The sequence below is a fragment of the Pseudomonas hamedanensis genome (assembly GCF_014268595.2).
Taxonomy (GTDB): domain Bacteria; phylum Pseudomonadota; class Gammaproteobacteria; order Pseudomonadales; family Pseudomonadaceae; genus Aquipseudomonas; species Aquipseudomonas hamedanensis.
This window is the reverse complement of sequence record NZ_CP077091.1, coordinates 5,494,545-5,607,802: the sequence shown is the minus strand read 5'-3', so window position 1 is coordinate 5,607,802 and position 113,258 is coordinate 5,494,545. Positions and strand designations below refer to the sequence as shown.

The following is a 113,258-nucleotide window of genomic DNA, read 5'->3' as shown; positions in this document are numbered from 1 at the left end:
CTGTGGATATCTTTCAGCGCCCATAGCCATAACTCGCTCACGTCGAGAAAGACGTTGGGGTCGCAGGCATGCTGGAGCAATCCGCAGAAGCGCGGATCGTAGACATGAATGCCGGTCAGCAATTGCCGCGTGTGTCGGCAGCGGTAGGGCAATAATTGACCGGAAACCCTGCACATTCGCCGCGCTTGCAGGAATTCGCGGCGCGTTGCCACCGCTACCCCGTGACCGCCGTCGTCGTGGACGATCTCAAAATCGCTGCTGGAAGGAAAACCGAGACGCACGGGCAGGCCGGCGAACGGGTAGATACCTTTGGTATCCGGTGGTGCGGTTGAAGCCATGGCGTGGGTATTCATCACGATCCTTGTCGCAATGCCATTGCGACTTCCTCGGTTGACGTCCTGTCAACTTGCGTATCACTTGGATCCAATCTTGTCGCATTAGGTATAGCCGGTCTACTGTCAGATCTGACAGGCGATTTAGGCGTATTCCCGCGTCAGCCTTTGCCGACACGGGAACCGCACCGAAGCGGTTACAGGTGCGGCGCTGCAACGGCCGGTGTTGGCAGAGGCGCTCTGAGTTGCTGGAGTTGCGCTTTGACCGGCGTGCTCGCGCACTGGATGGCGGCCTGCTCCGGGGTCAGGTTGCGGATCGAGGTGTAGAACAATTCGCAGGTTTTGACCTTCTGAGTGACTTGCCAGGTCTGCGTGCAGCTACTGAGCAGAGCGGAAGGGTTGCTGCCCGGTTTGCTGCCCATCCCCGCCTGCCAGCAAGCCGCACTCAAATCCTGTCCCATGACGCGCAGGCCCGCCGCGTCAGCCTTGGCCTGGGCATCGTCGCCGGTGTAGCTCTTCGGGTCGGCGGCGTACCAGATATAGCTCGGGTGGTTGGAACCCAGCACCGGCACGTTCACCCCTTCGCTCGGGCTGATGGTCGCCAGCCCCAGTACAGCCACCGTCGGCCCGTATTGCTGCTTGATCCAGTTACGCACCGGTGCGCCGAACGCGACCATCGGCAGCGTTGTGCCGCTGGTGGTCTGGCTGAACTGCTTGACCAGCGTGGTCTGGTAATCCGTGAAGTAAGCATAAACGCCTTCCAGATCACTGCCGGCGTTGGACGGCGCGGCAATCGGGGCGATGTCGATGATGGTCTGGAACGCCGGCGTCTGATCCGCCGGGATGCCGTTGTCGGTGAGCAGCGTTGCCCAGCGATCGGTGGTGTTGGAACGCAGGTAGTCCTGCGCCTGGGTCAGGGAGTAATCCGGCGGGAAGTGCAACAGCTCGACGCTTTTGCGGTTTTCCAGGGCCATGCCCAGCGGCAGGAACAGGTACCAGCTGTAAGCCCACTTGCCGTCGGCGTTGAGCTTGCTTGCACCGCTATAGGCCAGGTCGCCGGCATCGAGCAGCGCGGACAGCGGCTTGTCGTAGCCCACAGGTACGCCGGTGATTTCGGCGTAGAGCTGATCGTTATCGGTTTTCACCCGCACTTTTGCATCGGGATAACCGTCGCGCTGTACGCTCTGGCTCAGGTAATGGGCGACGGTCTGCTCCAGCGTCCAGTTGCGGAAGCAGATCACGCTGCAGTTGTTGGGGTAGGCGAAGAGGCGGGTGACGCGCTCGGTACTGCCCAGCTTCAGGTCGACATCGGCGTGGGCGGCGGCGCTCAACGTGAGCGCGGCGAGGGCCAGTGCGGCGGGGGTAAGTCCTGCGAGTTTGAACATGCTCAGATCCTTTTCAGCGTGGGTTCCCCGCGAACGTGGGGGCGCTTCATAGTGGATCAGCTGTGTTTGACAGGAAAGCGGTTGGTTGTGGATTCTTGCCGGAATGCTGTTTGCTCAGGCAGTGCACATGCAATGTTACGGCTGGGCCAGCAAGCGCGCTGCCTGGCACGCGTGCGCACTGCTAGACTGCAGCGACATTGAATTTTTCACGGGTGAGTCATGAAACCTTCTACTGCTCTTGATATGCAAAGGTCCGCCGTCCGCGAAGTGATCGGGCGCTTTCGCGTGGCCAACCCGCGTGTATTTGGTTCGGCATTGTCGGGAACGGATCTGGACGGTAGCGATCTGGATCTGCTGGTGGATCCGCTGCCCGGCACCACGCTTTTCGATCTGGGCGGACTTCAGGTTGAACTTGAAGACCTGCTAGGCGTTGCGGTCGAAGTATTGACGCCGGGAGACCTGCCAGTGAAATTTCGTCAGCAGGTGCTTGATCAGGCGCGACCCGTCTAAAACAGCGAGCAAGTCCTTGCGAAGTATTTGAATGCACCTCCCCTTGAGCAAGTGCATTTACATCAACCTACGGCATCACCGGCGGCGTATACGCCAATGTCGTCCCCAGTGCCCACAGCAACAGGAGCACCAGCGGCGTGTGCACCAGCAATTGCACGAACGAGAAGCCGATCAGGTCCCGCGCTTTCAAACCGAGCACGCCGAGCAGCGGCAGCATGTAGAACGGGTTGATCAGGTTGGGCAATGCTTCTGCTGCGTTGTAGATCTGCACCGCCCAGCCGAGGTGGTATTGCAGGTCGTTGGCGACTTGCATCACGTACGGCGCTTCGATGATCCACTTGCCGCCGCCCGACGGAATGAAAAAGCCGAGAATCGCCGAGTACACGCCCATCAGCAACGCGTAGGTGTCGTGGGAGGCGATGCTGACGAAAAACGTTGAAATGTGATGGGCCAGGGTCTGTGCGTCTGCGCCTTTGACCGTGGTCATCAGCGCGGCGATCGAGCCATACAGCGGAAACTGGATCAGCACGCCGGTGGTGGTCGGGACCGCGCGGGCCACGGCATCGAGAAAGCTGCGTGGGCGCCAGTGCAGCAGTGCGCCGAGCATGATGAACAGGAAGTTGTAGGTGTTCAGCCCGGAAATCGCCGTAATCGCCGGTTTCGTCGAGAATTCATGGAGCAGCCATCCCGCCGCCAGCAGCACCAGCACAATGATCAGCAGCGGACTGTGTTCCAGCCATTCGCCCGGGCGGGTGCGCGGTTGCAGCGGCGGCAGATTGAAGGCCGGGTCGATGCCGCAGGCCTCGGCGTCGCGTGCCGAGTTCGGTCCGGGGGCGGTGGCGTAGGCGATGATGATCGAGATAACGATCAGCGCCAGCAGCATGACGCCGGACTGCCAGAGGAAAATCGTTTCGGTGAACGGAATCACCCCGGTGATCGATAGAATCGACGGCGGCAGGCTGCCAGGGTTGGCCTGCAACTGCGCGGCCGACGACGACAAGCCCAGCGCCCACACCGCGCCGAGGCCCAGATAGGCGGCGGCACCGGCGGCGCGATAATCCATTTTCAGATCGGTGCGGCGGGCAAGGGCGCGCACCAGCAGCCCGCCGAACACCAGCGACAGGCCCCAGTTGAGCAGAGACGCGACCATCGAGATCAGCGCTACCCAGGCTACGGCGGAGCGACCGTTCTTTGGGATGCGCGCCAGCTTGTCGATCAGTTTGACCGCGGGCGGTGAGCTGGCGACAACGTAGCCGCCGATCACCACGAACGCCATCTGCATGGTGAAGGGGATCAGGCTCCAGAAGCCGTCACCGAAGGCCATGGCGGCAGCGGTGGGTTTAGCGCCCATGGCCAGCGTGGCCAGGGCAACGATGATCACGGCCAGCGCGGCGAACACCCAGGAGTCGGGAAACCAGCGTTCGGCAAAACTTGAACAGCGCAGGGCAAAGCGCGCGGAGCGGCTATCTTCGATATCAACGGCCACGGGATGTACCTCGGATTTTTATGGTTATTTTGGCCTGGCGGGCCACAATTTCAGCAATGTCACCGCCCCTTGTGGGAGCGAGCTTGCTCGCGAAGGCGTCAGGTCAGTCAACAGTGATGCTGAATGTACCGGCCTCTTCGCGAGCAAGCTCGCTCCCACAGGGATTCATGGTGGTTGGTAAATTGTGACCCGGTAGACAGGCACTAACAGTAAATCAAGCGCTGCCCATTTGTTGAGCAGGTTTTCGCAAACCGCGACTATGGTCTGACGGGTTGTCGATCAGTGCTTTTGCGTAGACCATGGGCGCCTTGGTTTTTGCCGATGCCTGAGTTTTTTGTCATGACTGCCAATTCCCCAGCCCGACCGGCGCCATTCAGCCGTTCCGACTACAAGACCCTCGGCCTTGCGGCGCTCGGCGGGGCGCTGGAAATCTACGATTTCATCATTTTCGTATTCTTCGCGCTGACCCTGAGTCAACTGTTCTTCCCGCCGGAAATGCCCGAGTGGCTGCGTCTGCTGCAAAGTTTCGGCATCTTCGTCACCGGTTACCTGGCGCGGCCATTGGGCGGGATTCTGATGGCGCATTTCGCCGATCGCCTGGGCCGCAAAAAGGTTTTCAGCCTGAGCATCCTGATGATGGCGCTGCCATGCCTGCTGATCGGGATCATGCCGACCTACGCCCAGATCGGCTATTTCGCACCGCTGCTGTTGCTGGCGCTGCGCATCCTCCAGGGCGCGGCGGTGGGCGGCGAAGTACCGAGCGCCTGGGTGTTCGTTGCCGAGCATGCGCCGACCGGCCATCGCGGTTATGCCTTGGGTTTTCTCCAGGCCGGCCTGACCTTCGGTTACTTGATCGGCGCACTGACCGCGACCTTCCTCGCGCAAGTTTTCACGCCCGCAGAAATCCTCGACTACGCCTGGCGCTATCCGTTTCTGCTCGGCGGCGTGTTCGGTGTGATCGGCGTTTATCTGCGTCGCTGGCTCAGCGAAACCCCGGTGTTTATGGCCATGGAGGCGCAGCGTGAGGCGCGGATCGAACTGCCGCTGCGCACGGTGCTGCGTGAACACCGTCTGGCCATGCTGCCGGCGATGTTGCTGACCTGTGTGCTGACTTCGGCGGTGGTGGTGTTTGTCGTGATCACGCCGACAATGATGCAGAAAACCTTCGGCATGACTGCCAGTCACACCTTCGGCCTCAGCGCTTTGGGCATTGTCTTCCTCAATATCGGCTGCGTGATCGCCGGGCTGTTGGTCGATCGCATTGGCGCGTGGCGCACGGTCATGCTGTACAGCCTGTTGCTGCCGCTGGGCATTGGCGTGTTGTATGGCTGCCTGATCACGGGTGGCCACTGGGTCGGCATTGCTTACGCGGTGGCGGGCCTCGCCTGCGGTGTTGTCGGTGCGGTGCCATCAGTGATGGTGGGGCTGTTCCCGGCGCGTATTCGCGTGTCGGGCATTTCCTTCACCTACAACATTGCCTACGCCGCGTGGGCAAGTATTACACCGCTATTGCTGATTGGTCTGATGCCGTGGAGCCCATGGATCTGCGTGATGTTCTGTGCAGTGATGGGCGCGGTGGGGATGCTGACGGCGGCGTATTTCGGTGCGCGCATGCCGCGCACGGGACCGTGTCAGGCTGCCGGCGCCATCTGAGCCGAAAGCGCCGAACTATTTTCGACTGACGGGTCGCAAAGTCGCTTCAGAAAAGCCTTCCAAGGCCGATGGCTAGGTAGTACGCCGCTTCCAAACCTGCCATCGGTGCTTTCCCTATGTTCAATAAACGCTTGAAGCAAGAGCTGGCCGCTCTCCGTGAAGAACTCTCCAGCCTTGTACAAGTGAAGGAAAGCCTGGAAAGCGAAATGCTCGCGCTGACTCTCGAACCCGACGGGCGGATTCGCTCGGTCAATCAGAACTTCCTCAGCGAGATGTTCTACAAAAGCCAGGACCTGATCGGCCGGGCGATTGAAGACATCGTGCCGGCCCACGTCAAAACCGACGAATTCCATCAGCGCTTCAAGAACGCCATGACCCGCGGCGAGCATTTCGCCGGCGCCGTGCGCCTGTTGCGCGGCAACGGCGCCGAAGCGTGGCTGCGCTCGATCGTGCAGCCGGTGCGCGCCTCTGATGGGCGGATCAGACACATATCGTTCTACGCCAGTGACCTGACCCGCACCATCGAAGCCTCCCGCGAGCATGAAAACCTGATCGGTGCGCTGGTGCGTTCTACCGCCGTGATCGAATTCGACCTCAACGGTAACGTGCTCAGCGCCAATGACCGCTTCCTCAACGGCATGGGTTACAGCCTGGCGCAGATCAAAGGCAAACATCACCGCACGTTCTGCGCCCCGGAAGAGTACAACAGCGCCGAGTACCAGAATTTCTGGCGGCGCTTGAACAGCGGTGAGTTCGTCGCAGGCCGCTTCAAGCGTATCGACAGCCATGGTCGTACGGTGTGGCTGGAAGCGTCTTACAACCCGGTGGTCGATGCCAACGACAAATTGTACAAAGTGGTGAAGTTCGCCACGGTGATCACCGATCAGGTCAACCGCGAGCAGGCGGTTGCCGACGCGGCCAGCATTGCTTACAGCACTTCGCAACAAACTGACAGTACCGCGCAGCGCGGCACCACGGTGGTCACCGAAGCGGTGAACGTGATGCGTGATTTGTCACGCCACATGCAAGCCGCCGGTGAGGGCATCGAAGCGCTGAACGAACAATCGCTGGTGATCGGCACGATCGTCAAAACCATCAGCGGCATTGCCGAACAGACCAACCTGCTGGCGCTCAACGCCGCGATCGAAGCCGCCCGTGCCGGCGAACAGGGCCGTGGTTTTGCCGTGGTCGCGGACGAGGTGCGGCAACTGGCCTCGCGCACCAGCCAGGCGACGGATGAGATTGTCGGTGTGGTGCGGCAGAACCAGGAAATGGCCCGCAGCGCCGTGGCGCTAATGACCGACGGCAAGCTTCAGGCCGAGCAAGGGCTGGCGCTGGCAGCAGAGGCGGGGACGGTGATTGTCGAGATTCAGGACGGTGCGCAGAAAGTGGTGGATGCGGTGGGGCAGTTTGCCAATCAGCTCTCCCACTGACACCGCACTGATCCAAATGTGGGAGCGGGCTTGCTCGCGAAAGCGGTGTGTCATTCAGCAATGATTTGACTGATCTGACGCATTCGCGAGCAAGCCCGCTCCCACAGGTCTTTTCATCAGCAGTTATTTGCGCGATCGGGCGCTACAATCGGCTCCTTTTCTCCCGGAGCAGATCCCATGAGCGACTCTCACCGCCGTCCGGTGCCCTTGAACAAAGCCTATCGCCTGCTCAACCACGGACCGACCGTACTGGTCAGCGCCGCCCATGACGGCCAGCGCAACATCATGGCCGCCGCCTGGGCCATGCCGCTGGATTTCGAACCGCCGAAGGTCGCCGTCGTCCTCGATAAATCCACCTGGACCCGCCAGTTGCTCGAAGCCTCCGGCACCTTCGTGCTGAACGTGCCGTGCGTCAATCAGGCCGATATCGTGCAAACCGTGGGCAACACCTCCGGTCTGGACATCACCCGGACCCAAGGTCAGGACAAATTTCAGGCGTACGGCCTGCAGACCTTCGCTGGCGAACAGGTTGAAGCGCCGCTGCTGGAGGGCTGCGTCGCCTGGCTCGAATGTCGCCTGCTGCCGGAGCCGCGCAATCACGAGCAATACGACCTGTTCCTTGCCGAAGTCATCGCCGCCCAGGCCGACGAGCGCGTGTTCAGCGACGGCCGCTGGCATTTCGAAGGGCATGATGGCTTGCGCACGCTACACCACGTTGCGGGCGGGCATTTCCTGACGATTGGCGATGGGGTGGACGGCAAGACGCTGACGGTTTAAATGGCGTTGATGGAAAACCTTCAGCGGATGTAGCAAGGTAGAGGCCAAATTCCATCTATCAGGCGCAACGCACATGGACTTATCTGTTGCCGGTTATCTCGCCCCGTTGCTGTCGCTGGCGCTGTTGTGGACGCTGGCCGTAGTCACGCCCGGGCCGAATTTCTTCAACATCGCGCAACTGGCGGCCAGTCAATCCCGTCGGCATGGCGTGGTGGCTGCGCTGGGCGTGGCCACCGGCACAGTGCTGTGGGGGCTGGCCGGCGGCCTTGGGATCAAGACTTTGTTCAGCGCCGCGCCGACGCTCTATCTGGGCTTCAAGATCGCCGGCGGTTGCTACCTGATTTATCTGGGCCTGAAGCAATTCAAGCGCAAGGCCCCGATTGTCCCCGGTGCGCTGGCTGCCGCCCGCCAGACCTATCTGGGCGTCTACGCTCGCGGTTTCCTCGGTAACATGACCAACCCGAAATCGGCGTTGTTCGTCGCCACCATCTTCGCTACGGCCATGCCGGCTCACGTACCGCCACTTCTGCTGGCGCTGGCCGTGCTGACCATGGCGACGCTGTCGTTCAGTTGGTATTGCAGCGTCGCGCTGTTCTTCGCCAGCCGCCGGGTTGCCGGTGTTTACGAGCGGTCACGCCAGTGGCTGGATCGGTTGGCGGGTGGGTGCTATTTGCTGTTTGGGGTGCATTTGGTGGCGAATCGCTGAGTCTCTAGCCTCAACCGTGTTTCATTGGTTTGATCAGGCTTTCGGCAGGAATCCCGAATAACTCATGAAGCTTCCAGATCATCGGCAAGGTCAGTGCTCGTTTGCCGTTCAAAACCTCTTAGACTCTGTTTGTTCGACCGATAGCCGGAGCGAGATCAGCAGCAGACAGGCCTGATTGTTCCATTCGAAATTTGATGGCATCGATCGGATTCGGCAGATCCAGCGGAAAGTTCTTGGCTTCGTAGGCCTCAATGAGCGTGATCATGATGTCGAAGTAGTCACCTTCAGGGGGCCCCGGTTCTGGCTCGTTGTCGAAGAGCGCAGATATATTTTTAAGCGCCGCTCGGTAGTCTTCCTCGTTATGAATCGGGCGTATGTTCATGGGTTACTCCATTTCGACGGTGTCAGCGTCGATTGCATCGTACTGCTTGTGAGTGCCGACGAATTTTATGTAAATCGCGCCGTAGCGATAGGCCACAGCTACGATCAGGCGAAAGTCGTTGCCCTTGATGTTGAACACAACTCTCCGGCTTTATTTCCTGAAAGGTCCCTTACTTTATCTGCCCCAGCTAATTTTCGGGGTAGGAAAAGGCGACGAGGTGCATATGAACAGAGCCTATCGCCGACAAAAAAAGCCTACCTCCCGGTAAGCCTTTTGTGTCCACTTCGTAATACTCAATCCCCCAGCGCTTCTCCCTCACGCCGGGGATCGGCACCGCCAGTTAACGTCGCTTTTCCCCGCGCATCCTTGACCCGCACGATTGCCTGCGTGCCGCTGGTCATGTCGATTTCGCTGATTGTGTGGCCCTTGTCCTTCAATGCCTGAATCAGCCCCGGGCTGAATTGTCCCTGTTCCAGTTCGGTCGGGCCGTTGCGGCTGCCGAAGTTGGGCAGGTTGATCGCGTTTTGCGCGTCGAGGTTCCAGTCGAGTAGGCCAATGGTGGTTTTGGCTACGTATTCGATAATTTGCGAGCCGCCGGGCGAACCGACCGTGGCGACGAAGTCACCAGTGTTGCGATCGAAGATCAGCGTTGGCGCCATGGACGAGCGTGGGCGTTTGCCCGGTTCGACGCGGTTGGCAACTTTCTGGCCGTTCTCTTCGGGGATGAACGAGAAGTCGGTCATCTGGTTGTTCAGCAGAAAACCCTGAACCATCAGGTGCGAGCCGAACGCGGCTTCGATGGTGGTGGTCATCGACACGGCGCCGCCGAGGTCATCCACCGCCACCACTTGGGAGGTTGAGATGCGCAACGGCGAACGGTCCGGCGCGTAGGCCACTTGCACGCCTGGCGGTGTGCCCGGTTTGGCGCTGCCCATGCTGCGCTCGCCGATCAGGCTGGCGCGGCTGGCCAGATAGGCCGGATCAACCAGACCTTTGACCGGCACCGGGACGAAGTCGGTGTCGGCCACGTATTGCGCGCGGTCGGCGTAGGTCAGGCGTTCGGCCTCGGCGATCAGATGCACGGCTTGCGGATCCGGTTCGATGCCGGCCGGCTTATTGGTTTTGACTGGTTTGAGCGGGGTCAGGGACAAACGCGGGTCGCGGGCCAGCGCCTGCAACGTGCCGAGAATCTGTGCCACGGCGATCCCGCCCGACGACGGTGGCGGCATGCCGCAGATCTGCCAGCGCTTGTAATCGGTGCACAGCGGCGCTCGCTCCTTGGCCTGATAACGCTGCAAATCGTTCAGCGACAGGCTGCCGGGGTTGGCGTGCTGTTGAACCTTGGCGACGATCTCTTCGGCGATCGGACCTTTGTACAGCGCGTCTGCACCCTCGCTGGCGATGCGCTTGAACACGGCGGCCAGTTTCGGGTTTTGCAGGCGCGTGCCAACAGCTTTGACGCTGCCATCGTCATTAAGGAAGTAAGCGGCCATGTCTGGCGACTGGCGAATCAGTGGATCAGCAGTCAACAGCGAATGCAGGCGCGGGGAAATCGTGAAGCCTTGCTCGGCCAGTTTGATCGCCGGCTCAAACAGCTTCGCCCACGGCAAGCGACCGTGTTGCCGATGCGCCAGATCCAGCGCGCGCAACACCCCGGGCGTACCGACCGAGCGTCCGCCGATCTGCGCTTGCGTAAAAGCCATCGGTTTTCCGTCAGCATTCAAGAACAGCTTCTCGGTCGCACCGGCCGGCGCCGTTTCACGGCCGTCATAGGTGCGCACCTGTTTGCCATCCCACAACACAATCATCGCGCCACCACCAATCCCGGAAGACTGCGGCTCAACCAGCGTCAACACCGCCTGCATCGCAATCGCCGCATCAATCGCCGAACCACCCTGGCGCAACATCTCCCGCCCGGCTTCGGCCGCCAGCGGATTGGCAGCGGCAGCCATGTGTTTGCTGGCGTGGCGGGTTTGCAGATCAGCGCGGTAACCGGAAGCGGCTTCCGGTGCCAGCGGCAAGGAAGAAGAGGGCGGGGCGTTGCATGCGGTGAGGGTCAGAGCGCTGACAAGCAGTGTCAGGGCTGGCAGGCGAAAGCGCTTCAAGGGCTGGGCTGGAAACACGCGGGCTCTCCGTCCGAGGGGTAAAAGTCTTGGGGACTTTATCGAGCGGGCGGGCGGGGTGCAAACCGGGTGGGGATTTGATGCTTGGTCAAATCGTCCTCGACGGTACGTTCTAAAACCGGTTGGTTGCGATGGATTCAGTCGGCAATGGCGTCTGTGGTTGTAGTTCTTCGCCCCGGCTGGAGTACCTTTCGTGCATTTCTCCTACAGAACTTTCAGGTCGACAACCTACGCGCCGCTGCCTGAGGATGTTTTCTGTGGTTTTTTCCAGGATGGATATCAGCTGAAGAGGATGAGTCCGTTGCCATTCGATTTTATTTTCAGTCGGCCACTGTCATGAGCATTTCCAATGAGGATCGTGATTTTCTGGTGGCGTTGGGCAGTCGCATTGCACATTTACGCACAGTGCACGAGATAACACAGACGCGGTTTGCAAGGGCTTTAGGTCTTTCCCGGCAGACCTTTCAGGGTTACGAGGAGGGCACGCGCAGCATGCCGGTCACGACACTGGTGAAGATGGCATTTGCGCTGCGCGTGCCTGTTGAAGACCTGCTCGGGGTTCCCTCGTACACGGAGACGCCCAGACGCAGCTTGACCTCGACGTGGTATCGACGGCTGCAGTCCATCAATGAGCTTTCGAAGGTTCAACAGAAGGTTATTGCGCAGATGCTCGACGCCCTGATCGCACAGGCGGGGACCAAAACAAGTAACGAAGAATGAAAGGCTTGAAATAACCCAAAGAACGCGGAACCAAGGTGCGCGAACACCCTGGCTCCGCTAACCACAAGCAGCTAAACAGGAGCTAATCATGGCTAAAACCAATCATACGTCATCAACCCCCATCACTGTACGCCGGTTGAAAATCGCCGCTGATTTTTACCCGGCCCACACAAAGGACACACCCTACGGCCCCGGCAAGCCTGTGCCTTGGATCAGGCTGCGCGGGTTGTGGTTGCGGCAAGCGGGATTCGAGGTAAACGAGAACGTCAAAGTGCGCGTGATGAAGGGGTGTCTGGTGATTACGGCGGAGTAGAGCAGTAGATGGGGGGCTTAGGTAAATAGGCAACACTGGCGCATTAAGAGAAACGCTGCTATCCCTTAAGGATAGTGGCGTTTTAGCTGAGCATTTCGCCGGTTACCTTTTTATGGTTATCTGAGTCCATAGTTTGATCGTGCGAGGATCAGCTCTTCAAAGACAACCCGGTGCAGGTGCTCCATATCTCCCGAAGTATTAAACAGGCCAAATCCTAAGGAATTATGTCGAGCAGCGCTAGGCCATGGGGAAAAGCTCTCTTTTTAAAGATGGCTATTTCAAAAAGTGTTTTGATTTATCTGGAAATTACTAGCGGTATAGGCCCGTTACACCAAGATTACACCCGAATAGTGACGTGGCATTATCTTGAATTCCAGATTTGCGTATGTGAGATCAGACGAAGTAAGTATTGAAAGTTAGACGCGAGGAGCATATACAGAAAACCCGGCGCTGGGCCGGGCTTGTCTTACGGCTTATAGAGCCAATCTCTTTCTTCTGCAATGGTCCGAAGGATTTTTGATTTTCGTTTGATATCGTTTTTCTCGTTCCCATCAAAGTCAATAATGGCGTGCTCTTTGAACGGCTCAGGATCGGGGAAAGCTGGAAGCTCCAGCGCTCCACACTCGGCAACCGTGACAGCTACCACCCCGACAGACCTAAGGCCCAGTGACTGAACGAAATGATCGTGAGCATTCGGTGGGTCGATTTGGTCACCATCGTAGCAAGAAAGTTTCTTATCATCTTTCGGCGTGGGACTAAAAGCTTGCGATGTGATCTTTCCATCCTGAATGAAGCTTGGATTAATTTGTCGCAGCAGATGCGTACTCTCCTTCATCAAATCTCTCCCTTTGCGGCTTTGGAAATTAAATCGACGAGCGCCTGTTTGTGGGTAGGATCGTCCAAGGAAAGCACTTTGGATATCTCTTGCATTGTCTCGGTGTTGAGGCAATGAAGGTCGCCAGATAGGCTGGCGAGATCAATTTCTAAGCTGACGTCCTGATTTCCGGTTCGCCATTCAAGCTGAACCCCACCCTCTTCTGTAGGGTAGATATAAGGGCTAGGCAGCGTAGGTGGATAGGTGTCGACGAAAAAGCTCTCAAGCCAGTCAAAGTCGGACGACGCTGGAACGAGCCCGCGACCATCCAGCCAACCGACTTTAAGAAGTCTCAGCTCGTCGATTCTAGCCAGTGGATCGTTGGTATCGATAATGGCGGCGTCCTCAATAACATCTAATGAGTGTAGCCGTTCATAGCGGTCAAATCGACCAACGCCCGAGACTGAAACCTTGATCCCGGTTCGGTAGCCGCTCATCGCCTCAAGGATGGTATCCAAGTGAATAGCGTCAACCTTGGCGGCAATTTTTCTGCCGCCTGGCAGCTGCAGTTCGAAACTCATCTTGCTTTGATCAAGCTCAGACACGAGGCCGCGAACTGTTATTTCGTCCGTGAGTACCTCGTTCTGCGATGCGAGTAACAGACGTCGGCGAGTTAGCTTTGTGAGCCGTGCAGGGCGATCTTTTCCCGGGAAAAACTCCAGAACCTCTCCCTCCCTAAGCCCCCTTCCAAATCTGTCAAAATAGCCAAGCAGATTTGCAGGAAGGTGATCAGTGATAGGTTCGTTATGCTCGGCGGCATTGATCGCTCCCCCGATGGCTTGAACAGCGCGGAAAAAGTAATCCTCATTTGCTGCGGGAAATAGGCCGGCTGAGTCGTCAATGTAATCAATAGTAATGCCAGGTATCGCGCTACCGTCCTTGACTTCAGAGAGACCAATGGAAAGCGGGTCTGTAAATCCTTTTGGCGCCCTAATGCGAACGTTGTTTTGCACGAATATCCACTTGGCAACCGCTATTACGAATTCCTCCAGAACAGATATGTCCTTAAGAAGCTCAAGCGGGATAGTGTGCCCATCAAATCGAGCGCCGACAAACCGCGGTTCAATCAATGGTTTTTTCATGAGCGATCCCTATCCCTTGATTTCTGTTGTCGCATGAATTTCTGCAATTCCCTGCCCATTTCTGGTGGGGAGAAATGTCGCAAGTGGGCGCCGTTTGATGACGAAAGGCGCACGCTCCGCCTTGTTCCATCCCAGCATAGCCTTAACCAAGCATCACAGTCGCAGCTCCCTAGAAAGCTGCCATCGTTAAGAATGTATTCGTGCAAAGGCATCCGATTCTTCCTTTGACGGCGTTGAATCGAACCATGGTGGATTGTCGGTCATATGGGGAATCAAAGCACAGCGTCGCAGGTGGTGTAATTTACGAAATATCCGTTTCGTACGCTGATCGGATATTTTTCCTATAATTTTCTTCTTGAGAAATGCGTCAATTCGGTCTGCTGACGTGAAGCGGCCGATCTGAGCTGTAGGAGTAAGCTCGGGAAAGATTTTTCTCAAGGCATAAAAAAACGGCCTACCTTTCGGTAAGCCGTTTTTAGTACTTGGTGGCTACACAGGGACTTGAACCCCGGACCCCAGCATTATGAATGCTATGCTCTAACCAACTGAGCTATGTAGCCAAGTGGCGCGCATTATTCCCCTGAAATGATAAAGCGTCAAGCGTAAATCAAAAATATTTCTTCCTGTTTTCAACCGCTTATCCTCGGGCCCCGAAAATCGGGGCCGGGGAGGGCGTCAGCGCAGCTGAAATCTGGCGGTATTGGCGCTCAGGGCCTGGCTGCCCTGGCTCAAGGTATCCGCCGCGAGGTTCACGGCGCGCGCGCCTTCGAGCAAACGCACCGCCGCTTGATCGACCTGCTGGATATTGCCGCTGACCTCATCAGCCGTGCTCGCCTGCTCTTCAACGGCCGTGGCGATCTGCGCCAGGGTGTCGGTGACGCTCTGTACCGCGCTGGCGATTTCCCCCAGGCGTTCGCCGAGACCGGTGACCGCTTCGGCGTCCGACTGCGCCTGGCCGCAAGCGGCTTCCATCAGACTCACCGCTTCATTGACCGTGGCGCGCAGGCTGTCGACGGTGCCGGCAATCTGAGCGGTAGACGATTGCGTGCGTTGTGAAAGGCTGCGCACCTCGTCGGCGACCACCGCAAACCCGCGTCCTTGCTCACCGGCGCGCGCCGCTTCGATGGCGGCGTTGAGTGCGAGCAGGTTGGTCTGCTCGGCGACGCCGCGAATGGTGTCCACGACCAGTTGAATCTGCTGGCCTTGCTCGCTGACCCGGCCCAGCGCTGCGGCAGTGTCGTTGAGGCGCTGATTGAGTTGCTGAATGCTCGCCGTTGTGCGTTGGCTGTCGCGGCTGCTGTCGGCGGCGATGCGGCGGGTGTGCTGGGCGCTGCCGGACGCCTGCTCGCAGCTTTGCGCCACGCCTTGCGAGGTGGCGGCCAATTGTGTCGCGGCAGCGGCGATCTGGCTGATCTGCAACTGTTGCGCTTCGACTTCGCCGAGGGCGCCGCTGGAGTGTTCGTTGAGGCTGCGCACCGCGTTGCTCAGTTGCGAGGTCTCGTGGTCGACGCCGAGCATGCTGCTGCGCAGTTGCACCACGGCAACGTTGAGCGCTGTGCTGATCGCCGCCAGTTCATCGCGACCCACCACCGGCACTTGCAGGCTCAGGTTGCCGTCGCGCAAGGCTTCGGCGAGCAGGGTGATGCCGCTGGCGCTGCGGCGGATTGATGCCTGCAGGCAGACGAACAGGTACAGCGCGGCCAGCAGCAAACAGCCGAAGATCATGGCAACAAGGATGAACTGGCGGATTGCCGTGCCGTGATAGGCATCAAGCCGCTGATCCAGCGCTACCAGCGATTGCTGGCGCAGGGATGCCAGATCGGTGAGCAACGCATCGAGGTTACGTTCGAAGTCTTCCGGTTTCAGGTTAATGCTGCCGCCGAACACGCCGTCGTCGAGTACCTTCAGGCCGCTGTCGAGGAGTTTGAGGCTGTCGTGGTATTGGCTGGCCCAGGCTTGCAGATCGGCTGGCAGACGCGCTTCCAGCAGCCCCGCCGTTTTCACCAGTTGCTCGCGGGCGTCGCCGATGCGGCTGCGCAGGTCGCGCAGTTGCAAGCGGCTCTGCAAGGTGAACTGGCCGGAGACGACCGAGGCCTGACCGACGGCCGCGAGGCGACCGACCCGCTCGATCAGGTCCGGCGCGTGTTGCGTGGAGATCTGCGTCAACAGGTAGGTTTCCAGCCACGGCGCCAGCGTCAGGCGATTGTCCATGACGATCTGCTCGCGCAAGGCTTGCAATGCGCCCAAGGCATTGGTGAAGCGGTCGTAACCGTCCGGCCACCAGCCAACACCGCTGAGGCTTTTCGAATCCAGACCCTTGAGCGCCGATTGCAGCGCTTGAAAGCGCGCGAGGGTTTCGCCCCAGGCGCCTTCCTGGTTCAGCGCGTTACCCAGGTCGGTGGTGGCTTGCAGCACCGCCGGTTGCACGCCGTCGAACGCGGCCATGGCGGCGAGAGTGGCCGGTGTCGGCTGGCGATTGGTCTCGGTGGCGCGCCAGCGGGCAGCGCGGTCACGCTGGGCGGCGAGCAAGTTGTCCAGCGCATCCAGCGCCAGCAACTGGCGCACCCCGGCACGCTCGCCGGAGATCAGGTTGAGCTTCTCGCGATAATCATGGCCGATCATCAACAGGCTGCCGGCCAAGGGCAGAATGAACAACAGAAACAACAACTGGAATTTACCTGCGAAGCCAAACCGCCCCAGCAATTTGATCCCCGGTGAAAGGAAAGCCTGCATGCCTCATGACTCCTCTGGACACCACGCACCATTGGCGTGCATCGCGAGTTTTTCGCCCGCGACCGTGCCCTCTAAAAGGCCTCGAAAGTTCCCCGTGCCCGCTCTGTAGGCCGGCTCTGTAGCGAAACTTCCCATTGTCGAACGCCTTTGTAAGGCGAACGTGTTCAAGGGCAGAAGCAAGGCAAGATTCAGACCATGGCGTTGCGCTATCACCTTCTCTGCTAACGATCTCCTGTAGGAGCTGCCGAAGGCTGCGATCTTTTGATCTTGCTCTTAAAATCAAAGTCAGAAGATCGTCCGATCGCGGCCCGAGCCTTCGGCAGCTCCTACGCGGGTGATAAGTCATCAATCAGTTAGTTAGCTGCCTAAGGGGATAGCGCGAGCGCACCGAAAAATGGCACATTGACGTACCTGCCTGCGGGCAATTCTCTGCTGTCCGGAAATTTCCATGGCTATCAGCAACGTTCAGACCGCCGCTGCCTCGGCGACCGCTGCTCCCCAAAGCAGTCCACTGGTAATGCGCATCATCGGCGCGGTGGCGCTGGCGCATTTGATCAACGACCTGATCCAGTCGGTGCTGCCGTCGATCTACCCGATGCTCAAGGCTAACTATGGCTTGACGTTCACCCAGGTCGGCCTGATCACCTTGACCTTCCAACTGACCGCGTCGCTGTTACAGCCGTGGGTCGGTTATCACACCGATCGGCATCCGAAACCCTGGCTGCTGCCAGCGGGTACGGTGTGTACCTTGATCGGCATTCTGATGATGTCGGTAGTTGGCAGCTTCCCGTTGATTCTGCTGGCAGCGGCGTTGATTGGTATCGGCTCATCGACCTTTCATCCGGAAGCGTCGCGGGTCGCGCGGCTGGCATCGGGCGGGCGCTATGGCCTGGCGCAGTCGACGTTTCAGGTCGGCGGTAATGCCGGTTCCGCGTTCGGCCCGTTGCTGGCGGCGGCGATCATCATTCCCTTCGGCCAAGGCAATGTGGCGTGGTTTGGTCTATTCGCCGTGTTTGCATTGTTCGTGCTGTACCGCATCAGCCGCTGGTATGCCAATCACCTGAACCTGTTCAAGCTCAAGGCCGGACAGGCGGCGACGCACGGATTGTCGAAGGGCAGGGTGACCAGTGCGCTGGTGGTGCTGGGCTTGCTGGTGTTCTCCAAGTACTTCTACATGGCCAGTTTTACCAGCTACTTCACCTTTTACCTGATCGAGAAATTCGACCTGTCGGTGGCCAGTTCGCAGTTGCACCTATTCCTGTTCCTGGGCGCGGTGGCGGCGGGCACGTTTTTCGGCGGGCCGATTGGCGACAAGATCGGGCGTAAGGCAGTGATTTGGTTTTCCATCCTCGGCGTGGCGCCGTTTACGCTGATCCTGCCGCATGTCGATCTGTTCTGGACCAGCATTCTCAGCGTGGTGATCGGCTTCATCCTGGCCTCGGCGTTCTCGGCGATCGTGGTATATGCACAGGAACTGGTACCGGGGAATGTCGGGATGATCGCCGGGATTTTCTTCGGACTGATGTTTGGTTTTGGCGGGATTGGTGCGGCGCTGCTCGGACATCTGGCGGATGTGCACGGGATCGAGTATGTGTATTTCCTGTGCTCGTTTTTGCCGTTGTTTGGCGTGTTGGCGATCTTCTTGCCGCGTACCAAAAAGGCCTGACCCCACACAGACCAATTGTAGGAATGAGCCTGCTCGCGATAGCGGTGTGTCAGTTAACAAATATATATCTGATGCACCGCTATCGCGAGCAGGCTCACTCCTACAGTGGGAATGCGGTGTGGCGGAGAATGTTTCAGGCACAAAAAAGCCGCGTATCAAACGCGGCTTTTTCTTGGGCGGCTGTCGCTTAGACGTTAAAGCGGAAGTGCATCACGTCGCCGTCCTTGACGATGTAATCCTTGCCTTCCAGGCGCCATTTGCCGGCCTCTTTCGCACCGGCTTCGCCTTTGTACTGGATGAAGTCGTTGTAGGCGATGACTTCAGCGCGGATAAAGCCTTTTTCGAAGTCGGTGTGGATCACGCCAGCGGCTTGTGGCGCGGTGGCACCGACTTTGACGGTCCAGGCGCGGACTTCTTCGACACCGGCGGTGAAGTAGGTCTGCAGGTGCAGCATTTCGTAGCCGGCGCGGATCACACGATTCAGGCCAGGCTCTTCCAGGCCCAGGGCCTCGAGGAACATGTCTTTTTCTTCGCCGTCATCGAGCTCGGCGATTTCCGCTTCGATCTTGTTGCAGACCGGAACGACCATGGCGCCTTCTTCTTCGGCGATGGCACGAACCACGTCCAGGTGCGGGTTGTTCTCGAAACCGTCTTCAGCGACGTTGGCGATGTACATGACCGGTTTGGTGGTCAGCAGGTGGAAGCCCTTGATCACGGCTTTCTCATCCGCGCTCATGTTCTTCATCAGGCTGCGTGCCGGCTTGGCTTCGGTGAAATGCGCGATCAGTTGCTCCAGCAGCGCTTTCTGAACCACTGCATCCTTGTCACCGCCCTTGGCGTTGCGCGCGACTTTCTGCAGTTGTTTTTCGCAGCTGTCGAGGTCGGCGAAAATCAGTTCCAGATCGATGATTTCAATGTCGCGTTTCGGGTCGACGCTGTTGGAGACGTGGATCACGTTGTCGTCTTCGAAGCAGCGCACGACGTGAGCGATGGCATCGGTTTCGCGGATGTTGGCGAGGAACTTGTTGCCCAGGCCTTCGCCTTTCGAGGCGCCAGCGACGAGGCCTGCGATGTCGACGAATTCCATGGTGGTCGGCAGGATGCGCTTCGGATTGACGATGGCCGCCAGTGCTTCCAGACGCGGATCCGGCATCGGCACGATGCCGCTGTTCGGCTCGATGGTGCAGAAGGGGAAGTTCTCGGCCGCGATACCGGACTTGGTCAGGGCGTTGAACAGGGTGGACTTGCCGACGTTAGGCAGGCCGACGATGCCGCAATTGAATCCCATGGTGTTTCCCCTCGGAGTAGAGTCAGGCCTTCTGGCTGTGCAGGTTTTTCATCGCGCGGTTCCATTCACCGGCGAGGATATCCGGCAGCACGCCGAGGGCAAAATCGATGCTGGCATCGAGTTTTTCCTGTTCGGCGCGTGGCGCACGACCCAGGACGAAATTTGAAACCATACTGGCAACGCCCGGGTGGCCAATGCCAAGCCGCAGGCGGTAGAACGTGTTCTGATTGCCCAGTTGCGCAATGATGTCGCGCAACCCGTTGTGACCGCCATGGCCGCCGCCCTGCTTGAGCTTGGCAACGCCCGGAGGCAGATCGAGTTCGTCGTGCGCCACGAGGATTTCTTCAGGCTGGATGCGGAAGAAACCGGCGAGTGCCGCCACGGCCTGGCCGCTGCGGTTCATGTAGGTGGTGGGAATCAGCAGACGAACATCCTGACCCTGATGCGAATAGCGCCCGGTCAGGCCGAAATATTTGCGATCGGCCACCAGATTCACATTCTGTGCGTGGGCGATGCGCTCAACAAAAAGGGCCCCTGCGTTATGCCGGGTCTGTTCGTATTCAGCGCCTGGATTACCCAGGCCAACGATCAGTTTGATGGCAGTCACGATAGGGGCCCTTCCTTGGAGTGGTGGATAACATCGCCGCGATCAGGGAAAGCGGCGAAAGTGGACGAAAAATGCTCATTTACCATGGATGTAAACTTCGCGTTCTCGCCCGCTTTCTCGCTACGTTCCAGTCCGCGATGTTACTTGCTCACTCAGGCTATACAGAGTGAATTACTCTGCTGCGCCTTCTTCAGTAGCTTCTGGAGCAACACGTGGAGCGTGGACGTTGGCAACAGCCTTGTCATCGCCGTGTGCCAGAGCAACGAACTCAACGCCTTTAGGAGCTTTGAGGTCCGACAGGTGAATGATCGAGCCGATTTCAGCGTCAGCCAGGTCGACTTCGATGAATTCAGGCAGATCTTTCGGCAGGCAGGACACTTCGATTTCAGCGATAACGTGCGAAATCTCGCCGCCTTTCTTCACTGGAGCAGCTTCGTTGATGAAGTGCACAGGAACGATGGCGGTCAGTTTCTGGCCGGCAACAACGCGTACGAAGTCAGCGTGCAGCACGTGGCCCTTGGACGGGTGACGCTGCAGTGCCTTGATGATGACGTTTTGCTTGGTGCCACCAACGTTCAGCTCGATGATGTGGCTGTAAGCCGCTTCGTTTTCGAGCAGTTTGGCAACTTCTTTGGCCAGCATGCTGATGGATTCAGGGGCTTTCTCGCCACCGTAAACTACAGCTGGAACCAGGCTTGCGAGACGACGCAGGCGGCGGCTCGCACCTTTCCCCAGGTCGGAACGCACTTCAGCATTCAGAGTAAAATCGTTCATTGTGTATCTCCAAAATAGCCATGACCGAGTGGCGTTTGCGACCAGCGCCGAACACGGTATGGGCAAAAAAGCCCCGCCCCGACAGGTATGCCGGGGCGGGGCGCTTTTCGTCAACGAGACATTTCGTGAAGGGCAGGGCCCTTAACGGAACATCGCGCTGATCGATTCTTCATTGCTGATGCGGCGAACCGCTTCGGCAACAACCGGTGCGATATCCAGTTGACGGATACGTGCACAGGCTTGTGCTGCTGCGGACAGCGGGATGGTGTTAGTGACCACCAGCTCGTCCAGCACGGAATTTTCGATATTCTCGATGGCCCGGCCCGACAGCACAGGGTGTGTGCAGTAGGCAAAGACCTTGGCTGCGCCATGCTCTTTCAGGGCCTTGGCCGCGTGGCACAGAGTGCCGGCGGTATCGACCATGTCATCGACGAGAATACAGGTACGCCCTTCGACATCACCGATGATATGCATCACTTCAGAGTGATTGGCTTTCTCACGGCGTTTGTCGATGATCCCGAGATCCACGCCCAGCGACTTGGCTACGGCACGTGCACGCACGACGCCACCAATGTCCGGGGATACGATCATCAGGTTTTCGAAGCGCTGATCTTCAATGTCATCCACCAGAACCGGGGAGCCGTAGATGTTATCTACCGGAATATCGAAGAAGCCCTGAATCTGGTCAGCATGCAGATCAACCGTGAGAACACGGTCGATGCCGACTACGGTAAGCATGTCAGCGACGACTTTCGCGCTGATGGCCACACGTGCGGAACGCGGACGGCGATCCTGACGGGCATAACCAAAATAAGGAATAACAGCAGTGATACGAGTAGCCGAGGAGCGGCGGAAGGCGTCAGCCATCACTACCAGTTCCATCAGGTTATCGTTTGTCGGAGCGCAGGTCGGCTGAATAATGAAAACGTCTTTACCGCGAACGTTTTCATTGATCTCGGCTGTAATTTCGCCGTCGGAAAACTTGCCGACAGAGATGTCACCGAGAGGGATATGCAGCTGACGTACAACACGCCGAGCCAGATCGGGGTTAGCGTTCCCCGTAAAGACCATCATCTTGGACACGCGCAGTACCTAGAGGCTGAGGGTAACCTGGATGAGTAGAGAAAATGGCAGGGGCGGCTGGATTCGAACCAACGCATGGCAGGATCAAAACCTGCTGCCTTACCGCTTGGCGACGCCCCTGTATCTGTTGCTTCAAGTGCCTGGCACTTGATTCCTTTAGAGCAGACTTTGCAGCTTGCGATGCAACATCGAAACGTTGCTTCCTTTTGCTACAAATCCTGAAAGGGTCTCTGTCAGAAGGGCCGAGACTTTATCAGCTTCAGCTTTGCTTGGGAAGCCCCCAAACACACAACTTCCAGTTCCGGTGAGCTTTGCTTCGGTAAATTTACCTAACAAATCCAATGCGTTACGTACTTCTGGATAACGCCTTGCAACCACCGGCAAGCAGTCATTTCGACTGTTTCCCTCGGGAACGGGGCGCACTTTAATGGGCGGCGTGTTACGTGTCAACAAAGGATCGGAAAAAATTTCTGCCGTACTTACAGAGACTTGCGGCACGAGCACCAGATACCACGGTTCTTCGGGATCGACCGGGGTCAGTTTCTCGCCCACGCCCTCGGCAAACGCCGCGTGGCCACGGACGAAAACCGGTACGTCAGCGCCCAGTGACAAGCCCAGAGCGGCCAGGCGATCTTCATCCCAACCCAGTTGCCAGAGATGGTTGAGGCCGAGCAAGGTCGTGGCCGCGTTTGAACTGCCGCCGCCGATGCCGCCGCCCATGGGCAGCACTTTGTCGATCCAGATATCGATGCCCAGCGCGCAGCCGGACTGTTGCTGCAACATTTTCGCTGCGCGCACGATCAGGTTGCTGTCGTGGGGCACGCCGGCGAATTCGGTGTGCAGTCGGATCACCCCGTCATCGCGCACGGCAAAGGTGATGTCATCGCCGTAATCGAGGAACTGAAACAGCGTCTGCAACTCGTGATAACCGTCTTCGCGGCGACCCAGAATGTGCAGCATCAAATTGAGTTTGGCCGGCGAAGGCAGGGTCAGTCGTGCAGCGGCCATGGGTTATTGCCCCAGCTTGCGCGGTTGCCAGGTCTTGATCACGAGCGTGACGTCGAGATCAGTGCCGTGCAGCTTTATACGCTCGGGTAGCCAGTAGCCGTTCTGCTGGGTGTAGGCGGTGTACTCGACTTTCCAGCCATCCTGTTCGAGGCTGGCCAGGCGGCTGTCGGCGTCCAGATTCAGGCGACTTTTGCTTTCCGGCGCTGGCAGGCCACGGACCCACCAGGCCAGATTCGACACTGGCAGTTTCCAGCCCAGTTGCTCCTCCAGCAGGGCTTCCGGGGACTGCGATTCGTAGCGGCCCTGGTTGGCGACTTCCAGCGATACCTTGCCCGGACGCCCGGTCAGGCGTGCTGCGCCGCGACCCAGTGGGCCGGACAAACGAATGTCGTAGTAATCCTGGCGTTGCAGCCAGAACAGCGTGCCGCTGCCGGAGTCCTTTGGCGCGCGGATGCCGATCTTGCCGTCGATCTGCCAGCCATCGAGGCCGGTCAGTTGTTGTTTGTTCGCCGCCCACTGGGCCGGGCTGCCGTGGCCCTCGACCGATTCACGGGCGCCGAAACCCGCGCAACCGGCGAGCAGGGCGATAAAGCTGAAAACAATAACGTGGCGCAAAAACATGAGTTAAAGAGTCTCGGATCCGGTCAGGCGCTTGATGGTGCTGCGCAGGATGGTGCTGTCGGGCTGATCCTTGAGGAACTTGCCCCACACTTGTCTGGCTTCGCGTTGATTGCCCTTGGCCCACAACACTTCGCCCAGATGCGCGGCCACTTCGTGATCAGGAAAACGCTCGAGCGCCTGGCGCAGATATTTTTCCGCGTCGTCCAGATTGCCCAAGCGGTAATTCACCCAGCCGAGGCTGTCGAGTACGGCCGGGTCTTCCGGGTTGATCTGGTGGGCCTGCTCGATCAGCGTCTTGGCTTCAGCGTAGCGGGTGGTGCGGTCGGACAGGGTGTAGCCCAGCGCGTTGAGCGCCATGGCGTTGTCCGGGTCGCGCTTGATGATCAGGCGCAGGTCTTTTTCCATCTGCGCCAAGTCATTGCGTTTTTCTGCGAGCATCGCCCGGGTGTACAGCAGATTGAGATCGTCCGGGTATTTCTGCAGGGCCTGCTGCAAGACTTGCCAGGCTTTGGCTTCTTGCTTGTTGGCCGACAGGGTTTCCGCCTCGATCAGGTACAGCTGGATCGCATAATCAGGCTGCTCGTCACGTTCGGCGGCCAGTTTGCTTTGTGCTTCAGCGGTCTTGCCGTTGTTCATCAGGATATCGGCCTGACGCAGTTGCGCTGGAAGATAGTCGTTGCCCGGACCGACCTGCGCGTATTCGATCAGCGCGCCTTGCGGGTCGTTACGCTCTTCGGCAATGCGCCCCAGGTTCAGGTGCGCCGAATCGACATGGCTTTCGCGCGCGATCAGGTCTTCCAGATAGCCTTTGGCTTCTTCCCAGGCCTTGGCTTCCAGGCACACCAGCGCGAGGGAATAGCGCAATTCGTCGTCTTCCGGGTACTGCTGAACCAGGCTGGAGAACTCGGTCTTGGCGTCATCCATCCGATCCTGCTCGACCAGCATGCGCGCATAGGTCAGGCGCAGGCGCTTGTCGTCCGGGTATTTTTTGATGCTTTTCTGCAACAGCGGCAGCGCTTCGTCGCCACGGTTCAACACTTGCAGCAGACGCGCGCGCAGCAAAATCGGGGCAACTTCGCCGTCTTCCGGCGGGTTGTCTTCGAGCAGCGTCAGGGCGCCTTGATTGTCGCCGTCCTGCTGCAAGAGCAAAGCCTTGCCAAAAATCAGTTGATTGTTGTTCGGGTGCCGTTGCAGCAAACGGTCGAAGCTTTTCATCAGGCCGTTGCGGGTTTCCTGATCGGTGTCGGCAGCCGACAGCGCGAGGAAATCGAAATGGGTGTCGCCCTTGCCCTGCAGGACTTTTTCCATGTAAACCATGGAGTCGTCGTAACGCCCGGCGCGGGCCAGTTGCACGGCGGCGGCGCGTTGCGCTTCGAGGTCGTCCGGAGCGTTTTTCGCCCAGATCAGAGCGGTGTCGAGAGCCGGCTGATCGGCGCCCAGGTATTCGGCGATGCGAAAGGCGCGCTCGGAAACACCCGGGTCCTGCGTGTTGATGGCCTGGGTCACGTAGTTGTCCAGGGCAATGTCGAAACGATTGCGCTGACCGGCGAGCTCGGCGCTCAGCAGGCTGAACACGGTTTCCTCGCTGAACGAGCTGTAGACCTTGGGTTTTTCAGGCGCGGGCGTGGTGTCTTCGGTCGGCGGAGTACCGTCCGGCGCAACGGGGGCCAAGGCCTGGCAGCCGCTGAGGAAGACAAAAGCGAGGAGCAACGCGGAAGATCTATTCATATAGGAAGAGGACGACTAACCTGCGGTCGGATCATCATGACACAAGCCTTCGGCCAAACATAACCGAGACTCAATTGTGGCCATTATAGAGGCTGACGATTGGGACAATAGTCAGCGGTAGTTGTTCTGAATCTTTCGAAGTAGGACAATTGCCGGCTTCACGTCACCATCAGCGACCTTGAATGGCCTTCCTTGCACTCGGTATCAACCACAAGACTGCATCAGTAGACGTGCGCGAGCGCGTGGCCTTTACGCCTGAGCAACTGGTGGAGGCCCTGCAACAGCTCTGCCGACTGACCGACAGCCGCGAAGCTGCGATCCTCTCCACCTGCAATCGCAGTGAGCTTTATATAGAACAGGATCAGCTGTCGGCCGATACCGTGCTGCGCTGGTTGGCCGATTATCACCATTTGAGCCTCGATGAGCTGCGGGCCAGTGCTTACGTGCATGAAGACGATGCGGCCGTTCGTCACATGATGCGCGTTGCCGCAGGACTCGACTCGCTGGTGTTGGGCGAACCGCAGATTCTCGGCCAGATGAAGTCGGCCTACGCCGTGGCCCGCGAGGCTGGCACCATCGGCCCGCTGCTGGGACGGCTGTTTCAGGCGACGTTCAATGCGGCCAAGCAGGTGCGCACCGACACGGCCATCGGCGAAAACCCGGTCTCCGTGGCGTTCGCCGCGGTCAGCCTGGCGAAACAGATTTTCAGCGACTTGCAGCGCAGCCAGGCGCTGCTGATCGGCGCTGGCGAGACCATTACGCTGGTCGCCCGCCATTTGCATGAACTGGGGGTCAAGCGCATCGTCGTCGCCAACCGTACGCTGGAGCGCGCCAGTCAGTTGGCCGAACAGTTTGGTGCCCACGCGGTGCTGCTGTCGGACATCCCCGCGGAACTGGTGCGCAGCGACATCGTCATCAGTTCGACCGCCAGTCAGTTGCCGATTCTCGGCAAAGGCGCGGTGGAAAGCGCGTTGAAGCTGCGCAAGCACAAGCCGATCTTCATGGTCGACATTGCCGTGCCCCGGGACATCGAGCCGGAAGTCGGCGAACTCGACGACGTTTACCTCTACAGCGTCGACGATCTGCACGAAGTGGTCGCCGAAAACCTCAAGAGTCGTCAGGGCGCAGCCCAGGCGGCGGAGGAGATGGTCTCGGTCGGCGCCGACGATTTCATGGTGCGCCTGCGCGAGCTGGCGGCGGTTGACGTGCTCAAGGCCTATCGTCAACAGAGCGAACGGCTGCGCGACGAAGAATTGCAGAAGGCCCTGCGCCTGCTGGCCAACGGCGGCAACGCCGAAGACGTGCTGGGCCAATTGGCCCGTGGCCTGACCAACAAACTCTTGCATGCGCCCAGCGTGCAACTGAAAAAGCTGTCTGCCGAAGGCCGCCTCGATGCGCTGGCCATGGCCCAGGAACTCTTTGCCCTTGAGGGCTCACCGGATAGTTTTTCGGATAAAAAACCGCAATGAAAGCGTCACTGCTCAACAAGCTGGACATTCTCCAGGACCGTTTCGAGGAACTGACCGCGCTGCTCGGCGACGCCGAAGTCATTTCCGATCAGGCCAAATTCCGCGCGTATTCCAAGGAGTATGCCGAACTGGAGCCTGTAGTGGCCGGCTATAAAAAGCTGCTCGGCGTACAAAGCGATCTTGAAGGCGCGCAGGCGCTGCTCAAGGACAACGACCCCGACATGCGTGAAATGGCTGTGGAAGAAGTCCGCGAAGCCAAGGAGTTGCTGGTCACGCTGGAGTCTGATCTGCAACGCATGCTGCTGCCCAAGGATCCCAACGACGGCCGCAACGTGTTTCTCGAGATCCGCGCCGGCACCGGTGGCGACGAGGCGGCGATCTTTTCCGGGGACCTGTTCCGCATGTACTCACGCTACGCCGAGCGCCGAGGCTGGCGGGTGGAGATCCTCTCGGAAAACGAAGGCGAGCACGGTGGCTATAAAGAAGTCATCGCCCGCATTGAAGGCGATAACGTTTACGGCAAGCTCAAATTCGAGTCCGGCGCGCACCGCGTACAGCGTGTACCCGCCACCGAATCCCAGGGCCGTATCCACACCTCGGCCTGCACCGTGGCGGTGTTGCCCGAGCCGGACGAACGGGAAGCCATCGAGATCAACCCGGCGGATTTGCGCGTCGACACTTTCCGCTCCTCCGGGGCCGGTGGTCAGCACGTCAACACGACCGATTCGGCGATCCGCATCACCCACATCCCGACCGGCACCGTCGTCGAGTGCCAGGAAGAACGTTCCCAGCACAAGAACCGTGCCCGGGCGATGGCGTGGCTGTCGGCCAAGCTCAACGATCAGCAGACTGCTGCGGCGGCCAACGCCATCGCCAGCGAGCGCAAGTTGCTGGTCGGCTCCGGCGATCGCTCCGAGCGGATTCGCACCTACAACTTCGCTCAGGGCCGGGTCACCGACCATCGGGTCAACCTGACGCTGTATTCGCTTGATGAAATTCTCGCCGGCGGCGTGGAGGCCGTAATCGAGCCGTTGCTGGCCGAATACCAGGCTGACCAACTCGCCGCGATAGGTGAATAAATGACCATCATTGCCAGCCTGTTGCGCGCCGCCGAGCTGCCGGACTCGCCCACTGCGCGCCTGGACGCTGAACTGCTCCTTGCCGCCGCTTTGGGCAAGTCGCGCAGTTTTCTGCACACCTGGCCCGAGCGCATTGTGCCGAGCGACGCGGCGCTGACCTTTGCCGAATACCTGCAACGGCGCCGCAGTGGTGAGCCGGTGGCGTATATCCTCGGCCAGCAAGGCTTCTGGAAACTCGACCTGGAAGTCGCGCCGCATACGCTGATTCCACGCCCGGACACCGAGTTGCTGGTGGAGGCGGCGCTGGAACTGTTGCCAGCGACCCCGGCAACGGTGCTCGACCTCGGCACCGGCAGCGGCGCGATCGCTTTGGCCCTGGCCAGTGAGCGTCCGGCGTGGAAAGTCACCGCCGTGGATCGTGTGCTCGAAGCCGTGGCCTTGGCCGAACGCAATCGCCAGCGCCTGCAATTGGATAACGTCACGGTGCTCAGCAGCCATTGGTTCAGTGCACTTGAAGGCCAACGCTTTGGCTTGATCATCAGCAACCCGCCCTACATCGCCGCCGCCGATCCGCATCTGATCGAAGGTGACGTGCGTTTCGAACCGGCCAGCGCGCTGATCGCCGGGGAGGACGGCCTCGACGATTTGCGCCTGATCGTCGCCCAGGCTCCGGATCATCTGCACGCCGGCGGCTGGCTGATGCTCGAGCACGGCTATGATCAGGCCCAGGCTGTGCGGGATCTGTTGCTGAGCCGTGGCTTTGAAGAGGTCCACAGCCGTACCGATCTGGGCGGCCATCAACGCATCAGTCTGGGGCGTCTGCCGTGCTGAATGATCAGGAGTTGCTGCGCTACAGCCGGCAGATTCTGCTGCAACACATCGACATTGACGGCCAGTTGAAGCTCAAGGCCAGTCGGGTGTTGATTGTCGGCCTCGGCGGACTTGGCGCGCCGGTGGCCCTGTATCTGGCGGCGGCGGGCGTGGGCGAGTTGCATCTGGCGGATTTCGATACGGTCGACCTGACCAACCTGCAGCGCCAGATTATTCATGACACCGACAGCGTCGGTCTGAGCAAAGTCGACTCGGCGCTCAAACGCCTGGGCGCGATCAATCCCGAGATTCAACTGATCGCCCATCGTCAGGCGCTGGACGAGGACTCACTGGCCGCTGCCGTAGCGGCGGTGAATCTGGTGCTCGACTGTTCGGATAATTTTGCCACCCGCGAAGCGGTCAACGCCGCGTGTGTGGCGGCGTGCAAACCGTTGGTCAGCGGCGCGGCGATTCGTCTGGAAGGGCAGTTGTCGGTGTTCGACCCACGGCGTGCCGAAAGCCCTTGTTACCACTGCCTGTATGGTCACGGCAGCGAGGCCGAACTGACCTGCAGCGAGGCCGGCGTGGTCGGGCCGCTGGTCGGTCTGGTCGGCAGCCTCCAGGCGCTGGAAGCCTTGAAAATGCTGGTCGGCTTCGGCGAACCGCTGGTTGGCCGCTTGCTGCTGATCGATGCGCTGGGTTCGCGCTTTCGCGAGTTGCGGGTCAAGCGTGATCCAGGATGCGACGTCTGTGGTTCGCGCCATGCGTGAAGCGCCGATCGGCGTGTTCGATTCCGGCGTCGGCGGCTTGTCGGTATTGGCAGAAATCCAGCGTTTGCTGCCCAATGAATCGCTGCTCTATCTCGGCGATTGCGGGCACATTCCTTACGGTGAGAAAACCCCGGAATTCATCCGTCAGCGTTGCAGCGTGATGGCTGCTTTTTTCCGCGAGCAGGGCGCCAAGGCGCTGGTGCTGGCGTGTAACACCGCGACAGTGGCCGGCGTCGCCGATCTTCGTCGCGACTATCCCGACTGGCCGATTGTCGGCATGGAACCGGCGGTCAAACCCGCCGCAGCGGCCACGCGCAGTGGCGTAGTCGGCGTGCTGGCGACGACGGGTACCTTGCAAAGCGCCAAGTTTGCCGCGTTGCTTGATCGCTTTGCGGCTGATGTCAGAGTCATCACCCAGCCGTGTCCGGGGCTGGTCGAGCGGATTGAAAACGGCGATCTGCACAGCGCCGACCTGCGCACGTTGTTGCAAGGTTATGTCACGCCATTATTGGCTCAAGGCTGCGACACGATCATTCTTGGCTGCACGCACTATCCGTTCCTCAGGCCGCTGCTCAGGTCGATGATCGGCGACGATATAAGCCTGATCGACACCGGAGCCGCCGTGGCCCGGCAGCTTCAGCGTTTGCTCGCCGAGCGCGATCTGCTCGCGGACGGTCCGAGCCTGCCTGTGAAGTTCTGGACCAGCGCTGATCCGCAATCTCTCAGAAAAATCCTACCGTTGCTGGGCCAAACTGCGTCGAATGTGCAAAACTTCGACTTGTAAAAAAAATGTGAAATAACTAAAAAACGCTGAACTTCTGACCAAGCGCAGATTTCTATAGCGACAGAAGCACTAAAAACCAAACGATCGTTCCGGAAAAGGAAGTTTCAAAGTGAAGCGACTATTCTGCTTGGCCGCGATTGCGGCCGCACTGATGGGGCAAAGTCTTTCTGCACAGGCTGCAGACGTAGAGTTTGCGGTGGGCGGGACCAGCGATTCGACCATGACTTATCGTCTGGGCATGAATTTCGATTGGGACAAGAGCTGGCTGCAGAGCGATGTCGGCCGCCTGACCGGTTACTGGAGTGGCGCGTACACCTACTGGGAAGGGGACAAGACCTCCAGCAACAACAGCCTGTCGTTCTCGCCTGTCTTCGTTTACGAGTTTGCCGGTCAGTCGGTTAAACCTTACGTTGAAGCCGGTATCGGCGTGGCGTTGTTCTCCAACACCGAATACGAAGACAACAAACTGGGCGGCTCCTTCCAGTTCGAAGACCGTCTCGGTTTTGGCCTGCGCTTCAATGGCGGCCACGAAGTCGGAATCCGTGCCACGCACTATTCCAACGCCGGTCTGTCCAGCGACAACGATGGCGTAGAAAGCTACTCACTGCATTACTCGATGCCGCTGTAATCAGTCGCTACGCGCAATCCCATTGTGGGAGCGGGCTTGCTCGCGAAGGCGGTGTGTCAGTCAGCCTATAGGGCGCTGACCCACCGCATTCGCGAGCAAGCCCGCTCCCACAGTTGTTTCTGTGGTGTTCAAAAATCAGCGGTAGGCGGTAGATATGCCCCGGCGTTCTTCGATGCACTCCGCTGCGCCCATCTCAAACTCGCGGCAGATCAGCGGGCGTTTCTCGTAGATCGTGCACATCATGCTGTCGCGGTCCAGCGCCGCGCACCAGCCGTCGTCCAGGCGCAGCATGACTTCGCCGCCCCACTCATCGGTATCGATAAAGCGATCCGGCACGCCAGTGTCGGTGATCAGCAGCACTTCGAGCTGGCAACAGCACGCGGCGCAGGTCGAACAGGTGACCGCCGGTTCGGCGATTTGCGTATGAGGAATGGTTTTCATGGCGCCAGTGTAAGGCAGTGATCGCCGTGGGTGTGAACGCGCAGACGGACGCTCAAGGCGCCAGGCGTCGAGCCATTACGTGCAGCAGTGGAAACAGCAGAGCCCAGAGCAGGCCGATGACGATCAGCGTGGTGACTTCGCCGTAGGGAAATTGCACCCCGGCCAAGCGCCCACCGCCATAGTAGGACAGCGCCCCGCCCACCGCACCGAGCCCGCTGGCCGCCCACCAAGGCCGGGCGCTCCATTCAAGGCAATGACGCAAAGTCGTGGCCAGCAGCGCCCAGAGCAGCATCAGCCAGAGCGGAATCAGCGGCGAAGCATCCTCGAACCGAAACACCCCGAGGTAACGCAAAACCCCATCCACCGCCGTGCCGACAATGACCACGCAAAGAATCAAACGGCCCTCCGCCGCCCAACTGCCGATCCAGCGCAGATGGATCACCAACACCGCCAGGGCCAGCAGTAGCCACAAGCTGTCGCCGCCCAGCACGCAGGCCAGCCAGCCGAGCTGAAACAGCACGGCATTGGCCGCACGCTCAAGCATCGAAGCGGCCGAGCAGAGGCGTCGGCATCGCCGCCGGTTTGGCCAGTAACAGTTGCGCGGTGCCGATGGTGCGTTCGAGAAAGCCACCCTCGCAGTAGCACAGGTAAAACTCCCACAGCCGCAGGAAATAATCGTCGTAGCCCAATTCATTCAAACGGCCATGGGCCAGGCGAAAGTTCTCGTGCCACAGGCGCAGGGTCCTGGCGTAGTGCAGGCCGAAATCTTCCATGTGCAGCAGGTTCATGTCGGTGTCGCGGCTGACCACGTCGAGCATTTTCTGCACCGAGGGCAAGGCGCCGCCAGGGAAGATATAGCGCTGGATAAAATCGACGCTGCGTCGGGCCTGCTCATAGCGCTGTTCGCGAATGGTGATTGCCTGCAACAGCATCAAGCCGTTGCTCTTGAGCAGGCGCGCGCATTGCTTGAAGTAGGTCGGCAGGAAGCGATGGCCGACCGCTTCGATCATCTCGATCGAGACCAGTTTGTCGTACTCGCCGCTGAGGTCGCGGTAATCCTTGAGCAGCAGGGTGACGCGATCCTGCAAGCCCAGTTGTTCGATGCGTTTGGCAGTGAACGCGTGCTGCTCTTTCGACAGGGTGGTAGTGGTCACGCGGCAGCCATAATGCTGCGCTGCGTAGAGCGCCATGCTGCCCCAGCCCGTGCCGATTTCCAGCAGGTGGTCGCTGGGCTGGAGGGCAAGTTTCTGGCAGATCCGTTCCAGTTTGTTCAACTGCGCCTGTTCCAGCGTGTCGGTGGGCGTGAGGAATTGCCCGGCGGAATACATCATGGTCGGGTCGAGAAACTGTTCAAACAGTTCATTGCCAAGGTCGTAATGCGCCGCGATGTTTTTCTGCGAGCCCTTGCGCGTGTTGCGGTTGAGCCAGTGCAAGCCTTGCACCAATGGCCGACCAAGGCGCGCCAGCCCCCCTTCCATGGCATCGAGCACATCGAGATTACTGACGAAGACGCGGACGACGGCAGTCAGGTCCGGTGAACTCCAATAACCGTGGATGAACGCTTCGCCGGCACCGATGGAACCGCTGCTGGCGATCAGGCCCCACAGCGCCGGATCAAGCACATGGACTTCGCCGAGCAGAGCGCTGCCGGGGGTGCCGAAGAGCATTTGCTCGCCATCCTCGACGACCATCAATTGCCCGTGTTTGAGCTGCGCCAACTGGCGCAGCACGCCACGGCGCAGCAGCGAGCCGGTCAGACCGTTGGTGCTCAAGCGACTGAGCGGCAGGCTAGAGGATTTCATGGTGCGGCTCCTTCGGAGGCACAGAGGCGGTTTGAAAGCTGCCGTCGGCAGCCTGATGAGCGAAGATCGGCGCGCGCTTGAGCAGCAGTCGCAGCGCTTGCCAGTAAATCGCCAGGGCGGTTTTCGCGGTCATCCACGGGAAGCGCCGCAGATAGCCGTGCAGGCTGCGACGATCGAGCGGTTCGCGGCGAAGGTTGAGCGTGGCGTCGAACAGTTTCTCGTTGCCCTGCCAGTCAGCCATGTGCACGCCGAGGGTTTGCGCGGCCGGGCTGAAACTCATGCGGTACTCCAGATCCCGCGGCAGGAACGGCGAAACGTGAAACGCCTTGGCCACGGCGAAGTGCTGATGGAAATCCACCAGGCTGGTCGGCGTCCGCGCTGGCAGCACGTAGTGATAACGCTCGCGCCACGGCGTATTGGTCACTTCGCAGACAATCGCCGCCAGTTGCCCGTCGGCTTCGTGGCAGTAAAAGAAACTCACCGGATTGAACGCCAGCCCCCAACTGCGTGGCTGGGTCAGCAGGCACACCGCGCCTTGCGGCTCATGACCGATGGCCGCGCCGACCTGCTGGCGCACGGCGTCGATCAGGCGTATGCCGTGAGCGGTAAATGCTTTTAGATAATCGCTTTCGCGGAACGAAAACGGCGCAAAGCGACTGCGACCGGCCAGGGGCGACAAGGCCAACACGGCCTCCTGCTCGCTGAGGTCGAGATAGAGCAGGCCGACCCGGTAACGGAATTGGTGGCGACGGGGCGAGAAGCGTCGGTGGCCGATCCAGCCCGAGTACAGGGCGCTGTTCATAAGGTCTCACCGAACGAGGCCGCCACGCGCAAGGCGCTGACCACACCATCCTCATGAAAACCATTGGCCCAGTACGCGCCGCAGTAATGCGTGTGTTGCGCACCATCGAGTTCGGCCCAGCGATTTTGCGCGGTCGTCGCCGCGAGGCTGTATTGCGGGTGGGCGTAGGTGTAGCGAGCGAGGACCTTATCGGGGGCGATGCCCGCGCTTTGGTTGAGGCTGACGCAAAACGTCGTGTCGCTCTCGATGCCCTGCAGGATGTTCATGTTGTACGTGACGGCCGCGCGGGTATGCCCGGCGCCGCCGAGGCGATAGTTCCAGCTGGCCCAGGCCCGTTTGCGCGTCGGCAGCAGGCCGGTGTCGGTGTGCAGCACCACTTCGTTATCGGCATAGGGCAGGGCACCGAGGATCGCCCGTTCGGCATCGCTCGGGATGGCCAGCAGTTGCAGGGCCTGGTCGCTGTGGCAGGCGAACACCACTTTGTCGAAATGTTCGATGCCGGCCGGGCTGTGGATAACCACGCCGTGTTGGTTGCGTTCGACGCGAGTCACCGCGCAATTGAGGCGAATATTGCCCTTGAACGACGCCGTCAGCGGCGCGATGTAAGCACTCGAACCGCCGACAATGACTTGCCACTGCGGCCGATCGCTGACGGACAGCAGCCCGTGATTCTTGAAGAAACGCAGAAAAAACTGCAGCGGGAAATTAAGCATCTGCGCCATGGGCATCGACCAGATGGCCGCGCCCATCGGCACGATGTAATGCAGGACGAAGCGCTCCCCGTAACCGCCAGCCTTCAGGTATTCATCGAGTGTGGTATCGGCGCCAATGCGCAACTCGGCGAGATCACGCTGGGCTTGTTTGTTGAACCGCAGAATGTCTTTCAGCATGCCCCAGAAACCCGGCGACAACAGGTTGCTGCGCTGGGCGAACAGGCTGTTGAGGTTGTTGCCGTTGTATTCCACACCGGTGTCCGGGTCGGTCACCGAGAAACTCATCTCGGTCGGTTTGAAAGCCACGCCGAGCTGGTTGAGCAAGCGGATGAAGTTCGGATAGGTCCAGTCATTGAAGACAATGAACCCGGTGTCCACGGCGAACTCCTGGCCTTGGTGCTTGACCGGCACGGTGTGCGTATGACCGCCGACCCAGTCGCCAGCTTCGAACACTGTAATGTCATGACGGCGCTTGAGCAGGTAGGCGCAGGTGAGCCCGGCGATACCGCTGCCAATCACGGCGATTTTCATATCGGGTCTCGCTGCGGTGGGTTTTTGCGCACCATGCGTTTGCCGATGGCGAGCTGAGCGCGGGCGGGCAGTTTCGACAGCGGCCACAGCGCCGCCATGAACAGCGCCGGAAAGGCAATTTCCAGCGGACGGTCCTTGAGTTTGGCGTAGATGTGACGAGCCGCTTTATCCACAGGCCAGCTCAGCGGCATCGGGAAATCGTTCTTCTCGGTCAGCGGCGTTTCGACGAAACCGGGACTGATCACCGTGACTTCAATGCCTTCATCCGCCAGATCGATACGCAGTGATTCGAACAGATAACGCAGCCCGGCCTTCGATGCGCCGTAGGCTTCAGCCCGTGGCAGGGGCAGGTAAGTCACCGAGCTGGCCATGCCGACCAGGTGCGGCGCGGTGCCTTTGCGCAGCAGGGGCAGGGCGGCTTCGATGCAGTAACTGCTGGCAAGCAGATTGGTGCGCACCACGTGTTCGATGATCGAGGCATCGAACTGGCGGGCATCGACATATTCACAGGTGCCGGCGTTGAGAATCACGCTGTCCAGCGAACCCCAGGCCTCGGTGATCTGCTCACCGATTTCGCGCACGGTCTGACTGTCGGTCAGGTCTCCCGGCACCACCAGCACCTGTCCCGGATAGCGTTGGGACAGGACTTTGAGTGGCGCAACGTTGCGTGAGCTGACGGCCAGATGCGCGCCGCTTTTGAGGATGTACTCACACAATGCAGCGCCGATGCCACTGCTGGCCCCTGTCAGCCAATAACGCCGTGGAGGTGTACGACTCATCCCATTCTCCTTTTCAGCCAGGCAATCACCCGGCCCAATATTGGCAAGTGTTCATACAGCAGCGCCCCGGCATCGAAATAATCCCGGTGGCGATAAACCTTGTCCCGCCAGAGCAGGTGCGAACAGCCGTTGACGCGAATCTCGCGGCCGCCGGCCAGACGCGGGTGGCGGTAACTCATGACCCAGCGCAGGTAACCCTCACCTTCGCCGATCTGGTCGAAACCGTGAAAATCGAAACGCAGATCGCTGACGTTGGCGTACAACTCGGTGAAGTAATCTTGCAGTTGCGCCAGACCCTGCACTTCATGCAGTGGATCGGTGAAATGAATGTCGCTGCTGTACAGCTCGCCCAGGCGATGCAGGTTGTCTTTGTTCAGCCCGGAAAATTTCCGGGCGAAGCTGCGCAGGAATTCACTCATTGACGGCTCCGGCAGACTGGCGCGACGGCAGATTCTTGAACGCCGTCAGCGCGCGGTCGCGTGAAGCGCCGAGGTTGACGATCGGCGCCGGATAATCCGCTACGCCGAACAGCCCTCCAGCGCTGGCCGGGTTGTGTACTTGCTTCTTGTTGAGCCCAGCCAGTTCCGGCAGCCAGTGCTTGATGAACACGCCTTCGGCGTCGAACTTTTCCGACTGGCTGACCGGGTTGAAAATGCGGAAGTACGGCGCTGAGTCGGTGCCGGTCGACGAGCTCCATTGCCAGCCACCGTTGTTCGCCGCCAGATCACCATCGATCAGGTGGCGCATGAAAAAACGTTCGCCTTCGCGCCAGTCGATCAGCAGGTTTTTGGTCAGGAACATCGCCACCACCATGCGCAGGCGGTTATGCATCCAGCCGGTTTCGAGCAATTGGCGCATCGCTGCGTCGATGATCGGCAGGCCGGTGCGTGCCTCTTGCCAAGCCTTCAAATCCTCCGGCGCGTTACGCCATGCCAGCGCTTCGGTTTCCGGGCGGAAGGCGCGGTGCCGCGAAACTCGCGGATAGCCGACCAGGATGTGTTTGTAGAACTCGCGCCACAGCAGTTCGTTGATCCAGGTGACCGCGCCGACCTTGCCGCTTTCGAACTCGCCCTGATTGCTGTGCAGCGCGGCGTGCAGGCACTGGCGTGGCGAGATCACCCCGGCGGCCAGATAAGGCGAGAGCTGGCTGGTGCCGGGCTTGGCCGGAAAGTCGCGTTCGCTCTGGTAATAGTCGATCTGCGCATCGGTGAAGGTATCGAGACGGCGTCGCGCTTCTTCTTCGCCGGCCGGCCACAATGCGCGCAGCGATTCGCTCGGCGTGGCGAAGCCTTTGACCTCGTCGGGAATCGCATCGCTGGCGATGTTCAGCGCAGCCTGTTTGCCCGGTGCCTTGAGCCGTGACGGCAGCGAACCGTGCAGGCGTTCGTAGCAGACTTTGCGGAACTGGCTGAAGACCTGAAAGTAAGTACCGGTTCTGGTCAGCACGGTGCCGGGTTTGAACAGCAACTGATCCAGATAACTGTGGAATTCGATGCCCTCGGCCCGCAACGTTTCGGCCACGGCTTCATCGCGACGGCTTTCATGAACGCCGTATTCCTCGTTGACGTGAACCGCTTCGATCTTCAATTGCCGGCAGAGCTTGAGCAGTTCTGCCGGCGCCTGGTCCCAGTGCGCTGCGCTGCGAATCAACAGCGGGATGTTCAGCGCGCCGAGACTGTGGCTCAGCTCGCGCAGGTTGCGCAGCCAGAAATCCACCTTGCACGGCGCATCGTCATGTTCCAGCCATTGCTGCGGGCTCAACAGGTACACGGCCACGGTCGGGCCGCGCGCTGCGGCGGCCGCCAGGGCAGTGTTGTCGTGTTGGCGCAAGTCGCTGCGCAGCCAGATCAGTTGCATGTCGTTGGACTCATCATCAAATCAGGCCGCGCTCGAGCAGCGCCTGGTGCGCAGCAAGCGGATCTTCAGCCAGGAATAAATCGGCGGATTCGGCAGTTCTGGCGGACAACTCGGCGTGGTGGATATGCACCGCCGGTCCGGCGATCAATGTCGGGCAACCGACGTTTGCCAACAGTTTTGGCAACTGCGCCAGTTGCAGGGCTTTGCTGGAATACAGCAGAACGCCACGGGCCTGGAGCTGTTCGACGGTCAACGCAAGTTCACCGGCCGGCAGCGGCCAGTCGAACACCTGCACCGGGCAATCAGCGCTGCTGATCAGCCACGCGCACAGCCACAGTTGGGGTTCCAGTGGCAGGTCGGAATGATTGATCAGCAGCAGCGGTGCGGCATGCAGTTGGCGGTTGTTGTGGTAGATGCGTGCGCCGAATTTACTGCGCAGCCAGGACAGGAAAAACACCCGCTCCATCTGCGCGCCGAACTGGCCCTGCCAGCGCTGTTCGAGTTCGCTCAGCAACGGCATCAGCAGTTGTTCGCACAGCGTGCGCGGCGGGTACAGCGCCATGGCTTGGTTGACGCTGTCATCCAGCGTGCGTTCATTGAGTGCGGTAACCGCGGCGAGCAGCGTCTGCTGCAAGCGTTGCCAGTCGTTTTCCACGGTTTCGCTGAACGCTTGCGGCGTGTCGAGCAGAGGCTTGACCTGGCTGACGGCAACGCCACGGTTGAGCCAGGTGAGAATGGCCAGAATCCGCTGCACATGTTCGGCTGAATACAAACGGTGGCCCTTGGGCGTGCGCTGTGGCACGACCAGCCCGTAGCGGCGTTCCCACGCACGCAAGGTAATGGCGTTGACCCCGGTCTGCCGCGCGACTTCGCGGATTGGCAGCCAGCCCTCGTCGAGGGCTTTCTTGAAGTCGGCGCCGAGGTCTTCCTGGGCGCTGCTGTCGGTTTTTTCGTTCATTAGATAGCGTTTCGCAGACTGAGGTTTTCCGGATGCGGCTGCAGGTACACCTGTTGCGCAATGTAGGGATCCGGATGGAGGCGAAAATGATGCTTGAGCAGGGTCAACGGCACCACCAGCGGCACGATGCCCTGACGGTACTGGCCGATGACCTGCTGCATTTCCTGTTTGTCTTCGGCGCTCAGCGATTGTTTCAAATATCCGCTGATGTGCAGCAGCACGTTGCAATGGGTACCGCGGGTCGCGCATTTTTTCAGTGCGGCCATCAGTTCGCTGAAATAGCGCGGGCCGAGCTCCGCTGGGTCGCTGTCGGCCATGTTGCCGAGCAATTTGCCCAAGGCTTTGTATTGCAGCGGGTTGTGCGCCATCAGCAGGTATTTGTAGCGCGAGTGGAATTCAGTGAGGGCGCGGCGGCTCAGGCCCTGGGCGAGCACTTGCTGCCAGGCGCTGTAGGCAAGCACGCGGGTGATGAAGTTTTCCCGCAGCACCGGATCGTTGAGGCGTCCGGCTTCTTCCACCGGCAAATCCGGATGCTGTGCACAGAACGCCTGGGCATAGATACCACGGCCGCCACCATTCACCGGAGCGCCGTTGGCGTGATAGACCTTGACCCGCTCCAGCCCGCAGGACGGCGATTGCTGCATGAAGATATAGCCGCAGAGATCTTGCAGCTCACCGGCCATTTTTTCGCCGTACTCGGCCAGTGGCCGGGTGACGTTGATGCTCGGATTTACGGTGCCGACCGCCTCGGGCTGTTGCGGGTCGCCGACCAGCCGAATCGGCTCGCGGGGAATGCCCATGCCGATGGCGACTTCCGGGCACAGCGGCACGAAGTCGAAGTATTCCGCCAGGGTTCGGCTGCACAGCCGTGATTCCTTGTGCCCACCGTTGAAGCGCACTTCTTCGCCCAGCAGGCAGGCGCTGATGGCGATCTTCGGCTTGGACAGGGAAGCAGTAGACATGAGCACCTCGAATCTATACCTGTACAGAGGGTTGTCTCTGTACAATTTTGCTCAGCATAGATCCGTGGATGTACAAGTCAAATGGTTTGTATAAGTTTTTTTGTAGGAGTGAGCCTGCTCGCGATGGCGGTGTGTCAGACGGATTGTTTTGACTGAGACACCGCCATCGCGAGCAGGCTCACTCCTACAGGGGGGAATTTATTTCCAGCCTAGTAGCCAGTGTTCGTTGTTCTGGAGCGTTCGCCAATCCAGGCGCTCGCTGCGCTGGGTCAGCACCGCCTGCAATTCAACCTCCAGCACCGTGCCGTCTTCATCCCGGATCAGTTCGGTGACCAGAAAATGTTTCTCGCGATTCTGCGGGTGGGCTGCTGTCCATTTCGACAGCAGCAATTTGCGCGGGTTGATGCGATTCATTGCAGGTGTTCATGCAAGCGACGTGCAGCCTCCTGACCGCTGAGCCAGGCTCCTTCGACACGCCCCGACAGGCACCAGTCGCCGCAGGCGTACAGGCCCAGATCGGCGTCGGCCAGCGTCGTCCATTCATGGCCGGTGGCGGGGCGCGCGTAGAGCCAGCGATGGGCGAGGCTGAAGGTTGGCGCGGGCATGGCGCTGTGCAGCAATTCGGCGAACGCACCGTGCAGTTGCTCGATCACGGCTTCCTTGGGCAAGTCGATATGCTGTCGGCTCCATGCGCTGGTGGCGTGCAGCACCCAGGTGTCGAGGGTGGTGTCGCGTCCGGGTTTACTGCGATTGCGCGCCAGCCAGTCGAGGGGGCTGTCCTGCACGAAGCAGCCTTCGATCGGTGTGTCCAGCGGTGTCTCGAAGGCGAGGGCGACGGCCCAGGTCGGGTCCATTTTTACCCCGGCGGCGGCCCCGGCGAGTTTCGGTGCGGCCGCCAGCAGCGCTGTCGCTTGTGGTGCTGGCGTGGCGATGACCACATGGCTGAACGGCCCGTGGGTGAAGCCTTCGGCGTCTTGCAAGTGCCAGTGCTCTTCACCGCGATAAACCTCGGTGATCCGGCAGGCAAACTGCACGTCCAGACCGTCGAGCAGGCCACGGGTAATGGCGCTCATGCGCGGCGTGCCGACCCAACGGGTCTGCTCGTCCGGGGACAGGTTCAATTGCCCGCCCTGAAAGGTGTACAGCTGCGGCGCCCACTCGGCGGCCCAGCCCTTGCTTTGCCAGCGTTGCACTTCCGTGACAAAACGCCGGTCGCGCGCGGTGAAATATTGCGCACCCAGATCCAGCGAACCCGCGTCGCTGCGCTTGCTGGACATGCGCCCGCCGCTGCCGCGGCTTTTATCGAACAGTTGAACGGTATGCCCGGTCTCTGTCAGAGCCTGGGCGGCGGAGAGTCCGGCGATGCCGGTGCCGATGATTGCGATAGGTACAGTCATAGGGGCCTCGTTTACCTTTCTGTACAGACTACGCCGTCGATGAAACCTGTACAATTATGTTTTTTGGTATAACTTCTAGCATTCTCGTTCTGACAGCTTGGCCTATTGTTAAACCATAGAGCCTGCTCGATCGAAAAGATCCCTGCCTATAAAAATAGACTAGTGATCCGGGTTAAACGCCACGCGAGGAAGATGTCATGCACATATTGCTGACCGGCGGTACTGGTTTGATAGGACGTCAGCTCTGCCGGCACTGGCTGGAGCAGGGGCATCGCCTGACCGTGTGGAGTCGACGCGCGCACAAGGTCGCGCAGATTTGCGGGCCAGACGTTCGCGCAATTGCACGTCTGGAGGACCTCGGCGAGGAGCCGCTGGACGCAATCGTCAATCTCGCCGGCGCGCCAATTGCCGATCGGCCGTGGACCCATCGACGCAAGGCGTTGTTGTGGAGCAGCCGTATCACCCTGACCGAGACCTTGCTGGCGTGGCTGGAAACTCGCGTACAGAAACCGGCGTTGCTGATATCCGGCTCGGCGATCGGCTGGTACGGCGACGGTGGCGAACGCGAGCTGACAGAAGAATCGCCGCCTGGCATCGACGATTTTGCCAGCCAGCTGTGTATCGCCTGGGAAGAGACCGCCCTGCGCGCCGAGAACCTCGGCATCCGCGTAGTGCTGCTGCGAACCGGTCTGGTGCTGTCGGCCGAGGGCGGCTTTTTGTCGCGGCTGTTGCTGCCGTTCAAGCTCGGGCTGGGCGGGCCTTTGGGCAATGGTCGGCAGTGGATGCCGTGGATTCACATCGACGATCAAATCGCCCTGATTGATTTTCTTCTGCACCATCATCAGGCGAGCGGTCCTTATAATGCCTGCGCGCCGAAACCTGTGCGCAACCGCGAATTTGCCAAGACCCTGGGCAGTGTCTTGCACCGCCCGGCGTTCATGCCGATGCCGACCCTGGCGCTGAAGGTCATGCTCGGCGAGCTGTCACTGTTATTGCTCGGCGGCCAGCGCGCCACGCCGGCACGTTTGCTCGAAGCGGGCTTTACCTTCCGCTTTACGGATTTACGCGCGGCCCTGGATGATCTCTCCAGCCGCCTCTGAAATAGGACGTTGCATGACCGATCACGCTTTGCTTCTGGTCAACCTGGGCTCTCCGGCCTCCACCTCGGTGGCCGATGTGCGCAGCTACCTCAATCAATTTCTGATGGACCCGTACGTGATCGACCTGCCATGGCCGCTGCGGCGGTTGCTGGTGTCGCTGATCCTGATCAAGCGCCCGGAGCAATCGGCGCATGCCTATGCGTCGATCTGGTGGGAGGAGGGCTCACCGCTGGTGGTGCTCAGCCGCCGCTTGCAAGCGCAAATGACCGAGACGTGGAAACACGGCCCGGTGGATCTGGCGATGCGTTACGGCGAGCCGTCTATCGAAACCTGTCTGTTGCGGCTGGTGAAAGCCGGGCACAGGAAAATCACCTTGGCGCCGCTGTATCCGCAGTTCGCCGACAGCACCACGACCACCGTGATCGAAGAAGCGCGGCGCGTGCTGCGCGAGAACAAGCTCGACGTGAAGTTATCGATCCTGCAACCGTTCTACGATCAGCCGGAATACATCGAAGCACTGGCCGCCAGCGCCCGCCCGCATCTGCAGCAGGATTACGATCATTTGCTGCTGAGCTTTCATGGCTTGCCGGAGCGGCACCTGACCAAACTCGACCCGACCGGCAAACATTGCCTCAAGGGCGCCGACTGCTGCCAGACCGCCTCGCCGGCGGTATTGGCGACCTGCTACCGCGCGCAATGTTTCCGCACCGCCGCCGCCTTCGCCAAAACCATGGGCCTGGCGGACGGCAAATGGTCGGTATCGTTTCAGTCGCGCCTGGGGCGAGCGAAGTGGATCGAGCCTTACACCGAAGCGCGGCTGGATGAGCTGGCCAAAAGCGGGGTGAAAAAGATTCTGGTGATGTGCCCGGCGTTCGTCGCTGACTGCATCGAGACGCTGGAAGAAATTGGTGATCGCGGCAAGGAACAATTCCGCGAAGCGGGGGGCGAGGAGCTGGTGCTGGTGCCCTGCCTGAACGACGACCCGCAATGGGCCAGGGCGTTGGCGACTCTCTGCGAACGAGCGCCGCTGTCCCTCTAAAAGCCAAGAGCTTCGCGAGCAGGCTCGCTCCCACAGGTTGAAATGCATTCCAAACCTGTGGGAACGATCATTGCGCAGGGTTAGATCAGCGGCTCATCCGCCTTCTTCTGCTTCCAGCCGTCATTGCCCGGCAGGATCAGGTTCAGCGCAATCGCCACCACTGCGCACAGTGCGATGCCTTTGAGGCCGAAGTCATCCGGGCCAGTGCCGGTGCCGACCAGCACACCACCAATGCCGAACACCAGCGTCACCGAGACGATCACCAGATTGCGCGCTTCGCCCAGGTCGATCTTGTGGCGGATCAGGGTATTCATGCCCACCGCCGCGATCGAACCGAACAACAGGCACAGAATCCCGCCCATCACCGGCACCGGAATGCTTTGCAGCAGCGCGCCGAACTTGCCGATGAACGCCAGGGTGATGGCGAAGATTGCCGCCCAGGTCATGATTTTCGGGTTGTAGTTTTTGGTCAGCATCACCGCGCCGGTTACTTCAGCGTAGGTGGTGTTGGGCGGGCCGCCGAACAGCCCGGCCGCGGTGGTGGCGATGCCGTCACCGAGCAGGGTGCGATGCAGGCCCGGCTTCTTCAGGTAATCGCGACCCGTCACACTGCCAACGGCAATCACGCCGCCGATGTGCTCGATCGCCGGGGCCAGCGCCACCGGAACGATGAACAGAATCGCCTGCCAGTTGAACTCCGGCGCGGTGAAGTGCGGCAGGGCGAACCAGGGCGCCGCGGCAATCTTCGCGGTATCGACCACGCCGAAATAAAACGACATGGCGAAACCGACCAGCACACCGGAGATGATCGGCACCAGACGGAAGATGCCTTTGCCAAACACCGCCACGATCAGCGTGGTCAGCAGTGCCGGCATCGAGATCAACATGGCGGTCTGGTAGTGGATCAGCTCGGTGCCGTCGCCAGCTTTGCCCATCGCCATGTTCGCGGCGATCGGCGCCATGGCCAGGCCGATGGAAATGATCACCGGGCCAATCACCACCGGAGGCAGCAAACGGTCGATAAAACCGGTGCCTTTGATCTTCACGGCAAGGCCGAGGAAGGTGTAGACGAAACCGGCCGCCATCACCCCGCCCATGGTCGCGGCGAGGCCGAACTGGCCCTTGGCGAGGATGATCGGGGTGATGAAAGCGAAGCTCGACGCCAGAAACACCGGCACCTGCCGCCCGGTGACGATCTGGAACAGGATCGTTCCCAGACCTGCGGTAAACAGGGCCACGTTCGGATCAAGGCCGGTGATCAGCGGCATCAGCACCAAAGCGCCGAACGCCACGAACAGCATCTGCGCGCCGGACAGCACCGTGCGCCAGAGCGGATCGTTGAACTCTTGCTGCATGCTTACGCGTCCTTCTGCTTGGTGCCGAAGATCTTGTCACCGGCGTCGCCAAGCCCAGGAATGATGTAACCGTGCTCGTTCAGACGTTCGTCGATGGACGCGGTGTAGATGGTCACGTCCGGGTGCGCCTTTTCTACGGCGGCAATGCCTTCCGGCGCGGCCACCAGGACCATGGCGCGGATGTCGCGGCAACCGGCCTTTTTCAACAGGTCGATGGTCGCGACCATGGAACTGCCGGTGGCGAGCATCGGGTCGATGATCATGGCCAGGCGTTCGTCGATTTCCGGAACCAGTTTTTCCAGATACGTGTGGGCTTGCAGGGTTTCTTCGTTGCGGGCAACGCCCACAGCGGACACCTTGGCACCCGGGATCAGGCTCAGCACGCCTTCGAGCATGCCGATACCGGCGCGCAGGATCGGCACGACAGTGATCTTCTTGCCGGCGATCTTCTCCACCGACACGGTGCCGCACCAGCCGGCAATGTCGTAGGATTCGAGCGGCAAATCTTTGGTGGCTTCATAGGTCAACAGGGCGCCGACTTCCTGAGCGAGCTCGCGGAAATTCTTGGTGCTGATGTCAGCGCGGCGCATCAGGCCGAGTTTATGACGGATCAGCGGATGGCGGATCTCGAGGATGGGCATGGGAAAGGCTCCGGCGGCGGGCAAAAAAACCGGCCTAGATTAATCTATCCGACAGTGATGTCCTATAGGACATTCTGTACGTTAGTCCATAAGAGCTTGATTCGGTCCCGCGAGATGCGTACCTTTGCCCGCTTTTCGCAACCATGCCCCCCACCCGCCAACCCCTGGAGAGCGCCATGTCCGCTGATCTCGAGCATATCCGTCAAATCATGCGAGAGGCTGACTGCCTGTACACCGAGTCTGAAGTCGAGGCGGCCATCGCCCGCGTCGGTGCACAAATCAACGAACAACTGGCCGACAGCAACCCGGTGGTCTTCTGCGTGATGAACGGCGGCCTGATCTTCTCCGGCAAACTGCTGACGCATCTGCAGTTCCCGCTGGAAGCGTCCTACCTGCACGCGACCCGCTATCGCAACGAAACCAGCGGCGGCGACCTGTTCTGGAAAGCCAAGCCGGAAGTCTCGTTCATCGACCGCGACGTGCTGATCATCGACGACATCCTCGATGAAGGTCACACCCTGGGCGCGATCATCGATTTCTGCAAACACGCCGGCGCGCGCAAAGTGCACACCGCCGTGCTGATCGACAAGGACCACGACCGCAAGGCGCGCCCTGACCTGAAAGCCGATTTCGTCGGCCTGCCGTGCATCGACCGCTACATCTTCGGCTACGGCATGGACTACAAGGGCTACTGGCGCAACGCCAACGGGATCTACGCCGTTAAAGGCATGTAATCCTCTGCACCATCCCCCTGTAGGAGTGAGCCTGCTCGCGATAGCGTCATACCAGCCAACATCTACGTTGCTGACAGACCGCTATCGCGAGCAGGCGAAGGCCTACATTTGTTTGTGTGATACCCATGCTAGAGTGCTCGGCCCGCCCCCCGGAGCCTGTCATGCGCCTCTTGACCCGCAGCCTCGCCGCCCTCTTTCTGACTCTCAGCCTGCCGCTGGCCGCCGCGCCCATGCACAGTCAATTCCTGCCGCCGGACGACCTGACCCTGCGCGACGCCGAACCCGAGCAGCAGCAACTGATGCAGGTCAGCGAATATTCGGTGGTGGTCGGTGCGCAGCGCCAGTCCAATCAGCAGCCGATCCCGGTCACTTCGTCGTTGTTGATTCGCCTCAAGGGCAAGTCGCTGAATAAAGGCGCGACCATCAATCAGGTGCTGGTGAGTTTCGATGGCGAAAGCAAGAGCCTGAAAAAGCCGCTGTACGACGACAAAAGCAAAACCCTGACGCTGTTTTACCCGCTTGCCCAATACCGCGTGGTGATTGATCTGTTGCGCAACGACACGGTGTATGTGCAGTTCCTCAGTTACGCCAACGGCCATATCTGGGCCGATTTGCACACCGGCGCGGTGCGAGCGCGTTGAGCCGGGCGGCCGGGCAGGGGTAAACTGCCGGCCCCGTATGATGTCTGCGAGCTGGAGTCGGCAATGCGTAAAGATAAGAAACAAGTGATTGGTGACGAGATCGGCGATGAGCAGATCAAGCTGTTCCTCGATTTTGAACCGGTCGACGCCACTTCGCCGTCGCTGCACAAACTGATCAAGGCTTACCGTGGTCTGCGCATCGATGATTTCGAGCGTTTTCTGGGCTTCTTCGTCGCCGCTGGTTATGACTTGGATGGCAAAGATGAGCAGGGCCAGACTTTCGTTGACCAGATCAAAGATCAGCGTAATGCCGCCGAGTACATCGAGTTGATCGACAAGGCCCGCAGTTGAGGTGTCCGCGATACCTGTGGCGAGGGGATTTAGCGAAACGTCGCACCGCCCCGTTGGGCGGCGAAGCGGCCCTGAAACCTGAATGCAGGGTGTGTCAGGCACACCGCAACTAATTTGCGACTGCTGCGCAGCCGAGCGGGGATAAATCCCCTCGCCACAAAGGTTGTGTTGTGAGCCAGCAGTATTGGTTGCTACCTGAGCATAAAAAAACGCCCCGCACTCAATGAGTACGGGGCGTTTTTCATGCGGCGCGATCAAGCGAAGCTTGGTGTCTCGCTGCTTTCTTCAACCAGTTCCAGCGCGATGTTGTTCTGCGTGTTGATCTTGCGATACAGCGCAGCATCGGTTTCCAGCACCTTTTCACGGGCCGGGAAGATTTCCGCCAGTTTGGCCGCCCACTCGCCGGACGCCTTGGCCGGGAAGCACTTCTCGATCAGTTCGAGCATGATCGAAACCGTCACCGAGGCACCTGGGGATGCGCCGAGCAGTGCGGCGAGGGAGCCGTCTTTCGCGGCAACCAGTTCGGTACCGAACTGCAGGATGCCACCCTTTTTCGGATCTTTCTTGATGATCTGTACCCGCTGGCCGGCCACTTCCAGGCGCCAGTCTTCGGCTTTCGCCTGCGGGTAGAAACGGCGCAGGGATTCCAGACGCTGTTCCATCGATTGCATCACTTCGCTGACCAGGTACTTGGTCAGGTCCATGTTGTTTTTCGCCACGGCCAGCATCGGCCCGATGTTGCCCGCGCGCACCGACAGCGGCAGGTCCATGAAGGAGCCGTGCTTGAGGAACTTGGTGGTGAAGCCGGCGTATGGCCCGAACAGCAGGGACTTCTTGCCGTCGACCACGCGGGTGTCCAGGTGCGGCACCGACATCGGTGGCGAACCCACGGCCGCCTGGCTGTAGACCTTGGCCTGGTGCTGCCTGACCACTTCCGGGTTGTCGCAACGCAGCCACTGCCCACTGATCGGGAAGCCGCCGAAGCCTTTGCTTTCTTCGATGCCCGAGGCCTGCAGCAATGGCAGCGCCGCGCCACCGGCGCCGAGGAAGACGAATTTGGCGTCGACTTCACGGGTGTTGCCGTTGTTGACGTCCTTGATGCTGACGGTCCAGCCGGCGCCGTTGCGCTTGAGGCCGGTAACGCGCTTGCAGTATTTGACCTGGGTGTCCGGGGCGCTGGTCAGGTGCTTGAGCAACTGGTTGGTGAGGGCGCCGAAGTTGACGTCGGTGCCGTTCATCACGCGAGTGGCGGCAAGGACTTCGTCCGGCGAGCGGCCCGGCATCATCAGCGGCATCCACTCGGCCATCTTGCCTTTGTCTTCGGTGTATTCCATGTCGGCAAACGCATGGTGCTTGCTCAACACGTTGAAGCGTTGCTTGAGGAACGACACACCACTGTCACCCTGCACGAAACTCAGGTGCGGGACCGGGCTGATGAAGGATTTGCACGAGCCGAACGTGCCTTTTTTGGTCAGGTAAGACCAGAACTGCTTCGACACCTCGAACTGGGTGTTGATGTGCACGGCTTTCTTGATGTCGACGCTGCCATCGGCCGCCTGCGGCGTGTAGTTCAGCTCGCACAGGCCGGCGTGGCCGGTACCGGCGTTGTTCCACGGGTTGGAACTCTCCGCGGCACCGGAATCCATCAGCTCGACGACTTCCAGCTTGATCGCGGGGTCGAGCTCTTTGAGCAGCACGGCCAGGGTGGCACTCATGATGCCGGCCCCTACCAGAACTACGTCGACTGCTTCGTTATGCGCCATTTAACGCGTCTCCCAAATCTGCAGCACCAAATTGTCGGCATGGCTGCCAGGCGTTCCAGGGCAGGTCAGTGGGCCCGGGCTATCCGTGGTCAGGTTCGCCATGTCCGAATCTTCGCAATTTTTCGCAACTTCGACGGATGCGTGCGGCCTGGTTTCAAGCGTTCAATGAACGCATTTTCGCGCAGGGCTGGCAATTCGACTTATGGTCGAGACATCCGTTTTCGTGCAACCAAATCCGTAGCGGACAGGCTTCAGGCTCCGATGTTCGAGGTATACCCGGTCCTGTGTCGTTGGGCTGTTTCAGACGCTAATGGTGCATGTTCAGACGCAAAACTATTCATTTGCTCGCCACACTCTTGTGAAGTTGTGAAAACCCGTTTTTTTCACGCTCTTTTGAAGACGTGAACCTCAAAAAAGGGCTGCCTTGGCCTGGCACCTGCCCGCAAGGGCAAAACAACGCGGTGGCCGAGCGAATGACAGCTCTGCAGATTCGCGAAAAGCAGGGGTTTTGCCGGAAGAACAGGCAAGCGCGCCAACTTCACTCGATCTGTGTGGGCGGCTCTCTGTGGGCGATTTTGATGTCGATGCAAGCGCATTGACGCTGTTGCGGGGCCCGATCAGGAGACGTCCTTATAATCGGGGGGAGATTGTAGCGAAGAAATGCGCGCAGTTGCTCGTGTTTAATGACTTTTATTAGGTATCCGGTCAGATGCTCAACTGCACCTGGGGCCGTGCGCGCATTTGTCGCGCTACCACCCGGGCGCTGGCGGGCAGCGGCTGGTTCAACCAGGCCAGGCGAATTTCTTCGATTTCCACCCAGCCGTCACCCATCGGTTGCAGGCTGCACTGTTTGAAAGCCTGGCAGTGACCGTTGCGATCGAGCAGGGCGAAGCTGCGGTGCAGCGGGCGTGGCGCGAACAGCGAGATCAGATAACGCATGGCAGAGTTCCTTGAAGGAGGACTGTTTCAAAGCTTGCCGGCGAGCCATGACGTCGCGGTGTATGGATGGTGAAGAATGTATGACAGGAACCGCCTTCGACGGGGTGTGTCAGACATTTCAGTATTCACCGCGTCCCGCTGGTGAGCTGCAGTGGCCCACCGCTATACTGCCGGCCTGTTTGTGCCTGATTCTGGAGAGAAGAGCATGTTGCAACGCCTGTTGTTCGGTTTGATCACTGTCGCCGGTTTGACCCTGGCCGGCTGCGCCCACAGCCCGCAACAACTGAATCCGGAGCCGAAGCTGACCACGCAACTGGCACCGGTCGGTCGCGGCCAGCCTGTGGTCGTGCGTGTCGTCGACGGCCGTCCTTCGCCAACCCTGGGCACCCGTGGCGGTCTGTACCCGGAAACCAGCGCCATCACCGTGCAGCGCGAGCAGATCCTGCCCAAGCTGCAGGCCCAGGCTGAAGCCGCTGTGCGTTTGCTGGGGTTCACCCCGACCAACAACGCGCCGAACGCGCCGCAGTTGACCGTGACCCTGGCCGAGCTGAAATATCAGTCGCCGAAAGAAGGCATGTACGTGACCGAGGCGACCATCGGCGCTACCTTCCGCTCTGACGTGCAAAACGCCAACCGTCGTTACAGTGGCCGTTACGGCGCTTCGCTGGACCAGCGCTTCGGCATGGCGCCGAACCAGGAAACCAACACCAAACTGGTCAGCGATGTATTGAGCGATGCGCTGACGCGTCTGTTCAAGGATCCGACCGTGGGTCAGGTGCTCGCCGAGTAAGTTATCGGCCGCTGTGAAAAAGCCCGGGGCCAGTGATGGTTCCGGGCTTTTTTGTGCCTGCCGATTCTTGATTCACCACCGCCCCCTGTAGGAGTGAGCCTGCTCGCGATGGCGCTCTGTCAGCAACATCAATGCTGGCTGACAATACGCTATCGCGAGCAGGCTCACTCCTACAGGGGAACGGTGGTGTGTCAGGCAGCCTGCGAGTAGAAGTCCAGCACGCTCACCCCTGTCAGCAAATCTGTCTCGGGCAAGTCCGCATGCTGATGCCCACCCAGCGCGCAATACACCAGCCAATGGCGATCCTGCACATTGAAGGCAAGGCTGCCGACCAGACTTTGCTGTTCGTCGTAAGGGGTGATGAGGTACAGGCGATCCTGGTTTTCAGCGTGCAGCATGTCGCGTTCCATGTGTGTTTCGAGGCGCGCAGGGTGAAGGATCCACATGACGATGCCGTGACACAGGACAGCCATCGGTCGATTGTCAGGTTATTTATCGCAAAGGCCGGGGCAGGGTGGCCAGGTTTGGGTAGAATTCGCGCCGCGGTCGTCGATCTGGCGCCTGCCACACCGATTTAGATTGAGGTCTGTGATGTCGTTGCACTTGATGACGCTGTTTACCGCCCATCCCGCCAAACTGATCAACCTGCTGGCCTTGCTGCTCGCGTTCCCCGGCAGTTGGCTGCTGCACGCAACCCGTCGCCGTGAGCAACGCGCGCAGGCCAGTCTTGCCGCACAGCGTCAGGCGCAGCCGAATGTCGAGCCGATTCTGGATTGGGCGACATTGCGCATGAACCGGTTTTTCTATCGTTTCGGTTTCGCCTGCCTGGGGCTGGCCCTGATCGTCTCCTGGATCAGCACGCGCTTCTAAAAGAAAAAGCAAACCCGGTGGCGAGGGGATTTATCCCCGTTGGAGTGCGCAGCGCTCCCCAGTTTCTTATCTGAGAAAAACAGGGCCTGCTGCGCAGTCCAGCGGGGATAAATCCCCTCGCCACAGCTGTTGCCTACAGTGGCAACCCGGCCTTGACCCGGTACTGATTACGCACCGGCGTCGCGTATTGCAGCACCAGGTACGGACGATGCTCCTCGGGGCAGGCGTCCAGCCGGTTCTGCCATTCTTCCTGCGCCTTGGCCAGTTCGTCCGCCGGGAACACTTCGGCCGCCTTCGGCACATTCAATTGCGGATCGGCATCGGCCCACTGGGCATACGCCAGGTAATGCACCGGGAACAGCCGGTAGCCGCCGAGAATCTGCTTGTCCATCTCGATCGCCAATTGCTTGGTGTCTTCGAACAGCTCGGTGATCGGCGCAGCGAAGTTCACGTGCACCCGGCCTTTGTAGCCGGTGATGCCCTTGGCAATGCTCACATCATCTTCACCGGGCGCCTTGGTGTAGGTGCCGGTGGTGGCGCGGATATACAACTCGCGGGCCTTGGCCTGGTCGCACGGGTCGTATTCATAGCTGATCGACACCGGCGTGAGGTTCAGCGAACGAATCACTTCACCGAACGGCTCGTCCTTGCGGCTCATGTGGAACATCTTGAGGATCGCCGACTCGGTGCGGTCATCGCCATCCTTCGCCCGGCCTTCGGCCTGAGCGATCCAGATCGAGGCGCAATCGTTGCGGATCGAGTGGTTGATGTAGGCCGAGAGCAGTTGATACGCGGCCATTTTTTCGCGGCGGCCAGTGATCGAACGGTGGACGATAAAGCTCTTGTTCAAGCGCATCAGATCGCTGACAAACGGCTTTTGCAGCAGGTTGTCGCCAATCGCAATGCGTGGCGTCGGCAGGCCCGCGTGGTACACGGCGTAATTGACGAAGGCCGGGTCCATGACGATGTCGCGGTGGTTGGCGATGAACAGATAAGCGCTGCCGGACTTGAATTGCTCGACCCCGGTGTAGGTCACGCCGTCGGTGGCGCGCTCGATGGTGTGGTCGACGTAGAACTCGACTTTGTCCTGTAAGGTAGCCACGGACGTCACGTCGGCAAACTCACGACGCAGCCGATGGGCTATAAGAGGTTTGAGCATCCAGCCGAAGGCACCGGCAAAACGCGGGAAGCGGAAGTGGGTGAGGATATCTAGAAACGCCTTGTCGCCGAGCAGCCTTGCCAGTACCGCAGGTACTTCGCTGTCGTCGTAAGGTCGGATGGCATCGAATTCGCCCATCATGCTCTCTTGTTGGAAACGGCTAGGGTAAGTTAGGGGTTTGATCGAAAACCCGCAGGGCACGGTCTGAAAAAGTAGCCAGACAAAAATAGCCCTGCAAATAGACCGGCGATTATACGCACAAGTCACCTGGGAGACCGCGATGCTGGAAAATGCAGTGTATGAATGTCCGTATTGTGGTGAAGAGGTCGAGACCACGCTGGATCTGTCCGGCGGGGATCAGACGTATATCGAGGACTGTCAGGTGTGCTGCCGACCGATCACGTTTGTTTTGCAGGTGCATGATGAAGAATGGCATCTGGAAGTCTTCAGCGAAAACGAGTGAGGGGCGCTCATGCAGCGAATCTACGAACCGGCCAGCCTGATGGAAGGCGAAATGCTCAAGGGCATGCTCGCCAGCGAAGGCATCGAGGCGCATCTGGTCGGGCAGAATCTGCTAGGCGGCACGGGCGAACTGCCGATTTTTGGCCTGCTCGGCCTGTCCGTCGATAACGATCAGGCCGAATACGCCCGCGAGCTGATCACCGCGTACAATGCCGCGCTGCCGCTGCCCGGCGACGAACCGGAGAGCTTCCCCGGGACGCTGGTCTGTTAGGCTGACGTTCGTTTGATCAAGAGTCGTGTTGCCCCATGTGTGGACGTTATGCCCTGTTTCGCTGGAACCGCGACTTCGCGGCCCTGCCAGGTTTTCCCGCCGATCAGCAGGCGCAGTGGAACATTTCCCCCAATGATTCGGTGTTAATGCTGCGTGCTGCTGAAGACGGCGAGCGCACATTGGCCCGTGCGCGCTGGGGCCTGACGCCGCCGTGGCTGACCGACCTGTCGAAAACCCCCGCCCATGCCCGGGCCGAAACCGTGGCCGAGCAGCCGATGTTTCGTGAGGCGCTGCGCCTGCGTCGCTGCCTGCTGCCGGCCAACGGTTTCTACGAATGGCGCGGCACCCAGCGCAAGCGGCCATACTGGCTGACGCCGGGAGAGGGCTCGTCGCTGTTTTTCGCGGCGATCTGGGAGGCGTATCCGGTGCAGGAACAGGTCTGGCTGAGCACGGCGGTGATCACCCAGCCGGCGGCCAGTCAGCGCCGGCCTTTGATTCTCGATGAGGCCGGGCAGGCGGCATGGCTTGATCCCGAGACGCCGCTGCATGTCTTGCAGGGATTGCTTGCCGGTGAGCCGGCGGCGCTGCGTGAGCGGGTGCTGGCGAATCTGGTGAATGATCCGAAGCTCAATGGGCCGGAGTGTTTGACCCCGGGTTGATGCACTGCCCGCAAGGGCCTTATCGCGAGCAGGCTCACTCCTACATGGGAACGCATTTCAAATGTAGGAGTGAGCCTGCTCGCGATAAGGTTCGAAGAACCTTCCGGCGTCTTTAGACCTTGAACTGATTGATCAACCGCCGCTGCTGCTCGGCCAGCTTGGTCAGACTCGCGCTCGCCGAACTCGACTCATCCGCGCCACCGGCCACTTCGTTCGCCACCTGGCCGATATTGATTACATTGCGGTTGATGTCATCGGCCACCGCGCTTTGTTCCTCGGCCGCACTGGCAATTTGCGTGTTCATGTCGTTGATCACCGACACGGCCTGGGTGATTGTCTCCAGCGCATCGGCCGCTTTCGCCGCGTGTTGCACGCTTTCGTCGGTGCGGTTCTGGCTGTCCTCCATGACCCGCACTACATCGCGGGTGCCTTGTTGCAACTGCTGAATCATCGCCTGGATTTCTTCAGTGGCTTTTTGGGTCTTCTGCGCCAGATTGCGCACTTCATCCGCAACCACGGCAAAACCGCGCCCCTGTTCACCGGCCCGCGCCGCTTCGATCGCGGCGTTCAGTGCCAGCAGGTTGGTCTGTTCAGCAATCCCGCGAATCGCCGTGAGGATCGCGTTGATGTTTTCGCTGTCCTTGGCCAGGGTTTGCACCACATCGACCGCCTTGCCGATTTCCACGGCGAGCACGCCGATCGAGTCAGAGGTGTCGCGAACGATCTGCATGCCCTGGCTGGCGGCCTGATCGGCATGGCTGGCCGCTTGCGCCGCTTGCGTGGCATTGCGCGCCACGTCCTGGGCGGTGGCGGTCATTTCCTGCACCGCTGTCGCCACTTGATCGATCTCGGCCAGTTGTTTTTGCACGCCGATGTTGGTGCGAATCGCGATGTCGGCCGTGTGTTCCGAGGAATCACTGACGCTCTGCACCGAGGTCACCACTTGCGTGATCATCGCCTGCAACTTGGCAAGAAAGGTATTGAAGCCTTTGGCAATCGAGCCCAGTTCATCACTGCGATCGCTGCTCAAGCGGCGGGTCAGATCGCCTTCGCCCTGAGCGATATCGTCGAGCATGGCGACCATCTGCTTGAGGGGCCGCGCGATGCCGTGGCCCACCAGCCAGATCACCAGCAGACCGACAGCTGCGATGACCAAGCCGACCATGGCCATGCCAAAAGTGTCGGACTTGCGTTGGGCATCGAGTTCGGCCTGCAGGTTTTGCAGATCAGCCATGACCGCGTTGAGCGGCAGTTGCAGCATCAGCGTCCAGCGTGCATCGGTCTGGCCGATGCCGAACGGCAGGTACAGCTCGATGCGGCCCTTGTCGGTGTTGACCGAGTAGGTGACTTCGCCACGCTTGAGACTGGTCATGTTGGCGGTCTGTTCGGCATCGAGGATGTCACTGACTTTTTCGCCGAATTTGTTCGAGTCTCTGGTGTAGGCGACGATGCGGCCATTGCCGCCGATCAGCGCCATTTCACCCGCGCCGCTGTAGAGTTTCTGGTTGGCGGCGAGGAGCATGTCCTGAATGAAGTTCACCGACAGGTCAGCGCCGACGATGCCCTGGAAGGCGCCGTTGACCATGATCGGTTCGATAAAAGAGGCGAGCATGACGATCTTGTCGCCGACCTTGTAGGGCGCCGGATCGATCACACAGGGTTTTTTCGTTTCTTTCGAGCACAGGTAGTACTCGCTGGCGCGCACGCCGGTGGACAGGGTTTTCTGATCATCGACATCGGCCAGTTTGTCCACGCCGAGGGTGCCGTCGGTGTTGCGGAACCACCATGGCAGGAAGCGCCCGTTGGCGGGATCGATGCCGACCACGGCGCTGCCGATGTAGGCCGCGTCATTGTGGTCCAGCGCGTTTTTTTCCCAGCCAATGTAGGTACCGAGAATCTTCGGGTTCTTTTCGACGTTTTCCTTGATCAGGCTGATCAGTTGCTCACGGGTGATGCTCAGGCGCGGTTGGCCATCGGCACCCGCCGTGCCGAGCAGGGCATTGACCCGCACCAGGCCACCGGCAATCAGCAACGGCGCTTCGAGTTCGCGCTGGATCTGGCTGACCTGGGTCTGCGCCAGCGAGGTCAGGCGCTGCTCGATGACTTGCTCGAACTGCGCCTGGGTGCGCTGTTGCACCATCTCTTGCGTGCGTGCGCCGGAAAACAGCGCATACAGCACCAGCGCTGCGACTACGCTGAGGACGATGGCGCCGGCCAGGGCGGCTACGGAAAACTGGATCGACTTGAACTTCATGGGAGCTCCGCACGCAAGAGGACAATCTGCGAGGGATTTATCGGCGGTGCCGGCAGGGTCATGAGCGGCGTTGGTCGGAATGAGCGCCGGACGTCGCAAATGGATCGGTACGCGACGCAGTGGTCGTGTCGGGGGCTACGCAGCTTTTCCGGCGGGCATGGCGGGAAACGTCTGAAAGTCGCTGCAACACGTCTGTTGTCTCTGGCGCCGATACCATTACCCGCCTAGGATACGCGACAGGTTTCCAGGGAGCTTTTGAATGAACAAGACATTGGTTGTAAGTGCACTGAGCGCAGCGCTGCTGCTGGCCGGGTGTCAGTCGGTCAACACCACCAGCGGCGGCGCCGTCGGGGTGGAGCGCAAGCAATACATGTTCAGCATGCTGTCCTCGCAAGAGGTCGACCAGATGTACGCGCAGTCCTATCAGAAGACCATCGGCGAGGCGTCGAGCAAAGGCGTGCTGGACAAGAGCAGCCCGGAAGCCAAGCGGGTGCAGGCCATCGCCAATCGTCTGATCGCCCAGGCGCCGAACTTCCGTCCGGATGCGGCGCAATGGCAATGGGAAGTCAATCTGATCAAGAGCGATGAGCTCAACGCCAACTGTGGTCCCGGCGGCAAGATCATTTTCTACACCGGGCTGATCGACAGCCTGAAACTCACCGACGATGAAATCGCCGCCATCATGGGCCATGAAATCGCCCACGCGTTGCGCGAGCACGGGCGTGAAGCGATGTCCAAGGCCTATGGCATCGAGATGGCCAAGCAGGGTGCCGGCGCATTGTTCGGTCTGGGTCAGGACAGCCTGGCGCTGGCCGACACTGTGGCCAACTACGGCATGACCCTGCCCAACAGCCGCGCCAACGAAAACGAAGCCGACCTGATCGGTCTGGAACTGGCCGCTCGCGCTGGCTACAACCCGAACGCGGCGATTACGTTGTGGAACAAGATGAGCAAGGCTTCCGAGGGTTCACCTCCGGAATTCATGAGCACTCACCCGGCTTCCACCAGCCGGATTGCCTCGCTGCAGGCGGCGATTCCGAAGGTCATGCCGCTGTACGAAAAAGCCCCGAAGTCTTAAAAGTCGAAGGACACAACGATTCTTCAGGTTGGGAGGGCTGTTGTGGCGAGGGGATTTATCCCCGATGGGCTGCGAAGCAGCCCCAAAACCTGCAAATGCGCTATGTATGACACTCTGAGGCAGCAGGTTTGGGGGCGCTTCGCGCCCCATCGGGGATAAATCCCCTCGCCACAGGTTTTTGGTGGTTCAGTAGATAGGGTTAAACCCAGCCACTGCTCTGCATCGCCTTGTACACCGCAACAATTGCCAGAATGAAAAACGCCGAAGCCGCGAGGCGCCGGATCAGGGTCAGCGGCAACTTGTCCGCGGCAAAATTACCCGCCAGTACCACCGGCACGTTGGCAATCAGCATGCCCACGGTCGTGCCGATAATCACCAGCCACAGTTCCGGGTATTGCGCGCCGAGCATCACCGTGGCGATCTGGGTCTTGTCACCGATTTCAGCGAGGAAGAAGGCAATCAGCGTGGTCAGGAACGGCCCGAACTTGCGCGCTGTGCTGGCTTCGTCGTCATCCAGTTTGTCCGGGACCAGTGTCCACAGCGCAGTGGCGGCGAAGCTCGCGGCGAGAATCCAGTGCAGCACGGCGTCGGAAAAGAAACTGCCGAACCAGGCTCCTACCGCACCGGCTGCTGCGTGGTTGGCCAGGGTCGCGGCGACAATCCCGGCAATGATCGGCCAGGGTTTGCGAAAGCGAGCGGCGAGAATCAGCGCGAGCAGTTGCGTCTTGTCGCCGATTTCGGCCAAGGCAACGATTGCGGTGGGAACGAGTAACGAGTCCAGCATCAGGGATTTCCTAAGGGGCGGGTCGACACGGCTATGACACGTACAGCCTTCCCGCCCCGGGTAAGGTGTGCGTGTCATAGGTCTTGTCAAACCCTGCGATCCGTCTGGTGCGGACGCTGGGGTCGCATACGCCATGATCTGAGGATCAAGTATGTTGACGTATGCCGGACGAGCTTGGCGCTCGTGGGAGACTACTCCCCTAGGACGGAGCGGATTCTGCCTAGGCAAATCCGATTGGGCAAGAACAAATTTTCAACCGCGCTTGGCCCGATAAATTCGAAAGCCGTTGCCTTCTGCCTTGATCGCACAAACGCCCAGATGCTCTTCGATCAACGGCTGATACTTCAGGAAGCTATTGGCCACAAGTCGAAGTTCGCCACCGTTTTTCAGATGTTTAGCCGCTTTTCGCAGCAGGTTCTCCGTGGCGAAATAATCGGTATGCACGCCGACATGGAACGGCGGGTTGCTCAGAATCGCACTCAAACCCATTGGCGCGACGTCGATACCGTCGCCGGTCAGCACCTCGGCTTCCAGGCCATTGGCGGCCAGGGTCAGGCGGCTGCTGGCGGCGGCGAACGCGTCGACATCCAGCAATGTCACCTGATTGTGCGGGTAGCGGCGTTTGACCGCCGCGCCCAGCACGCCGGCGCCACAACCGAAGTCGAGCAGATGGCCGCTCGGCAGTTTGTCCAGATGATCGAGCAACAGCGCGCTGCCGCGATCGAGCCGACCATGGCTGAACACGCCCGGCAGGCTGATGACTTTCAACGGGCCTTCAGCCAGCGGCAGTTCGTAGGTCTGCGCCAAAGTTTCCAGCGACTTGGCTTGCGGCGCGTTGGCTACGGTCACTTGCCAGAGCTGGCAATGGCGCGCGCTGTCGAGTTTGCGCGGCTTGCCGAACGGGTTAAGTTGCTTGGAGGCGCCTTCGATGCCGCTGCGCTTCTCCCCGACCAAGAACACTTCACGCCCGGCCAGACGCGAAGCCACGGCGTTGAGGATGTAATCGGTCAGGTCTTTGGACTTGGGCAGGAACACCACGGCGCTGTCGAATTCGCGCTCCGGCACGTTCACGCCGAAATGGCTGCGCCCTTCGAAGCGCGCGTCCAGCGCGGCTTGATCGCCCGCGTGCCAGCACCAGCCAAACGCGTCGGGCAGGCGCCCGAGCAGATCGTCGGCGGGCAGCCCGGCCAGTAACAACGAACCCTGGAATAACTCGGCCTGACGAAGCAGTACTTCACTGCGCGGATCCATAACTGCTCCTGGAAAAAAAAGTGCCGCAGTTTATCAACTGACGACCCGCAGCGCCTCACCGCTGAAGAACGCTTGGGCGTTTTCGCTCAGTTGCCCGACGATACGCTGGCGCGCCTCGCGGCTGCCCCAGGCGTTGTGTGGGGTGACAATCAGGCGCGGAATGTCGCCGGCGAGCAACGGATTGCCCTGGGTCGGAGGCTCGACACTCAGCACGTCCGTCGCTGCGCCGCCGAGGTGGCCACTGCGCAAGGCATCGGCCAGCGCCTGCTCATCGATCAAGCCACCCCGGGCGGTGTTGACCACGAACGCGCCGGGTTTCATCGCGGCCAGCTCACGGGCGCCAATGAAGTGGCGGGTGTGTTCGTTGAGCGGGCAGTGCAGGGTGAGGGCGTCGATCTGCGGCAGCAGTTGATCCAGCGGCAAGCGGTCTGCGCGAGCGGGGCGTCCGGGAATCTGCCCGAGCAACACGCGCATGCCGAACGCTTCGGCCAGCCGCGCCACGGCACCACCGAGTTCGCCGTGCCCGAGCAGGCCCAGGATTTTGCCTTGCAGTTCAACGATTGGGTAGTCGAGCAGGCAGAACTGTTTGGCCTGCTGCCAGCGGCCTTCAGCGACGGCTTTTTGATAATCGGCCAGACGCGTGGCGAGGTTGAGCAGCAGCATGATCGTGTGTTGCGCAACGGACGGCGTACCGTAACCCTGACAATTGCACACAGTGATGCCGTGGGCGCGGGCGGCGCTGAGGTCGACGTTGTTGGTGCCGGTGGCGCTGATCAGGATCAGTTGCAACTGCGGGTTGGCAGCCATGGCGGCGGCGTCGATCACGACTTTGTTGGTGATTGCCACGCTGGCGCCTTGCAGCCGTTCGCTGACTTGCTCGGGCAGGGTTTGCGCGAAGAGTTGCAGATCGCTGAAGCATTCGCGCAACGGACCGAGGTCCAGATCGCCGAGGTCCAGCGAAGGGTGATCAAGAAATACCGCGCGGCGCGAGTTCGTCATCAACTGTACCTTTTGTGCTGTGAGCGGAGGGCGTACTCTGCCGAGCCTACCAGATGAAACAATTGGTTACTCAGAGCACGAAAGTCTGATGCGATGCATCGCAATGTGAATAACTCTGTGGCGAGGGGATTTATCCCCGTTGGCGCGCGAAGCGCGCCTGAAACTGGCAATCGCGTTGAAACAGTTACACCGCATGCACTGAATTTACGACTGCTGCGCAGCCGAACGGGGATAAATCCCCTCGCCACAGGTTCGAGTTCGCCGCGCATTTATGTTTGACCAAGCTGCCCCAAAGGAGCCCCCATGTACTGGACCGAATTCCTGACCGTTGCCCTGATCCACTTGCTGGCCGTTGCCAGTCCCGGCCCGGACTTTGCCGTGGTGGTGCGCGAGAGCGTGACCCACGGGCGTCGCGCCGGCACCTGGACGGCGCTGGGGGTCGGCACGGCGATTTTCCTGCATGTCGGCTACTCGCTACTGGGCATCGGCCTGATCGTGTCGCAGTCGATCGTGCTGTTCAACGCGCTGAAGTGGGCGGCGGCTGCGTATCTGCTGTACATCGGCTTCAAGGCCTTGCGTGCGCAACCGGCTAAAGCCGTGGCCGACGACTTGCACAAAGAGACTGGCGTACGCACCGCGCGAGGTGCGTTTACCTCGGGCTTCGTCACCAACGGCCTGAACCCGAAAGCCACACTGTTTTTCCTGTCGCTGTTCACCGTGGTAATCAACCCGCACACGCCACTGGCGGTACAGGCCGGTTACGGGGTGTACCTGGCGGTGGCAACGGCATTCTGGTTTTGCCTGGTAGCGATGCTGTTCAGCCAGCAGCGCGTGCGCGCCGGGTTCGCGCGCATGGGCCACTGGTTCGACCGCACCATGGGCGCTGTGCTGATCGCTCTCGGCGTGAAAATAGCGTTTACCGAGATGCACTGAGGACTGGCTGCGATCAAAACTGTGGGAGCGAGCCTGCTCGCGAAAGCGGTGTATCAGTCGGCGAAGATGTTGACTGATCCATTGCATTCGCGAGCAGGCTCGCTCCCACAGGTCTTGTCTCTTCCCGGTCGGCGCCCGATGCTGGCGCAAAGCTAGCATTTGTTCGGCTCTGCAAATCATTCCTTTGGCTGATTTGACGGTCACGCGGGCGCACTAGAGTACGAATCTCTCCGCCAACACCGTGCAGTCAGAAAAGGGATTCCTATGTTGCAGACTCGCGTCATTCCTCCGGCCGATGGGGCCTACCAGTATCCATTGCTGATCAAGCGGCTGCTGATGTCTGGCGCCCGTTATGAGAAAACCCGCGAGATCGTCTACCGTGACCAGTTGCGCTACAGCTACCCGACGCTGATCGAGCGCGTCGCGCGGCTGGCCAGCGTGCTGACCGCTGCCGGGGTGAAGGCCGGTGACACGGTGGCGGTGATGGACTGGGACAGCCATCGTTATCTGGAGTGCATGTTCGCCATCCCGATGATCGGTGCGGTGATTCATACGATCAACGTGCGCCTGTCGCCCGAGCAGATTCTCTACACGATGAATCATGCCGAGGACCGCTTTGTGCTGGTCAACAGCGAGTTCGCCGGGCTGTATCAAGCCATCGCGCCGCACCTGACCACGGTCGAGAAAACCTTGCTGCTGACCGATCTGCCGGAGAAAACCGCTGATTTGCCGAACCTGGTCGGCGAGTACGAACAGCTACTGGCCGCGGCGAGCCCGCAGTATGACTTCGAGGATTTCGACGAAAACTCGGTCGCCACGACGTTCTACACCACAGGCACGACCGGTAACCCGAAAGGCGTTTATTTCACCCACCGGCAACTGGTGCTGCACACGATTGGCGTGGCGACCATCATGGGTTCGATCGACAGCGTGCGCCTGCTTGGCACCAACGATGTGTACATGCCGATCACGCCGATGTTTCACGTCCACGCCTGGGGTTTGCCGTACGTGGCGACGATGCTCGGCCTCAAGCAGGTGTATCCGGGGCGCTACGACCCGGAATATCTGGTGGCGCTGTGGCGCAAGGAGAAGGTCACGTTTTCCCACTGTGTGCCGACCATCCTGCAAATGCTGCTCAACGCCAAAGCCGCGCAAGACACCGATTTCGCCGGCTGGAAAATCGTCATTGGCGGCAGCGCGCTCAACCGCTCGCTGTATGAAAACGCCAAGGCCCGTGGCATTCAGCTGACGGCGGCCTATGGCATGTCGGAAACCGGGCCGTTGGTGTCCTGCGCCCATCTGAATGACGAGCTGATGGCCGGCAGCGAAGACGAACGCACCACCTACCGGATCAAGGCCGGCGTACCGGGACCGCTGGTGGAAGCGGCGATCGTCGACAGCGAGGGCAACTTTCTCCCGGCCGATGGCGAGACTCAAGGCGAACTGGTGCTGCGTGCGCCCTGGCTCACCGAAGGCTATTTCAACGAACCGCAGAAGGGCGCCGAACTCTGGTCCGGCGGCTGGTTGCACACCGGTGATGTGGCGACGCTCGACAGCATGGGCGTGATCGACATCCGCGACCGGATCAAGGACGTGATCAAGACCGGCGGCGAATGGATCTCCTCGCTGGACCTCGAAGACCTGATCAGCCGACATGCGGCGGTACGTGAAGTAGCAGTGGTGGGGATTGCCGATCCGCAGTGGGGCGAGCGGCCGTTTGCCTTGCTGGTGGTCCGTGAAGGCCATGTGATCGGTGCGCGGGAACTCAAGGAACACCTCAAGCCGTTCGTCGAGCTGGGGCACTTGAGCAAGTGGGCGATTCCAAGTCAGATCGCCCTTGTTACCGAAATTCCCAAGACCAGTGTCGGCAAGCTCGACAAGAAGCGCATCCGCCTCGACATCACCGAATGGCAGGCCAACAACAGCACCTTTCTGTCGACCCTCTGAGTACCTGCTGGCGCGCTGAAACCGGCGCGCCAGACCTCCCGAGCAAGCGCTTGGCTTGTGAAATCGAAAAAATCAGCCATCCTTGCCCTGCCGACCTGTGTCGGACTGGCGAAAGGACTGTTCCAGAGTGGTTGGCTGCTGCAAATCACACTTTAGAGGGATCAAGCAGTACCCCCTGCTGGCTATAGTCCGCTCAAGGACTTTTTAAGAACGGAGCACACGCACTGATCGGGGCGAGCAACTCTGGAGGTATTACGGGCAGCCCTGGCGCCCGGCCCTTCACAGCGTTTTTAAAAGTACTCACTGCCATAACAATAATGCACATGGAGTAGCGTCGATGACCTCAGTAAACCAGTTCTGGCGCCGGGCGAAACTGCCTCTGGCGGTCAGTCTTGCCTCCTCGCTCGCCGGGCCTGCATTCGGCGTCAGCTTCAACGTCGGTGAAATCGAAGGCCAGTTCGACTCGTCCCTGTCGATCGGTGCCAGTTGGTCTACTCAGAGCCCGAACAAGAACCTGATCGGCGTCAACAACGGCGGCCATGGCCTGTCGCAGACCTCCGATGACGGTCACGCCAACTTCAAGAGCGGCGAAACCTTTTCGAAGATCTTCAAGGGCATCCATGACCTTGAACTGAAATACGGCGACACCGGCGTGTTCGTCCGTGGCAAATACTGGTACGACTTCGAACTCAAGGACGAAAGCCGTCAGTTCAAGGACATCAGCGACAGCAACCGCAAGGAAGGCGCCAAGTCTTCCGGCGGGCAGATTCTCGACGCCTTCGTCTATCACAATTACTCGATTGCCGATCAGCCGGGCTCCGTGCGTCTGGGCAAGCAAGTGGTGAGCTGGGGTGAAAGTACCTTCATTGGCGGCGGCATCAACTCGATCAACCCGATCGACGTCTCCGCGTTCCGTCGTCCTGGCGCCGAGATCAAGGAAGGCCTGATTCCGGTCAACATGTTCTACGTCTCGCAGAGCCTGACCGACAACCTCTCGGCCGAAGCGTTCTACCAGCTGGAATGGGACCAGACTGTCGTCGACAACTGCGGCACGTTCTTCTCGCAGCCAGACATCATTGCCGACGGTTGCGACAACAACCTGCGCGTGCTGAACAAGCGTTCGCAGATTCCGGCCATTGCCCTTGGGCCGTTGGCGGGCGCCGGCGTCGATGTCAACCAGGAAGGCGTGCTGGTGCGTCGCGGTCCGGACCGCGATGCCCGTGACAGCGGCCAGTACGGCGTGTCGTTCAAGTACATGTACGAACCGCTGGACACCGAGTTCGGCGCCTACTTCATGAACTACCACAGCCGTGCGCCGATCTTCAGCGCAACCGGTGCGCCGCAGTCGGTCTACAACACCGCTGCCTCGCTGCCAGGGCCTTTCGCCGCACTCGCGCCATTGCTGGTGGCGGGCAACTCGCAGTACTTCGTTGAATACCCTGAAGACATCCGCCTCTACGGTTTGAGCTTCTCCACCACCCTGCCTACCGGTACGGCATGGAGCGGTGAGGTCAGCTACCGTCCGAATGCTCCGGTGCAACTGAACTCCACCGACATCCTGTTCGCCGGTGTGCGCCCACTGGGCGGCGCGCTGACCAACGCTTCCCTGCTCACGGGCGTGCCGGGTCAGGATCTGCACGGCTACGAGCGCAAGGAAATCACCCAGCTGCAAACGACCTTCACGCACTTCTTCGATCAGGTCATGGGCGCCAGTCGTCTGACCCTCGTCGGCGAAGTCGGCGCGACGTATGTCGGCGGGCTGGAAAGCCGCTCCGAGAAGCGTTACGGCCGCGATCCAGTCTACGGCCCGGGTGAGTTGCCGGCCACCGGCACTGCCAACACCTGCGCCAACATCCTCAACGCCAGCACCATTAACGGCGCAGGCCCCGGTTCACCGCAGAACAACCGCAGCCGCAATTGCGACAACGATGGCTTCACCACGTCGATGTCCTGGGGCTATCGCGGTCGGGCAATCTGGGATTACAACGACGTGTTCGCCGGCGTGAACCTCAGACCCAACGTGGCCTGGTCCCATGACGTCAGCGGTTACTCGCCGGGCCCTGGCGGCAACTTCGAGGAAGGTCGCAAGGCGGTCAGCCTCGGCGTCGATGCCGAATACCAGAACACTTATACCGCGAGCCTGGCCTACACCAACTTCTTTGACGGCAAGTACACCACCGTGGATGACCGCGACTTCGTGGCACTCAGCTTCGGCGTGAACTTCTAAGCACTGCATTTCAGGACGAACACACATATGAAAATAACAAAGAGTCTGTTCCACGCCGGTGTACTGGGCCTGTCGCTGCTGGCGACCGGCGTCATGGCCGCGGTGCCTGCTGCCGAAGCCGACAAGCTGGGCAAAAGCCTGACCCCGATGGGCGCGGAAATGGCGGGCAACACTGACGGTTCGATTCCAGCCTGGAAACCGATGGCGAAGAACGCCGGCAGCGTCGACAGCAAGGGCTTCCTGTCCAACCCTTACGCCAGTGAGCAACCGCTGTTCACCATCACCGCCAAGGACGTCGACAAGTACAAAGACAAACTTGCCCCGGGTCAGTACGCGATGTTCAAGCGCTACCCGGAAACCTTCAAGATGCCGGTCTATCCGTCCCATCGCGGTGCCACCGTGCCGGATGCGGTGTTTGCCGCCATCAAGAAGAACGCCACGACCACCAATCTGGTGTCCGGCGGCAACGGCCTGGAAAACTTCGACACTGCCGTGCCGTTCCCGATTCCGAAAACCGGCGTGGAAGTGATCTGGAACCACATCACCCGCTATCGCGGCGGCAGCGTGACCCGCCTGGTAACCCAGGCCACGCCACAGCCGAACGGCTCGTACAGCCTGGTGTACTTCCAGGATCAGTTTGTGTTCCGCGACAAAATGAAGGATTACGACCCGGCGAACCCGGGCAACATTCTCTTCTACTTCAAGCAGAAAGTGACCGCACCGGCGCGTCTGGCCGGCGGTGTACTGCTGGTGCACGAAACCCTCGATCAGGTCAAAGAGCCACGTTCGGCGTGGGTCTACAACGCCGGCCAGCGCCGTGTGCGCCGCGCACCGCAAGTGTCGTATGACGGCCCGGGTACTGCCGCCGACGGCCTACGTACCTCGGACAACCTCGACATGTACAACGGTGCGCCGGATCGTTACGACTGGAAACTCGTAGGCAAGAAAGAGATGTACATCGCCTCCGACAGCTACAAACTCGACGATCCGAAACTGAAGTACGCCGACATCATCAAGGCCGGCCACATCAATCAGGATCTGGCGCGTTACGAGCTGCGCCGCGTCTGGCACGTGACGGCGACGCTGAAGGAAGGTCAGCGCCACATCTACGCCAAGCGTGATTTCTACATCGACGAAGACACCTGGCAAGCGGCGGTGATCGACCACTACGACGGTCGTGGTCAACTGTGGCGTGTAGCCGAAGCGCATGCCGAGAACTACTACGACAAGCAAGTGCCGTGGTACGCCCTCGAAACTCTTTATGACTTGCAGTCCGGCCGCTATCTGGCACTGGGCATGAAGAACGAAGAGAAGAGTGCGTATGACTTTGGCTTCACCGCCACCACCGGCGATTTCACCCCGGCCGCTCTGCGTCAGGACGGTGTTCGCTAAACCGCGATAAACCCGAGGCCGCACCCTCGCGAAACGCCCCGACTGGTTCGGGGCGTTTCTTTGCGTGCGGTTTTGCGCTGACCTGTGCACATCTCTTGTAGCCTTTTTGTAGCCATTTGTAGCAGCGACCTTCATTCCCTCTGCGTTTAAGGCTAGTCTGCGGACATCTGCAACGCCGCCAATAGCATTCAAACAAGAGCCGGCCATGACTGATCTGTCCCCGCTTCCGGGTCCTGCAAGCATTACCGTCGCAGCACTGGACGGGCGTTTTTTTCGCCCGCCGCTGCCTGACGGCTATGTGCTGCGACCGCGTCTGTGCGAACGCCTTCAAGCCGGACTCGGTGGTCGGTTGTTGCTGGTCAGCGCCCCGGCCGGGTTCGGCAAGAGTTCGCTGGCGGTGGAGTTCTGTCAGAGCCTGCCGGCGCAATGGCAAAGCCTCTGGCTGGGCCTGAGTCCGCGTGACAGCGATCCCGGGCGTTTTCTCGAACGCTTGCTCGAAGGTCTCCAGGATTATTTTCCAGCCTTGGGCGCCGGCGCCCTCGGCCTGTTGAAAATGCGTCAGCGCCATCAGCCGTTTGCTTTCGAAGAGTGGCTCGACGGTCTGCTTGATGAGCTGGCCCTGCAGCTCGATCCGGCCGCGCCGTTGCTGCTGGTGCTCGACGATTACCACCTTGCCCAAGGCCCGGTGCTAGATCGTTGCCTGCAATTTTTCCTCAATCATTTGCCCGATGGCTTGTTGGTCATGGTCACCAGTCGGCAGCGCCCGGACTGGCATCTGGCGCGTTTGCGCCTGTCGCGCCAGTTGCTCGAACTGCACGAACAGGATTTACGCCTGACCCACGACGAAGCCCTGACCTTGCTTGACCGCCACAGCAGCTCATTGCGCGGTGAAGCATTGGAGAACCTGATCCAGCGCAGCGAAGGCTGGGTCGCCGGGCTGCGCTTCTGGTTGCTGGCGGTGTCCGAGGCGGGCAACGATGCCGCGCTGCCGCAAGCGCTGAATGGCGGGGAAGGGCTGATACGCGATTATCTGCTCGAGGAAGTCATCGATTGCCTGCCCGTCGAAGTGCAATCGTTTCTCTACGAAACCGCACCGCAGGAACGCTTTTGCAGCGAACTCTGTGACGCGGTGCGCGAAGCCCATGACAGCGCCGAGATCCTGCGCTTCCTGCTCGCCCACCAGGTATTTCTGGTGCCGCTGGACGAGCACGGTCATTGGTATCGCTACCATCATCTGTTCTCGGATCTGTTGCGCAGCCGGCCGATCGCGCAGGCGATGGTGCCTACCGCCACTCTGCATTTGCGTGCCTGTCGCTGGTTCAACGCGCAGGGTTTGCTCGACGAAGCCGTGGAGCAGGCACTGCGCGCCGGGCACCTCGATGTGGCGGCGAATCTGGTGCAGAACCTGTCCGAAGAACAACTGCTCGCCGAGCAGAACGTCGGCATGCTGCTGCGCTGGAAAATGGACTTGCCCGACAGCCTGCTTATCAGCACGCCACGGCTGATCGTGCTCTACAGTTGGGCGCTGGGGCTGGCGTGCCAGCTCGATGCTGCCGAAGAGTTGTCCAGCCACTTGAGCCGCTTCCTGCCGGCGCCTTCGGCCACGGCGCAGAAATCGATGCTGGCGCAATGGCTGGCGCTGAGCGGGATCATCGCTCGCGGGCGCGGCCATCGCGAGCTGACGCTGCGCTATTGCACTGAAGCGCTGGAGAGCCTGCCGGCCAAGCGTTATGGCCAACGGCTGATGTGTTTGTCGACGTTATCCAATCTGGCGATCGCCGACGGTGATCTGTGGCGCGCCCGGGGACTCAATCGCGAGTCTCTTGAACTGGCACAGCGGGTCGGCAATCCGTTGTTCGAGGCGCTGGCGCATTACGACCGTGCGCGGGTTTTGCAGTCGCGTGGCGAGATTCTGCGCGCGATGGATGAAGTTCATCAGGGGCTGGAGCGCTTACGCGGGCTCTCGCCGCAGCGACTATACGCCGTGCGCGCGCGGCTGACGTTGTACGAAGGATTTCTGCTGGCGATGCGTTTGCAGCCGCAAGCCGCACGCGTACGTCTGCTGGCTGGCATCGGCGAAGCTCGCGCCTGTCGCGACATCAGCGTGCTGATTGGCCACTGCGTGATCGCACGCCTGGACGGCGCCAGTGGCGAGTTCGCCAAGGCCTTCGCCGAACTCGCCGAAGCCGAGCGGCTGATGCACATCTGGGACGTGCCGCCGATTTACTATCTGGCGATGATCACCCTGGTCAAATGTGAACTGTGGCTGGCGCAGGGCCGCACCGATCTGGCCGAAGCCTGGCTCGCGCGGCTGGGACAGACCTATACGGGCGAACGTGCGGCGGCGCCTCCGGAATTTCATCCACAACTGCCTTTGCATGTCGAACTGCAACAGGCACTGCTCGATGTGATTCAAGGGCAACCGATGCTCGCCGAAGGGCGCTTGAACGTATTGCACGAAAACGGCCAGCAAACCGGGCGTCAGTTGCTCAGCGTGATGGCGTTGACGCAGAAGGTGGCGTTGCTGTTGGCGAGCGGGCGCGAAGCGGAGGCGCGCAAAGCGCTGAATCAGGCGTTGGAGGCAGCGGCCGGGGGCGTGCTGCAACCGTTCGATTGTTTGGTCAAAGGAGACGCGGACTGGTTGCGCGGACAATTGCTGACGTCGCCAACGCTGGCAGGACAGCATTTGCTGCAACACTTTCCGCCAGTGACACTCCGTCCGGCCGTGGAATCGAGTACTACCGAACAGCTCAGCAGCCGAGAACTGGCGGTGCTGCGGTTGATCGCCCAAGGCTGTTCGAACCAGGAAATCAGCGACCAACTGTTCATCTCGCTGCATACCGTGAAGACTCATGCCAGCCATATCAACAGCAAGCTTGGGGTTGAGCGGCGTACGCAGGCAGTGGCGCGGGCGAAGGAACTGGGGGTTTTGAGCTAGCCGCGACAAACGGCGGTCGATAAAAAACGCCCCGATTGATCGGGGCGTTTTTTTTGAAGGTGACCCGGTCCATTTTGTCGGCCGGGTCGGGCAGAAGAAGGTCAGGCCATCAGATCGTTGGCACTGAAGGAGTTCACCCCCAACAACTGGATTTCGAAGTCCGCACCGGCGTTGCCGCTGACGTTGCCCGACAAAATGTGGTCAACGAAACGCAATTGGCCCGCACCCGTGAAGGTGTCCGCACCAATGAAGGAGAACGTGTTGATGCCATTTTGCAGCAGGTTGGCATCAAGCATTCTGAAATCGATCTTGTCACCCTCAAGGCTGTTGAAGTCGTTGATGACGTCCCTCGAACTGCCAAGCCCCATATGCTCCAAGTGGGTGAAGGCAAACTGGTCGCTGCCAGTCCCACCGATCAGCGTGTCCTTGCCGGGTCCGCCGACCAGTCTATCGGCCCCAGCACCCCCATCCAGCAAATCGTCGCCGCTGCCACCGTCCATTATGTTGTCGTCGGCATTACCGATCAGCTTGTTGTCAAAAGCATTGCCCCATAGTGTGAAAGCACCTGTGCCATTGATTTTCAGGTTTTCCACGTATTTCAGATAAGGCGTATCCAGGTTTATAAAACTGGTCTGATTTTCAGTAGAAAAATCGATAACCACCCAATCCTGCCCACTGTCAGCCGCCTCTTTGACCCGCGACAATTCGATGGATTTATCAAGAATGTAGGTGTCATCGCCGCTACCACCGATCATGGTATCCATCCCGGCACCACCGTTAAGGATATCGTTGCCATCCCCACCATTGAGGGTGTTGTTGCCGTCATTACCAGTCAGAACGTTGTTCTTCTCGTTACCGGTACCGTTTAGGTCGGCGATACCGACAAGTGTCAGGTTTTCGAGGTCGGAGCCAAGGGTGTAGTTGACGGAAGACATGACCTGGTCGACATCGTCCGCCTCGCCCCCCATGTCCATGACGACGTCAAAGTCGTCATCGACGTAGTAGGTGTCTGAGCCAGCGCCGCCCATCAGCAGGTCGCTACCCGAGCCGCCGTCGAGGATGTCGTCACCGGCCCCTCCTTGGAGCGTATTGTTTTCACTGTTGCCAGTCAGCATGTTGTTCAGATCGTTGCCGGTGCCTCTAATTGCACTGCCGGTGAGCACAAGGTTTTCCAGATTGGCGCCAAGGATCCAGTTGATCGATGAACGCACAGTGTCGATTTCACTCGGCGAGGTGCTTTTTTCAACGATCGTGTCGCCGACGTTATCGACAATGTAAGTGTCATTGCCCAAACCACCGATCAGCGTATCGGTTCCCAGGTCACCATCAAGAACGTTGTTGCCGGAATTGCCGGTAATAACGTTGTTATAGCCGTTGCCTGTGCCATTCAGGTCGGCGGTGCCGGTGAGTGTGAGGTTTTCGAGGTTGACGCCAAGGGCGTAATCGATCGTCGCGATTACTTCGTCGATAGCCGTTGGCGACGCATCAGTCTCGATCACCTGATCGCCAATGTTATTGACGTGGTAACGGTCGGAGCCGTCGCCACCGATCATGATGTCGTTGCCCAGACCACCAATCAGATTGTCGTCACCGGCACCACCGTAGAGCGTGCTGTTGCCGTTGTTACCGTGCAACTCGTTGTTCAGTTCGTTACCGGTGCCGACGAGGTTGGCGCTGCCGGTCAGGACGAGGTTTTCCAGGTTGGCGCCCAATGTCCAATTGACCGAGGAGCGCACGGTGTCGATCTCGTTGGCGAGGGCGCTGGTTTCGCTGACGGTGTCGCCAGCGTTGTCGACCACGTAAGTGTCGTTGCCCAGCCCACCCATCAGGGTATCGGCACCGAGGCCGCCGTCGAGGTAGTTGTCGCCGGCGTTGCCGGTCATGCGGTTAGCGACGGCGCTGCCGATGCCGCGCAGGTTGGCGGTGCCGACGAACAGCAGGTTCTCGACGTTGCCGCCGAGGGTGTAGTCGATGGAGGAGAAGACGCGGTCATAAGCGGTTGGCGAGGCATCGGTTTCGATGATCACGTCGCCGACGTTATCGACGTAGTAGGTATCGACGCCGGCGCCACCGCTCATGGTATCGGCACCGATGCCGCCATTGAGGGTGTTGTCGCCGCTGTTGCCGGTGAGGACGTTGTCGAGCTCGTTGCCGGTGCCGTTGATGGCATTGCCGGTCAGGACAAGGTTTTCCAGGTTGGCGCTCAGGGTCCAGTCCACCGAGGCGCGCACGGTGTCGATCTCGCCAGCCAGGTTGCTGGTTTCGCTGATGCTGTCGCCCAGGTTGTCGACAATGTAGGTGTCATTGCCGGCACCGCCGGCCAGGGCGTCAGCGCCCAGACCACCGTCGAGAACGTTATTGCCGCTGTTGCCCGTGAGCAGGTTGTTCAGGCTGTTGCCAGTGCCGTTGAGGTTGGCGTTGCCGGCGAGGAACAGGTATTCCAGGTTGGTGCCCAGCGTCCAGTCGACCGATGACCAGACCGTGTCGATTTCGTAGGCCAGCGCGCCATTTTCACTGATGATGTCTGCGGCATTATCGACGATGTAGGTGTCATAGCCGGCACCGCCGAGCAACGTGTCGGCCCCCAGCCCGCCATTGAGGGTGTCATTGCCGGCGCCGCCGTCGAGAACGTTGTTGCCACTGTTGCCGGTCAAGCTGTTGTTCAGCTCGTTGCCGGTGCCGGCGAGGTTGGCGCTGCCGGTCAGGACGAGGTTTTCCAGGTTGGCGCCCAATGTCCAATTGACCGAGGAGCGCACGGTGTCGATCTCATTGGCGAGGGCGCTGGTTTCGCTGACGGTGTCGCCAGCGTTGTCGACCACGTAAGTGTCGTTGCCCAGCCCACCCATCAGGGTATCGGCACCGAGGCCGCCGTCGAGGTAGTTGTCGCCGGCGTTGCCGGTCATGCGGTTAGCGACGGCGCTGCCGATGCCGCGCAGGTTGGCGGTGCCGACGAACAGCAGGTTCTCGACGTTGCCGCCGAGGGTGTAGTCGATGGAGGAGAAGACGCGGTCGTAAGCGGTTGGCGAGGCATCGGTTTCGATGATCACGTCGCCGACGTTATCGACGTAGTAGGTATCGACGCCGGCGCCACCGCTCATGGTATCGGCACCGATGCCGCCATTGAGGGTGTTGTCGCCGCTGTTGCCGGTGAGGACGTTGTCGAGCTCGTTGCCGGTGCCGTTGATGGCATTGCCGGTCAGGACAAGGTTTTCCAGGTTGGCGCTCAGGGTCCAGTCCACCGAGGCGCGCACGGTGTCGATCTCGCCAGCCAGGTTGCTGGTTTCGCTGATGCTGTCGCCCAGGTTGTCGACAATGTAGGTGTCATTGCCGGCACCGCCGGCCAGGGCGTCAGCGCCCAGACCACCGTCGAGAACGTTATTGCCGCTGTTGCCCGTGAGCAGGTTGTTCAGGCTGTTGCCAGTGCCGTTGAGGTTGGCGTTGCCGGCGAGGAACAGGTATTCCAGGTTGGTGCCCAGCGTCCAGTCGACCGATGACCAGACCGTGTCTATCTCGTAGGTCAGAGCGCCGTTTTCACTGATGACATCGGCGGCGTTGTCGACCACATAGGTGTCGTTGCCCAGCCCACCCATCAGGGTATCGGCACCGAGGCCGCCGTCGAGGTAGTTGTCGCCGGCGTTGCCGGTCATGCGGTTAGCGACGGCGCTGCCGATGCCGCGCAGGTTGGCGGTGCCGACGAACAGCAGGTTCTCGACGTTGCCGCCGAGGGTGTAGTCGATGGAGGAGAAGACGCGGTCGTAAGCGGTTGGCGAGGCATCGGTTTCGATGATCACGTCGCCGACGTTATCGACGTAGTAGGTATCGACGCCGGCGCCACCGCTCATGGTATCGGCACCGATGCCGCCATTGAGGGTGTTGTCGCCGCTGTTGCCGGTGAGGACGTTGTCGAGCTCGTTGCCGGTGCCGTTGATGGCATTGCCGGTCAGGACAAGGTTTTCCAGGTTGGCGCTCAGGGTCCAGTCCACCGAGGCGCGCACGGTGTCGATCTCGCCAGCCAGGTTGCTGGTTTCGCTGATGCTGTCGCCCAGGTTGTCGACAATGTAGGTGTCATTGCCGGCACCGCCGGCCAGGGCGTCAGCGCCCAGACCACCGTCGAGAACGTTATTGCCGCTGTTGCCCGTGAGCAGGTTGTTCAGGCTGTTGCCAGTGCCGTTGAGGTTGGCGTTGCCGGCGAGAAACAGGTATTCCAGGTTGGTGCCCAGAGTCCAGTCGACCGACGACCAGACCGTGTCGATTTCGTAGGCCAGAGCGCCATTTTCACTGATGATGTCTGCGGCGTTGTCGACGATGTAAGTGTCATAGCCGGCACCGCCGAGCAACGTGTCGGCACCCAGCCCGCCATTGAGGGTGTCATTGCCGGTGCCGCCGTCGAGGACGTTGTTGCCACTGTTGCCGGCCAAGCTGTTGTTCAGTTCGTTGCCGGTGCCGTTGAGGTTGGCGGTGCCAGCCAGAAACAGGTTTTCCAGATTGGCAGCCAGCGTCCAGTCGACCGATGACCAGACGCTGTCGATTTCGCTGGCCAGAGTGCTGGTTTCGCTGACGGTGTCGCCGACGTTGTCGACCACGTAAGTGTCGTTGCCCAGCCCACCCATCAGGGTGTCGGCACCGAGGCCGCCGTCGAGGTAGTTGTCGCCGGCGTTGCCGGTCATGCGGTTAGCGACGGCGCTGCCGATGCCGCGCAGGTTGGCGGTGCCGACGAACAGCAGGTTCTCGACGTTGCCGCCGAGGGTGTAGTCGATGGAGGAGAAGACGCGGTCGTAAGCGGTTGGCGAGGCATCGGTTTCGATGATCACGTCGCCGACGTTATCGACGTAGTAGGTATCGACGCCGGCGCCACCGCTCATGGTATCGGCACCGATGCCGCCATTGAGGGTGTTGTCGCCGCTGTTGCCGGTGAGGACGTTGTTGAGTTCGTTGCCTTCGAGGTTGATCGCGGCGTTGCCCAGCAGCGAAGCATCCTCGATGTTGGCGCCGAGTGCGTAGCTCACCGAAGACCGGACGACATCGTAGCCCTCGTTGGCCCACTCCACGATCTGATCGCTGGCATTGTCGACCACATAAGTGTCATTGCCCAGGCCACCGATCAGCGTGTCCGCGCCATAACCACCATCAAGCACGTTGTTGCCGATATTGCCGGTAATGCGGTTTTCACTGGAGTTGCCCGTACCGTTGAGGTCGCCGGAGCCCATCAGGAAAAGGGCTTCGAGATTAACGTTCAGGGTAAAGTTGGTCGATGAATAGACCTGATCGTAATCATTGGTCCAGCCCTCAACCACGACATCAGCGGCGTTATCTACCATGTAGATGTCATTGCCAGCGCCACCGATCAGGGTGTCGGCACCCAGCCCGCCGTCGAGGATGTTGGCGCCGGTGTTGCCTGTCAGGATGTTGTTGAGCTCGTTGCCGCTCAGGTTGATGGCAGCATCACCCAGCAGTTGCCCGTCTTCCAGGTTGGCACCCAGCGAATAGGTGACATAAGTGCGTACCTGGTCGCGACCTTCGTTGGCCCGTTCAACCAGCGTATCTTCCAGGCCATTGATAACGTAGGTGTCATTACCAGCCCCACCGGTCAGGGTGTTGGCGAAAGCGTTCCCGGTCAGAACGTTGTCCCGCGCGTTGCCCTGAACATCGAACGCTCCGGACCCGTTCACGGTGACGTTTTCAAAGTTGCCCAGCGCAGTGCTGTCGAGATTGATCAGGGTGTTGGTTTGCACGCTGTAGTTGAGGATCAGCGTGTCGTTGCCTTCGTTCGCATTCTCTTTGGCGAGGTCGAGCTCGGCGGCCTGTTCAATCACATAAGCGTCGTTGCCGGCACCGCCGATCAAGGTGTCGAGGCCCCCGAGGCCATCGAGCACGTTATCGCCGGCGTTACCGGTCAGGATGTTGTTCTGGTTATTGCCTGTCGCATTGACGTTACCGCTGCCAGTGAGTTCGAGGTTTTCCAGATTGTTACCCAAGCCCCAGCTTACCGAGGCGCGAACAGTGTCGATCTCGCTGGCGAGGGTGCTGGTTTCCAGAATGACGTCGCCAGCGTTGTCGACCCCGTAAATGTCGTTGCCGGTACCGCCAATCAGCGTGTCGGCGCCACCATATCCGTCGAGCAGATTATTCCCGGCATTACCGGTAATCACGTTTTTCCCGTCGTTGCCGTAGCCATTGAGATCGGCATTGGTCAGCAGCGTGAGGTTTTCCACGTTGGTGTTGATGTACAGGCTATAACTGGTCGTGGCAAACACCGCGTCAACTTCGCCCGCCGACGTACCTGTTTCATAGATCCGGTCATCGCGGTTGTCGACGTAGTAGGTGTCGTTGCCGGCACCGCCATACATCGTGTCCACACCCGTACCACCGTCGAGGACGTTGTCCAGATCGTTGCCACGCAGCGTGTCGTTGAAATTCGAGCCGATGGCATTTTCAATCTCGGCGCCGTAGGCAATACCCAGGCCGCTGTTGAAGACAGAGCCAGCGTAGAGATTGGGCAACCCGATGGTGCTGTAGGTGCCTTCGTTGAGGTTGATATCGACCTGAGCCGCCTGCGAGCTGGCATCGATGGTGTCGTTGCCGCCGGCGTCCCAGATGGTTTCGAAGACGGGTTCGTAAGCTTTCCATTTGTAGACGTTGTCGCCGGTTTGCCAACTCATATTGGCGCCGTACAACGCCTGTATGGCGAGGATGTCCAGCACCATCGGCGTCATCGGTTGATAGGCGTAGTTGTTGTTGTAGCTCATGACCGTGAACTGGACGTCGTCCAGTGCCGGGGTCAGGATCGTCGGGTTAACGCCATTGCCGGAGAATGGGTGCTTGAGGCCCAACGCATGACCGATTTCATGAATGAAGGTCATGTAGTCATAAGTACCCCTGGTGGCGTACTCGACAGTCGGATCACCGATCCACACATCGCCGCCGCGTGGGACATTCGAAGGGGTATAAGCCCAGGCCGCCGCCTCGTTACCCATCAAGGCATAGCCACCGAACCGCAGATCGCCGACGTTGGATATATCGTCGGTTGTTTGGGTAAAAGTGATGTTGGCGACAGCGCTCCAGGTGGCCAAGGCATTGATGATGCCGCTTTTCTGGCTGTCGGACAGCTTGTAGATGGCTTTGTATTCGTTATCGGCACTGTAGTTGGTGGCGAAGTACGAGGTGTTGGGCTCGATAAAACTATAAGTCAGCTGGGTCGGGCCATCGAATGGCCAGTTGACACCTGCCCAGTAGGTTCCTGAAAGCAGGCTGTCAAGTGCGTTGACGCCGGTCAGCTTGGAGGAGAGGCTTAAAGTGATACCGGTTGGACTAGGCATGCGATTTTCCTGAGTGCTATGCGGCCCTTCCCGAATGCGACCGCTACAAATGCGCGATTTTGCATCAGAAACGTTACGAGTGACATCACTTGGCCAGTATTTTCCGATTGGTGGCTGCGCTAAACGAACCCCTGCCCCCTGTGTCGGCGAGTGACATAGAATCCTGAATCGAGCCTCTGCGCTTGCCATGCCCGTTCGTTTAAATGATTCAGGACTAACCCATGACCGTTCCAGCTCCTGCCTTGATCCGAGAAACCTTCCCCGTCGGCCCTTTGCAGTGCAACTGCACCATCGTCGGCGACCCGATCACCAGCAAAGCCATTGTCGTCGACCCAGGCGGCAACCCCGATCTGATCATGGCGCGCCTCGATGCCCATGGTCTGAAGGTCGTCAGCATCATTCACACGCACGCGCATCTTGATCACTTCCTCGCCTCCGGGCAGATGAAGGAGAAAACCGGCGCGACCCTGCATTTGCACAAGGACGACCAATTCCTCTGGGACAACCTCGAGATGCAATGCCAGATGTTCGGCGTGCCCTACACGCCGGTGCCGTCGCCGGATCGCTGGCTGAGCGACGATGAAGAACTGGCCTGCGGTTGCGGCGTGGCAATTCATACGCCGGGACATACGCCCGGATCCATGAGCTTTTGGTTTTCCGAGGCTAAGCTGTTGATAGCCGGCGACACGCTGTTTCGTCGCGGGGTAGGGCGCACGGATTTGTGGGGCGGCGATCAAGCCACCATTGTGCGTTCGATCAAGCAGCGCCTGTATACGCTGGACGAGGACGCAACCGTCGTGGCCGGACATGGTCCCGATACGCGTCTGGGTGACGAGATGCGCGAAAACCCGTTTGTGCGGGCTTAAAAATTTCGTCACGAGTGTCGCGCGGAATTTTTGCGCGTTGTCATGATCCAACGCCCGCGCAGGTCCATTAGCCAAGTGGCCGCTGCACCATAGAATGCAAAAAACCAGGAGCTCTCCATGTTCACCACGCGTCGTTTGATTATTGTCGCTACTGCCGTGGCCTTGCTGTCCGGCTGCGCCTCGCCCAACCCGTATGACAATCAGGGTCAGGCCGACGGTGGCTCGCAAGGCATGAGCAAAACCGCCAAATACGGCGGCCTCGGTGCGCTGGCCGGTGCACTCGCCGGCGCCGCCATCGGCCACGACAACCGTGGCAAGGGCGCCCTGATCGGTGCGGCTGTCGTCGGTGCCTCCGCTGCCGGTTACGGCTATTACGCCGACCAGCAGGAAAAGAAGCTGCGCGCGAGCATGGCCAACACCGGTGTTGAAGTGCAGCGTCAGGGCGATCAGATCAAGCTGATCATGCCGGGCAACATTACCTTCGCCACCGATTCGGCAAACATCGCTTCGAGCTTCTATCAGCCCCTGAACAACCTGGCCAACTCGCTGAAAGAGTTCAACCAGAACCAGATCGAAATCGTCGGCTACACCGACAGCACCGGCAGCCGCCAGCACAACATGGATCTGTCCCAGCGTCGGGCACAGAGCGTGGCGACCTACCTGACCTCGCAAGGCGTCAGCGGTGCCAACCTGTCGGCCCGTGGTGCCGGTCCGGATAATCCGATTGCCAGCAACGGTGACGTCAATGGCCGCGCGCAGAACCGCCGGGTCGAGGTCAACCTGAAGGCGATTCCGGGCCAGCAATATGGTGGTCAACAGCAACAGCCGGGCACGGTTCAGCAGTATCCGTAACTGACCTGCTGGAATGAAGAAATGCCCGGTCCTGTGATCGGGCATTTTTTTTGTGGTGTCGCTGCCGGCCTATCGCGAGCAGGCTCACTCCTACAGGGGAATGCTATTTCAAACTGTAGGAGTGAGCCTGCTCGCGATGAGGGCCTGACAGGCACCGAAGAACCAGGCACAAAAAAGCCCCCTGACAACACACTTGTCCGGGGGCTTTTTTATCAGCGAAGGCTGACTACTTCTTCAAACCGTAATGCTCATCGAGCATGCCCGGCGAGTTCGGGCTCTTCGGCGCATAATCACGCGGAGGTTCCTGATCGCGCGGTGGCGTCAGGCGTTCGCGCGGTGCCTGCGCGGCGTCGGCGTGCAGGGCGGCGATGAGGCGCTGGCGGGTCTGCTCGTCCAGGGCCAGACGGTTGGCGCCCTCGGCGAGATGATCCTGCACTTCCTGATAACTCTGGGTCAGCTTCTTGACCAGCATCGCCGTGCTGTTGAAGTGGGTGACCACCTCGTTTTGATAACTGTCGAAACGCTCCTGGATATCATCCAGTTGACGCTGCGTACGGCTCGGTGCGGCGTTCGGCGCAACGCGCGCGATCAGGAATCCAATGGCGACACCCACAACCAGGGCAAGAGTCGGTAACAACCAAACTAAGAGCGAGTGTTCCACGAGTCCTTCCTCTATAAACGGCTTTGCTTTACGTTAACGGCTCGAACCTGCGCTGTATACCGCGATTCACTCGCAATAGATTGGCACAGACAATTTGCTAGACGAGTCGACCCGATTCGAGGTCACGGAGTTCCTCCCTTGCTGATGCGTGAAACCCCTGTAGTAATTGACGGCCCAGTCGGGCAAATCGAGGCTTTGTACCTGGAGACTGAGCAGCCACGCGGCATCGCGCTGATCTGCCATCCGAACCCGGTGCAAGGCGGCACCATGCTCAACAAGGTCGTCTCGACCCTTCAGCGCACCGCGCGTGATACAGGCCTGATCACCTTGCGCTTCAACTATCGCGGCGTCGGCGCCAGCGAAGGTACGCACGACATGGGCAGCGGTGAAGTCGACGACGCCCAGGCCGCCGCTGCCTGGCTGCGGGAAAAACACCCCGACTTGCCGCTGACCCTGTTCGGTTTTTCCTTCGGCGGATTTGTTGCAGCAAGTCTCGGCGGCCGTCTCGAAGCGCAAGGCGTGCAGCTTGAGCACTTGTTCATGGTCGCCCCGGCGGTGATGCGACTGGGCGAGCAGGATCAGCTGCCGCAGCACGGCGAGTTGACGGTGATCCAGCCGGAAACCGACGAAGTCATCGATCCGCAGTTGGTCTATGACTGGTCGGAAAAACTCCAGCGCCCCCATGAGCTGCTGAAAGTGGCAGAATGCGGACACTTTTTTCACGGCAAGCTGACTGATCTCAAGGATCTGCTGCTGCCGCGTCTCTCGAATTGATTGCAGTCTGACAAGCGATTACCCATGACCAACCGTACCCGCATTCTCACCGGCATAACCACCACCGGCACGCCGCATTTGGGCAACTACGCCGGCGCCATCCGCCCGGCGATTCTCGCCAGCCGCGACAGCAATGCCGACTCGTTCTACTTCCTGGCCGACTACCACGCCCTGATCAAGTGCGATGACCCGCTGCGCATCCAGCGCTCGCGTCTGGAAATCGCCGCGACCTGGCTGGCCGGTGGCCTGGATGTCGACCGCGTGACGTTCTACCGCCAGTCGGATATCCCGGAAATCCCCGAGCTGACCTGGCTGCTGACCTGCGTTGCTGCCAAGGGCCTGCTCAATCGTGCGCATGCCTACAAGGCCTCGGTGGACAAGAACGTTGAAACCGGTGAAGACCCGGATGCCGGTATCACCATGGGCCTTTACAGCTACCCGGTGCTGATGGCGGCGGACATCCTGATGTTCAACGCGCACAAGGTACCGGTTGGTCGCGATCAGATTCAGCACGTCGAGATGGCGCGTGACATTGGCCAGCGCTTCAACCATCTGTTCGGCCAGGGCAAGGAGTTCTTCACCATGCCCGAAGCGCTGATCGAGGAAAGCGTGGCGACCTTGCCAGGCCTTGACGGTCGCAAGATGTCCAAGAGCTACGACAACACCATCCCGTTGTTCTCCAGTGCCAAGGAAATGAAGGACGCGATCTCGCGGATCGTCACCGACTCCAAGGCTCCGGGCGAAGCGAAAGATCCGGATAACTCGCACCTGTTCACTCTGTTCCAGGCCTTCGCCACTGCGGCGCAGTCCGACGAGTTCCGCAGCGAACTGCTCGGCGGTCTGGGCTGGGGCGAGGCAAAGAATCGCCTGTTCCAGTTGCTCGATAACCAATTGGGCGAGGCTCGCGAGAAGTATCACCAGTTGATCGAACGTCCGGCGGATCTGGAAGATATCCTGCAACACGGTGCGAAAAAGGCCCGCGCCGTGGCGACGCCATTTCTCAACGAACTGCGCGAAGCCGTTGGCCTGCGTTCTTTCGTCAATCAGGTGCAGGTCGCCGCGACCACCAAAAAGAAAGCCGCGAAAGCCGCACGTTTCGTCAGCTTCCGTGAAGACGATGGCAGCTTCCGTTTCCGTCTGCTGGCGGCCGATGGCGAGCAACTGCTGCTGTCGCGCAACTTCGCCGACGGTAAAACTGCCGGGCAGGCGACCAAGCAACTGCAATCCGGGCAACCTTTGGACGTACGCAGCGAAGGCCTGAATTTCAGTGTCTGGCTGGAAGGCGAGTGCATCGGCGACAGCCCGGTTTTTGCCGACGCTGACGCGCGTGACGCCGCCATCGAGGCGCTGCGCATCGCCCTGACCCCGGCTCAGGACTAAACGGCGGCACGACCCGACCAAGGGCCGATTGCCATTCCCACAGGCCGTCGCTACAGTGACGGCCCGTTTTTGTTGCCTTGCTAACGAATTATGACGCCCCTAGAACGATATCAAGCTGATCTGAAACGCCCGGATTTCTTCCATGACGCCGCGCAGGAAACTGCGGTGCGTCACTTGCAGCGTCTGTACGACGACTTGATCGCCGCCGACCAGAACAAGCCGGGCCTGCTGAGCAAGCTGTTCGGCAAAAAAGATCAGGCGCCGGTCAAGGGCCTGTATTTCTGGGGCGGCGTCGGTCGCGGCAAGACTTATCTGGTCGACACCTTCTTCGAAGCGCTGCCGTTCAAGGAAAAGACCCGCACCCACTTCCACCGCTTCATGAAGCGTGTGCACGAAGAAATGAAAACCCTCGGCGGCGAGAAAAACCCGCTGACCATCATCGCCAAGCGTTTTGCCGCCGAGTCGCGGGTGATCTGCTTCGATGAATTCTTCGTCTCCGATATCACCGACGCGATGATCCTCGGCACGCTGATGGAAGAGCTGTTCAAGAACGGCGTGACCCTCGTCGCGACTTCGAACATCGTCCCGGACGGTCTGTACAAGGATGGCCTGCAACGCGCGCGCTTCTTGCCGGCCATCGCGCTGATCAAGCAGAACACCGAGATCGTCAACGTCGACAGCGGCGTCGACTACCGTCTGCGTCACCTCGAGCAAGCGGAGCTGTTCCACTATCCGCTCGACGAAGCCGCTCACGAAAGCCTGCGCAAGAGCTTCCGCGCGCTGACGCCTGAGTGCACCGCGGCCGTCGAGAATGACGTGCTGATCATCGAAAACCGCGAAATTCGCGCGTTGCGCACTTGTGACGACGTGGCCTGGTTCGACTTCCGTGAACTGTGCGACGGCCCACGCAGCCAGAACGATTACATCGAGCTGGGCAAGATCTTCCACGCCGTGCTGCTCAGCGGTGTCGAGCAGATGAGCGTCACCACCGACGACATCGCCCGCCGCTTCATCAACATGGTCGACGAGTTCTACGATCGCAACGTCAAGCTGATCATTTCCGCTGAAGTCGAGCTGAAGGATCTGTACACCGGCGGGCGCCTGAACTTCGAGTTCCAGCGCACCCTGAGCCGTTTGCTGGAGATGCAATCCCACGAATTTCTGTCGCGGGCGCACAAGCCTTAAGCGGAGTTTCGGCAAAGAAAAAGGGCCTGCGATTGCAGGCCTTTTTTTATGCTCGGTTTTATCTGGCCGCGCGCCGACTGATCGTTCCCACGCTCCGCGTGGGAATGCATCCCGTGACGCTCCGCGTCACTTGCGAAGCGGACGCAGAGCGTCCAATGGCGGCATTCCCACGCAGAGCGTGGGAACGATCAGGGCGGGTTAGGCAGCCTGCTGAAACTGCTGCCGATACTGGTTCGGCGACAGTTCAGTGTGCTGGCGGAACAGCCGCGCAAAGAAGCTCGCATCGTCGTAACCGACTTCATAACTGATGGTCTTGATGCTCTTGCGCGTGCCGGACAACAAGCCCTTGGCCGTCTCGATGCGCAGTCGTTGCAGGTAGTGCAGCGGCTTGTCACCGGTGGCGGTCTGGAAACGGCGCATGAAGTTGCGGATGCTCATGCCGTGCTCGCGGGCGACATCTTCAAAGCGGAACTTGTCGGCGAAATGCTCTTCGAGCCAGTGCTGGATCTGCAGGATGATCACGTCCTGGTGCAGTTTCTGCCCGCCGAAACCGATGCGGCCCGGCGAATAGCTGCGCTGCACTTCGTAAAGGATGTCGCGGGCCACGGCTTGCGCCACGTTCGAGCCGCAGAAGCGTTCGATCAGATAAATGTACAGGTCGCAGGCCGAGGTGGTGCCGCCCGCGCAGTAGAGATTGTCGGCATCGGTGAGGTGTTTGTCCTGATTCAGGTACACCTTGGGAAAGCGCTCGGCGAAGGCGTTGAAGAAGCGCCAGTAGGTGGTGGCTTCCTTACCGTTGAGCAACCCGGCCTCGGCCAGCCAGAACACTCCGGTCGCTTCGCCGCATAGCACTGCGCCGCGCGCGTGTTGTTCGCGCAGCCACGGCAGGACTTGGGGGTAACGGGCGCACAGCGTATCGAAATCGTCCCAGAACGCCGGGAGGATGATCACATCGGCGTTTTCAAGGCCGCCATCGACCGGCATGATCACATCGCTGAAGCTTTTCACCGGTTTGCCATCGGGACTGACCAGGCGCGTTTCGAATGCCGGTGTCAGGCCATGGCCCAGTTGCTTGCCATAACGCAGGCTGGCCACATGGAAAAAATCCTTGGCTTGCATGAGTGTGTAAGCGAAAACCCGGTCAATGGCCAGGATGCTGACGCGCCGCAGGGGCGGGGAGACTTGCTTGGACATAATTCAACTTTTTGTTTTGTTTTTATAAGGGAAAGTGGTCACCAGACGGCTGGATCGTCTTATTTTTTGTCGGATGTGTCCAGTGTCCTGTAGCACAAGCCAGGCTTAGTCTCTGAAGGTCGTATTCCTCCAACAAGAAAGACAGGTGCCGCATGATCCCCAGAACCTTGTTCAGCCCCGAGCACGAATTGTTTCGCGACAGCGTACGAACATTCCTCGAAAAAGAGGCGGTGCCGTTCCACGGGCAATGGGAAAAGCAGGGGCATATCGATCGCCAGCTCTGGAACAAGGCGGGGGAGGCGGGGATGCTCTGCTCGCATCTGCCGGAGGAGTACGGCGGGCTGGGCGCCGATTTCCTGTACAGCACCGTGGTGATTGAAGAGGTCGGTCGCCTGGGCCTGACCGGGATCGGTTTTTCGCTGCACTCGGATATCGTCGCGCCGTACATCCTGCATTACGGCAGCGAGGCGCTGAAGCACAAATACCTGCCGAAACTGGTCTCGGGCGAAATGGTCACCGCCATTGCCATGACCGAACCGGGCGCCGGATCCGACTTGCAAGGGGTGAAAACCACGGCGGTGCTGGACGGTGACGAATACGTGATCAACGGTTCGAAAACTTTTATCACCAACGGCTTTCTCGCCGACTTGGTGATCGTGGTGGCCAAGACCGACCCGAAGGCCGGCGCCAAGGGCACCAGCCTGTTTCTGGTGGAGGCGAATACGCCCGGCTTCGAGAAGGGCAAACGCCTGGAGAAAGTCGGAATGAAGGCGCAGGACACGTCGGAATTGTTCTTTCAGGACGTGCGCGTGCCGAAGGAAAACCTGTTGGGGCAGGCGGGAGCCGGGTTTGCCTACCTGATGCAGGAATTACCACAAGAGCGCCTGACGGTGGCCATCGGCGGGTTGGCCTCGGCGGAAGCGGCGTTGCAATGGACGCTGGATTACACCCGTGATCGCAAGGCGTTCGGCAAGGCGATTGCCGACTTTCAGAACACCCGATTCAAATTGGCCGAGATGGCTACAGAGATTCAGATCGGCCGGGTCTTCGTCGACCGCTGCCTGGAACTGCATCTGCAAGGCAAACTCGACGTGCCGACGGCGGCGATGGCCAAATATTGGGGTACGGACCTGCAATGCAAGGTGCTCGACGAATGCGTGCAACTGCATGGCGGCTACGGCTTCATGTGGGAATACCCGGTGGCCCGGGCGTGGGCGGATGCACGGGTGCAGCGAATTTATGCCGGGACCAATGAAATCATGAAGGAGATCATTGCGCGTTCGCTTTAATCTGGGGGGACTATCAGACCGCTATCGCGAGCAGGCTCACTCCTACAGGGGAGCGCATTCCAAATGTAGGAGTGAGCCTGCTCGCGATCGGTTTATGGATCAATCAGGGCGCAGGATTCGGATGATCCTTGTGAATCGCCTCGATCCCGGCCAGCACTTCATCGGAAAGCTTCAGATCAAAACTGGCAATGTTGCTGTCCAGCTGTTCCAGCGTTGTCGCGCCAATGATGTTGCTGGTCACGAACGGTTGCTGCGTAACAAAAGCCAGAGCCATTTGCGCCGGATCCAGGCCGTGTTCACGGGCCAGCGCGACATAACGGCTGCATGCCGCTTCCGATTGCGCATTGAAATAGCGGCTGAAGCGGCTGTAGAGGCTCAGGCGGCCTTTTGGTGGGCGGGCTCCGCCTTCGTACTTGCCCGACAGGAAGCCGAACGCCAGTGGTGAATAGGCGAGCAGGCCGCATTGTTCACGGATGGCGATTTCCGCCAGTCCGATTTCAAAGCTGCGGTTGAGCAGGTTGTACGGGTTCTGGATCGACACCGCCCGCGGCCAGCCACGGGCTTCAGCCAGGGCGAGAAAACGCATGGTGCCCCACGGCGTCTCGTTGGACAGACCGATGTGGCGGATCTTGCCGGCCTTCACCTGTTCATCGAGGGCTTCGAGGGTGTCTTCGAGCGGGGTGAGGTTGGCTTCGACCTTGTGCTTGTAGCCCAGCTGTCCGAAAAAGTTGGTGCTGCGCTCCGGCCAGTGCAACTGGTACAGGTCGATGTAATCGGTCTGCAGGCGCTTGAGGCTGGCGTCCAGCGCTTCGGTGATGTGCTGGCGGTTGTGGCGCAGGTTCTTGTCGCGGATGTAGTCGATGGTGTTGCCGGGACCGGCGATCTTGCTGGCGAGAATCCAGTCGGCACGGTCGCCGCGGCTTTTGAAGTAATTGCCGATGTAACGCTCGGTGGTGGCGTAGGTTTCGGCTTTTGGTGGCACCGGGTACATCTCGGCGGTGTCGATGAAATTGATCCCGGCCTCTTTGGCCCGTTCGATCTGGGCGAAGGCTTCAGCTTCAGTGTTTTGCTCGCCCCAGGTCATGGTGCCGAGGCAGATTGCACTCACGTTCAGGTCGGTACGGCCTAGCTGGCGATAGTCCATCGGGTGCTCCTTGGGCAAAACAATCATAAAAGCAGGTTGAAAAATTTTTCGCAATCTGCATAATTGCCGACCTCTTTCTGCAGTGGAAGTGATGCGCCGCCGCCGAAGAATCTTGCCGTTGAACGGACGCGCCGACCCGAGCCCCCGAAAGCGTCTGTATCCGGCTGCCTTTGACTTGTCAAAGTACGCACTATTCAGTAAGATCCGCCGTCTAATTTACAGGCGGCCCCTGAGGCTATAAAGAATGAAAACTTTTACTGCTAAACCGGAAACAGTAAAGCGCGACTGGTTTGTCGTCGACGCTGCTGGTCAGACCCTGGGTCGTCTGGCCACCGAAATCGCGAGCCGTCTGCGTGGCAAGCACAAGCCTGAGTACACTCCTCACGTTGACACCGGCGACTACATCGTCGTCATCAACGCCGAGCAGATCCGTGTTACCGGCGCTAAAACCACTGACAAAATGTACTACTCCCACTCCGGTTTCCCGGGCGGCATCAAGTCGATCAACTTTGAAAAACTGATCGCCAAAGCCCCTGAGCGCGTGATCGAGACCGCGGTTAAAGGCATGCTGCCTAAAAACCCGCTGGGTCGCGACATGTACCGTAAGCTGAAAGTCTATGCGGGCGCTGCACACCCTCATACTGCTCAGCAGCCCCAAGAACTGAAGTTTTAACGGAATAGTACATTATGTCGGCGACTCAAAATTACGGCACTGGCCGTCGCAAGACCGCAACCGCACGCGTTTTCCTGCGTCCGGGTACTGGTAACATCTCCATCAACAACCGTTCGCTGGATAACTTCTTCGGCCGCGAAACTGCCCGCATGGTAGTTCGTCAGCCGCTGGAGCTGACCGAGACTGTCGAGAAATTCGACATCTACGTCACCGTGATCGGCGGTGGTGTAAGTGGTCAGGCTGGCGCAATCCGCCACGGCATCACTCGCGCTCTGATGGACTACGACGAAACCCTGCGTGGCGCTCTGCGCAAAGCTGGCTTCGTTACCCGCGACGCCCGTGAAGTTGAACGTAAGAAAGTGGGTCTGCGTAAAGCGCGTAAGCGTCCGCAGTACTCGAAGCGTTAATTCCGCTTCCACGTTCAAAAAAGAACGCCCGATTCCTAACGGAAGCGGGCGTTTTTTTATGCCTGCGATTTATCAAAGAATTGCGTTGTGACAACTTGCCACATCCGTAGACCCCCTATACTCCAAGGCTTGAGGGGGTTAGCCCCGGGTAATTAACCTTGTCAGAATTGGGGGTTTTCATTACCATTCGGGCAAAATTTTTATAAGTAACATTTGATTTATTTAGTAGACGCCTGATTTAACAGGCCAAAAAGCTGATGGGAGAGGACTGAATGAGCAATGACGGCGTGAATGCAGGCCGGCGTCGCTTCTTGGTAGCAGCCACATCCGTGGTGGGTGCTGCAGGAGCGGTGGGGGCTGCGGTCCCGTTCGTGGGGTCATGGTTTCCCAGTGCCAAGGCGAAAGCCGCCGGTGCACCGGTGAAAGTGAATGTCAGCAAAATCGAGCCAGGACAGCAGATGATTGCTGAATGGCGCGGCCAGCCGGTGTTCATTGTCCGCCGTACCGAGGAAATCCTGGGGAATCTCAAGAAGATCGAAGGCCAGCTCTCCGATCCGACTTCCAAAAACTCCACGCAACCCACCTATGTCGACCCTGAAGTGCGCTCGATCAAGCCGGAAATTCTGCTGCTGATCGGGATCTGCACGCACCTGGGTTGCTCACCGACTTTCCGTCCCGAAGTGGCACCTGCGGATCTGGGTAAAGACTGGGTAGGCGGGTATTTCTGCCCTTGCCACGGTTCCCACTACGATCTGGCTGGCCGCGTCTACAAGTCGCAACCTGCGCCTTTGAACCTGCCAGTTCCCCCGCATTCCTATGAGACCGATGACCTGATTGTCATCGGCGTCGATACGGAGAAAGCGTGATGAGCAAGTTCATGGATTGGGTTGATGCGCGCTTTCCCGCGACCAAAATGTGGGAAGACCATCTCAGCAAATATTACGCGCCAAAAAACTTCAACTTCTTCTACTTCTTTGGTTCCCTGGCGCTGCTGGTGCTGGTCAACCAGATCGTCACCGGTGTCTGGCTGACGATGAGCTACACGCCGTCGGCAGAAGAAGCCTTCGCTTCCGTCGAATACATCATGCGCGACGTCGAGTACGGTTCGATCCTGCGGCTGCTGCACTCGACCGGCGCCTCGGCGTTCTTCATCGTGGTCTATCTGCACATGTTCCGTGGCCTGCTTTACGGTTCGTACCAGAAGCCGCGCGAGTTGGTCTGGGTGTTCGGCATGCTGATTTATCTGGCGCTGATGGCCGAAGCGTTCATGGGTTACCTGCTGCCGTGGGGGCAAATGTCCTACTGGGGCGCGCAGGTGATCATCTCGCTGTTCGGCGCGATTCCGCTGATCGGCGATGACCTGACCCAGTGGATTCGTGGTGACTACCTGATCTCCGGAATCACCCTGAACCGCTTCTTTGCCTTGCACGTCGTGGCGCTGCCGATCGTGATTCTCGGACTGGTGGTGTTGCACATTCTGGCGCTGCACGAAGTCGGTTCGAACAACCCTGACGGCGTCGACATCAAGAAGCACAAGGACGAAAACGGCATCCCGCTGGACGGCATCGCCTTCCACCCGTACTACACGGTGAAAGACATTGTCGGCGTCGTGGTGTTCCTGTTCATCTTCTGCTTCATTGTGTTCTTCTTCCCGGAAATGGGTGGCTATTTCCTCGAAAAACCCAACTTTGAGCCGGCTAACCCGTTCAAGACGCCTGAGCATATCGCCCCGGTCTGGTACTTCACACCGTTCTACGCAATCCTGCGCGCGGTGCCGGACAAGCTCCTTGGCGTGATCGCCATGGGCGCGGCGATTGCCGTGCTGTTTGTGCTGCCTTGGCTGGATCGCAGTCCGGTCAAGTCGATGCGCTACAAAGGCTGGCTGAGCAAAATCTGGCTGGTGGTGTTCTGCATTTCGTTCGTGATCCTCGGCGTTCTGGGTGTGCTCGCCCCGACACCGGGCCGCACGCTGCTGTCGCAGGTCTGCACCTTCCTGTACTTCGCCTACTTCATTCTGATGCCGTTCTACACCCGGCTCGAGAAGACCAAACCGGTTCCGGAAAGGGTGACTGGCTGATGAAAAAGTTATTTTTTGCACTGATTTTTGCTGCGCTGCCTTCCCTCGCTTTTGCTGCCGGGGGCCACGGTCCGGAATTGGAAAGTGTCGACATCGACGTCTCCGACAAAGCCGCCCTGCAGGATGGTGCGCGGACCTTTGCCAACTATTGCATGGGGTGCCACAGCGCCAAGTTCCAGCGTTACGAGCGAGTCGCCGATGACCTCGGCATCCCGCACGAGTTGATGCTGGAGAAGCTGGTATTCACGGGCGCCAAGATCGGCGATCACATGAACATCGGCATGCAGCCGAACGACGCCAAGACCTGGTTCGGTGCGGCGCCGCCGGACCTGACTCTGGTGGCTCGCGTGCGTGGCACTGACTGGTTGTACGGTTACCTGAAGTCGTTCTACGAAGACCCGGCACGTCCATGGGGCGTAAACAATAAGGTCTTCCCGAACGTCGGCATGCCTAACGTGCTGGTCGGCCTGCAGGGTCGTCAGGTCATCGGTTGCAAACAGGTGCAGATCGTTGAGGACGGCAAGAAGCAATATGATCCGCTGACCGGCACGCCGCTGACCCATGAAGCGTGCGATCAGTTGACCATCGTGCCGAAATCCGGTGCTCTGAACGAAGAGCAGTTCGATGAGAAGGTCAAGAATCTGGTAACCTTCCTGGCTTACTCGGCTAACCCGGTTAAGCTGCAACATCAGCGCATCGGTACTTATGTCTTGCTGTACCTGGCGTTCTTCTTTGTGTTCGCCTACCTGCTCAAGCGTGAATACTGGAAAGACGTGCACTGATACGCTTCAAGCATTGCTGTTAATCGCGCGCGCCCAAGGGCGCCTCCGCTAAAGCAGGGTCTGCTCAGTCAGACCCCGCGGGAGGTGCCCTCTGGGCGCGCGCGTTTTTCCGGTTCCGACAATTTCAACAAGCGAGGAGGATCGCCATGGGCGTGACCAATCGGTTGGCCTGTTACTCCGACCCCGCCGACCACTATTCCCACCGAGTGCGCATCGTGCTTGCAGAGAAGGGTGTCAGCGCAGAGATCATTTATGTGGAAGCTGGTCGTCAGCCGCCTAAACTGATTGAAGTGAACCCTTACGGTAGTCTGCCCACGCTGGTCGATCGTGACCTGGCGTTGTGGGAGTCGACCGTGGTGATGGAATATCTGGATGAGCGTTACCCGCACCCGCCGCTGTTGCCGGTTTATCCGGTGGCGCGTGCCAATAGCCGTCTGCTGATTCACAGGATTCAGCGTGACTGGTGCGGGCTGGTGGATCTGATTCTGGATCCTAAAAGCAAAGAGGCCGCGCGGGTCGTGGCACGCAAGGAATTGCGCGAAAGCCTGACGGGCGTTTCGCCGCTGTTTGCCGACAAACCGTTCTTCCTCAGTGAGGAACAAAGTCTGGTGGATTGCTGCCTATTACCCATACTCTGGCGTTTGCCGATTATGGGTATTGAACTGCCGCGGCCGGCCAAGCCGCTGCTTGATTATATGGAGCGCCAGTTTGCGCGTGAGGCATTCCAGGCGAGTCTGTCTGGTGTCGAACGCGATATGCGCTAAGGCTTAAGGAGCCGCTATGAACTCCAGTCGACCTTATCTGGTCCGCGCGCTCTACGAGTGGATTGTGGATAACGATTGCACCCCGCACATGCTGGTCAATGCCGAGTACCCTGCAGTGCAGGTGCCGCAGGGTTTCGCCAGCGACGGGCAGATTGTCCTGAACATCTCGCCCAGTGCCGTGCGTCATCTGCACATGGACAACGACGTGGTGACCTTTGAAGGTCGCTTCGGTGGTGTCCCGCACAGCCTGTACGTGCCGATCAGTGCGATCCTGGGTATCTACGCCCGGGAGAATGGTCAGGGTATGGTATTTGATCTCGAGTCGCCGCTGGACGACGAGGAAGAGATCGACCCGGACGATCTGCCGCCACCCGACAGCGAGCCACCGCGGCCAAGCGGCCGGCCAAGCTTGAAGGTTGTGAAGTAATAAAAAAGGCGATCCGAATGGATCGCCTTTTTTATTACGTAGGAGCTGACGAGTGCACAGCTCCTGCGTAATCAGGTCAGTCGATGTACTCGAACAGCTTCACGATCTTCTGCACGCCGGAAACACCCTGAACCAGATTGGTCGCCTGGGCGGCTTCCTGTTTGGTCAGCAGGCCCAGCAGGTAGACGATGCCGTTTTCGGTAATGACTTTGATGCGCGAGCCAGGAATGCTGGCGTCGGTGAGCATTTGCGTCTTGATCTTGGTGGTCAGCCACGCGTCGTTCTGGCGGGCCAGCAAGGAGGATGGTTGCAGCACTTGCAGCTCGTTGTGCACCTTCTTCACGCGCTGGACGTTGGCGGCAGCCTGTTCCGCCTTGGCCTTGAGGTCTTCGCGCGGGGTCTGGCCGGCCAGCAGCACGACGCCGTTGAAGCTGGTGACGACAATGTGCGAATCGTTATCCAGGGCCGGATCGGCCTTCGCCACGTTTACACCGACTTTGGTTTCGATCAACGAATCGTCGATCTTGCTGCCGAAGGTGCGCGTGCCGCGGTCGTCTTCGATCGGCGCTTCACGGCTGGCGTTCACCACCGAGGTGCAGCCGCTGATGCCGAGGCACAGGGTCAAGGCCAGAAGGCCAAGGCGATTAGGGGTCATTCTTCACTCCCGAACAGTTGGCTGTCGATCAGATCGCAGAGGCAATGGATCGCCAGCAAGTGGACTTCTTGAATGCGTGCAGTGACATTGGCCGGTACGCGAATCTCGACGTCCTCGGGCAACAGCAGCGACGCCATGCCGCCGCCATCGCGTCCGGTCAAAGCTACGACAATCATTTCGCGATCATGTGCGGCCTGGATCGCTTGAATAATGTTCGCCGAGTTGCCGCTGGTCGAAATCGCCAGCAGGACATCGCCCGGCTGACCCAGTGCGCGAATCTGTTTGGAGAACACTTCGTTGTAGCTGTAGTCGTTGGCGATCGAGGTGATCGTCGAGGTGTCGGTGGTCAGGGCAATCGCCGGCAGGCTCGGGCGCTCGCGTTCGAAGCGGTTCAGCAGCTCCGAAGAAAAGTGCTGGGCGTCGCCGGCGGAGCCACCGTTGCCGCACGAAAGCATTTTGCCTTCGTTGAGCAGGGCGTTGACCATGATCTGGCTGGCTTGCTCGATGTGCGGTGCAAGTACGTCCATCGCCTGTTGCTTGGTGTCGATACTGGCCTGGAAAAGCTGGCGAATTCGGGATTGCATGTCCATCTGTGTGACCTTAAGTAGCGCGGCTGTCCGGCACATGAATGTGCAGCCCGCAAAGCAAAGAGCAAAATTTATCGGTGGGATTGTCCGGGACGCAGCGCAGACGATCAACTGTCGAAAGCATTCTGCAGCCAGTTCAACTGATCCGGATGGCTGTCGATGGCCACCACGTCGAAGCGGCAGGGGGCGTTGGCCCAACGCGATTCGCGCTGAAGAAAATACTGCGCAGCGAGAATCAGCTTCTGCTGCTTGCGCCCATCGATGCTAGCGAGCGCGCCACCCCATTGGGTGTCTTTTCTGTAACGAACTTCAACGAATACTACTGTATCGCCATCAAGCATGACCAGATCAAGCTCGCCGCGTTTGCATAACCAGTTCTGCGCCAGCAGGCGCAGACCGTGTTGTTGCAGATGCTCGAGCGCCTGGCGCTCGGCATCCTTGCCGCTTTGCGAGCGTGACCTGTCGGGCATCAGCGCGGGGTGTCCGGCAGGCGTTGAACCTGACCGCTGACGAACTGCGCCCAAGGCAACTGACGCACAACACGCTGGGTCTGGGTCATGCCGAGGCTGCCCGACTGACCTTCGATGCGGCTGTCCGGCAGGGCTTTGAGCTGGCCCAGGCGCGGTGCCAGGCGATACGCATCGGCGCCCATCGCATACAGGCGGCCGAGACTGCCGGCAGCCTGTGGCCATTGCGCGACGACTTGCTGGCGCAGCGGATCGCTGGTTTCCAGCAGCCATGGGGTTTCGCAGAAGCGAATGCCGGTCATGTCGTTGTACTGGTTGACGTCGCCACTGGCGCTATAGACATGGGAGGTGGCGTAAACCGGAACATCGCCAGCGTACTGGAAGTTCAGGGTCGGCTTGATCTGCTGGGCCTGTTGCGGCGTCGCGGCCAGGAAGATGAACTCGATGTCCTGGCGACGCGAAGGCTGCGCGGCAACGTTGGTGCCAGCGGCATTCTGCAGGCTCTTGGCGCGGGCTTCGCTCTGACGCAGCTGGAACATGTCGGCGATCTGTTGAGCCAGTTGCACTGGCTGATCGACACGTTCGGTGGCAACGATACTGCCGCCATTGGCTTGCCAGTCCTGGCTGAACGCACGCAATACGCGGTCGCCCCATTCGCCTTTCGGCACCATGATCGCGGCGCGGTGCAGGCCGTCGGCGCGGGCGCGACGCGAAACTTCGCGGGCTTCGTCCTCTGCGGCCAGGCCGAACTGGAACAGTTGCGCAGGGCCCTGATCGCCTTCGCTGTAGTTCAGCGCAAGGGTGGTGATCGGCAGTTGCGGACGGGTGCTCAGTTGTTTGACCAGAGGTTTTTCCAGCGGACCGACCACCAGTTGCACACCGTCAGCTTGGGCCTTGCGGTAGAACTCATCCATCGAAGTCAGCTTCGAGCTGTCATAGAACTCGATGGCAGGCGGCTTCTGTCCGGCCTGTTGCGCCTGATAGTGCGCGGCCATGAAACCTTCGCGCAGCGCTTTGCCGACAGCGGCCAGTTGGCCGTCCTGTGGCAGCAGCAGGGCGATTTTGCTCAGCGGCTGGCTGGCCAGTTCCTTGAGTTTGGTCAGCGGCAGCGGCAGAGTGATTGCGGCCGGGTGCTTTGGATTCTGTGCACGCCAGGTGTCGATTGCGGCTTGCTGCTGTTCCAGCGTGCCGGCAGTTTTCACCGCTTGCGCCAGTGCCATCCAGCCACCGAGGTCATCGGTCGCGTTCGGTTGCAGTTGATCGGTCGGCAGTGAGGCGATCAGGGTCCAGATCGCTTCGTGGTTCTTGCCTGCGGCTTCGCCTTCGAGCATTGGCGCGATGAACACTCGCTCGCGCGCGGCGGCCAGGGTCTGGCCGTCGGCTTCCAGGGCGCGGGCACGAACGGTGCCGGTGCGCACTTGCTGCTCTTCAGGCATCTCGCCCAATTGTTGCAGGCTTGGATGGCTCAGGGCGGTCAGCGCGGCTTTCGGCTGGTTGCGGGTCATCGCCAGTTCGGCGGACAGTGTGTTGGCGAAAATCTGCTGGCCGGGCTTGAGTTGCTCCATCGGCACTTGTTGCAGGATTTGCGCGGACTGTCCGGCGTTGCCTTGGCGATAAGCCAGGTCTGCCGCGCTCAGGCGCAACAGGGCGGCTTTTTCCGGGGTTTTCGCCTGGCCAGCCTGTTCGAGCAACTGCTCGATGCTGGCGTCCGGGGTCCGTGGAAGTTCGCCAAGGCTGGAGGAAGGGGAGCTGGCACACGCCGCCAACAAGGCAGCGAGGCAGAGGGCAGTGAGCAGCCGCAGGCAAGCGATCATGTAAGTGTTCCTGATACTCGATCAAATTAGCGTGGAATTGTACCCAAGCACTGGCCGGGGCGCGATGTTACTGGCGTGAATCGATCAATTTAGCTGGCGCAAAGGGTGTCGCGCCGCACAACCGCATGAAAAACCCGGGGCGGGTGAAGCGCATCGCAAGCTGCGTGACGCGCTACAATGGCCGCTTTTACGATCACGAGGTGTGCGCTTTGACTGCTCCAGGTTCCCTGAATTCCGCTGCTGGCTCGCTTTATGTGGTGGCGACGCCCATCGGCAACCTGGACGACATCAGCGCCCGGGCCCTGAAAATCCTTCGTGAGGTGGCGCTGATTGCGGCCGAGGACACGCGTCACTCGGCGCGGCTGATGCAGCATTTCGGGATTTCCACGCCGCTGGCGGCTTGCCACGAACATAACGAACGAGATGAAGGTAGCCGTTTTATTACCCGTTTGCTGGCGGGCGACAACGTCGCGCTGATTTCCGATGCCGGTACGCCGCTGATTTCCGATCCGGGTTATCACCTGGTGCGTCAGGCCCGTGCTGCCGGAATCAATGTGGTGCCGGTACCGGGTGCTTGTGCCCTGATCGCTGCACTGTCGGCGGCGGGGCTGCCGTCGGACCGTTTCATCTTCGAAGGTTTTCTGCCGGCCAAGTCGGTCGGGCGCAAGGCTCGACTCGAGGCGGTTAAAGAAGAGCCACGCACGCTGATTTTTTATGAGGCCCCGCACCGCATTCTCGAGTGTTTGCAGGACATGGAAGCAGTGTTCGGTGGCGAGCGCCACGCGTTGCTGGCTCGTGAGATCACTAAAACCTTCGAAACGCTTAAAGGCCTGCCGCTGTCGCAGTTGCGTGAATTTGTCGAATCCGACAGCAATCAGCAGCGCGGCGAATGCGTGGTGCTGGTGGCTGGCTGGACCGCCCCGGAGTCTGAAGATGCGGTCAGCAGCGAGGCGATGCGCATCCTCGATCTGTTGCTTGAAGAAATGCCACTCAAGCGCGCCGCCGCGTTGGCCGCGCAGATCACCGGTGAGCGCAAAAACGTGCTGTACCAGGTGGCGCTGGATAAACAGAAGGGCGAGTAACCCGTCGCGCAGACAGGTTTTGCGGCTATTAGCGCTTGTTCTTCAGGCGCGCTGCCGTTAACCTTCGCGGCGGAGAGTCGATCGGACAGTCGCTGCCCTCTATGAAAATTAGGGGGGGGAGGAAAGTCCGGGCTCCATAGGGCGAAGTGCCAGGTAATGCCTGGGAGGCGTGAGCCTACGGAAAGTGCCACAGAAAATAACCGCCTAAGCGCGCAAGCGCCGGTAAGGGTGAAAAGGTGCGGTAAGAGCGCACCGCACGACTGGCAACAGTTCGTGGCTAGGTAAACCCCACTTGGAGCAAGACCAAATAGGGTCCCAAGGCGTGGCCCGCGCTGGGACCGGGTAGGTTGCTAAAGATGTCCAGTGATGGCCATCGTAGACGAATGACTGTTCAAGACAGAACCCGGCTTACAGATCGACTCTCCACCTTTTTCTTTCCCTGCATGAAGCAAAGACCACAGGGCTGTGTAATATCGGCAGGCCTGCTCTGAAGTTCGGCAGCGGCAAACGCAGTAATAGCCATTTCCCACCTGCTTCAATCAACAGCAGAAGCGCTTTTGTAATATCGAAAAAATCTTACTCTTAACAAATTACTTTAACTTTCGAGCGCAGCTTTCAGTGCAGCCTCAAGTTATGGGTCAAAAGTCTCCGCCAGTTTCCCGTTGCACCTCCTTTTAAGCTCCTAAATCTCCGTTCTGTAAGGGTTTTCCTTTAATCCGCGCCTTGACGGTGTGGTGGGCGCATTCCTATAGTGTGCGCAAGTGGCGGAAAGTGGCATGAAGTGGGTTTTTTGAGCTCAAAACGATAAAAATTGGAGAAACGCAGACGTGTTTCGCGGAGCTAACGCTATCAGTCTCGATGCAAAGGGCCGTCTCGCCATGCCGAGCCGGTACCGTGACGAGCTCGATTCGCGCAGTTCCGGCCAATTGATCGTGACCATTGATGCCGTTGATCCGTGTCTGTGTGTCTATCCGCTCGACGAGTGGGAAATTATTGAAACCAAGTTGCGCGCGCTCCCTTCGCTACGCGAAGAGAACCGTCGCCTGCAACGTTTGCTGATTGGTAATGCCGTCGACCTTGAACTCGATGGCAGCGGTCGTTTCCTGGTTCCGCCGCGTCTGCGCGACTACGCCAAGCTGGATAAGCGCGCGATGCTGGTGGGCCAACTGAACAAGTTCCAATTGTGGGACGAGGATGCATGGAACGCGGTGTCTGCCGCTGACCTTGCTGCTATTCAACAACCGGGCGCGATGCCTGATGAACTGCGTGATTTGATCCTGTGACTATTGATAGCGGCTTTAACCACATCACCGTACTGCTTGACGAAGCCGTCGAGGCTCTCGCCGTACGTCCTGATGGCTGCTATCTGGACGGCACGTTCGGGCGCGGCGGGCACAGCCGGTTGATCCTCAGCCAGCTCGGGCCGGACGGTCGACTCATCGGATTCGACAAGGATCCACAAGCGATTGCCACCGGGCAAGCGCTAGCGGCCGAAGACGGCCGCTTTGTCGTTGTGCAGCGCAGCTTTGCCGAACTGGGTTCGGTGGTTGCCGAGCAAGGCCTGACCGGCAAGGTCAGCGGCATTCTGCTCGACCTGGGCGTGTCGTCGCCGCAGCTCGACGATGCCGAGCGCGGTTTCAGTTTCCTCAACGACGGTCCGCTGGACATGCGCATGGATCCGTCCCGTGGCATCAGCGCTGCCGAATTCGTCAACACCGCGCCGGCTGAAGAAATCGCCCGGGTGTTCAAGGAATACGGCGAAGAGCGTTTCTCCGGGCGTATGGCCCGTGCCGTCGCCGAGCGTCGTGACATCAAGCCGTTCGAGCGCACTGCCGATCTGGCCGAAGTGTTGAAAGTCGCCAACCCGGCGTGGGAAAAGGGCAAGAACCCGGCCACCCGTGCGTTCCAGGGTTTGCGCATTCACGTCAACAACGAACTGGGCGATCTGGAGGCTGGCCTCGAAGCCGCGCTCGAAGCTCTGGAAGTGGGCGGTCGTCTGGTGGTGATCAGCTTCCACTCGCTGGAAGACCGCATCGTCAAACTGTTCATGCGCAAGCTGGTGAAAGGCGAAGCCGACAACCTGCCGCGCAACCTGCCGGTTCGCCACGTCGCGTTCGAACCGAAAATCAAAATCCATGGCAAAGCGCAGACGGCCTCCGACGCCGAACTCAAGGCCAACCCACGTTCCCGTAGCGCCGTCATGCGCGTCGCGGAGAAGTTGCGGTGAGCAAGCTTTTCGCCAAGCCTCTGCCCGGCGGCAGCTTTCTGATGCTGCTGCTGTTTGTCGGCGTGCTCGTATCGGCGATCGCCGTGTCTTACAGCGCGCACTGGAACCGGCAGTTGCTCAACAACCTTTATAACGAACTCAGCGTGCGCGACAAGGCGCAGGCCGAGTGGGGCCGGCTGATTCTCGAGCAAAGCACCTGGACCGCGCACAGTCGCATCGAAGTGCTCGCTACCGAACAATTGAAGATGCACATCCCTGGCGCGGCTGACGTGAAAATGGTGGCGCCATGATGAAACTCGAAGGCGCACTGTTCCCTTGGCGCTTCCGCCTGATGGTCGCACTGCTTGGCTTGATGGTCGCGGCGATCTGCTGGCGCATCATCGACCTGCAAGTGATTGACCGTGACTTCCTCAAAGGTCAGGGCGATGCGCGCAGTCTGCGGCACATCCCGATTCCGGCGCACCGTGGCCTGATCACCGACCGTAACGGCGAACCGCTCGCCGTGAGTACTCCGGTGACCACGCTGTGGGCCAACGCCAAGGAAATGCAATCGGCCAAAGAGAAGTGGCCGGCACTCGCTGCTGCGCTGGGCCAGGACCCGAAGGCCCTGAGCGAACGCCTCGAAGCCCAGGCCAACAAAGAATTCATTTACCTGGTGCGCGGGCTGACCCCCGAGCAGGGCCAGTCCGTGCTCGACCTGAAAGTGCCGGGCGTCTATGGCATCGAAGAATTCCGCCGGTTCTATCCGGCCGGTGAAGTCACCGCGCACATGGTCGGTTTTACCGACATCGACGATCACGGTCGTGAAGGCGTCGAACTGGCCTATGACGAATGGCTGGCCGGGGTGCCGGGCAAACGACAAGTCATCAAGGATCGCCGTGGCCGGCTGATCAAGGATGTTCAGGTCACCAAAAACGCCAAGGCCGGCAAGCCCTTGGCGTTGTCGATTGACCTGCGCCTGCAATACCTGGCCAACCGCGAGCTGCGCAACGCGATCATCGAGAACGGCGCCAAAGCCGGTAGCCTGGTGATCATGGACGTGAAGACCGGCGAGATCCTCGCCATGGTCAACCAGCCGACCTACAACCCGAACAACCGTCGCAACCTGCAACCGGCGATGATGCGCAACCGCGCGATGATCGACGTGTTCGAACCGGGTTCGACCATGAAAGCCATCTCCATGAGCGCCGCGATCGAAACTGGCCGCTGGAAGCCGACCGACACCGTCGAGGTGTATCCGGGCTCGCTGCAGATCGGCAAATACACCATTAAGGACGTGTCGAAATCCGAAGGCCCGGTGCTCGACCTGACCGGCATCCTGATCAATTCCAGTAACGTCGGCATGAGTAAGGTCGCCTTTGATATCGGCGGCGAAACCATTTTCCGTCTGGCGCAGAAAGTCGGCCTCGGCCAGGACACCGGTCTGGGCTTCCCGGGCGAGCGCGTTGGCAACCTGCCGAACTACCGCGAGTGGCGCAAGGCTGAAACCGCGACGCTGTCGTACGGCTACGGTATTTCCGTGACCGCGATCCAGCTGGTGCATGCGTTCTCGGCGCTGGCCAACAACGGTCGCCTCGCGCCGCTGACCCTGATCAAAACCGACAAGATGCCGCAGACCACGCAAGTGCTGCCCGAAGCCGTGGCGAAAACCATGCAAGGCATGCTGCAGCAAGTGATCGAAGCCCCGCGCGGCGTGTTCCGTGCGCAGGTGCCGGCGTATCACGTCGGCGGCAAGTCGGGTACGGCGCGCAAGACCTCGGTCGGCACCAAGGGCTATGCCGAGAATTCCTACCGCTCGCTGTTCGCCGGTTTCGGCCCGATGAGCGATCCGCGTTACGCCATTGTTGTCGTGATCGATGAACCGACCAAGGCCGGTTACTTCGGTGGTCTGGTCTCGGCGCCGGTGTTCAGCCGTGTGATGTCCGGCACCCTGCGCCTGATGAACGTGACCCCGGACAACCTGCCAACCACGCAGCAGGCCAATGCCACCCCGGTCGTTCCGCTGAAAGCCAATGGAGGGCGCGGCTGATGTCATTAAGTCTGAACAAAATATTCCCCCACGCCGGCCACGATCTGTTGATCCGTGAACTGGCGCTGGACAGCCGCAACGTGCGCGCCGGCGACCTGTTTCTCGCCGTGCCCGGCGGCAAGTTCGATGGCCGCGCGCACATCGCCGATGCCTTGCAACGCGGTGCTGCGGCAGTGGCTTATGAAGTGGAAGGCGCCACCGTGCTGCCGATTACCGACGTGCCACTGATTCCGGTCAAAGGCCTGGCGGCGCAGCTGTCCGACATCGCCGGGCGCTTTTACGGTGAGCCGAGCCATCACCTGAACCTGATCGGCGTCACCGGCACCAACGGCAAGACCAGCGTGACCCAACTGGTCGCACAGGCGCTGGATCTGCTCGGCCAGCATTGCGGCATCGTCGGCACGCTCGGTTCCGGCTTCTATGGCGCGCTCGAAAGCGGCTTGCACACCACGCCGAATCCGATCGCCGTGCAAGCGACCCTGGGCGACCTGAAAAAGGCCGGTGCCAAAGCCGTCGCTATGGAAGTGTCCTCCCACGGTCTGGATCAGGGCCGGGTGACGGCGCTGGCCTTCGACGTGGCGGTGATGACCAACCTGTCCCGCGATCATCTCGATTATCACGGCACCATGCAGGCTTACGCCGAGGCCAAGGCCAAGCTGTTTGCCTGGAATGACCTGAAGTGCCGCGTGGTCAACCTCGACGACGACTTCGGCCGGCAATTGGCGGCGGAAAAACGCGAGTCGCGGCTGATCACCTACAGCCTGCTCGACAGCAGTGCGTACCTGTATTGCCGCGAAGCTCAGTTCGACGACCACGGCGTGCGCGCCACGCTGGTCACGCCGCAGGGCGAGCATCACCTGCGCAGCACATTGCTCGGGCGTTTCAACCTGAGCAATGTGCTGGCCGCGGTCGGTGCCTTGCTCGGCCTGGATTACGCCCTCGACGAAATTCTCAAGGTGCTGCCGAAGCTCGAAGGCCCGGCCGGACGCATGCAGCGTCTGGGCGGCGGCACGCAGCCGCTGGTAGTGGTCGATTACGCCCACACGCCGGATGCGCTGGAAAAAGTCCTGACCGCACTGCGCCCGCACGTCAAAGGCCAATTGCTGTGCCTGTTCGGCTGCGGCGGCGATCGCGATCGCGGCAAGCGTCCGTTGATGGCCGAAGTGGTCGAGCGTCTGGCCGATCAAGTGTTGGTCACCGATGACAATCCGCGCACTGAAGACCCTTCAGTGATTTTCGACGACATCCGCGCCGGTTTCAGCGCTGTGGATAAAGTCACCTTCGTTGCCGGTCGTGGCCAGGCCATTGCGCAATTGATTGCCGGCGCGACCGCTGACGACGTCATTGTCCTCGCCGGCAAAGGCCACGAGGACTATCAGGAAATCAACGGCGTGCGCCATGCGTTTTCCGATCTGGTCGAGGCCGATCACGCCCTGACCGCGTGGGAGGTGGCCCATGCTTAAGGCCCTGACGCTCAGCGAACTGATCAATGCACTCGACGCCCGCCTGATCGGCGACGATGCCAGTTTCAATGGCGTGAGCATCGACAGCCGCGCCATTCAGCCCGGCCAGTTGTTCATTGCCCTGACCGGCCCGCGTTTCGACGGTCATGATTATTTGAACGACGTCGCCGGCAAAGGCGCCGTGGCTGCACTGGTCGAGCGCGAAGTCGCCGACAGCGCGCTGCCGCAATTGCTGGTCAAGGACACCCGTCAGGCGCTGGGCCAACTCGGCGCGCTGAACCGTGCCGCGTTTACTCAGCCAGTGGCGGCGGTGACCGGTTCCAGCGGCAAGACCACGGTCAAGGAAATGCTTGCGAGCATCCTGCGCACGCGCGGTCCGGTGCTGGCGACCCGTGGCAACCTGAACAACGACCTCGGCGTACCGCTGACCCTGATCGAACTGGCCCCGGAGCACACCTCGGCCGTGATCGAACTGGGCGCCTCGCGTCTGGGCGAAATTGCCTATACCGTCGGGCTGACCAAGCCGCACGTCGCGATCCTGAACAATGCCGGCACCGCCCACATCGGTGAGTTTGGCGGTCCGGAAAAAATCGTCGAAGCCAAAGGCGAAATCATCGAAGGACTGGCGGCCGATGGCATCGCCGTGCTCAACCTCGATGACAAAGCCTTCGCTATCTGGAAGGCCCGTGCAGCCGGTCGCCAGGTGCTGACCTTTGCTCTGAGCAACACCGAGGCGAATTTCCATGCCAGCGATCTGGCCACCGACGCCCGTGGTTGCCCGGCGTTCAATCTGCACACCCCTGAAGGCAGCGAGCGTGTGCAGCTGAACCTGCTCGGCACCCATAACGTCGCCAACGCCATGGCCGCCGCCGCTGCTGCTCATGCCCTGGGCGTATCGCTGTTCGGCATCGCCACCGGGCTGGGTGCTGTACAACCGGTCAAGGGCCGCACCGTCGCGCAGCTGGCGAAAAACGGCATGCGCGTGATCGATGACACTTACAACGCAAACCCCACCTCGATGTGCGCGGCCGTTGATATACTCGCCGGCTTTTCCGGCCGCACCGTCCTGGTGCTCGGGGATATCGGCGAGTTGGGCGACTGGGCGGAGCAGGGGCACCGCGACGTGGGCGAATACGCCCGAGGCAAGGTTTCCGCGCTTTATGCCGTCGGACCCAACATGGTTCACGCCGTAAACGCATTCGGTGAACAGGCGCATCACTTCGGCAGCCAAGCCGAACTGATCCAGGCCCTCGACGCCGAGCAGGACACAAACACCACCATTTTGATCAAGGGTTCGCGCAGTGCAGCGATGGAAAACATCGTTGCGGCTCTGTGCGGGTCCAGTCTGGAGAAACATTAATGCTGCTGCTGCTAGCGGAGTATCTGCAACAGTTCCACAAAGGCTTCGCGGTCTTTCAGTACCTGACCCTGCGCGGGATCCTCGGTGTGCTGACCGCGCTGGTCTTGTCGCTGTGCTATGGCCCGTGGATGATCCGCACGTTGCAGAACCGTCAGATCGGCCAGTCCGTTCGCAATGACGGCCCGCAATCGCACCTGTCCAAATCCGGCACGCCGACCATGGGTGGCGCGCTGATTCTGTCGTCGATTGGTGTCAGCACGCTGCTCTGGGCAGACCTGAGCAACCGTTACGTCTGGGTGGTGCTGTTGGTGACCCTGCTGTTCGGCGCCATCGGCTGGGTCGACGATTACCGCAAAGTCATCGAGAAGAACTCCCGCGGCCTGCCGAGCCGCTGGAAGTATTTCTGGCAGTCGGTGTTCGGCCTCGGCGCGGCAATCTTCCTTTATATGACTGCTTCCACGCCGGTGGAAACCACGCTGATTCTGCCGATGCTCAAGGACTACAGCATCCCGCTGGGCGCCGGTTTTATCGTGCTGACCTATTTTGTGATCGTCGGCTCGAGCAACGCGGTCAACCTGACTGACGGTCTCGACGGTCTGGCAATCATGCCGACGGTGATGGTCGGCGGTGGCCTGGGCATTTTCTGCTACCTGTCGGGTAACGTGAAATTCGCCGAATACCTGTTGATTCCTTACGTGCCGGGCGCGGGCGAGCTGATCGTGTTCTGCGGCGCGCTGATCGGTGCCGGCCTCGGCTTTCTCTGGTTCAACACCTATCCGGCGCAAGTGTTCATGGGCGACGTCGGTGCCCTGGCCCTCGGCGCGGCATTGGGCACCATCGCGGTGATCGTCCGTCAGGAAATCGTCCTGTTCATCATGGGCGGCGTGTTCGTGATGGAAACCCTGTCCGTGGTCATTCAGGTTGCCTCATTCAAGCTGACCGGTCGCCGCGTGTTCCGCATGGCGCCGATTCACCACCACTTTGAACTCAAGGGCTGGCCCGAGCCGCGTGTGATTGTCCGTTTCTGGATCATCACCGTGATTCTCGTCCTGGTCGGCCTTGCCACCCTGAAGCTGAGGTAGAACGAGTGTCTCTGATCGCTTCTGACCACTTCCGCATCGTTGTCGGCCTCGGCAAGAGCGGCATGTCCCTGGTTCGCTTCCTGGCGAACCGGGGCACGTCGTTTGCCGTGGCGGACACGCGGGAAAATCCACCGGAACTGGCCACGCTCAAGCGTGACTATCCGCACGTGGAAGTGCGTTGTGGCGAGCTGGACGTCGAATTCCTCTGCCGTGCCGACGAGCTCTACGTGAGCCCCGGCCTGGCGCTGGCGACCCCGGCCCTGCAAGCCGCTGCGGCCCGTGGCGTGAAACTGTCCGGCGACATCGAGCTGTTCGCGCGTAACGCGCGGGCGCCGATCGTGGCCATCAGCGGTTCCAACGCGAAAAGCACCGTGACCACCCTGGTCGGTGAGATGGCGGCTGCGGCCGGCAAGCGCGTCGCCGTCGGCGGCAACCTCGGCACTCCGGCGCTGGACCTGCTCAGCGATGACGTCGAGCTGTACGTGATGGAGCTGTCGAGTTTTCAACTGGAGACCACCGACCAGCTCAACGCCGAAGTCGCCACCGTGCTGAACATCAGCGAAGACCACATGGATCGCTACAGCGGTCTGCCGGCGTACCACCTGGCCAAGCACCGGATCTTCCGCGGCGCGAAGCAGTTCGTGGTCAACCGTCAGGATGCGTTGACCCGGCCGTTGATGGGCGAGGGCCAGCCATGCTGGACCTTCGGCCTGACCAAACCGGATTTCAAAGCCTTCGGTATCCGCGAAGAAGACGGCGAGAAATACCTGGCCTTTGAATTCCAGAACCTGATGCCGGTGCGCGAGCTGAAGATTCGCGGCGCGCACAACCAGGCCAACGCCCTCGCGGCGCTGGCGCTGGGTCATGCTGTCGGCCTGCCGTTCGATGCCATGCTCTCGGCGCTGCGCACCTTTGCCGGTCTCGAACATCGCTGCCAGTGGGTGCGCGATCTTGACGGCGTGGCGTATTACAACGATTCCAAAGCCACCAACGTTGGCGCCGCACTGGCAGCCATCGAAGGCCTTGGCGCGGACATCGACGGCAAGGTCATTCTGATCGCCGGCGGAGACGGCAAGGGCGCCGAGTTCAAGGATCTGCGCGATCCGGTGGCGGCCAACTGCCGCGCCGTGGTGCTGATGGGCCGTGACAGCGACAAGATCGGTGAGGCCATCGGTGATGCCGTGCCACTGATTCGCGCGTCCTCGCTGGTCGACGCCGTCGCGCAATGCCGCGCCGCCGCCCAACCGGGTGACGTGGTGTTGCTGTCGCCGGCCTGCGCCAGTTTCGACATGTTCAAGAATTACGAAGACCGTGGTCACCAGTTCGTCCGCGCTGTGGAGGAATTGGCATGAACCTGAGAAATATCATCAAGCCGTACCCGTCGCCGCTGATCACCGGGCGTGGCATCGACCTCGACTTCCCGATGCTGGCCGGTTGTCTGGCCCTGCTCGGTCTCGGCCTGATCATGATCGCCTCGGCGTCGACCGAAGTGGCGGCGGCGCAGTCGGGCAGCCCGCTGTATTACATGATTCGCCACCTTATCTATGTGGTGCTGGGGCTGGGCGCGTGCATCGTCACCATGATGATCCCGATCGCCACCTGGCAACGCCTCGGCTGGTTGATGCTGCTCGGCGCCTTCGGTCTGCTGGTGATGGTGATCATCCCGGGCATCGGCCGCGAAGTGAACGGTTCGATGCGCTGGATCGGCTTCAGCTTCTTCAACGTGCAGCCCTCGGAAATCGCCAAGGTGTTTGTGGTGATCTACCTCGCCGGCTATCTGGTGCGCCGCCAGAAAGAAGTGCGCGAGAGCTGGATGGGCTTCTTCAAGCCGTTCATCGTGCTGCTGCCGATGGCCGGTCTGTTGCTCATGGAGCCGGACTTCGGTGCCACCGTGGTGATGATGGGCGCGGCGGCGGCGATGCTGTTTCTTGGCGGGGTCGGCCTGTTCCGGTTCTCGCTGATGGTGGTGCTGGCGGTCGGGGCCGTGGTCTTGTTGATTCAGATGCAGCCGTATCGAATGGCGCGTCTGACCAACTTTGCCGACCCGTGGGCCGACCAGTTCGGCGCCGGCTATCAGCTGTCCCAGGCTTTGATCGCGTTCGGTCGCGGCGAGTGGCTGGGCGTTGGCCTGGGCAACAGCGTGCAGAAACAGTTCTACCTGCCGGAAGCACACACCGACTTCGTGTTCTCGGTATTGGCCGAGGAGCTCGGCGCCGTGGGTTCGCTGTGCACCGTGGCGCTGTTCGTGTTCGTGTGTATTCGCGGCATGTACATCGGCCTGTGGGCGGAGAAGGCCAAGCAGTTCTTTGCCGCTTACGTGGCTTACGGTCTGTCGTTCCTGTGGATTGGTCAGTTCCTGATCAACATTGGCGTGAACGTCGGCCTGCTGCCAACCAAAGGCCTGACCTTGCCGTTCCTCAGTTACGGCGGCAGCTCCTTGGTGATCTGCTGCGCCTGTCTGGGCTTGTTGCTGCGCATCGAGTGGGAGAGTCGAACCCACCTGGGCAGCGAAGAAATGGAATTCCATGAAAGCGACTTCGCCGAGGAGCCGACTCATGGGCGCTAACGTATTGATCATGGCCGGCGGTACCGGCGGCCACGTGTTCCCGGCGCTGGCCTGTGCCCGCGAGTTTCAGGCGCGCGGCTATACCGTGCACTGGCTCGGCACGCCACGCGGGATCGAGAACGAACTGGTCCCAGCCGCTGGTCTTGAGCTGCACCGCATCAACGCCAGCGGTCTGCGCGGCAAGGGCAAGCTGTCGCTGCTCAAGGCGCCATTGATGCTGCTCAAATCGGTGTGGCAGGCGCGGGCGATCATGCGCCGCTTGAAGCCGGTATGCGTGGTGGGCTTTGGTGGTTATGTGACCGGCCCCGGCGGTCTGGCCGCGAAACTGGCCGGTGTGCCGGTGATCGTTCACGAGCAGAACGCCGTGGCCGGCACCGCCAATCGGTTGCTGGTGCCGTTCGCCGCCCGAGTGTGTGAAGCGTTCCCCGACACCTTTACTCTGTCGGACAGCCGCCGTACCACCGGTAATCCGGTGCGCAGCGAGCTGTTCCTCGATACACCGCGACCGGCGCTGGCCGGGCGCAAAGCGCGTTTGCTGATCCTGGGCGGAAGCCTGGGCGCAGAGCCGTTGAACAAGTTGCTGCCTGAAGCCCTGGCCCAAGTCGCTGCCGACCTGCGCCCGGAAGTGTTTCATCAGGCCGGCAAAAATCACGATGAAGTGACTGCCGAGCGTTACCGCGCCGCGGGCGTGGACGCGCAAGTGCAGCCATTCATCAAAGACATGGCCCAGGCCTATGGCTGGGCTGACCTGGTGGTGTGCCGCGCTGGCGCGCTGACCATCAGTGAGCTGGCGGCCGCCGGTCTGCCCTCGATGCTGGTGCCTTTGCCCCACGCGATCGACGATCACCAGACCCGCAACGCCGATTATTTGGCCCGCGAAGGCGCTGCCTTCCTGATGCCACAAAGAACGACTGGTGCCGCGGACCTTGCCGCGCGCCTGACAGAGGTCTTGATGCAACCGCAACGACTCGAAGCAATGGCCCAAGCGGCCCGCCGACTGGCCAAACCCGATGCCACCCGTAGCGTGGTCGATACCTGTCTGGAGGTGGCCCATGGTTGAGAATCAGAAAGCCATGCCACAACCGGAAATGCGCCGCATCCGTCGCATCCACTTCGTCGGCATCGGCGGCGTGGGCATGTGCGGTATCGCCGAAGTGTTGTTGAACCTGGGCTATCAAGTCTCCGGTTCCGACCTCAAAGCGTCGCCGGTCACCGAGCGCCTGGAATCCTTCGGTGCGCAGATTTTCATCGGCCACCGGGCCGAGAACGCCGCTGCCGCTGATGTACTGGTGGTGTCGAGCGCTGTAAACACCTCCAACCCGGAAGTGGCGACTGCGCTCGAGCGCCGTATTCCGGTGGTGCCGCGTGCCGAAATGCTCGCCGAGCTGATGCGCTACCGCCACGGCATTGCCGTCGCCGGTACCCACGGCAAAACCACCACCACCAGCCTGATCGCTTCGGTGTTCGCTGCCGGTGGCCTCGACCCGACGTTCGTTATCGGTGGTCGTCTGAATGCCGCGGGCACCAATGCCCAGCTTGGCACCAGCCGCTACCTGATCGCCGAAGCCGACGAAAGCGATGCGAGCTTCCTGCACCTGCAACCGCTGGTGGCCGTGGTCACCAACATCGACGCCGACCACATGGCGACCTACGACGGCGACTTCAACAAACTGAAGAAAACCTTCGTCGAGTTCCTGCACAACCTGCCGTTCTACGGTTTGGCGGTGATGTGCCTGGACGACCCGGTGGTGCGTGAAATCCTGCCGCTGGTGAAGCGTCCGACCGTGACCTACGGCTTCAGTGAAGACGCTGACGTGCGCGCGATCAATGTGCGCCAGCAAGGCATGCAAACTTTCTTCACCGTGCTGCGTCCAGACCGCGAGCCGCTGGAAGTGTCGGTAAACATGCCCGGCAACCACAACGTGCTCAACTCGCTGGCCACCATCTGCATCGCCACCGACGAAGGCGTCAGCGATGAAGCCATCGTCCAGGGCCTGTCGGGTTTCCAAGGGGTCGGTCGACGCTTTCAGGTCTACGGCGAACTGCCAGTGGACGGCGGCCACGTGATGCTCGTTGACGACTATGGTCATCACCCGACTGAAGTCGCAGCCGTGATCAAAGCCGTGCGCGGTGGCTGGCCGGAGCGGCGTCTGGTGATGGTTTACCAGCCGCACCGCTACAGCCGCACCCGCGACCTGTACGACGATTTCGTCAATGTGCTGGCCGACGCCAACGTGTTGCTGCTGATGGAAGTCTATCCGGCCGGCGAAGAGCCGATTCCGGGCGCCGACAGCCGCAAGCTGTGCAACAGCATTCGCCAGCGCGGTCAGCTCGACCCGATCTACATCGAGCGTGGCGTCGATCTGGCGCCGCTGGTCAAGCCACTGCTGCGCGCCGGCGACATTCTGTTGTGCCAGGGCGCCGGTGATATCGGCGGTCTCGCGCCGAAGCTGTTGAAAAGTGAATTGTTCGCCGGCGCCGTGGCGGCGTCGGTCGAGGGGAAGTTGAAATGACTGCTGCCTACGCCAAGCTGTTTTCCACCCTCGCGCCGAAAGACTTCGGCCGCGTCGCCGTGCTCTTCGGCGGCTTGAGTGCCGAGCGTGAGGTTTCGTTGAAATCCGGTAACGCCGTGCTCGAGGCGCTGCAAAGCGCTGGCGTGGACGCGTTCGGCATCGACGTGGGCGCGGACTTCCTGCAGCGTCTGCTCAGCGAAAAGATCGATCGCGCATTCATCATTCTCCACGGTCGTGGCGGTGAAGACGGCAGCATGCAGGGCCTGCTCGAGTGCGCGGGCATTCCGTACACCGGCAGCGGCATTCTGGCGTCCGCGCTGGCGATGGACAAACTGCGCACCAAGCAGGTCTGGCACAGCCTCGGGATCCCGACGCCGCGTCACGCCGTGCTGTGCAGCGAAGCCGATTGTATTTCGGCGGCGACGGAACTGGGCTTCCCTTTGATCGTCAAACCGGCGCATGAAGGTTCAAGTATCGGGATGGCCAAAGTGAGTTCTGCGTCCGAGTTGATCGACGCATGGAAAGCGGCCAGTACCTACGATTCGCAAGTGTTGGTCGAGCAATGGATTCAAGGTCCGGAGTTCACCATCGCCACCCTGCGTGACCAGGTGTTGCCTCCTATCGCCCTGGGTACACCGCACACATTCTACGACTACGACGCCAAGTACATCGCCAACGATACCCAGTACCGCATTCCGTGCGGGCTGGATGCCGCCAAGGAACAAGAACTCATGGAACTCACGGCCAAGGCCTGTGAGGCGCTGGGTATCGCCGGTTGGGGCAGGGCGGACGTGATGCAGGACGCCGACGGGCAGTTCTGGTTCCTCGAAGTCAACACCGCACCGGGCATGACCGACCACAGTCTGGTGCCGATGGCGGCCCGTGCCGCCGGTCTGGATTTCCAGCAACTGGTCCTGGCCATTCTGGCGGCCAGCGTTGAAGAGTCGAGGGGTTAAGGGCATGCAAGGCGCGCATCTCAGACATCAGCCACCCGCACCCGGCCGCAAGCCGGTGCCGCGGGGTGCCAGCCGAATGGTGGCGAAAGAGCCGATGTCCGCGCGCCTGCCGAAAGCCAATTTCAGCTTTCTGAAAAGTCTGTTCTGGCCGGTGCTGCTGGTGGCGCTGGGCTTCGGTACTTACGAAGGCGCACAGCGTCTGCTGCCCTACGCCGACCGGCCGATCAGCAAGATCGCGGTGCAGGGCGACCTCAGCTACATCAGCCAGCAGGCAGTGCAGCAGCGGATCGCCCCGTTCGTGGCGTCGAGCTTCTTCACCATCGACCTCGCCGGCATGCGCACCGAGCTGGAGCAGATGCCCTGGATCGCCCACGCCGAAGTGCGCCGGGTGTGGCCGGATCAGGTGGTGATCCGCCTCGAAGAGCAACTGCCGGTGGCGCGATGGGGTGACGAGTCGTTGCTGAACAACCAGGGCCAGGCGTTCACGCCCAAGGAACTGGCGAACTACGAACACCTGCCACAGCTGTTCGGCCCACAACGGGCCCAGCAGCAAGTGATGCAGCAGTATCAGGTGCTGAGCCAGATGCTGCGCCCGCTGGGCTTTTCGATTGCACGCCTGGAATTGCGTGAACGCGGCAGCTGGTTTTTGACCACCGGTGCCGGCAGTTCCGGCCCCGGCATCGAGTTGCTGCTGGGACGCGGCAACCTGGTGGAAAAGATGCGCCGCTTCATCGCCATCTATGACAAGACGCTGAAAGAGCAGATTACGAACATTGCGCGGATCGATCTGCGCTACGCCAACGGCCTCGCCGTTGGCTGGCGGGAACCCGTAGCGCCGACGACAGCCCAACCCGCTGTCGCAAAGAATTAAGAAGAGGCAGGACCCATGGCAAACGTGCAAAGCGGCAAAATGATCGTCGGTCTGGATATCGGCACCTCCAAGGTGGTGGCGCTGGTAGGCGAGGTCGCGGACGACGGCACGCTGGAAATCGTCGGTATCGGTACGCACCCGTCCCGCGGCCTGAAGAAGGGCGTGGTGGTGAACATCGAGTCCACCGTGCAATCGATCCAGCGCGCGATCGAAGAAGCCCAGTTGATGGCGGGCTGCCGCATTCACTCGGCATTTGTCGGCGTGGCCGGCAATCACATCCGCAGCCTGAACTCCCACGGCATCGTCGCGATTCGTGATCGCGAAGTCAGCTCGGCTGACCTTGAGCGTGTGCTCGACGCCGCCCAGGCCGTGGCGATCCCGGCTGATCAGCGCGTGCTGCACACCCTGCCGCAGGATTACGTGATCGATAACCAGGAAGGCGTGCGCGAGCCACTGGGCATGTCCGGCGTGCGTCTGGAAGCCAAGGTTCACGTGGTCACCTGCGCCGTCAACGCCGCCCAGAACATTGAAAAATGCGTGCGTCGCTGCGGCCTGGAAATCGACGACATCATTCTTGAGCAACTGGCCTCGGCCTATTCGGTGCTGACCGATGACGAAAAAGAGCTGGGCGTGTGCCTGGTCGACATCGGCGGCGGCACCACCGACATCGCCATCTTCACCGAAGGTGCGATCCGCCATACGGCAGTGATCCCGATTGCCGGTGATCAGGTGACCAACGACATCGCCATGGCGTTGCGCACCCCGACCCAGTACGCCGAAGAGATCAAGATCCGTTACGCCTGCGCCCTGGCCAAACTGGCCGGTGCCGGTGAAACCATCAAGGTGCCAAGCGTCGGCGACCGTCCACCGCGCGAGCTGTCGCGTCAGGCCCTGGCCGAAGTGGTCGAGCCGCGTTACGACGAACTGTTCACGCTGATTCAGGCCGAGCTGCGTCGCAGCGGTTACGAAGACCTGATCCCGGCCGGCATCGTCCTGACTGGAGGTACGTCGAAGATGGAAGGCGCCACCGAACTGGCCGAAGAAATCTTCCACATGCCGGTGCGCCTCGGCGTGCCGCATGGCGTGAAAGGTCTGGATGACGTGGTGCGCAACCCGATTTATTCCACTGGCGTGGGCTTGCTGATGTACGGCCTGCAGAAGCAGTCCGACGGGGTTTCGTTCTCCGGCATCGGCAGCCGCGACAGCTACAGCAACGACGAGCCACAGGCGCCGTTGCTGGACCGCTTGAAGAAGTGGGTTCAGGGCAACTTTTAAGAGCAGCTCGAAGCGTCAAGCTTCGAGCGGCAAGCAGTAGCAGTAGATGCACCGCGACAAAAATGCAGTAGGCGAAAAAACTAGAGAATGTAAGGAGAGGGAAAATGTTTGAACTCGTAGACAACATCCCCGCAAGCCCGGTAATCAAAGTTATCGGTGTTGGCGGTGGCGGCGGCAACGCTGTCAATCACATGGTCAAGAGCAACATCGAAGGCGTTGAGTTCATCTGCGCCAACACCGATGCTCAAGCGCTGAAAAACATCGGCGCGCGGACCATCCTGCAACTGGGCACTGGCGTGACCAAAGGCCTGGGTGCCGGCGCCAATCCTGAAGTCGGCCGTCAAGCCGCTCTGGAAGACCGCGAGCGTATTGCCGAAGTGCTGCAGGGCACCAACATGGTGTTCATCACCACCGGCATGGGCGGCGGTACCGGTACCGGTGCGGCGCCAATCATCGCCGAAGTGGCCAAGGAAATGGGCATCCTGACCGTTGCGGTCGTGACCCGTCCGTTCCCGTTCGAAGGCCGCAAGCGTATGCAGATCGCCGATGAAGGCATCCGCATGCTTTCGGAAAGCGTTGACTCGCTGATCACCATCCCGAACGAGAAGTTGCTGACCATCCTTGGCAAAGACGCAAGCCTCTTGTCGGCTTTCGCCAAGGCTGACGATGTCCTGGCCGGTGCCGTTCGCGGTATCTCCGACATCATCAAGCGTCCGGGCATGATCAACGTCGACTTCGCCGACGTACGTACCGTGATGAGCGAAATGGGCATGGCAATGATGGGCACTGGCTGCGCCAGCGGTCCGAACCGTGCACGTGAAGCCACTGAAGCGGCAATCCGCAACCCGTTGCTGGAAGACGTGAACCTGCAAGGCGC

At 60.2% G+C, this 113,258-nt stretch carries 103 protein-coding genes, 2 tRNA genes, 1 other RNA gene, 4 pseudogenes and 1 riboswitch (2 of these 111 cut by a window edge); of the genes and pseudogenes, 61 read left to right on the top strand and 49 right to left on the bottom strand.

Features of this window, described 5'->3' with window-relative positions; translation table 11 throughout:
- Both HU739_RS24540 and HU739_RS24535 read right to left on the bottom strand, forming a co-directional pair.
- Positions 1–353: the 5' portion of an SET domain-containing protein-lysine N-methyltransferase gene (locus tag HU739_RS24540; protein ID WP_186551145.1), read on the bottom strand. It extends 163 nt beyond the left edge of the window; only the first 353 of its 516 coding nucleotides appear in the window; the start codon lies at positions 351–353; the stop codon falls past the left edge of the window.
- A gap of 176 nt (positions 354–529) precedes the next feature.
- Positions 530–1,717: a hypothetical protein gene (locus tag HU739_RS24535; protein ID WP_186551146.1), complete on the bottom strand. Its 1,188-nt coding sequence runs from the start codon at positions 1,715–1,717 to the stop codon at positions 530–532.
- Between the two features lie 243 nt (positions 1,718–1,960).
- On the opposite strand from HU739_RS24535, the gene HU739_RS24530 reads away from it, so the two are divergent.
- The gene (locus HU739_RS24530; protein WP_456154057.1) at positions 1,961–2,227 is read left to right on the top strand and encodes a nucleotidyltransferase family protein; all 267 of its coding nucleotides are present in this window, start codon (positions 1,961–1,963) and stop codon (positions 2,225–2,227) included.
- A gap of 67 nt (positions 2,228–2,294) precedes the next feature.
- Here the strand turns inward: HU739_RS24530 and HU739_RS24525 are convergent, their stop codons facing one another.
- Positions 2,295–3,713, bottom strand: a complete 1,419-nt coding sequence (locus HU739_RS24525) for a short-chain fatty acid transporter (RefSeq protein WP_186551148.1) — start codon at positions 3,711–3,713, stop codon at positions 2,295–2,297.
- Positions 3,714–4,052: 339 nt separating this feature from the next.
- Here HU739_RS24525 and HU739_RS24520 point away from each other — a divergent pair, with 339 nt between their 5' ends.
- From HU739_RS24520 to HU739_RS24505, 5 genes and pseudogenes are all read left to right on the top strand, one after another.
- The gene (locus HU739_RS24520; RefSeq protein WP_186551149.1) at positions 4,053–5,366 is read left to right on the top strand and encodes an MFS transporter; all 1,314 of its coding nucleotides are present in this window, start codon (positions 4,053–4,055) and stop codon (positions 5,364–5,366) included.
- Between the two features lie 116 nt (positions 5,367–5,482).
- Positions 5,483–6,259: pseudogene (locus tag HU739_RS27140) on the top strand (PAS domain-containing protein); the annotation flags it as partial.
- Positions 6,239–6,799, top strand: coding sequence for a methyl-accepting chemotaxis protein (locus tag HU739_RS27135; RefSeq protein ID WP_371919905.1), 561 nt, complete (start codon positions 6,239–6,241; stop codon positions 6,797–6,799). The pseudogene HU739_RS27140 and the gene HU739_RS27135, both read left to right, overlap by 21 nt.
- A 177-nt stretch (positions 6,800–6,976) precedes the next feature.
- The gene (locus tag HU739_RS24510) at positions 6,977–7,576 is read left to right on the top strand and encodes a flavin reductase family protein (RefSeq protein WP_186551151.1); all 600 of its coding nucleotides are present in this window, start codon (positions 6,977–6,979) and stop codon (positions 7,574–7,576) included.
- Positions 7,577–7,649: 73 nt separating this feature from the next.
- On the top strand, positions 7,650–8,282 hold the full coding sequence (locus tag HU739_RS24505; RefSeq protein WP_186551152.1) for a LysE family translocator: 633 nt from the start codon (positions 7,650–7,652) through the stop codon (positions 8,280–8,282).
- 10 nt (positions 8,283–8,292) lie between these two features.
- Here the strand turns inward: HU739_RS24505 and HU739_RS24500 are convergent.
- The 3 genes and pseudogenes from HU739_RS24500 to ggt all read right to left on the bottom strand — a co-directional run bounded on the left by HU739_RS24500 (position 8,293) and on the right by ggt (position 10,787).
- A pseudogene (locus tag HU739_RS24500) lies at positions 8,293–8,664 on the bottom strand (helix-turn-helix domain-containing protein).
- A 3-nt stretch (positions 8,665–8,667) separates the two neighbouring features.
- A pseudogene (locus HU739_RS24495) lies at positions 8,668–8,814 on the bottom strand (type II toxin-antitoxin system HigB family toxin); the annotation flags it as partial.
- Between the two features lie 143 nt (positions 8,815–8,957).
- Positions 8,958–10,787 (bottom strand): gamma-glutamyltransferase, encoded by a 1,830-nt coding sequence (ggt, locus tag HU739_RS24490; protein WP_186551153.1) that lies wholly within the window; start codon positions 10,785–10,787, stop codon positions 8,958–8,960.
- A gap of 336 nt (positions 10,788–11,123) precedes the next feature.
- Between ggt and HU739_RS24485 the strand changes: the two genes are divergently transcribed.
- On the top strand, positions 11,124–11,507 hold the full coding sequence (locus HU739_RS24485; protein ID WP_225922771.1) for a helix-turn-helix domain-containing protein: 384 nt from the start codon (positions 11,124–11,126) through the stop codon (positions 11,505–11,507).
- An 88-nt stretch (positions 11,508–11,595) separates the two neighbouring features.
- Positions 11,596–11,820, top strand: a complete 225-nt coding sequence (locus HU739_RS24480; protein WP_186551154.1) for a SymE family type I addiction module toxin — start codon at positions 11,596–11,598, stop codon at positions 11,818–11,820.
- A 466-nt stretch (positions 11,821–12,286) separates the two neighbouring features.
- Here the strand turns inward: HU739_RS24480 and HU739_RS24475 are convergent, their stop codons facing one another.
- From HU739_RS24475 to HU739_RS24460, 4 genes are all read right to left on the bottom strand, one after another.
- Positions 12,287–12,655, bottom strand: coding sequence for a hypothetical protein (locus HU739_RS24475; protein WP_126366361.1), 369 nt, complete (start codon positions 12,653–12,655; stop codon positions 12,287–12,289).
- A complete protein-coding gene (locus tag HU739_RS24470) occupies positions 12,655–13,776 on the bottom strand; it encodes a hypothetical protein (protein WP_186551155.1) in 1,122 nt (373 codons plus the stop codon). The genes HU739_RS24475 and HU739_RS24470 overlap by 1 nt, the downstream gene beginning before the upstream one ends.
- A gap of 483 nt (positions 13,777–14,259) precedes the next feature.
- Positions 14,260–14,336 (bottom strand) — tRNA-Met (locus tag HU739_RS24465).
- Positions 14,337–14,451: 115 nt separating this feature from the next.
- Positions 14,452–16,509: a methyl-accepting chemotaxis protein gene (locus HU739_RS24460; RefSeq protein ID WP_186551156.1), complete on the bottom strand. Its 2,058-nt coding sequence runs from the start codon at positions 16,507–16,509 to the stop codon at positions 14,452–14,454.
- A 448-nt stretch (positions 16,510–16,957) separates the two neighbouring features.
- On the opposite strand from HU739_RS24460, the gene HU739_RS24455 reads away from it, so the two are divergent.
- A complete protein-coding gene (locus HU739_RS24455; protein ID WP_186551157.1) occupies positions 16,958–18,175 on the top strand; it encodes an MFS transporter in 1,218 nt (405 codons plus the stop codon).
- A 187-nt stretch (positions 18,176–18,362) separates the two neighbouring features.
- Here the strand turns inward: HU739_RS24455 and ychF are convergent, their stop codons facing one another.
- The 8 genes from ychF to HU739_RS24415 form a co-directional block, all read right to left on the bottom strand.
- Positions 18,363–19,463, bottom strand: coding sequence for a redox-regulated ATPase YchF (gene ychF / locus HU739_RS24450; protein WP_186551158.1), 1,101 nt, complete (start codon positions 19,461–19,463; stop codon positions 18,363–18,365).
- A gap of 22 nt (positions 19,464–19,485) precedes the next feature.
- The gene (gene pth / locus HU739_RS24445; RefSeq protein WP_186530541.1) at positions 19,486–20,070 is read right to left on the bottom strand and encodes an aminoacyl-tRNA hydrolase; all 585 of its coding nucleotides are present in this window, start codon (positions 20,068–20,070) and stop codon (positions 19,486–19,488) included.
- Between the two features lie 171 nt (positions 20,071–20,241).
- Complete coding sequence (locus HU739_RS24440) at positions 20,242–20,844, bottom strand: 50S ribosomal protein L25/general stress protein Ctc (RefSeq protein ID WP_186551159.1); 603 nt, start codon at positions 20,842–20,844, stop codon at positions 20,242–20,244.
- Positions 20,845–20,985: 141 nt separating this feature from the next.
- Positions 20,986–21,927 carry a ribose-phosphate pyrophosphokinase gene (locus HU739_RS24435; protein WP_003171603.1) on the bottom strand — a complete coding sequence of 314 codons (942 nt, stop codon included), beginning with the start codon at positions 21,925–21,927 and terminating at the stop codon, positions 20,986–20,988.
- 45 nt (positions 21,928–21,972) lie between these two features.
- Positions 21,973–22,047 (bottom strand) — tRNA-Gln (locus HU739_RS24430).
- Between the two features lie 36 nt (positions 22,048–22,083).
- Complete coding sequence (gene ispE, locus HU739_RS24425; protein WP_186551160.1) at positions 22,084–22,935, bottom strand: 4-(cytidine 5'-diphospho)-2-C-methyl-D-erythritol kinase; 852 nt, start codon at positions 22,933–22,935, stop codon at positions 22,084–22,086.
- A gap of 3 nt (positions 22,936–22,938) precedes the next feature.
- The gene (gene lolB / locus HU739_RS24420) at positions 22,939–23,556 is read right to left on the bottom strand and encodes a lipoprotein insertase outer membrane protein LolB (protein ID WP_186551161.1); all 618 of its coding nucleotides are present in this window, start codon (positions 23,554–23,556) and stop codon (positions 22,939–22,941) included.
- A 3-nt stretch (positions 23,557–23,559) separates the two neighbouring features.
- The gene (locus HU739_RS24415) at positions 23,560–25,284 is read right to left on the bottom strand and encodes a tetratricopeptide repeat protein (protein WP_186551162.1); all 1,725 of its coding nucleotides are present in this window, start codon (positions 25,282–25,284) and stop codon (positions 23,560–23,562) included.
- Positions 25,285–25,466: 182 nt separating this feature from the next.
- Between HU739_RS24415 and hemA the strand changes: the two genes are divergently transcribed.
- The 6 genes from hemA (at position 25,467) to HU739_RS24385 (ending at position 30,824) form a co-directional block, all read left to right on the top strand.
- On the top strand, positions 25,467–26,753 hold the full coding sequence (hemA, locus tag HU739_RS24410) for a glutamyl-tRNA reductase (RefSeq protein WP_186551163.1): 1,287 nt from the start codon (positions 25,467–25,469) through the stop codon (positions 26,751–26,753).
- A complete protein-coding gene (prfA, locus tag HU739_RS24405; protein ID WP_186551164.1) occupies positions 26,750–27,832 on the top strand; it encodes a peptide chain release factor 1 in 1,083 nt (360 codons plus the stop codon). Before hemA ends, prfA begins: the two co-directional genes overlap by 4 nt.
- The gene (gene prmC / locus HU739_RS24400; protein ID WP_186551165.1) at positions 27,833–28,663 is read left to right on the top strand and encodes a peptide chain release factor N(5)-glutamine methyltransferase; all 831 of its coding nucleotides are present in this window, start codon (positions 27,833–27,835) and stop codon (positions 28,661–28,663) included.
- Positions 28,657–29,412, top strand: coding sequence for a molybdopterin-synthase adenylyltransferase MoeB (locus HU739_RS24395; RefSeq protein ID WP_186551166.1), 756 nt, complete (start codon positions 28,657–28,659; stop codon positions 29,410–29,412). The genes prmC and HU739_RS24395 overlap by 7 nt, the downstream gene beginning before the upstream one ends.
- Positions 29,405–30,196 (top strand): glutamate racemase, encoded by a 792-nt coding sequence (gene murI / locus HU739_RS24390; RefSeq protein WP_186551167.1) that lies wholly within the window; start codon positions 29,405–29,407, stop codon positions 30,194–30,196. The genes HU739_RS24395 and murI overlap by 8 nt, the downstream gene beginning before the upstream one ends.
- A 109-nt stretch (positions 30,197–30,305) precedes the next feature.
- Positions 30,306–30,824, top strand: coding sequence for an acyloxyacyl hydrolase (locus HU739_RS24385; protein ID WP_186551168.1), 519 nt, complete (start codon positions 30,306–30,308; stop codon positions 30,822–30,824).
- A 135-nt stretch (positions 30,825–30,959) separates the two neighbouring features.
- Here HU739_RS24385 and HU739_RS24380 read toward each other — a convergent pair whose 3' ends face one another.
- The 12 genes from HU739_RS24380 to HU739_RS24325 all read right to left on the bottom strand — a co-directional run bounded on the left by HU739_RS24380 (position 30,960) and on the right by HU739_RS24325 (position 41,066).
- The gene (locus tag HU739_RS24380) at positions 30,960–31,265 is read right to left on the bottom strand and encodes a YkgJ family cysteine cluster protein (protein WP_186551169.1); all 306 of its coding nucleotides are present in this window, start codon (positions 31,263–31,265) and stop codon (positions 30,960–30,962) included.
- Positions 31,266–31,317: 52 nt separating this feature from the next.
- Positions 31,318–31,809 (bottom strand): DUF2878 domain-containing protein, encoded by a 492-nt coding sequence (locus HU739_RS24375; protein WP_186551170.1) that lies wholly within the window; start codon positions 31,807–31,809, stop codon positions 31,318–31,320.
- On the bottom strand, positions 31,802–33,067 hold the full coding sequence (locus HU739_RS24370) for an SAM-dependent methyltransferase (protein WP_186551171.1): 1,266 nt from the start codon (positions 33,065–33,067) through the stop codon (positions 31,802–31,804). Before HU739_RS24370 ends, HU739_RS24375 begins: the two co-directional genes overlap by 8 nt.
- On the bottom strand, positions 33,054–33,869 hold the full coding sequence (locus tag HU739_RS24365) for a DUF1365 domain-containing protein (protein ID WP_186551172.1): 816 nt from the start codon (positions 33,867–33,869) through the stop codon (positions 33,054–33,056). Before HU739_RS24365 ends, HU739_RS24370 begins: the two co-directional genes overlap by 14 nt.
- On the bottom strand, positions 33,866–35,113 hold the full coding sequence (locus HU739_RS24360; RefSeq protein ID WP_186551173.1) for an NAD(P)/FAD-dependent oxidoreductase: 1,248 nt from the start codon (positions 35,111–35,113) through the stop codon (positions 33,866–33,868). The genes HU739_RS24365 and HU739_RS24360 overlap by 4 nt, the downstream gene beginning before the upstream one ends.
- Positions 35,110–35,892, bottom strand: coding sequence for an SDR family NAD(P)-dependent oxidoreductase (locus HU739_RS24355; RefSeq protein WP_186551174.1), 783 nt, complete (start codon positions 35,890–35,892; stop codon positions 35,110–35,112). Before HU739_RS24355 ends, HU739_RS24360 begins: the two co-directional genes overlap by 4 nt.
- Positions 35,889–36,311 carry a nuclear transport factor 2 family protein gene (locus HU739_RS24350; RefSeq protein ID WP_186551175.1) on the bottom strand — a complete coding sequence of 141 codons (423 nt, stop codon included), beginning with the start codon at positions 36,309–36,311 and terminating at the stop codon, positions 35,889–35,891. The genes HU739_RS24355 and HU739_RS24350 overlap by 4 nt, the downstream gene beginning before the upstream one ends.
- Entirely contained in the window at positions 36,304–37,749 is a 1,446-nt protein-coding gene (phrB, locus tag HU739_RS24345) for a deoxyribodipyrimidine photo-lyase (RefSeq protein ID WP_186551176.1), read from the bottom strand. Before phrB ends, HU739_RS24350 begins: the two co-directional genes overlap by 8 nt.
- Before the next feature lie 16 nt (positions 37,750–37,765).
- A complete protein-coding gene (locus HU739_RS24340; protein WP_186551177.1) occupies positions 37,766–38,707 on the bottom strand; it encodes a MerR family transcriptional regulator in 942 nt (313 codons plus the stop codon).
- Positions 38,707–39,669 carry a YbgA family protein gene (locus tag HU739_RS24335; RefSeq protein WP_186551178.1) on the bottom strand — a complete coding sequence of 321 codons (963 nt, stop codon included), beginning with the start codon at positions 39,667–39,669 and terminating at the stop codon, positions 38,707–38,709. Before HU739_RS24335 ends, HU739_RS24340 begins: the two co-directional genes overlap by 1 nt.
- Positions 39,670–39,867: 198 nt before the next feature.
- The gene (locus tag HU739_RS24330) at positions 39,868–40,083 is read right to left on the bottom strand and encodes a TIGR02450 family Trp-rich protein (RefSeq protein WP_186551179.1); all 216 of its coding nucleotides are present in this window, start codon (positions 40,081–40,083) and stop codon (positions 39,868–39,870) included.
- The gene (locus HU739_RS24325) at positions 40,080–41,066 is read right to left on the bottom strand and encodes an NAD(P)/FAD-dependent oxidoreductase (protein ID WP_186551180.1); all 987 of its coding nucleotides are present in this window, start codon (positions 41,064–41,066) and stop codon (positions 40,080–40,082) included. The genes HU739_RS24330 and HU739_RS24325 overlap by 4 nt, the downstream gene beginning before the upstream one ends.
- 197 nt (positions 41,067–41,263) lie before the next feature.
- Here HU739_RS24325 and HU739_RS24320 point away from each other — a divergent pair, with 197 nt between their 5' ends.
- Together HU739_RS24320 and hemH are read left to right on the top strand one after the other, a co-directional pair.
- On the top strand, positions 41,264–42,166 hold the full coding sequence (locus HU739_RS24320) for a TIGR01777 family oxidoreductase (RefSeq protein ID WP_186551181.1): 903 nt from the start codon (positions 41,264–41,266) through the stop codon (positions 42,164–42,166).
- Positions 42,167–42,179: 13 nt separating this feature from the next.
- The gene (gene hemH / locus HU739_RS24315) at positions 42,180–43,205 is read left to right on the top strand and encodes a ferrochelatase (RefSeq protein ID WP_186551182.1); all 1,026 of its coding nucleotides are present in this window, start codon (positions 42,180–42,182) and stop codon (positions 43,203–43,205) included.
- An 80-nt stretch (positions 43,206–43,285) separates the two neighbouring features.
- Here hemH and HU739_RS24310 read toward each other — a convergent pair whose 3' ends face one another.
- Together HU739_RS24310 and upp are read right to left on the bottom strand one after the other, a co-directional pair.
- On the bottom strand, positions 43,286–44,560 hold the full coding sequence (locus HU739_RS24310) for a uracil-xanthine permease family protein (protein ID WP_186551183.1): 1,275 nt from the start codon (positions 44,558–44,560) through the stop codon (positions 43,286–43,288).
- Positions 44,561–44,562: 2 nt separating this feature from the next.
- Positions 44,563–45,201: a uracil phosphoribosyltransferase gene (gene upp / locus HU739_RS24305; protein WP_090286199.1), complete on the bottom strand. Its 639-nt coding sequence runs from the start codon at positions 45,199–45,201 to the stop codon at positions 44,563–44,565.
- Between the two features lie 176 nt (positions 45,202–45,377).
- Between upp and HU739_RS24300 the strand changes: the two genes are divergently transcribed.
- The 3 genes from HU739_RS24300 (at position 45,378) to HU739_RS24290 (ending at position 46,927) form a co-directional block, all read left to right on the top strand.
- Positions 45,378–45,935, top strand: coding sequence for a hypoxanthine-guanine phosphoribosyltransferase (locus HU739_RS24300; protein WP_016773231.1), 558 nt, complete (start codon positions 45,378–45,380; stop codon positions 45,933–45,935).
- Positions 45,936–46,096: 161 nt separating this feature from the next.
- A complete protein-coding gene (locus HU739_RS24295) occupies positions 46,097–46,576 on the top strand; it encodes a hypothetical protein (RefSeq protein WP_186551184.1) in 480 nt (159 codons plus the stop codon).
- 63 nt (positions 46,577–46,639) lie between these two features.
- Entirely contained in the window at positions 46,640–46,927 is a 288-nt protein-coding gene (locus HU739_RS24290; protein WP_186551185.1) for a PA4642 family protein, read from the top strand.
- A gap of 254 nt (positions 46,928–47,181) precedes the next feature.
- Here the strand turns inward: HU739_RS24290 and mqo are convergent, their stop codons facing one another.
- Both mqo and HU739_RS24280 read right to left on the bottom strand, forming a co-directional pair.
- Complete coding sequence (gene mqo, locus HU739_RS24285; RefSeq protein WP_186551186.1) at positions 47,182–48,690, bottom strand: malate dehydrogenase (quinone); 1,509 nt, start codon at positions 48,688–48,690, stop codon at positions 47,182–47,184.
- A 705-nt stretch (positions 48,691–49,395) separates the two neighbouring features.
- Positions 49,396–49,629, bottom strand: coding sequence for a hypothetical protein (locus HU739_RS24280; protein ID WP_186551187.1), 234 nt, complete (start codon positions 49,627–49,629; stop codon positions 49,396–49,398).
- A 205-nt stretch (positions 49,630–49,834) separates the two neighbouring features.
- Between HU739_RS24280 and HU739_RS24275 the strand changes: the two genes are divergently transcribed.
- Entirely contained in the window at positions 49,835–50,419 is a 585-nt protein-coding gene (locus HU739_RS24275; RefSeq protein ID WP_186551188.1) for a YajG family lipoprotein, read from the top strand.
- Between the two features lie 191 nt (positions 50,420–50,610).
- On the opposite strand, the gene HU739_RS24270 is transcribed toward HU739_RS24275, so the two are convergent.
- A complete protein-coding gene (locus HU739_RS24270; RefSeq protein ID WP_008083982.1) occupies positions 50,611–50,817 on the bottom strand; it encodes a hypothetical protein in 207 nt (68 codons plus the stop codon).
- A 193-nt stretch (positions 50,818–51,010) separates the two neighbouring features.
- On the opposite strand from HU739_RS24270, the gene HU739_RS24265 reads away from it, so the two are divergent.
- Positions 51,011–51,289 (top strand): hypothetical protein, encoded by a 279-nt coding sequence (locus HU739_RS24265; protein ID WP_186551189.1) that lies wholly within the window; start codon positions 51,011–51,013, stop codon positions 51,287–51,289.
- Between the two features lie 133 nt (positions 51,290–51,422).
- Here HU739_RS24265 and HU739_RS24260 read toward each other — a convergent pair whose 3' ends face one another.
- A complete protein-coding gene (locus tag HU739_RS24260; RefSeq protein WP_186551190.1) occupies positions 51,423–52,586 on the bottom strand; it encodes a 1-acyl-sn-glycerol-3-phosphate acyltransferase in 1,164 nt (387 codons plus the stop codon).
- Positions 52,587–52,728: 142 nt separating this feature from the next.
- Here HU739_RS24260 and HU739_RS24255 point away from each other — a divergent pair, with 142 nt between their 5' ends.
- Genes HU739_RS24255 through HU739_RS24245 form a run of 3 tightly spaced genes read left to right on the top strand, consistent with a single transcriptional unit; the run spans position 52,729 to position 53,840 of the window.
- A complete protein-coding gene (locus HU739_RS24255; RefSeq protein WP_186551191.1) occupies positions 52,729–52,911 on the top strand; it encodes a CPXCG motif-containing cysteine-rich protein in 183 nt (60 codons plus the stop codon).
- A gap of 9 nt (positions 52,912–52,920) precedes the next feature.
- Positions 52,921–53,181 (top strand): putative signal transducing protein, encoded by a 261-nt coding sequence (locus HU739_RS24250; protein WP_186551192.1) that lies wholly within the window; start codon positions 52,921–52,923, stop codon positions 53,179–53,181.
- A gap of 35 nt (positions 53,182–53,216) precedes the next feature.
- A complete protein-coding gene (locus HU739_RS24245; RefSeq protein ID WP_186551193.1) occupies positions 53,217–53,840 on the top strand; it encodes an SOS response-associated peptidase in 624 nt (207 codons plus the stop codon).
- Positions 53,841–53,952: 112 nt separating this feature from the next.
- Here the strand turns inward: HU739_RS24245 and HU739_RS27130 are convergent, their stop codons facing one another.
- Together HU739_RS27130 and HU739_RS27125 are read right to left on the bottom strand one after the other, a co-directional pair.
- A complete protein-coding gene (locus tag HU739_RS27130) occupies positions 53,953–54,795 on the bottom strand; it encodes a methyl-accepting chemotaxis protein (RefSeq protein ID WP_407681967.1) in 843 nt (280 codons plus the stop codon).
- A 12-nt stretch (positions 54,796–54,807) separates the two neighbouring features.
- A pseudogene (locus HU739_RS27125) lies at positions 54,808–55,005 on the bottom strand (HAMP domain-containing protein); the annotation flags it as partial.
- A gap of 1,348 nt (positions 55,006–56,353) precedes the next feature.
- On the opposite strand from HU739_RS27125, the gene HU739_RS24235 reads away from it, so the two are divergent.
- Positions 56,354–57,172: a M48 family metallopeptidase gene (locus tag HU739_RS24235; protein WP_186551195.1), complete on the top strand. Its 819-nt coding sequence runs from the start codon at positions 56,354–56,356 to the stop codon at positions 57,170–57,172.
- Between the two features lie 199 nt (positions 57,173–57,371).
- On the opposite strand, the gene HU739_RS24230 is transcribed toward HU739_RS24235, so the two are convergent.
- The 3 genes from HU739_RS24230 to HU739_RS24220 all read right to left on the bottom strand — a co-directional run bounded on the left by HU739_RS24230 (position 57,372) and on the right by HU739_RS24220 (position 60,206).
- Positions 57,372–57,956, bottom strand: a complete 585-nt coding sequence (locus HU739_RS24230) for a TMEM165/GDT1 family protein (RefSeq protein WP_186551196.1) — start codon at positions 57,954–57,956, stop codon at positions 57,372–57,374.
- Between the two features lie 88 nt (positions 57,957–58,044).
- Positions 58,045–58,169, bottom strand: a riboswitch (yybP-ykoY riboswitch).
- A 39-nt stretch (positions 58,170–58,208) separates the two neighbouring features.
- On the bottom strand, positions 58,209–59,207 hold the full coding sequence (locus HU739_RS24225; protein WP_186551197.1) for a class I SAM-dependent methyltransferase: 999 nt from the start codon (positions 59,205–59,207) through the stop codon (positions 58,209–58,211).
- Positions 59,208–59,240: 33 nt separating this feature from the next.
- Positions 59,241–60,206 (bottom strand): 2-hydroxyacid dehydrogenase, encoded by a 966-nt coding sequence (locus tag HU739_RS24220; protein WP_186551198.1) that lies wholly within the window; start codon positions 60,204–60,206, stop codon positions 59,241–59,243.
- A 303-nt stretch (positions 60,207–60,509) separates the two neighbouring features.
- Between HU739_RS24220 and HU739_RS24215 the strand changes: the two genes are divergently transcribed.
- The 5 genes from HU739_RS24215 to HU739_RS24195 all read left to right on the top strand — a co-directional run bounded on the left by HU739_RS24215 (position 60,510) and on the right by HU739_RS24195 (position 69,643).
- The gene (locus HU739_RS24215; RefSeq protein ID WP_186551199.1) at positions 60,510–61,139 is read left to right on the top strand and encodes a LysE family translocator; all 630 of its coding nucleotides are present in this window, start codon (positions 60,510–60,512) and stop codon (positions 61,137–61,139) included.
- A 264-nt stretch (positions 61,140–61,403) separates the two neighbouring features.
- Complete coding sequence (locus HU739_RS24210; RefSeq protein WP_186551200.1) at positions 61,404–63,086, top strand: fatty acid--CoA ligase; 1,683 nt, start codon at positions 61,404–61,406, stop codon at positions 63,084–63,086.
- 337 nt (positions 63,087–63,423) lie between these two features.
- Positions 63,424–65,313, top strand: coding sequence for a DUF1302 domain-containing protein (locus tag HU739_RS24205; RefSeq protein WP_186551201.1), 1,890 nt, complete (start codon positions 63,424–63,426; stop codon positions 65,311–65,313).
- Positions 65,314–65,340: 27 nt separating this feature from the next.
- Entirely contained in the window at positions 65,341–66,705 is a 1,365-nt protein-coding gene (locus tag HU739_RS24200; RefSeq protein WP_186551202.1) for a DUF1329 domain-containing protein, read from the top strand.
- Positions 66,706–66,910: 205 nt separating this feature from the next.
- Entirely contained in the window at positions 66,911–69,643 is a 2,733-nt protein-coding gene (locus tag HU739_RS24195; protein ID WP_186551203.1) for a LuxR C-terminal-related transcriptional regulator, read from the top strand.
- A gap of 101 nt (positions 69,644–69,744) precedes the next feature.
- Here HU739_RS24195 and HU739_RS24190 read toward each other — a convergent pair whose 3' ends face one another.
- Positions 69,745–76,959 (bottom strand): M10 family metallopeptidase C-terminal domain-containing protein, encoded by a 7,215-nt coding sequence (locus tag HU739_RS24190; protein WP_217844293.1) that lies wholly within the window; start codon positions 76,957–76,959, stop codon positions 69,745–69,747.
- Positions 76,960–77,180: 221 nt separating this feature from the next.
- On the opposite strand from HU739_RS24190, the gene HU739_RS24185 reads away from it, so the two are divergent.
- The gene (locus HU739_RS24185; protein ID WP_186548978.1) at positions 77,181–77,825 is read left to right on the top strand and encodes an MBL fold metallo-hydrolase; all 645 of its coding nucleotides are present in this window, start codon (positions 77,181–77,183) and stop codon (positions 77,823–77,825) included.
- Between the two features lie 117 nt (positions 77,826–77,942).
- The gene (locus HU739_RS24180; protein ID WP_186530452.1) at positions 77,943–78,677 is read left to right on the top strand and encodes an OmpA family protein; all 735 of its coding nucleotides are present in this window, start codon (positions 77,943–77,945) and stop codon (positions 78,675–78,677) included.
- A gap of 226 nt (positions 78,678–78,903) precedes the next feature.
- Here HU739_RS24180 and HU739_RS24175 read toward each other — a convergent pair whose 3' ends face one another.
- A complete protein-coding gene (locus HU739_RS24175) occupies positions 78,904–79,338 on the bottom strand; it encodes a YhcB family protein (protein ID WP_016773251.1) in 435 nt (144 codons plus the stop codon).
- 144 nt (positions 79,339–79,482) lie between these two features.
- Between HU739_RS24175 and HU739_RS24170 the strand changes: the two genes are divergently transcribed.
- The 3 genes from HU739_RS24170 to zapE all read left to right on the top strand — a co-directional run bounded on the left by HU739_RS24170 (position 79,483) and on the right by zapE (position 82,677).
- The gene (locus HU739_RS24170) at positions 79,483–80,112 is read left to right on the top strand and encodes an alpha/beta hydrolase (RefSeq protein WP_186549150.1); all 630 of its coding nucleotides are present in this window, start codon (positions 79,483–79,485) and stop codon (positions 80,110–80,112) included.
- A 24-nt stretch (positions 80,113–80,136) separates the two neighbouring features.
- Positions 80,137–81,492, top strand: a complete 1,356-nt coding sequence (locus HU739_RS24165; RefSeq protein WP_186548980.1) for a tryptophan--tRNA ligase — start codon at positions 80,137–80,139, stop codon at positions 81,490–81,492.
- Positions 81,493–81,582: 90 nt separating this feature from the next.
- A complete protein-coding gene (zapE, locus tag HU739_RS24160; RefSeq protein WP_186548982.1) occupies positions 81,583–82,677 on the top strand; it encodes a cell division protein ZapE in 1,095 nt (364 codons plus the stop codon).
- Positions 82,678–82,875: 198 nt separating this feature from the next.
- Here zapE and HU739_RS24155 read toward each other — a convergent pair whose 3' ends face one another.
- Positions 82,876–83,772, bottom strand: coding sequence for a GlxA family transcriptional regulator (locus tag HU739_RS24155; RefSeq protein WP_186549152.1), 897 nt, complete (start codon positions 83,770–83,772; stop codon positions 82,876–82,878).
- 251 nt (positions 83,773–84,023) lie between these two features.
- On the opposite strand from HU739_RS24155, the gene HU739_RS24150 reads away from it, so the two are divergent.
- Positions 84,024–85,160 (top strand): acyl-CoA dehydrogenase family protein, encoded by a 1,137-nt coding sequence (locus HU739_RS24150; protein WP_186548984.1) that lies wholly within the window; start codon positions 84,024–84,026, stop codon positions 85,158–85,160.
- A 103-nt stretch (positions 85,161–85,263) separates the two neighbouring features.
- Here HU739_RS24150 and HU739_RS24145 read toward each other — a convergent pair whose 3' ends face one another.
- Positions 85,264–86,304: an NADP(H)-dependent aldo-keto reductase gene (locus HU739_RS24145; protein ID WP_186548987.1), complete on the bottom strand. Its 1,041-nt coding sequence runs from the start codon at positions 86,302–86,304 to the stop codon at positions 85,264–85,266.
- A gap of 244 nt (positions 86,305–86,548) precedes the next feature.
- Here HU739_RS24145 and rplM point away from each other — a divergent pair, with 244 nt between their 5' ends.
- From rplM to HU739_RS24110, 7 genes are all read left to right on the top strand, one after another.
- Entirely contained in the window at positions 86,549–86,977 is a 429-nt protein-coding gene (rplM, locus tag HU739_RS24140) for a 50S ribosomal protein L13 (protein ID WP_007917032.1), read from the top strand.
- A 14-nt stretch (positions 86,978–86,991) separates the two neighbouring features.
- Positions 86,992–87,384: a 30S ribosomal protein S9 gene (rpsI, locus tag HU739_RS24135; protein WP_003205364.1), complete on the top strand. Its 393-nt coding sequence runs from the start codon at positions 86,992–86,994 to the stop codon at positions 87,382–87,384.
- 272 nt (positions 87,385–87,656) lie between these two features.
- On the top strand, positions 87,657–88,250 hold the full coding sequence (gene petA / locus HU739_RS24130; RefSeq protein WP_007917031.1) for a ubiquinol-cytochrome c reductase iron-sulfur subunit: 594 nt from the start codon (positions 87,657–87,659) through the stop codon (positions 88,248–88,250).
- Positions 88,250–89,461: a cytochrome b gene (locus HU739_RS24125; protein ID WP_186548989.1), complete on the top strand. Its 1,212-nt coding sequence runs from the start codon at positions 88,250–88,252 to the stop codon at positions 89,459–89,461. Before petA ends, HU739_RS24125 begins: the two co-directional genes overlap by 1 nt.
- Entirely contained in the window at positions 89,461–90,243 is a 783-nt protein-coding gene (locus HU739_RS24120; protein ID WP_186548991.1) for a cytochrome c1, read from the top strand. Before HU739_RS24125 ends, HU739_RS24120 begins: the two co-directional genes overlap by 1 nt.
- A gap of 146 nt (positions 90,244–90,389) precedes the next feature.
- Positions 90,390–91,007 carry a glutathione S-transferase N-terminal domain-containing protein gene (locus tag HU739_RS24115; RefSeq protein WP_186530436.1) on the top strand — a complete coding sequence of 206 codons (618 nt, stop codon included), beginning with the start codon at positions 90,390–90,392 and terminating at the stop codon, positions 91,005–91,007.
- Between the two features lie 16 nt (positions 91,008–91,023).
- Complete coding sequence (locus HU739_RS24110) at positions 91,024–91,434, top strand: ClpXP protease specificity-enhancing factor (protein ID WP_186548993.1); 411 nt, start codon at positions 91,024–91,026, stop codon at positions 91,432–91,434.
- 76 nt (positions 91,435–91,510) lie between these two features.
- Here the strand turns inward: HU739_RS24110 and HU739_RS24105 are convergent, their stop codons facing one another.
- The 4 genes from HU739_RS24105 to HU739_RS24090 form a co-directional block, all read right to left on the bottom strand.
- A complete protein-coding gene (locus HU739_RS24105) occupies positions 91,511–92,089 on the bottom strand; it encodes a BON domain-containing protein (protein WP_186548995.1) in 579 nt (192 codons plus the stop codon).
- Complete coding sequence (locus HU739_RS24100) at positions 92,086–92,679, bottom strand: phosphoheptose isomerase (protein ID WP_008082788.1); 594 nt, start codon at positions 92,677–92,679, stop codon at positions 92,086–92,088. The genes HU739_RS24105 and HU739_RS24100 overlap by 4 nt, the downstream gene beginning before the upstream one ends.
- Positions 92,680–92,783: 104 nt before the next feature.
- Positions 92,784–93,146, bottom strand: coding sequence for a YraN family protein (locus HU739_RS24095; protein WP_186548997.1), 363 nt, complete (start codon positions 93,144–93,146; stop codon positions 92,784–92,786).
- On the bottom strand, positions 93,146–94,957 hold the full coding sequence (locus tag HU739_RS24090; RefSeq protein ID WP_186548999.1) for a penicillin-binding protein activator: 1,812 nt from the start codon (positions 94,955–94,957) through the stop codon (positions 93,146–93,148). Before HU739_RS24090 ends, HU739_RS24095 begins: the two co-directional genes overlap by 1 nt.
- Before the next feature lie 209 nt (positions 94,958–95,166).
- Here HU739_RS24090 and rsmI point away from each other — a divergent pair, with 209 nt between their 5' ends.
- The 17 genes from rsmI to ftsZ all read left to right on the top strand — a co-directional run.
- A complete protein-coding gene (gene rsmI, locus HU739_RS24085; RefSeq protein ID WP_202884242.1) occupies positions 95,167–96,039 on the top strand; it encodes a 16S rRNA (cytidine(1402)-2'-O)-methyltransferase in 873 nt (290 codons plus the stop codon).
- Between the two features lie 73 nt (positions 96,040–96,112).
- An RNA gene (gene rnpB / locus HU739_RS24080) (RNase P RNA component class A) lies at positions 96,113–96,466 on the top strand.
- 400 nt (positions 96,467–96,866) lie between these two features.
- Positions 96,867–97,322, top strand: coding sequence for a division/cell wall cluster transcriptional repressor MraZ (gene mraZ, locus HU739_RS24075; RefSeq protein ID WP_122590036.1), 456 nt, complete (start codon positions 96,867–96,869; stop codon positions 97,320–97,322).
- Positions 97,319–98,266, top strand: coding sequence for a 16S rRNA (cytosine(1402)-N(4))-methyltransferase RsmH (gene rsmH, locus HU739_RS24070; protein WP_407681936.1), 948 nt, complete (start codon positions 97,319–97,321; stop codon positions 98,264–98,266). The genes mraZ and rsmH overlap by 4 nt, the downstream gene beginning before the upstream one ends.
- Positions 98,263–98,556, top strand: coding sequence for a cell division protein FtsL (gene ftsL, locus HU739_RS24065; RefSeq protein WP_186549001.1), 294 nt, complete (start codon positions 98,263–98,265; stop codon positions 98,554–98,556). Before rsmH ends, ftsL begins: the two co-directional genes overlap by 4 nt.
- On the top strand, positions 98,556–100,295 hold the full coding sequence (locus tag HU739_RS24060) for a peptidoglycan D,D-transpeptidase FtsI family protein (protein ID WP_186549158.1): 1,740 nt from the start codon (positions 98,556–98,558) through the stop codon (positions 100,293–100,295). Before ftsL ends, HU739_RS24060 begins: the two co-directional genes overlap by 1 nt.
- Complete coding sequence (locus HU739_RS24055; RefSeq protein ID WP_186549003.1) at positions 100,295–101,758, top strand: UDP-N-acetylmuramoyl-L-alanyl-D-glutamate--2,6-diaminopimelate ligase; 1,464 nt, start codon at positions 100,295–100,297, stop codon at positions 101,756–101,758. Before HU739_RS24060 ends, HU739_RS24055 begins: the two co-directional genes overlap by 1 nt.
- Positions 101,751–103,118 carry a UDP-N-acetylmuramoyl-tripeptide--D-alanyl-D-alanine ligase gene (locus tag HU739_RS24050; RefSeq protein WP_186549005.1) on the top strand — a complete coding sequence of 456 codons (1,368 nt, stop codon included), beginning with the start codon at positions 101,751–101,753 and terminating at the stop codon, positions 103,116–103,118. The genes HU739_RS24055 and HU739_RS24050 overlap by 8 nt, the downstream gene beginning before the upstream one ends.
- Positions 103,118–104,200 (top strand): phospho-N-acetylmuramoyl-pentapeptide-transferase, encoded by a 1,083-nt coding sequence (mraY, locus tag HU739_RS24045; protein ID WP_126366224.1) that lies wholly within the window; start codon positions 103,118–103,120, stop codon positions 104,198–104,200. The genes HU739_RS24050 and mraY overlap by 1 nt, the downstream gene beginning before the upstream one ends.
- A 5-nt stretch (positions 104,201–104,205) precedes the next feature.
- Positions 104,206–105,552 (top strand): UDP-N-acetylmuramoyl-L-alanine--D-glutamate ligase, encoded by a 1,347-nt coding sequence (murD, locus tag HU739_RS24040; RefSeq protein ID WP_186549007.1) that lies wholly within the window; start codon positions 104,206–104,208, stop codon positions 105,550–105,552.
- Positions 105,549–106,766, top strand: a complete 1,218-nt coding sequence (gene ftsW, locus HU739_RS24035) for a putative lipid II flippase FtsW (protein WP_407681935.1) — start codon at positions 105,549–105,551, stop codon at positions 106,764–106,766. The genes murD and ftsW overlap by 4 nt, the downstream gene beginning before the upstream one ends.
- Positions 106,756–107,826 carry an undecaprenyldiphospho-muramoylpentapeptide beta-N-acetylglucosaminyltransferase gene (murG, locus tag HU739_RS24030; protein ID WP_186549009.1) on the top strand — a complete coding sequence of 357 codons (1,071 nt, stop codon included), beginning with the start codon at positions 106,756–106,758 and terminating at the stop codon, positions 107,824–107,826. Before ftsW ends, murG begins: the two co-directional genes overlap by 11 nt.
- The gene (murC, locus tag HU739_RS24025; RefSeq protein ID WP_186549011.1) at positions 107,819–109,279 is read left to right on the top strand and encodes a UDP-N-acetylmuramate--L-alanine ligase; all 1,461 of its coding nucleotides are present in this window, start codon (positions 107,819–107,821) and stop codon (positions 109,277–109,279) included. Before murG ends, murC begins: the two co-directional genes overlap by 8 nt.
- Entirely contained in the window at positions 109,276–110,235 is a 960-nt protein-coding gene (locus HU739_RS24020) for a D-alanine--D-alanine ligase (RefSeq protein ID WP_186549013.1), read from the top strand. The genes murC and HU739_RS24020 overlap by 4 nt, the downstream gene beginning before the upstream one ends.
- 4 nt (positions 110,236–110,239) lie before the next feature.
- Positions 110,240–111,106 (top strand): cell division protein FtsQ/DivIB, encoded by an 867-nt coding sequence (locus HU739_RS24015; protein ID WP_039761388.1) that lies wholly within the window; start codon positions 110,240–110,242, stop codon positions 111,104–111,106.
- A gap of 15 nt (positions 111,107–111,121) precedes the next feature.
- Positions 111,122–112,381 (top strand): cell division protein FtsA, encoded by a 1,260-nt coding sequence (ftsA, locus tag HU739_RS24010; protein ID WP_186549015.1) that lies wholly within the window; start codon positions 111,122–111,124, stop codon positions 112,379–112,381.
- 104 nt (positions 112,382–112,485) lie between these two features.
- On the top strand, positions 112,486–113,258 hold the 5' portion of the coding sequence (ftsZ, locus tag HU739_RS24005; protein WP_016986475.1) for a cell division protein FtsZ. It continues 424 nt past the right edge of the window; 773 of the gene's 1,197 nt are visible here — the first part of the coding sequence; it begins with the start codon at positions 112,486–112,488; its stop codon lies beyond the right edge, outside the window.

What these genes read in the sequence shown, in the direction of transcription:
- HU739_RS24535 (WP_186551146.1), bottom strand. Translation starts at nt 1,717, where the DNA reads ATGTTCAAACTCGCAGGACTTACCCCCGCCGCACTGGCCCTCGCCGCG.
- HU739_RS24530 (WP_456154057.1), top strand. Translation starts at nt 1,961, where the DNA reads ATGCAAAGGTCCGCCGTCCGCGAAGTGATCGGGCGCTTTCGCGTGGCC.
- HU739_RS24520 (WP_186551149.1), top strand. Translation starts at nt 4,053, where the DNA reads ATGACTGCCAATTCCCCAGCCCGACCGGCGCCATTCAGCCGTTCCGAC.
- HU739_RS24510 (WP_186551151.1), top strand. Translation starts at nt 6,977, where the DNA reads ATGAGCGACTCTCACCGCCGTCCGGTGCCCTTGAACAAAGCCTATCGC.
- HU739_RS24505 (WP_186551152.1), top strand. Translation starts at nt 7,650, where the DNA reads ATGGACTTATCTGTTGCCGGTTATCTCGCCCCGTTGCTGTCGCTGGCG.
- HU739_RS24485 (WP_225922771.1), top strand. Translation starts at nt 11,124, where the DNA reads ATGAGCATTTCCAATGAGGATCGTGATTTTCTGGTGGCGTTGGGCAGT.
- HU739_RS24480 (WP_186551154.1), top strand. Translation starts at nt 11,596, where the DNA reads ATGGCTAAAACCAATCATACGTCATCAACCCCCATCACTGTACGCCGG.
- HU739_RS24475 (WP_126366361.1), bottom strand. Translation starts at nt 12,655, where the DNA reads ATGAAGGAGAGTACGCATCTGCTGCGACAAATTAATCCAAGCTTCATT.
- HU739_RS24470 (WP_186551155.1), bottom strand. Translation starts at nt 13,776, where the DNA reads ATGAAAAAACCATTGATTGAACCGCGGTTTGTCGGCGCTCGATTTGAT.
- HU739_RS24460 (WP_186551156.1), bottom strand. Translation starts at nt 16,509, where the DNA reads ATGCAGGCTTTCCTTTCACCGGGGATCAAATTGCTGGGGCGGTTTGGC.
- HU739_RS24455 (WP_186551157.1), top strand. Translation starts at nt 16,958, where the DNA reads ATGGCTATCAGCAACGTTCAGACCGCCGCTGCCTCGGCGACCGCTGCT.
- ychF (WP_186551158.1), bottom strand. Translation starts at nt 19,463, where the DNA reads ATGGGATTCAATTGCGGCATCGTCGGCCTGCCTAACGTCGGCAAGTCC.
- HU739_RS24440 (WP_186551159.1), bottom strand. Translation starts at nt 20,844, where the DNA reads ATGAACGATTTTACTCTGAATGCTGAAGTGCGTTCCGACCTGGGGAAA.
- ispE (WP_186551160.1), bottom strand. Translation starts at nt 22,935, where the DNA reads ATGGCCGCTGCACGACTGACCCTGCCTTCGCCGGCCAAACTCAATTTG.
- lolB (WP_186551161.1), bottom strand. Translation starts at nt 23,556, where the DNA reads ATGTTTTTGCGCCACGTTATTGTTTTCAGCTTTATCGCCCTGCTCGCC.
- HU739_RS24415 (WP_186551162.1), bottom strand. Translation starts at nt 25,284, where the DNA reads ATGAATAGATCTTCCGCGTTGCTCCTCGCTTTTGTCTTCCTCAGCGGC.
- hemA (WP_186551163.1), top strand. Translation starts at nt 25,467, where the DNA reads ATGGCCTTCCTTGCACTCGGTATCAACCACAAGACTGCATCAGTAGAC.
- prfA (WP_186551164.1), top strand. Translation starts at nt 26,750, where the DNA reads ATGAAAGCGTCACTGCTCAACAAGCTGGACATTCTCCAGGACCGTTTC.
- prmC (WP_186551165.1), top strand. Translation starts at nt 27,833, where the DNA reads ATGACCATCATTGCCAGCCTGTTGCGCGCCGCCGAGCTGCCGGACTCG.
- murI (WP_186551167.1), top strand. Translation starts at nt 29,405, where the DNA reads ATGCGTGAAGCGCCGATCGGCGTGTTCGATTCCGGCGTCGGCGGCTTG.
- HU739_RS24380 (WP_186551169.1), bottom strand. Translation starts at nt 31,265, where the DNA reads ATGAAAACCATTCCTCATACGCAAATCGCCGAACCGGCGGTCACCTGT.
- HU739_RS24375 (WP_186551170.1), bottom strand. Translation starts at nt 31,809, where the DNA reads ATGCTTGAGCGTGCGGCCAATGCCGTGCTGTTTCAGCTCGGCTGGCTG.
- HU739_RS24370 (WP_186551171.1), bottom strand. Translation starts at nt 33,067, where the DNA reads ATGAAATCCTCTAGCCTGCCGCTCAGTCGCTTGAGCACCAACGGTCTG.
- HU739_RS24365 (WP_186551172.1), bottom strand. Translation starts at nt 33,869, where the DNA reads ATGAACAGCGCCCTGTACTCGGGCTGGATCGGCCACCGACGCTTCTCG.
- HU739_RS24360 (WP_186551173.1), bottom strand. Translation starts at nt 35,113, where the DNA reads ATGAAAATCGCCGTGATTGGCAGCGGTATCGCCGGGCTCACCTGCGCC.
- HU739_RS24355 (WP_186551174.1), bottom strand. Translation starts at nt 35,892, where the DNA reads ATGAGTCGTACACCTCCACGGCGTTATTGGCTGACAGGGGCCAGCAGT.
- HU739_RS24350 (WP_186551175.1), bottom strand. Translation starts at nt 36,311, where the DNA reads ATGAGTGAATTCCTGCGCAGCTTCGCCCGGAAATTTTCCGGGCTGAAC.
- phrB (WP_186551176.1), bottom strand. Translation starts at nt 37,749, where the DNA reads ATGCAACTGATCTGGCTGCGCAGCGACTTGCGCCAACACGACAACACT.
- HU739_RS24340 (WP_186551177.1), bottom strand. Translation starts at nt 38,707, where the DNA reads ATGAACGAAAAAACCGACAGCAGCGCCCAGGAAGACCTCGGCGCCGAC.
- HU739_RS24335 (WP_186551178.1), bottom strand. Translation starts at nt 39,669, where the DNA reads ATGTCTACTGCTTCCCTGTCCAAGCCGAAGATCGCCATCAGCGCCTGC.
- HU739_RS24330 (WP_186551179.1), bottom strand. Translation starts at nt 40,083, where the DNA reads ATGAATCGCATCAACCCGCGCAAATTGCTGCTGTCGAAATGGACAGCA.
- HU739_RS24325 (WP_186551180.1), bottom strand. Translation starts at nt 41,066, where the DNA reads ATGACTGTACCTATCGCAATCATCGGCACCGGCATCGCCGGACTCTCC.
- HU739_RS24320 (WP_186551181.1), top strand. Translation starts at nt 41,264, where the DNA reads ATGCACATATTGCTGACCGGCGGTACTGGTTTGATAGGACGTCAGCTC.
- hemH (WP_186551182.1), top strand. Translation starts at nt 42,180, where the DNA reads ATGACCGATCACGCTTTGCTTCTGGTCAACCTGGGCTCTCCGGCCTCC.
- HU739_RS24310 (WP_186551183.1), bottom strand. Translation starts at nt 44,560, where the DNA reads ATGCAGCAAGAGTTCAACGATCCGCTCTGGCGCACGGTGCTGTCCGGC.
- upp (WP_090286199.1), bottom strand. Translation starts at nt 45,201, where the DNA reads ATGCCCATCCTCGAGATCCGCCATCCGCTGATCCGTCATAAACTCGGC.
- HU739_RS24300 (WP_016773231.1), top strand. Translation starts at nt 45,378, where the DNA reads ATGTCCGCTGATCTCGAGCATATCCGTCAAATCATGCGAGAGGCTGAC.
- HU739_RS24295 (WP_186551184.1), top strand. Translation starts at nt 46,097, where the DNA reads ATGCGCCTCTTGACCCGCAGCCTCGCCGCCCTCTTTCTGACTCTCAGC.
- HU739_RS24290 (WP_186551185.1), top strand. Translation starts at nt 46,640, where the DNA reads ATGCGTAAAGATAAGAAACAAGTGATTGGTGACGAGATCGGCGATGAG.
- mqo (WP_186551186.1), bottom strand. Translation starts at nt 48,690, where the DNA reads ATGGCGCATAACGAAGCAGTCGACGTAGTTCTGGTAGGGGCCGGCATC.
- HU739_RS24280 (WP_186551187.1), bottom strand. Translation starts at nt 49,629, where the DNA reads ATGCGTTATCTGATCTCGCTGTTCGCGCCACGCCCGCTGCACCGCAGC.
- HU739_RS24275 (WP_186551188.1), top strand. Translation starts at nt 49,835, where the DNA reads ATGTTGCAACGCCTGTTGTTCGGTTTGATCACTGTCGCCGGTTTGACC.
- HU739_RS24270 (WP_008083982.1), bottom strand. Translation starts at nt 50,817, where the DNA reads ATGCTGCACGCTGAAAACCAGGATCGCCTGTACCTCATCACCCCTTAC.
- HU739_RS24265 (WP_186551189.1), top strand. Translation starts at nt 51,011, where the DNA reads ATGTCGTTGCACTTGATGACGCTGTTTACCGCCCATCCCGCCAAACTG.
- HU739_RS24260 (WP_186551190.1), bottom strand. Translation starts at nt 52,586, where the DNA reads ATGGGCGAATTCGATGCCATCCGACCTTACGACGACAGCGAAGTACCT.
- HU739_RS24255 (WP_186551191.1), top strand. Translation starts at nt 52,729, where the DNA reads ATGCTGGAAAATGCAGTGTATGAATGTCCGTATTGTGGTGAAGAGGTC.
- HU739_RS24250 (WP_186551192.1), top strand. Translation starts at nt 52,921, where the DNA reads ATGCAGCGAATCTACGAACCGGCCAGCCTGATGGAAGGCGAAATGCTC.
- HU739_RS24245 (WP_186551193.1), top strand. Translation starts at nt 53,217, where the DNA reads ATGTGTGGACGTTATGCCCTGTTTCGCTGGAACCGCGACTTCGCGGCC.
- HU739_RS27130 (WP_407681967.1), bottom strand. Translation starts at nt 54,795, where the DNA reads ATGATCACGCAAGTGGTGACCTCGGTGCAGAGCGTCAGTGATTCCTCG.
- HU739_RS24235 (WP_186551195.1), top strand. Translation starts at nt 56,354, where the DNA reads ATGAACAAGACATTGGTTGTAAGTGCACTGAGCGCAGCGCTGCTGCTG.
- HU739_RS24230 (WP_186551196.1), bottom strand. Translation starts at nt 57,956, where the DNA reads ATGCTGGACTCGTTACTCGTTCCCACCGCAATCGTTGCCTTGGCCGAA.
- HU739_RS24225 (WP_186551197.1), bottom strand. Translation starts at nt 59,207, where the DNA reads ATGGATCCGCGCAGTGAAGTACTGCTTCGTCAGGCCGAGTTATTCCAG.
- HU739_RS24220 (WP_186551198.1), bottom strand. Translation starts at nt 60,206, where the DNA reads ATGACGAACTCGCGCCGCGCGGTATTTCTTGATCACCCTTCGCTGGAC.
- HU739_RS24215 (WP_186551199.1), top strand. Translation starts at nt 60,510, where the DNA reads ATGTACTGGACCGAATTCCTGACCGTTGCCCTGATCCACTTGCTGGCC.
- HU739_RS24210 (WP_186551200.1), top strand. Translation starts at nt 61,404, where the DNA reads ATGTTGCAGACTCGCGTCATTCCTCCGGCCGATGGGGCCTACCAGTAT.
- HU739_RS24205 (WP_186551201.1), top strand. Translation starts at nt 63,424, where the DNA reads ATGACCTCAGTAAACCAGTTCTGGCGCCGGGCGAAACTGCCTCTGGCG.
- HU739_RS24200 (WP_186551202.1), top strand. Translation starts at nt 65,341, where the DNA reads ATGAAAATAACAAAGAGTCTGTTCCACGCCGGTGTACTGGGCCTGTCG.
- HU739_RS24195 (WP_186551203.1), top strand. Translation starts at nt 66,911, where the DNA reads ATGACTGATCTGTCCCCGCTTCCGGGTCCTGCAAGCATTACCGTCGCA.
- HU739_RS24190 (WP_217844293.1), bottom strand. Translation starts at nt 76,959, where the DNA reads ATGCCTAGTCCAACCGGTATCACTTTAAGCCTCTCCTCCAAGCTGACC.
- HU739_RS24185 (WP_186548978.1), top strand. Translation starts at nt 77,181, where the DNA reads ATGACCGTTCCAGCTCCTGCCTTGATCCGAGAAACCTTCCCCGTCGGC.
- HU739_RS24180 (WP_186530452.1), top strand. Translation starts at nt 77,943, where the DNA reads ATGTTCACCACGCGTCGTTTGATTATTGTCGCTACTGCCGTGGCCTTG.
- HU739_RS24170 (WP_186549150.1), top strand. Translation starts at nt 79,483, where the DNA reads ATGCGTGAAACCCCTGTAGTAATTGACGGCCCAGTCGGGCAAATCGAG.
- HU739_RS24165 (WP_186548980.1), top strand. Translation starts at nt 80,137, where the DNA reads ATGACCAACCGTACCCGCATTCTCACCGGCATAACCACCACCGGCACG.
- zapE (WP_186548982.1), top strand. Translation starts at nt 81,583, where the DNA reads ATGACGCCCCTAGAACGATATCAAGCTGATCTGAAACGCCCGGATTTC.
- HU739_RS24150 (WP_186548984.1), top strand. Translation starts at nt 84,024, where the DNA reads ATGATCCCCAGAACCTTGTTCAGCCCCGAGCACGAATTGTTTCGCGAC.
- HU739_RS24145 (WP_186548987.1), bottom strand. Translation starts at nt 86,304, where the DNA reads ATGGACTATCGCCAGCTAGGCCGTACCGACCTGAACGTGAGTGCAATC.
- rplM (WP_007917032.1), top strand. Translation starts at nt 86,549, where the DNA reads ATGAAAACTTTTACTGCTAAACCGGAAACAGTAAAGCGCGACTGGTTT.
- rpsI (WP_003205364.1), top strand. Translation starts at nt 86,992, where the DNA reads ATGTCGGCGACTCAAAATTACGGCACTGGCCGTCGCAAGACCGCAACC.
- petA (WP_007917031.1), top strand. Translation starts at nt 87,657, where the DNA reads ATGAGCAATGACGGCGTGAATGCAGGCCGGCGTCGCTTCTTGGTAGCA.
- HU739_RS24125 (WP_186548989.1), top strand. Translation starts at nt 88,250, where the DNA reads ATGAGCAAGTTCATGGATTGGGTTGATGCGCGCTTTCCCGCGACCAAA.
- HU739_RS24120 (WP_186548991.1), top strand. Translation starts at nt 89,461, where the DNA reads ATGAAAAAGTTATTTTTTGCACTGATTTTTGCTGCGCTGCCTTCCCTC.
- HU739_RS24115 (WP_186530436.1), top strand. Translation starts at nt 90,390, where the DNA reads ATGGGCGTGACCAATCGGTTGGCCTGTTACTCCGACCCCGCCGACCAC.
- HU739_RS24110 (WP_186548993.1), top strand. Translation starts at nt 91,024, where the DNA reads ATGAACTCCAGTCGACCTTATCTGGTCCGCGCGCTCTACGAGTGGATT.
- HU739_RS24105 (WP_186548995.1), bottom strand. Translation starts at nt 92,089, where the DNA reads ATGACCCCTAATCGCCTTGGCCTTCTGGCCTTGACCCTGTGCCTCGGC.
- HU739_RS24100 (WP_008082788.1), bottom strand. Translation starts at nt 92,679, where the DNA reads ATGGACATGCAATCCCGAATTCGCCAGCTTTTCCAGGCCAGTATCGAC.
- HU739_RS24095 (WP_186548997.1), bottom strand. Translation starts at nt 93,146, where the DNA reads ATGCCCGACAGGTCACGCTCGCAAAGCGGCAAGGATGCCGAGCGCCAG.
- HU739_RS24090 (WP_186548999.1), bottom strand. Translation starts at nt 94,957, where the DNA reads ATGATCGCTTGCCTGCGGCTGCTCACTGCCCTCTGCCTCGCTGCCTTG.
- HU739_RS24060 (WP_186549158.1), top strand. Translation starts at nt 98,556, where the DNA reads ATGAAACTCGAAGGCGCACTGTTCCCTTGGCGCTTCCGCCTGATGGTC.
- HU739_RS24055 (WP_186549003.1), top strand. Translation starts at nt 100,295, where the DNA reads ATGTCATTAAGTCTGAACAAAATATTCCCCCACGCCGGCCACGATCTG.
- HU739_RS24050 (WP_186549005.1), top strand. Translation starts at nt 101,751, where the DNA reads ATGCTTAAGGCCCTGACGCTCAGCGAACTGATCAATGCACTCGACGCC.
- mraY (WP_126366224.1), top strand. Translation starts at nt 103,118, where the DNA reads ATGCTGCTGCTGCTAGCGGAGTATCTGCAACAGTTCCACAAAGGCTTC.
- ftsW (WP_407681935.1), top strand. Translation starts at nt 105,549, where the DNA reads ATGAACCTGAGAAATATCATCAAGCCGTACCCGTCGCCGCTGATCACC.
- murG (WP_186549009.1), top strand. Translation starts at nt 106,756, where the DNA reads ATGGGCGCTAACGTATTGATCATGGCCGGCGGTACCGGCGGCCACGTG.
- murC (WP_186549011.1), top strand. Translation starts at nt 107,819, where the DNA reads ATGGTTGAGAATCAGAAAGCCATGCCACAACCGGAAATGCGCCGCATC.
- HU739_RS24020 (WP_186549013.1), top strand. Translation starts at nt 109,276, where the DNA reads ATGACTGCTGCCTACGCCAAGCTGTTTTCCACCCTCGCGCCGAAAGAC.
- HU739_RS24015 (WP_039761388.1), top strand. Translation starts at nt 110,240, where the DNA reads ATGCAAGGCGCGCATCTCAGACATCAGCCACCCGCACCCGGCCGCAAG.
- ftsA (WP_186549015.1), top strand. Translation starts at nt 111,122, where the DNA reads ATGGCAAACGTGCAAAGCGGCAAAATGATCGTCGGTCTGGATATCGGC.